Raw genomic sequence first — 103368 nt, 5'->3', positions numbered from 1 at the left:
ACGAACGCCCGAACGTAACGCAACCATACTTCTGAGTTGAGCGTAACTTTCGAAATGTGCTGAAGCAGCGATGTAAGATTTTCCATTCACATCTTTTCCAACCAATGTACCATCCCAGCCTCCGTTAAGGGCCATTCGCCCCTTAACGGAGGCTCCCTCTGAAGTATCTCTGGTAGTTTTGATTGTTTTAGGGTATTGTGCTTTCAGTAGCGTAGGCAAAAGCACTAAAAGAAAAAGGAGTTTTTTCATGGGTCGTTGGTTTTCTGTGTTTATTGGGATTGGGGGTAAGCGGAGATTAAAAGTTTTACAGGAAACGTCTCACCTTCAGGCATTTCTAATTGAACGTGAGTAGTATCCACGGGAAAAGCGGAGACAAAAGAGACGGGTCTGTTTTCAGGAGTTAGGACATCGATTTGAGTATTGTGTTCGACGAGAATGCCATTACTAACATTAACGACAACAGTAACCTTCCTGGGGTTCAAAATTCACTCCTGCAATCACCGTTAGGGAGTTGGGATCGTCGGGATATTGCCAGGCATATTTTTCCTCGCCGTTTATTTCCTGAATCTTAATTTGGGGACCTGAAACTTAATCTCACCCCTTCAAGTTCTATGTATAAGCGATTTTCTCACCCGAATAGAAATATATCGAACGTTTCTTCAGAAATTATTTATATCTGATCCACTGACCATAAAATGCTCTCCCAGAATCAAAGTGCGTTCAGAAATCATAGTAAAGGCAAAAAAACAATCGTGTTGGTAGTCCTTAAAATGATTATGGGCCAGCTTCTATCTGTATTATGAGAAACATTAATATTGCGTTTCTAAGAATAAGGCACGGCAAACTGACCCACTTCTCCAGAAGCCTCCACGAACAGCTCCAGTGCAATTCTAAGTTTCAAAGTCGTAATGTACTGCTGTTTATTGGCAAGCCATAAGACCTTGTAACGATTTTTACGTTGGTTCTAACTTAATCATGGCTTAGGTTTGAGGAGTCATTCATCGAAAGCACTTAAGTTATGAGGTTTTTCTAGATCGTATGGAACTAGATTGCCAGAATTGATCTGAATAGTAGAATCAGATGTATAGCAATTTGTTGGAATTTGAGCCCCGTAGCACATCATAAGTAGGTTATCCGTAACGACATATCTGCGAGCCGATCTAATCTCGGTACCAGACGCAAACTCCTAACTGGCTCTGAGTGGAGTAAATCTCCTGGTAAGCTCAAAAACTGAAAGACTGGTAAGCTCAAAAACTGAAAGACAGGGATTCAAGCCAATTCATCGTCTCGATCGAATTATAAGGGTTTCGAAACAAATTTCAGCTGAACGAATGGAACTGGCTGGATCTGGATTTCCAGGCATAGTCAGGCTAAAGCTCTTTTCCAAATCAATCGGTCTTGTTAAGACGGATTGATTTGGAAAAAGTTCCACTCGCCAGTCAATAATTTTGTATGTCTGTGGCAAGTCTCTGGCATCACATAGTGATAAGCGATTCGCCAGGTTTAATATCAGAAAACCCCATCAGAACTTAATTTGAGGTAGTTTTTAATTGGCTTACATTATTTGAAAACTCAGGCATTCACCTGAGTTTTCCTATGGTCTTTCGGTACTTAATGCCGTTTCTCTTGATATGGGTTGCAGACGTTGGCTGGGACGCTGTCTCAGGTACTTGTTCCAGGTATAAATCAGGGCTCCGGAAAGGGCTACTACAACCCCTGCGGTTACGGGTAAGATTTTCATAAAAATCGTTTTAAAGGGTGACACAATAGTTAGAAGGCATTGCCTAACACAGGGTTTTCTCAAAATTAACGTGCCAAAAGCCCTTTAAAACGATTCTTTTTGCTCAAACCTACCCAAACCATTGCTGATTGATTTTGCCCAGATAAGGCGAGGTTCTGAGGCCACTGACCAGTTCCAGCAGTTCGGTTCCTACGTTGGGATATAGATTTAACGCGGCGATTTCCCTCAAAGGCTTCCAGACCACTTCCTGAGCTGTGGTTTCAGCAGGATTAATGATCGGGATTCCACCTACGAGTGTTCCGGCGAAAACGCAATGCAGAACGCCCTGTTTCAACTGGGGTACTAATACTTCTCCCATCACTAATAGCCCCTGCACTTCAATCTCAATGCCTAATTCCTCGCTCAGTTCCCGAATGAGCGTTTCAGGCATCGTCTCGCCGGGATCTGGATTTCCGCCGGGCAACTGAAATACATCTTCCGCTCCGTAACGATAGCGGGTTAATAACACGTGTTCATTTTCTACAATAACAATCGCAGGACGTACTTTCATTTTACCATTCTAAAGTTTGATCGTTTCAGGTTTGATGGCTTGAAAAGTAATAGATATTCCCTCAAACCTTACCCAAATTTCAAACCTGAAACTAATTTCATCCATCTAAACTACCTAAACCTTTTGGGTTAAAATCTGATTTTCATAACAGGAAGTCCGACAGTAAATGAGATTAATCAAAAAATCCTGCGATTTTCCGTAAACTTGTATCCCAATAGAAGCTCCTTTTTTCGTTACTAGTCCGTTCGGCTGTCCGAGTGATGCTTCAACACGCTTTATATTTTCTATGGCCATTTACATTAATACCCGATCCCGAAAAGACCTGATTATACACATCTTACTGGTGATTGGTATTGTCCTGACTTTATTTCTTGGATTCTTTTTTCTGTATCTGCCTTGGTCCACCAATCACGGACAGAGTATTACCGTACCCGATTTGAGGAAGTCAAATCTGGAAGATGTAAAAAACACGCTCAGCGAGCGGAAGCTGGAGTATATCGTCTCCGATTGCACTTTCGTTCCCGGAGTTCCACCTTTTACGGTTCTCTCGCAGTATCCTTTTCCTAACTCACTGGTTAAAGAAGGCCGTAACATTTACCTCACGGTGACGATGGCCACGGCTCCCATGATTCGGATGCCGGATCTGGTTTCAACCAACACGAGTCTGCGAAGTGCCTTGTCTCTTCTGAGAAGTGAAGGCTTACAGGAAGGTAATATTCGTTACATCCCTGATATTGCCGAAAACGCCGTACTGGAACAGCGATATAATGGGCAGAAAATTGAACCCGGCACCCTTATTCCTAAAGGCTCTAAAATTGAACTTGTAGTGGGTAATGGCATTGGCAATACCGAACTTGACGTGCCTAATCTCATCGGTGTTTCCCTCGATGAAGCGGAGTTAATCATTAAAGGCTCTGATTTACGGGTGGGAACTGTCCTGTATAAAGACGTTCCCGGAGCCGTTCGCGGAACCGTAGTTGAGCAACGCCCCGCCCCCGGTATTGGTGGCAAAATTCACGTGGGCGAAATCATTGACCTCTGGATTGCGGGCAAACCTGACATGGACACTGGTGAAGGAGCAACCACCCCTGAAAATCCTTAAGTTATCTTTTGCCCTCAACCCGGCAGTACGTTTCAGCTATGAATTTATTTTTAAAAATAGGCCGTGTCCTGCTGCTTATCATACCTCTTTTATCCGGGATCAGGAGCCTTGCCCAGGCTCCTTTTCAGGTTTTCCCCCTCACGCAGGCTCAGGAAAATGGCAGCCTACGGGGAGCTCGCACACAGGCCGTAAGCTTACCTTTTTTTGATGATTTTTCGATTACCCGAACGGGCATTCCAGACCCGGCTTTATGGGCATCGGGTGGTGGTACGGTGGTGAATAATACCATGGCTACAACCCATCCTTCTTTAAACATGGTGACCTTCGACGGCCTGAGACGCGACGGTACTCCTTACGATTTTAGTAACCAGTACGCTCAAGGATTGAGTGATTCACTTACCTCCCTGCCCATCGACCTTTCCTCGTACTCCATCAGAGACTCGCTTTACCTGAGTTTTCATTGGTTGAGTAAAGGGCTTGGCGATCAGCCAGACTCGGATGATTCCCTGCGGGTGCAATTCCTAACCAACGGTAACTTATGGCAAACGGTCTGGGTTACGAAGGGCGGACAGGTCATGAACGAGTTTGCCATAGCCATGATTCCGGTGAAAGCCGCTCTTTATCTGCACGCTGGGTTTCAGTTCAGAATCGAAGCCTTTGGTCGGAAATCCGGGCCATTTGATGCCTGGCACGTAGATTACGTTTACCTGAATCGGGGTAGAAATAGTAATGACCGTTACATTAAAGACGTCTCCATTCGCCGCTCCATTAGCTCGTATCTGAAACATTACCGGACGATGCCGCTGGCTCATTACCTCATCAATCCGGCAGCCGAAACGGCAGACACCATTTCAACAGACATCACGAATCTTTTTAATAACAATAACTTTACGACCTTACGTTTTCGGGCTCAGGAAATGACCACGAATCAGCAGATTCAGAATTTCACGCAGACCATTTCCGAAAATATTCCCCAATTACGTTCGCAGGAAAAATTCGTCCGTCCCACCCCCTTACCTGCTTTTGGCGGAACCCGGGCCGTTATTCGTACTACGTTTGACATTCTTACCACTGACGACCAGAATCCCAGCATTCCCGGAGTCGATTTACGGAGAAACGATACGTTATCTTCCACCACCGAACTTTCCAATTACTTTGCCTACGACGACGGCACTGCCGAATATGCCGCTGGTATTAATCAGAAATACGGTTACGTGGCGGTGCGGTTTATTCTTCGCAAAGAAGACGTAGTTTCGGGCATTCGCTTTCAGCCCATTCGCTACAAAACCGATATTACCAATCAGTCGATAGCCGTTTATGTCCTTCAAAACCAAGGCAATAAACCCGGTCAAACGATGACTCGACAGTCTTTTGCTATTCGGTATCCCTCTGACCCACGGGGGTTTGTGGAAATGAAATTTCAATACCCTCCTGCCGTAAAGGACACGTTCTGGCTGGCTTATCAACAGCTATCGGATGATGTAGTAGCCATTGGACTGGACAAAAATACCCCTCAGTTTGCCAATCAGATTTATTACAACTTGGGCAATGAATGGGTTGGTAATACCACGCTGGCAGGAACCCTACTGCTTCGACCGGTAATGGGAGGGCAATCCAGTGAACTGATAACGGGGGTGGAAGACATTTCGGAAGACCAGCTCATGATTCATCCTAACCCTTCGGCTGGACCCATTCGCTGGAATTTAAGTGCATTTCGGTCCATCGAAGTTTTTGACGTTTCTGGACGTCGATTGTACGCCAACTCTAACGCTACGGATTCAACGGCGGATCTTTCCGGTTTACGAAGAGGACTCTACCTGATCCGTTTATCCAATGGTCGGCAATCATTTGTGAAGAAACTCGTGATAGAGAATTAATCGTCTTTCATCCAAAGCCGTTTTTTCGCTGGCAGTCCATCCTAAGGGTAATCGCTTTAGAGAACGAAAACCGGAGCGTTCATTACCTTTACTTGTCCCAAAGCATTACCCAACTTACTTTCATTCATCGCTCTCACATAAGCCAAAATAAGTTCTAAACCTTTCCTTATCTTATTTCTGGTTTTTGAAACATTTTGCTTGCTTTGCACTTTATACCTCTCACAGCTGTTTTGAATCTGAACAGGCTTAAAACCCCTTTTCTCATTCAACAATTAACTGACGAACACATGGATATTTCAGTGCAGGAGCTCAAGGAGCGTCTCGACAAAGGAGAAAAAATCAACCTGATCGACGTTCGTAATCCCGATGAATACGAAGAGCAAAACTTAGGCGGCAGACTAATTACTTTAGGCGATCTACCCGATCATCTGGACGAGCTAGAGCCTTTAAAAAACGAAGAAATCATTATTCATTGTCGTTCAGGGGCACGTTCAGGACGGGCTCAGCAGTTTCTCGAAAGCCAGGGTTTCACGAACGTTCGTAACGTTCTAGGTGGAATCTTAGCTTATAATGAGCTGGAATCTAAATAATTATGATTAATAATTTGATACCTCTTTAGACCACTCTAGAGAGGTATTTTTCTTTACGCACATAAGGATGGAACCTATCAATGCCTCTACCTTGAAAAGCCGGCTTCAGGCAGGCGATCCCCTTCAGATTCTGGACATTCGCACGCCTTACGAACGGGAGAATTTTTCCATCGGCGGTCTACACATTCCGCTGGATGAGTTACTCTTACGCGTGCATGATATTCCCGATTCCTGGAAGAATGAAGAAATCGTAGTGGTTTGCGGAACGGGGCTACAAAGTGCCATCGCCGCTCGAGTATTAGCCAAACAGGGTTTTACGAATATCCATAACCTGGAAGGGGGCTTACAGGCGTATGCCGTTGTGTAAGGGTTAATGAACGGCTACCGCAATTTTCGAGTCAGCCGTCCCATAGTATAAAAACCACTTCTTTTTGAAGTATACCAATCCTTCCAGAAACACGACGTTATTTACCTGCCCAGTTAACTCGTAAGGTTTATCAGGAACGAAAAAGGGTTCGTCCGTTCGGGCCAGAATCTGCGTCGGATCCTGTCCGTTCATTAAGATCTGACCTGCCTTATATACCAATGCATTTTTCTTTTCAGGCATGGGTCGGGCGGCGTTGTAGATCAGGAGAATGCCCTTGTCAGTTATTAACCCATAAGGACCGGGTTCTACTAACTGACCATCAAACTTATCAGGACGGGGCCGTACAATGGGCTTCAACGTTCCATCCGCTTCGGTTAGAGGTTCCCAGTGAATCAGATCATCGGATTGAGCCAGAAACAGGTTGGTGTCGCCAAAGTACATCCAGAACTTTCCATTTATTTTTTCGGCAATCACCTGATCTCCTTTTTGCCGGGCGACAATGGCTCCCGATTTTGACCATGTGTTCAGATGCTTTCCTTCACCCAGAACCGGGCCGTGTTTAGTCCAGTTTCGCAAATCTTTGGACGTAGCCAGCATCATCCGGGCTGTTTTACCATCGTAAGCCGTGTAGGTCATTATATAACCACCCTGCGGGCTTTCAACAATGCGAGGGTCTTCCGTACCGCCTTCCCATTCGTATTTTTTCTGAGCGTCATTGCTGGGATAAAAAATAGGGTGTTTTTCTTTTTTAAAGTGTAACCCATCTTCACTAATGGCTAATCCCAGTCGTGAAACCCCGGCATATTTCCCCAGTTTATCCTCAGCCCGATAGATCAAATGCACTTTTCCGTCCCGCACGACTGCCGCCGGATTAAACACGTCTTTTTCTTCCCACTTCACTTCTTTCTTCCAGATGGGATCAAAGAACGTTTCATTGGGCGTTGGAACCAGCACCGGATTGAGACTATCTACTTTTTCGAAGGGCAGTAAGGCCCAGTCCGAAACGGTTAATGAATCGGTAGCAGTTGATTCTGTTTTTTGAGTAGCATTTCGGCAGGCTCCGAGTGAAATCCCAACGAATAAAATAAGATACAGACGTTTATTCATAGTTGTAGTAGGTAATAATTATGTCTGCAATAACACTAATAAACACAATTATCTACTACATAAATGCTATAAAATTCGTCCTACCCATTGGTCAAGAGCAGGATTCGGGTGTAGGGTAAACTGGTCAACCTGACCGTAATCAACCTTAATTTTAAAAATATTAGGCAGTGGAACGCCAATCAGATTGGCCCAGATGCAGCGTAATACCCCCGCATGCGTAACGATTGCTACGCGTTCGTAAGATTGTTGGCGTAATTCTTCCAGAAAGGCCTGAACCCGGTTACAGACCATTTCCAGGCTTTCTCCTCCGGGCGGTTGAACCCGAACAAAATCATTCATCCAGTCGGTTACTTCCTTTCCCTGCAAATCATTCCATAACTGCCCTTCCCAATCGCCGAAATTGATTTCCATTAATCGCTTCTCTTCAAGTACTAAAGGACTGGGGATTTGCTCGGCAAGTGTTACACAACGCTTTAACGGACTAGTATAAACGACATCAAATGGCTTTGTGAACTGCCTGGTAATCTGCTGAATTTCCTGATAATAATTTTCCGATAAATCCACCTCCCGTTGACCGTAACACATTCCTTTGGTATTATGCACGGAAGTGTGCCGCATTACAAACAAATCCATATGGCGTAGATACCCAGATAAAAAACTACTTCGCTAACCTGCTGAATCGCCCCGAGGCAATCGCCCGTGTAACCGCCAATCCATTTCTTAAAAAACCAGCTCAGCATTACTTTCGAGCCATAAGCCCCTAAAACAGCCAGAGCAAGCCAATAACTAGGCAGTAAAAAGAAGGTTAGGCCCGTAAATAAAACGCCTGGGAACAAGCCCTTCCAGCCTATACGACTCGATGTTGCGGCCCCTGATTTACTACTGGCTTCATCACGAACGTATTCGTGCGTTTCAGCGGCTATAGAGGCTATTAATCGGCTACTAATTTGCCCACAAAAGATGGTACTCCAGATGAGAGGCTCGGAAAGAGTAGCAATTTCTACCAGGATCAGGTATTTGAGACTCAATAACAGCCCAATACCCACGACACCGAATGTCCCCACCCGGCTGTCTTTCATGATTTGGAGAATCTGCTCTTTACTCCAGCCGCCGCCAAAGCCATCGCACACGTCAGCAAAGCCATCTTCATGGAAAGCTCCGGTCGTTAGTACCCCCGCACCCATGCTTAAGAGAAGGCTGATGTTTTTGGGAAAGATAAGCGTACTACTGAAATAAACGGCGAGCATAATAGCTCCAACGATTCCCCCAATCATTGGAAAATATTTACGAGACTGCCGCATTTGTTCGGGTCCATGCCCCACCCAGGCGGGGCATGGAATCCGGGTATAAAAAAGTACCGCCGTTAATAGGATTCGTAACTCATGTATCATTCTTGTGCGAAGAAATGCCTGCTTCGTTAAAGGTGGACATCTGATTCAGGAAAGCTACTGCACTTTTCAATAAAGGATATGCCAACGCACAGCCCGTGCCTTCTCCCAACCGTAAGTTCATACGAAGAAGCGGCTCCGCTCGCAAAAAATCAAGCAGAAGGCGATGTCCCTGTTCAGCCGACTGATGACAATAAATCGCATTTTCCAGTACATCAGGCTGCATTTGGCTGGCAATCAGCAGAGCAACGGTAGAAATAAATCCGTCGACTAAGATTATCATTTTTCTCGAACGGGCCGCCCGAATGGCTCCCACCATTTGAGCAATTTCAAACCCACCATACGTTTGAAGCATTTGGTAAGGGTCACTGCAACTCCCATTTACCCGGATGGCTTCCTTCAGAACCGTTACTTTTCGTTGTAATTGTTCTGGATTAACGCCAGTCCCTTTCCCTACGCAACTTTCAATGGGAAGGCCAGTAGCCATGCTCATCAATACACTCGATGAAGACGTATTACCGATTCCCATTTCCCCAAAACCAATCACATTGGAGCCTTTATCGTGCAGTTCATTCACAATCATGGCTCCTTTCTCCAGACAAAACCGAAGCTGTTCTGAACTCATCGCTGGCCCTTTCAGGTAACTATTTGTACCGTAACCAGCTTTGGCGTGAATCAATTGTGTTTCTTCTGAAAATTCGGCATTCACACCCGCATCAACCACGTATAACTCCAGCTCATTCTGGCGGCAGAATACGTTAATAGCGGCTCCACCCGCCAGAAAATTGAGCACCATCTGATAAGTTACTTCTGCGGGATACGCACTTACCCCTTCCTGAGCAATGCCGTGATCTGCCGCGAAGACTACCAGGGCGGCTTTTCGTAACTCTGGCGTTTCGGTTTGCTGTATACAGGCCATGCGGAATGCCAGAGTTTCCAACTGGCCTAAAGCTCCTAAAGGCTTGGTTTTATGGTCAATTTTATATTGTACTCTTTCTTCGAAGGACATAGGATCGATTATCTAATCTGCTAAAAATCAAACTTTAAGCCTATGTTGAAATTACGCCGACGGGTGTTATACCCGTAAACCTCAAAATACTGCTTATCCGTAAGGTTACGAACGTCACCGTATAGTTTGACGAAAGCATTGAACTGATATTCGGCATATACATCCAGTGTGGTATAAGCGGCTAAGTCTACTATTCCAAGTCCGTAAACCTGCTCCTGACGTTTGCCCACACTTCGCACTGCTAAGGAACTGAAGAAGTGTTTTGTGAACTGATAGCCAACGGTTGCATTGCCCATCACCTTCGGAATTCGGAAAAGATTAAATGAGCTGGAGTCTCGACCATTAACCGTTTGAGTCACCCGACCCGTTACATACGTTAAATTACCCGAAACCACTAAATTTTTAAAGCGACTCGATACTTCAAATTCCAGCCCATGATCATTCTGACGACTATAATTCACGTACTTACCGTAAGGTTCAACGCTTAATGACTGAAAAGCAATCACGTCTTTAATAGCCCGATCGAAATAAAGAGCTCGTATAAATGATCGTTTATCCGTAGCAAATAACTGAACACCAGCCTCCAGCGAACGACTCATTTCGGGCTTCAAATCTTTGTTACCATACGGCGAATACAACTGATACAAGCTTGGGGCCCGGAATCCACTGGAAAGGTTAGCAAAGAATTTTACCTGATTGCTTAAAAGATAAGAAGGATTGATGGAATAAGTTGCGTTACTACCGTATAGGGAATGATGGTTATAGCGTCCGCCCAGTTCCAGAGCAAAGCTGGAATCGGTTCGAATCAAAGCCGTGGCATACGCACTGAATAAAGTTGTTTTCGCTAGATTTTTCTCTAAAGGTGGAGCATAAGGATTGGTTTGAGCTGTATTCTGAGTCCGCAGATCAACCCCGGTAACGAGAGTTAACCAGCTAGTAGTCCGCCAGCTATTATAGATTTCTGCAAAATGACTATTTCCCTCAAACGTGGACTTGTCCTGAACAGAATTACGTTGGAAAGCCGAGAACGCATAATTTGCCGTCAGTTTTCCAGAAGCATAACTATAATCTATCCCTGTTCCGGCCAGTTTGAAGGTGTTACGGTAATTATAGCTGGGATCATCGGTTAGGGCTCCGGCGTCAATTTCATTTTTATACCCCGAATACAGGCCCCGTACCTTCCAGATTAGATTGGGAGAAAGATTAATACCGCCGTTTAAGAGAACGTTATCCTGCCAGAAACCATCGTTATCAAAGTTCTGATTTCCTTTCGCATCATATGCCGCCGAAAATCCATCGGAACGCAATCGGGTATATTGAGCATTGAAGTAACCTACTTTTGAAGCTCCATTCACACCGACGGTTCCCCGGAAAGTACCATAACTTCCGGCCTGAACGGTGGCATGGCCTCCGATGGGTCGATACCCTTCTTTTTTAGTAAAAATGTTAATTACCCCAGCTACCGCATCCGAACCGTACAGGGTAGACTGAGCTCCCCGAATGATCTCAATTCGTTCGCATTCCCCAACCGAAAGCAGATTGAGATCAAACGTGTTATTAATCTGAGAGGGATCATAGATGGGTAAGCCATCGAGTAAAATCAGGGTGTTTCCTCCACCGGCTCCGCGTAATGAGACGGTCTGATTGGTTCCCAGCGGCCCCTGAGCCCCAACGATCATAACCCCGGCCTGACGGGTTAATAACTCGCCAAGCGATTGAGTAGCGTATTTTTGTAAAGTTGAATCGGTAAGAACGGTAACTACTTTACCCGTTTGGGATAATTTTTGTCCGGTACGATTGGCGGTGATGGTTACTTCTTCCAGTTGGGTATCCGGTTTTTGAGCCCAGACCTGCAAAGTTGTAATCAGGAGAAGAAAGGTAATTCTGGTAAATGTGTTCATGACTCCACTAATGATTAAGTAAGGAGTCTTTCGTAGAAAAGTGAATAGAAATCCGGCTGGGTGTTACCATCCAGTGCGTTGAAATTCATTCACGGCTTTTCACCCGAAAGCTCGAAAAGTATACCATTTCAGGCAGGTCTTCTGGCTCGTTTCATCTCAACCCCCACCTTCCCATACGTGTGTACAGTGGCTTTTGGAAGTTGTGTTTGAGTTTGGAGTTTAGTGTTTTGAGTTATGAAGGCTGTCAACTTTACAATCTTAACCCTAAACTCAAAACTTACCACTCTAAACTCATTAAAACTTACAGCTACGGGGATAGCCCCGGATTTACACCGGTGTTCCCTTTTCATTCAACAGAGTTTCTGCTGAAACCTAAAACGTGGGCAAAAGTATAAAAAATACTTAATGCTGACCCGGTCTTTTACCGAATCAGCATTAAGTATACCTTTCGTTCTACTACGTTTGAGAAGGTTAGCAGTAGTTTGAGAGATTTAATTTAGTTAGAAGAAGTTAGAATTAGGTGTGAGGAGTTTGATGAAAACCTCTCATTTATCTTACTTTCTCAAACTAAATCAAACTTCTCACACCTAATTCTAACCTTCTCAAACCCCATTACTCATAACTCAGGCCGTATTGCTTCAGTACCTCTTCGGGCACTCCTTCCCAGTTGTTGGGAGTATTTCCTACGTAACCCAAATCGTTGAAGCCTATGCGGGTGGTATAAAAACCGGTTAAGGTCATGTCCCGCATTTTGTTAAAGAACGCAACGCCTTGGGAGAACTGAGGTTTCGCTTGTTCAGGATAGGCAATGTCATCCACGATTTCTATCTGCTGAGCTTTTGTAAGCTCCACAAATTTCTTGCTGAAGCGTTTTCGGCTTTCATTATCTAACCAGGCCAGCCCTCCACGAAGAGGAATCTGGTGTACGGGTTGATCTTTCACCATAAATTCAATGAAAGCCGGTACACCCGCTTGCGAGGCACTGCCCGACTTCTCGTCCGCCGGAAGAATAATGTCGCACAAAACGGTGAGGGTTTTCATTTCCTGAGGTGTAAAGAACTTATCAGCCATGAGTTTGGCATCCCGGATGGCTTCCGATTTCTGCCGTCCGCCGGGCACCACCAGCGGTTTTTCGGGCGGAGCCGCTATCAGATCCGTAGAAGGAACCGTAGCCATGCCCAACGACCCCAAGGCAATCGACTTAAGTGTATCGCGACGTTTCATTTTGTTCAGTTTTCAGTTAACTGTTTTCTGTTTACAGTTGATTCGAACCAATTTTCGTAATTTATCTCAGGCTCCTTTACTTCGCTTTTCTCAGAAACTTGCTTATACTTACTTCCTTTAATCTGTGTTCTGGATAGGTAGGAAATAAATCCAGCAATCATTTTTCCCAGCTCATCGGCTTCTTCATAAGTCTTTTCAAAAGCTTGTAATGAAAGATATTTACGATCCAGAGCTCTGTATAGCTGTGATTTTACTTCCGTTAATGAGCCCTTAGCAATACCCAGAAATTGAATAAATTCACCTCGACTTCCTCTTCCAAAACCTTCTGCAATATTATCCATTACAGAATCTGCCGACCGTCTGATTTGCCTGCGATGGTCATAGTCTGCATAAAACTCCCCACTCCCAGTTAATTCAAAAATAGACAGAGAATACAAGCGAGCTTTTTGCCAAATTTTCAAATCCTCAAAACGTTGAATGGTAGCCATCACTGAAAACGGTAAACAGAAAACAGACAACTCTTTTACAGATTCTTCTTCTTCACTTCATCAATGATGTAATCACTGGTTCGCATGGACATGGCTAGGATGGTCCAGGTTACGTTTTTGTCGCCTTGCGTTACGAAAGGAGCGGCGTCTACTACGAACAGGTTTTTGACATCGTGGCCCTGCATGAAAGAATTCAGAGCTGATTTTTTGGGATCGCTGCCCATGCGTACCGTTCCGATTTCGTGAATGATCTTTCCGGGAGCCTCTAATCCGTAGTTTTGCTCTTTACCCGGTTTGGAGCCCAGAGCAATACCGCCCATTTCGTGGATTATTTCCTCGAAGGTATCCTGCATGTGTTTCGCCTGCTTAACCTCGTTTTCAGACCATTTGTAGTGAAAACGAAGCGTCGGAATACCGTATTTATCGACATTATTGGGGTCGATTTCGCAATAGTTACTTTCCAAAGGTATAGGTTCTCCACGACCCGCCATGCCCACGTAAGCTCCGTAGAAGCGACGTACATCTTCTTTCAGACGTGATCCATATCCACCTGCGGGTTGCGTTTTTCCATCGCCATAGGCATACTTACCGTTCATGCCCTGAATGCCCATGCCAAACCCGTAGCTGGGCATGCCCATGCCCCCGCCGTATTCAATGTGATACCCCCGAGGGAAGTCCAGTTTTTTGTTATCCAGCCACCAGGGCGTGTATACGTGCATTCCACCTACCCCGTCTTCGTTGTAACGTTTCCGGTTCATCAAAGCTGGAACGAAGGCTGAGCGGCTGGCTCCGGTGGAGTCGTTCAGGTATTTACCAATCACTCCGCTGGAGTTAGCCAGCCCATTTGGGAACCGGGCCGACTTGGAGTTCAGTAACAGACGGGCCGATTCACAGGCACTAGCCGCCACCACCACAATTTTAGCCCGAACCGTTTTTTCCTGTAAAGTTGCGGTATCGACGTACGAAACGCCCGTGCAAAGTCCGGTTTTCTGGTCGGTTAATACTTCGCGAACCATCGCTCCGTTGATCAGCCTTGTGTTACCCGTTTTAACGGCAGGTTTACAAAGACAGGAAGACGAAGAAAAATCCGCGTAAACCTGACAGGCCCGACCGCACTGCGAGCAGTAAAAACACTGCCCACGTTCGTTATTAATCGCTTTTGTCAGAATCGCCAGACGGGAAGGAATAACCGGGATACCCAGATTCTTACCCGCTTTTTTCAGCATTAACTCGTGCAAACGGGGTTTTGGTGGGGGTAAGAAATGGCCGTCGGGTTCGTTGCGAAGCCCTTCTTTTGAGCCAAAAATTCCCAGGAGTTTATCTACCTTATCGTAATAGGGCGATACGTCGTCGTACGTAATTGGCCAGTCATCCCCGATACCCGTCATGCTGCCGCGACGAAAATCGTCGGGACCAAAACGAAGGGAAATACGGCCCCAGTGGTTGGTACGCCCACCCAGCATCCGGCTTCTGAACCAGTGAAATTCTGTTCCGGGAGCAGCAGAGTAAGGCTCACCTTCGAGCTGCCAGCCTCCCCAGGCGGCGTCAAAATCACCGAAAGGACGCGTAGTGCTGGCCCCACGACGAGGAGACTCCCAGGGATTCTTTAGTTGAGTGATATACTTGGGATCAGCCGGGTCATAGTAACCTCCAGCTTCCAGTAAGCAAACTTTGGCACCCGCTTTGGATAGCTGATAAGCCGCCATACCGCCGCCTGCTCCAGACCCAACGATAACCACGTCAAAGACTTCAGGGGTCTCCTGGATTTGATAACTGTTCATACTTTAGGAAAATAGGTAAAGACTCGTTGTTATGTTTATGGTCACTCCAATCGTTACTACAAATGAATAATTTTTATTAATTATATAACTTTTTAATTAAAAACTTACGCTTTTTTAGTAACTGCTATGAATATAGATCAACGCTTTAATTAATTAAAAATTTTACGAATTAACTAAAGCTCCTCCGTTTAAGCAACTGGTAATCGAATTCCAGAGGTAAATTCTTTGGCGGATCGACTCCTCCGCCGTAGAAATGGTCTCTTCCCATTTTTGAGCGTCATTGCCACACAATTCACGAACCATTTCTTCCGCCAAATGGCCATGATGCCCACCGTCTACTTCGATGTGACGCTCCAGGTAATAGCGGAATGTATCGAGTTGATTAGGGAATCGGGCGTTCAGGTTACGAACCAGTTCAATGAATAATTCGGGAATCAAGTCTTCGCGACCATAGGTAAAGGCCGCCGCAATTTCATGCGGACGATTTCGCTCAATTACTGAAAACGTATAACTCACAAAAGCCTTCGCTCCGGCGGGAATATCAGCATTTTCCAGAGCTTCCCTCACCGATTGGCCCGCTCGCAGGTCTGCAACAAATTGCTCAATGACCGATGTATCCGCCTCTAGCTCTTTCATCGCCCGGAGGTATAACTCGTAATGGCTCATCCGAACGCCATGCTGATCTACATCGCTTTCTTCACCAGTAACGATTTCATTAATTAGATACGCCGTCGACCCGGATGCAGCGGGTAACCAGGGCACTTGTACGCAGGTAAGCTGCCGTTGCAGAGCCTTTAGCAGAGACATGAAGTCCCAGACAGCAAAAACGTGGCTTTGGGTAAAAAGCTGTAAAGCCTCCAGCGAGTTGATGTGATTGTAAACGGAATGGTCGATTAATTCCTGACGCAGCGGGTTCAGACGAGCTTCGAGTACTTCCAAAGGATTATTAGTCACTGTTGATCAAGTTATGAGGTACTTATTAGTAAAAACGCAAAAAGGTCGGTAGCAACCCACCGACCTCAAATTAAATTTTTGTACTAACCCTATTACTCACTTCAGCAATTCTTTGCGAGTGAGGATAGTCTCGAACATTTTAATGTCATGTTCTGAATTAAAAATGTCGAATGGCAGATAGAGATACTGATACTTGCCCAGATTGAACAAATACGCGTCTTTCTCTTTCTGAACCGACTGAATCATATTCCAGGGTAACTGGCCGCCTTCTTTTTTCTCGCGATTTTTCCAGACAAAAATCTGACGGTTATCAAATTCATACACAAATTTTTCGAACATCTGCTTATTCTGTTCTACCTGCGTCGTAGCCGTAAACTGCATACCGCGGAAGAGAGCGAAACCTACCCCACCGAGTACGGCTACGAGGTAAATCCACCAGTTTGGATAGACTTTCGTTACGTTCAGAACGACGTTCAGAACGATCACCCCTACGGGAATCAAAAACCAGAACCATTCCTGTTTGATCCAGTCCCGTAAGGCCAGGTTAATGTACTTTTTGGGGTCCAGGCCGTATTTTTTCGTGCGAACGCCCTGGGGCATTCCCGCCTGACCACTGTTAATGTAGGGCTGCTGGTAGCGATTTACCGGAACTTTTGCCATTTTATGTTAATAGAGTGACTTCTGAGCGAAAAACAACGCGTGTTTTTCTAGATGGAGTACAAAAATACGAAAACGACGTAGTACTGTAAAATCCCGCTCCGATATTCTCGCATTGCTCTGATTATTTATTAATTAAATCTCGTTTTCCTCGGTCGATTCGGGCACTTTTCGGAATTTTACGATTCAGAATCATTTTCAAAAGCTATTGTCGCTGTACATTCGTCCATGATTTCAACTGAAAAAACGCTGCTTCTGAACCCCGAACAGCTCAAACAAAAGATTCGCCGGATTGCCTTTGAGGTTTACGAAACCAATTTCGAAGAAAAAGAAATTGTACTGGCGGGAATCGTTGGTCAGGGAGTGATTATGGCTTCGTTGCTGAAAGAGCAACTGGAAGCCATCTCTCCGCTGAAAGTACAACAGATTGACATTCAAATTCAGAAAACCGATCCATCGCCCAGTTCAATCAAATTGAATACTGATTCCGAGATGTTAATGGGCAAATGTGTCATCGTTTGTGATGATGTTTTATACACGGGCCGGACACTGGCGTATAGTCTTCTTCCTTTTTTCAGACAAAAGTCAAACGCCTTCAGGTATCGGTTCTGGTAGATCGTAATTACCGTCGTTACCCCGTCTCAGCCGACTTTGTAGGGTATGCCCTGATGACTACGCTCAATGATCACATTGATGTGATTCTGGAAGGGCCAGAAATGGGTGTTTATCTGCAATAATACTCTCGATTTACTATTGATTTAATTCAGCATTCTTTTGAAACGTATTGCTCTTTTTGCCTCGGGCTCGGGTACGAACGTCGAGAATATCGCCAAGTATTTTAAAAATCACGAAACGATTTCCGTGGAAATGGTTCTTTGCAATAACCCTGCTGCGGGTGTTATTGAACGAGCCCATCGCCTCGGTATTCCTTTGAAACTGTTTAATCGCGAACAATTTCGTTCGGGCGAAGTATTAAGCTGGCTTCAGGAAGCTCAGATCGACTGGGTAATATTGGCGGGTTTTCTCTGGCTCATTCCTAAAAATCTGGTGGCAGCCTATCCTAACCGGATTTTGAATATTCACCCTGCTTTATTACCCAAATACGGCGGCAAAGGAATGTACGGCAGTTTTGTACACGAAGCCGTGGTAGACGCTAAAGAGATCGAGTCAGGTATTACCATTCATTACGTGGACGAGCATTACGACGAAGGAAACATTCTTTTCCAGAAATCTTTCGTTGTAGAGCCTACGGATACGCCAGCAGACGTTGCTAAAAAATGTCATGCTCTCGAATATGAATATTTTCCCGTGGTGATTGAGCGGGCTATTAATAGTTGATGGTTGTTAGTTATTGGTTATTAGTAGAGACGCGATTTCATCGCGTCTTTTTATATTTCAAGTCGGATTATCTTGCTCTACCCAGAAGCAATCAATCGCGTCTTTACCTAAAAGAAACGGGCTGGTTAATAACCAGCCCGTTCACTTCACTGAAAACTGTAAACAGACAACTGCCAACTAATAAGAAGAAGATCGGCTTTGGGCCTGATACGTCAGGGAGAAAGTATGGTAACCCAGAAGCACATTTCGGGCTGCCGTTCGAACCGCTTTCTTATCAAAAAATCCTTCTGGCGAAACCCGGGCCGCATACCCCTGCCAGACGGTTTTGTTCATGAATGTGTCCTGAAATTGAATCAGCAAAGTGCCCTTCCGCAAAAACGTTTTATCCACCACATAATCCACTTCAGGAGAACGATAACTTTTTACGTAAGTATTCAATTTAATTTTATCAGGGTGCAGGGAATAAAAAACCAATACATCAGGATTTTGAGTAGTATACTGAAAACCTCTTAATTGCATCTGGCGATTAATTTCAGCAGTAATCACATCGTGTTGAAGCGTGGTATCTTCTGCAGTAATGGGATCAAAGGCAATGCAATACGTATTATACAAGTGCGTATAATTCGGAGCGTACCCGGAATGAATAACGAGATTTTTAGGGTTGCAGGCCGAGCATAGCACGACCATAACAGCAAAAACGAGTAAAGACTGTTTCATAAACGTGAAAGGCCGCTAAGCCAAATTAAAATGAAATAAATGGTATTGTAAGACTTGTAAGAATGGCACCCTCTAGGGCTAAAAAATAATGCCAGATTATAACACTTTGGAGGCTTTTACCTGCTTCAGTGTTAAGAGGTTACGAATTATCTAGCTCTAGTTCAACTAAACTATAAAATTAATATAATTACGAATAATTCAAAATTAGACAAAGGTTTCCTTGCAATTATCTTCATGAGGTGAGACTACAGGAAATTTTTGCCCAAATGGCTACTCTTAAGAAGTTTTAACACTGTTTTATAGAGCATTTTATATAGGTTGCTATTAAAATCAACCGATTATGAAAATTGTATCCATTTTTATCCTCGCCTTTTTATTGTATGCCTGCTCGCCCAAAGTCCAAGTGGTGACTTTGCAAAGCGATAACGTAACCCTGCAAGATAATAAGTTCGTTTACGATACGGACACCCTACGGATCACGTATAACTTTCAGGGAGAAAACGGAGTTATCCGAATGAATATTTATAACAAACTGGGAGTACCGCTATATGTGGACTGGAAACGGTCGGCATTTATAAAAGGAACCGAAAAGTTTGATTATTGGGTAGATGAGGCCTATTTCCAGGGACAATACAATGGTACAACAGGCACGGACCTTCGGCCTTCACTCAACCGTTACAATCAATTTCTTTACGGCTATACTTGGGGTTCTTTTCAGGGAATCATTCGAAAAGAAGAGCAAGTGTCATTTATTCCACCTAAAACAGAGATTAACCAGTCCCGCTTCATGGTGGCTCCAGGCAAAGGCTGGCAATTACCCACATTTGAAAGTACCATAGAGGAAGTGGAACTACCCTCTTCGGAATCCAACCATAAAAAGAAGACAGCACTGGTTCGTTATGAGTTCTCGAACAAGAATACCCCTCTGAGTTTCCGTAATTACCTAACGCTTTCCACTGACGCTCAATTTCGGACGGAATTTCATATTGATACGCCTTTTTATGCTTCTCAGGTTGAAAATATGGATGGCCGTTACCTCTTTGGACCTATGTATAGTGAAGCTGACCTGAATACCCCCAGCAGTATACATCACATTCGGGAAGGGTATCGTTCAGAAAATAGATTTTTGCTGAAACTGCCCATTAATTAGTTTTCGAACGCACCAACTGAGCCGCTGCTCCATTTTTGGCGAAAACTAGTCCGGCTCCCTGCGGAGTTTTTAGTTCTGCCGAACGTCGTACCTGCCCTTCAATGACCAAACCCGTCTGGGCGGAAGGTACGACGTTAAATTTTTGTTGTCCCATACCTTTCAGCACAACTCCCCGGTTAGCATCGTAACGGCCCAGCTCGGGCAGACACTCGAAGAAATTGCCCGTCAAAATCAAATCCAGTTTTCCATCCTGATCATAATCTACGCTGCTGATTCCATAAATGGGTGAAAACTGAACTTCCCTAGGTAAGGCTTCAAAGCGGAAATTTCCCTTCCCATCGTTCCAGAATACGCCCGTCCGATCTTCTACAGCCGAACGCTTGAGCATGCCCTCACGGGAGCTTGCATCAAATAGATCTTCGACCGTTTTTTCGGCATAATCCGTAAATTTTAGGAATTTCTTTTTGATGGAAGGCACCGCTTTCTGTAAATCCTGTTTGAGTACCATCGGATAGCTTTTACCGGTTTCGGTCCAGCAATTGATGATTTGTTCCATCGTCCCGTTGCGGTCAAAATCGTTGACGTACAGCTCTGCCGGGTGTTCCGCCGAAGCATGATAGCGGTTATTGCTACCTAAATTTCCAGCCACCAGATCCAGATCGCCATCCCCGTCGAGATCCCGCACGTACAAGCGGTTCCACCAGCCCGTTAACTCTGCTAGCTGAGGCGATCTTGCCAGACGTTGACCTTTCTCATTCAGGAAAATAGTAACGGGTCCCCAGTCTTCACTGATAATGAGATCGGGCCATGAATCGTGGTTGACGTCCGCCCAAACTGCATCGGTTACCATTCCCATTTTTGAAAATTCCGGCATATACCGTTTGGTCATTACTTTGAATTCACCCCGACCATTATTGACGAGTAACTGACTCTGTGGCGATAGGCCGTACTGCCCAGATACCATTCGACTTCCCACAAATAAATCCTGATCGCCATCGTGATCGAAATCAGCCGCCGTAACACTCGATCCATTCAGATAGAGCAAGGGCAGTCGACGATCTCTGGTAAAAGTCCCCTTTCCATCATTCAGGTATAGCCGGTCTTCGAGTTCAGCGGAACCGTCGATAAATTCATTGCCCCCGCTCACTACGTACAAGTCTTGGTCCCCATCCTGATCCGCGTCGAAGAAGGTAGCCGCTACGTCCTCGTACAGGCGTTCGGTATCGAGTATGATCAGCTCCTGACCCTTAAACGTGCCATTGGACTGTTGCACAAATAATTTTTTGGGCGAGCCGGAAGCTCCGCCGAGGTACACGTCATCCAGACCGTCTCCATTGACATCCCCCACGGCCAGCGACGGCCCCTGCGTGGAATACATCTGCTTGAGCAGCGGATCACGGTTGTAGTCCACGAACGCATTTTCTACGTGGGTATAGTCTAAGCGAGAGGAAGCCGTTGCATCGGTGAAGTAAGACGCTGGCTTTGCTCCCACTCGAGGAGTACCAGCTTTCGATTGACGATAATCCAGAACAAGTTCCGTATCCGCTTTTACCTTCGGGATTGCCTGTTGCTGACCATCTGGCCAAACAACCGTTACAGAATCAATCGCCGTTTCTGTTCCCAAGCCAAACACCAGTGTCAAATCCACGGAAGACTGAAAACCCCGGTTCGGCATTTGTTGCAGGAGTATCGTACGATTAGGCTGATGTACCCGAACTTTCGCTCCAATTCCATTCCGGTTCTGGTCCGTTCCTTTTAACTTTACGCGTAAAAAATGCTGGTGATTCCGGTCACTGGCGTGATTGCGGTATACCGACAAGGGTTGATTGACATTACTGACAATCAGATCCAGATCTCCGTCACTATCCAAATCGCCGTAAGCCGATCCATTCGAGAAGTTAGGTTCAGCCAGTCCCCATGCCTGGGCCTGATTACTGAATTTTAGATTTCCTTCGTTACGAAAAGCATAATTGGGAATTGGTTCCGAAGGCATCTTGGTTAGAAATTCCGCAAAATTGAACCCCTGTGTCACGACTTGCTGCATGGTATTGTCGTCGGAAAAGAAGGAGATAAAATCCTGATCCGAGATGGTTTTATATAAGCCGTTAGCGACGAAAATATCCTTTTGTCCGTCATTGTCCATATCAAAAAGCAGGGCTCCCCAGCTCCAGTCGGTCGCGGCTACCCCCGCGTACTGCCCAACATCGCTGAATGTCAATTTTCCCTTCGCGTCCAAACCATTGTTTAGATGCAGCATGTTTCGCATGTACTGGTGATGGTAATCCTGACTGAGCTTGAACTGTTCCAGCTCGTAGCTTTCAAACAGCGTAGTCGTTTTCAGTCGGCGGTCGGTTCCAGGTAACATTTCCGTCACGAAAATATCCAGGCGTCCGTCGTTGTTCACGTCGGCTACATCCGCTCCCATTGAGGACAGGCTGATATGCGGAAAGGTTTCTTTCAGAGATTCTCGGAAGGTCCCATCCTGATTGTTTAGGTATAGATAATCATGTTCGTAGAAATCATTGGAAACGTAAATGTCCGGCCAATCGTCATCGTTCACGTCCCCCACGGTGATGCCTAATCCGAACCCAATGACACTTCCATAAATGCCAGCCTTCTCCGAAATATCCACGAACTGCGTCGTTACCGGAGCAGTATCTTTGTGAATAATCCGGTTTTCAAAAAACTTGTGACCGCCGTCGTAATCGCGTTGACTTCGCAAGTTTTTATAGCCCAATCGTCCAACCGGCATGAAACTGTTATTGAGCAGAAACATATCCAGATCTCCATCGCGGTCATAGTCGAAAAAGGCAGCGTGCGTCGATACCCCCCGGTCATCCAACCCATATTCTTTGGCTTTTTCGGTAAAGGTCAGGTTTCCGTTGTTGATAAACAGTTCGTTGGCCCGATCGTCATTGGGTCGGTTCCCTGCGTTGCAGACGTACAAATCCAGGCGACCATCGCCGTTTACATCCGCGAAGGTGGCTCCGGTACTCCAGGCATGCTTTCCTTTGATTCCAGCTTTCTCGGAAATATCCTCAAACTTGAAATTACCTTTATTCAGGTACAGCTTGTTATCGCCCATATTGGACGTTAGAAACACATCGGGAAGACTATCATTGTTGATGTCACCGATGGCTACGCCGCCACCATTATAGAAATTCCGGTAATTGAAAATGTTCAGTTCCTTGTCGTCTTTTACTTCGTTGACGAACGTAATACCCGTTTGTTCCGCTGGGAGCGACTCAAACAGGGTTTCTTCCTGCTTCTTTCCGCACGCGGCCAAAACCAGAGCCAAGGCCGTTATCAGAATATACTGTTTCATGGGGTATAGGGAATTCACTGAATGGGGTGCGTATGGGTTTGAAATACCAAGAGCCGATCATTATTCCGGCTGACCAGCCAGCGGGTGCCCGCTGCCGTTCGAAGAGCCTGTATATCCCGAATTTCGCCGGATACCGAAAAACCGGAAAAAGGTCCCGGGCTAGGTCGGAAGTTACCTTTGCCATCGTTGAGTAATACCAGGCCGGGGTTTGCATTGTACTGCCCCTGAGCCGGATTAACGCTGTAGAGGTTTCCACCTGCCAACACATCCGGCGTACCGTTGCTATCTACGTCGCCAATCGCGAAAGCGTAGAGTTTTGACCACTGGGCCGGAGCCGGCAGTTCGTGAATGACAAACCGAAGGCCACCTTTGTTCTCCAGCCATACGGAACTGTAACGATTGATTTCAAATTCAGTCGCTCCGTTCAACTCGCCTTTATTGAAGATATCTTCTACGGTTTTTCCGGCAAAATCGGCATAGGTAGTAAATTTCTTGTTGATGACCGAAGGAAGCTGTTTGCCGAGTTCATCCTTGCCCGCCAGGGGATAGTATGAGCCAGACTGATCTTCATAAGCCAGAATTTGTTCTGCCTGTCCATTCGAGTCAATGTCTTTGACCCACATTTTCAAATGGTTGGATCCCTTTCGGCGAAGACGGCTATTCAGACCCAAGTTACCCAGCACGGCATCTTCCCGCCCGTCTTTGTTCAGGTCAGCCCAGACCATACGACTCCAGAATCCCTTCATACGCGTGGACTCAGTACCATCAGCTTCCTCCAAACGCATGGGTTTGCGGCTAAATTTCCCGCCTTTTTGCACAAAAAGTTGCGGCTCTATCCAATCTCCTATGACTAGTAGATCGGGGTTCTGATCTCCGTCAAAGTCGCTCCAGTGGGCATCCGTCAGTAAGCCTGCCAAACGTAGTTCAGGGGCCAGTCGATCCGTTTGATCCTGGAAATTACCCTTGCCATCGTTGACAAGCAGGAAAGACCGAGGCGGTTTCCCGTAGCATAAGCCGTTACCCGACCAGAAACAAACAAATCTAGATCCCCGTCTTTATCAAAGTCCGTTGGGTATACACCCGACTTGTTTTCCAGCATTTTTGGTAATGCCGTACTGCGTTTGGTAAAGATACCTTTGCCGTCGTTAAAGTATAAGAGATCCTGTAACTGGTCCATTTCGCCATAGTATTCATTCCCACCAGCGACAACGTATAAATCCAGATCACCATCCCCATCGGCATCAAAAAACGTAGCAGCTACGTGTTCAGCCGTCGAATCAGCGTCAAATCCGGGCTGCGAACTACGTACAAATTGGCCGTCGGGTTTCTGCAAAAACAACTGGCCTACCTTAAACTTGGCTCCAGGGATGTAGGCATCTTCCAGGCCATCCCCGTTCACGTCACCCTTGGCCAGCCGCGGTCCTTCCGTCGAAAGCTGAAAAGGCATCAAGGGTTCGCGACTAAAGTCAAAATAATCCTTGTTCTCCTGATGGGTATAGGTAATTGGATTAGGCTGTACCTCTTCCAGAACTGGCATTTGGCTGGTACTCCACCAGGAAGTAATAAGCTGATCTTTAGCAGCCGTATATTGAACGGTCAGCGTCTGATCGGCTTTTACATTGCGGAGGGTTTGTGATTTTCCATCCGGCCAGATTACTAATACGCTATCAATAAGGGGTTGCTTACCCACGCCAAAAGTCAATGTAGGCTCCACGGAGGATTCAAAACCCCGCACCGGGCTATTCTGCTGATAAAAAAGTTGGGTACTGTCTTTCAGTAACACCTTTGCTCCCACCCCCAAAACATTGGCTTTATCACCTATAAAATTCACTTTCAGGTAATGGTTATCCAGCGTTTGCCGGGCATTGTTTCGATACACGCCCGCTGCCTCGTTAATGGCATTACTTACTAAATCCAGGTCACCATCATTGTCCAGATCGGCATAAATAGCTCCATTGTTGATGTTTTCTTTTCCAAATCCCCAGTCTTTCGAACGGTCTTTGAACGTAAAATCGAAGGGTCCTTTCGCGATACCCTGATAGAAGTAATTATGTGTTTTTCCCTCGGGCATGTGAGTAATGGATTTTCGGACCACCTCTTTCACTCGCTTGTCCAAAGCCGCATATACTGAATCCTGAAATACATACTTGATGTAATCCATGTTGTTGGGTCGCCGTACAATGCCGTTGGTGATGAATACATCCTTCACGCCATCGCCGTCATAGTCAGCCCAGAGGGGTGCCCAGCTCCAGTCGGTGGCAGCCATGCCAAGTTGGGCGGCAAGGTCCACAAACCGTTTGCCCTGTAAATTCAGTTGCAAGCAATTGCGGGCGTATTGGTAATGGTACCCGTAACTGAGTTTGAACGAAAAGACGTCGAATGGATCTTCACCCGCCGATGATTTTTCTACGGTTTCATCTTCGGGATACATATCTAACGTCATGACATCCAGCCAACCATCATTGTTGATGTCGGCCATGTCGTTCCCCATCGAGAAGCGGCTGGTATGTGCAAAAACCTCTTTCAGCTTTTCGGTAAAGGTGCCGTTTCCATTATTATGGTAGTAGTAATCGTCTTCGTGAAAATCGTTGGAAACGTAAATATCTTCCCAGCCGTCGTTATCCAGATCGCCTACGGCGATTCCAAGACCATAACCCATCGGAGCTCCGTAGATACCCGCTTTTTCGGATACATTTACGAATAAGGGTTTAGTCTGAGTGCCTTTATCAATGAGTTTATTTTCAAACAGGTAATCCCCTGCTTCGTTATCCCGTAAAAACCGGGCATTCACGTTATTATAGGAAATGGCTTTATGAATAGCATGATTAAGCAAATAACAATCCAGATCACCATCGTGATCATAGTCAAAAAAGGCCGCCTGTGTTGAAAAACCCGTAAAATCCAGTCCGTACTCCGCTGCTTTTTCTGTAAAGGTTCCGTCGTGATTGTTGATGTAAAGTTCGTTTGAGCCTTCCAGCCCTCGGTAATTGCCTACAGCACACACATAAATGTCCAGCCAACCATCGCCGTTAACATCTACCATACTTACACCCGTCTGCCAGTCGGCAAAGCCGCCTACGCCCGCCTGCTCGGTAATATCTTCAAATTTCCAATTTCCTTTATTGAGGTATAATTTATTCTTGCCACGGTTACTGACAAAGTATACGTCTGTCAGACCATCTTTATTAATGTCACCCGCCGCTACCCCTCCTCCATTGTAGAAATACAGATATTCTACAATGTTCAGACTGTCATCATCCAGGACGCTATTCTGGAATGTAATACCTGTTTGAGTGGAATCTAACGTTTCAAATAGGGGTTTTTCATCGGAAGACGTACAAGCGGTCAAGCCCAGCAAGAAGCCGATTACGATACTGGTTCCTTTTAGGAATACGCGAAACGAATGATGCATTGACTTCTGTTTTACTTAGGCTAGTATCAACACAGGCCCCTTCCCAATGCTGGAAAGGAGCCTGTTGCAAAGAAAAAAGATCAATGGTTAGTTATAACCAGGATTCTGTTTCAAGTTGGGATTACTCGAAATCTGTACCGATGGAATAGGCATCAGATTATACTTGGAATCCGTCACAGGTTTGAACTGCCAGGCTTTCTGTGTGAAAGATTTGAAACGAATCAAATCAGTCCGACGACGACCTTCGAAGGCAAACTCCCGCCCATACTCTTTCAGCAAGTTGTCCAACGTTAGATCAGCCGTGGTAAAATCAGATACTCCTGCCCGCTTGCGTACCTGGTTAATGTAAGATAAAGCTTCGGCTGCTTTCCCTAAACGAACCAGTGCTTCGGCTTTAGCCATCAACACAGATGAATAGCGGAAGATTGGGAAGTCGTTATCCTGGCTAGTAACCAGGTTTCCGGTTTGAATTTCAAACTTTTGGAAACGCACCCCCTGATAGGCCAAGGCTCGCTCAAGTGCACTGATTTCCGGCGTAAAGTTTACATCATGCCGTAAGCCATCTACGCGGTCATCATACTGAATTACCTTGCCATCTGAACCCGTTTGCGGACCTGCCAGCCACATCTTTTTCCGAGCATCCTGATCGCTGAACGTTGAGTAGAAATCTGCGTAGGTACAGTATCCGTTCCAGGGGCTGTTAGCTAATCCATACTTCTGTTGCAGAGCATAGTGTAGCGTACGTAACTGGAAAGTGTTACCAGTAGCGAACGTTTTGTCATAAGGAATCACGAAGATGTTTTCACGCATTGACCCGTTCTTGTCATTATTGACGGCAAAATTGTCCAGAAAATTAGACGACAATGAATACAGCTTCGAGTTAATGACCGAATCGCATTCTGCAGATGCTTCCGTCCACCGAGGCGTACCCATGAACACCTCTGCATTCAGATACACGTGAGCAAGCAAGGCATGTCCAGCACCCCGAGACATTCGTCCGTACATGGTAATACTACTCTCGTTCCGCATCTGAGGAATCGCCTCCTTGAGCTCTTTTACGATGAAATTATACACATCCACTCTTGGACTTTGGACCGGATTACCGGCGGGCGAGTCTTCAGTCAAAATGGGTACATTCCCGAAAAGATCGACTAAATAGTAGTAATTCAAGGCTCGAATGGCCCTTAATTCAGCAATGGTCGTCTGTTTGCTTGCTAGTGAAGAAGCTTTCAACGTAGCGACATTGATGTTTACGTTGGCAATACTACGATAGAATGCTTCCCAGGCTCCATTGATGTTCGTTGGAATCAAAGGCGTAAACTGATGTTTAGCCAGTTGCTGCCAACGCCCATCATCGTACCAGTCAGGCCCCCGCGTCGGTACTACGACTTCGTCCGTAGTCGTTTCCTGCAATACGAAGGGGTCATCGACGAAAGATCGTAAGGTTCCATACGAAGAGCCAATCACCGAATTCAGATCCGACTCAGTAGCGGGAAACGTTCCCGCGTCAGCCTGGTCATATACCGTAGAATCCAGATTTGTACAGGACTGATTGAATACCATCAATCCTGTTAGTCCGAGTCCGTATAAAATTTTAAGCGTTTTCATAAGAAAGTATAGTATTCTAAAATAAGCATAAAGCTTACAACTGATTGCTTATATAATGAAAGTACTCTATCGGCTAGAACGTCAGTGAAATACCTGCCACTAACGTACGTGCTCGGGGATAATAGGAAATAGGATCAACTCCCGGTGACAGGTTTACAGCCCGGTTATCATCGCTGATGGATCCGTATTGGCTCCGCGAATCACCCGTACGCACTTCAGGATCAGCACCACGATATTTTGTGAATACGAAGATGTTTTGACCTGAAAGGTAGACCTGAGCATTTTGCAGAACCTTCTTCATTCCTGGAATTCGGTATCCTAAGCGGAAGTTATCTAGACGAACAAAAGAAGCATTTTCTAACCACAAATCAGACCAGGCCGAAGAAACCCCTTTGCCAATACCAGTTGAAAATGCATCCTTCAGCAAGTTCTCGCCAGGGAATCGGTTGGGGTTTGCAAAGTAGATGTACATCCCATTTGCCACTTTCTGGCCTACACTTCCACGGAAGAAAAAGGACAGATCCCAGTTCTTGTAGGTAAAGTTGTTTTGCCAGCCAAAGGTTAACTTCGGTTGAGCATTGCCCAGGTACGTACGGTCTGCACCAGCGGGTTGCGTTCCCCCACCTCCAAAATCCTGATAAATGTACTCGCCTTTGTCGTTGAAACCTATCACGCGGGGACCATAGAAGGTACCAATTGCATACCCTTCCTGCAGTACGATAGGCGAAGCAATTCCTCCCTGTCCACTACCAAATCCTCCATACAAAATGGGGTTATTGGTATTGTATTGGAATAAGCCATTGCTTAAGGAAATGATTTTGTTGGTATTATGAGCCAGGTTCAATGAGGTACGCCACTCAAAATCTTTCGTGCTGATGGCCTGATAGTCCAGCGACAACTCGATTCCTTTGTTGGATACCCGACCTACGTTTGCCAGTACGTTGTTCGTTACGGCTGTTAGTTGCTGCGAGCCGTATTTAGAACCGATTGCAACGGGGTAATTGAACAATAAGTCACGCGTGTCTTTGTAGTAAACTTCCACTGATCCCGTCAAACGGCCCTTCATTAAGCCAAAGTCCACACCGATGTTGGTCATCGCTGAAGTTTCCCATTTTAGATCTGGGTTCGCATTTTGTGAATAAAAATACGCTGTCTGGAAACCACCGTTGGTAAAGTAAGACCCTTGCGAACCATACAACATACGAGCGGCATAATCGGCGATACCATCCTGGTTACCCGTTACACCATACCCAGCCCGTAATTTCAGGTCGCTAAATACATTCCCACTTTTAATAAAATCCTCTTCGATCAAACGCCATCCTGCTGATACCGAAGGAAACCAACCCCAACGATTGTTTACCCCGAACCGAGAAGAACCATCCCGACGAATATTCGCAGTCAAGAGGTATTTTTCGTTGTACGAATAGTTGATACGGCCAATGAGACCTACCAGAATAGCTTCAGATTTATAGGAATTCACCTGACGGTTAGTCGAACCATCGGCGTTACTATTTCCAGCTCCCAGGTTATTGTATCCGAAGGCATCAGGGAAGTTTGAGTTTTCTGCACCAAATCCTTCATTACTCACCTTCTGATAAGTGTGCCCCAACAAAACACTAAAATTGTGCTTATCAATAGTGTTGGTGTAGTTAATAGTGCTTTCAATCAGGCGATCCAGAACTTCCTGGGTTTCACGGCGACCTCTTGAAATGCTATTGCCACTACCCCGGAAATAGCTGGGGATGAAAAAGCCGTAGAGATAGTCAAATGTACTTTGCGAAGCATTTACGCCAACTTTTAATCCTTTCACGATTTCGTAGCTGGCTTTAGCATTCAACAATGTCTGACGCTCCTTTCCTTGATTAGTCAACTGCACGAGACGAGCTAGTGGGTTTTCTACTTCAAACTGTCCCTGCGGCTGGTTAAACGTGCCATCAGCGTTATAAATAGGTTGTGTTGGATTGAAACGTACGGCTGAACGTAGGGCTCCATAGTCCACAAACTTCTTATTATTAGTCTGGTGTGAGAGCAAAAGTTGCAGTTCCAAACGATCATTGAGGGCTTTCTGCACCAAGTTCAAACGAGCATTGATCCGGTTGAAACCTGAATTTTTCACGATACCTGGCTGATCCAAATAGATCAGCGAACCACGGTAACTAAATTTCTCAGCTCCTCCACTAACGGCAACCGAGTGGTTTTGCGTCCATGAAGTCTGCGTTACCTGATCAATCCAGTTCGTAGACGAACCATAATCCTGGCCAGTAACGTTTTGTTCAACTAATTTGGCCCGGAACTCGTCTGGTGTCAGGAAACCAGGACGGCGTACTTCTTTACCCATGGAGATGTATCCACTGTATTCGACCGAAGTACGACCTGCCGTTCCTTTTTTAGTAGTAACAATGATTACCCCGTTCGCTCCCCTTGAACCGTAAATTGCGGCAGCAGAAGCATCTTTCAGTACGTCAACCGACTGAATATCTTCGGGAGCCACACTATTCAACGGAGCACCCGCTACGCCGTCAATCACAATCAGAGGCTCTGAGTTAGCCGAAAGCGAAGACGTTCCGCGTAAACGAATGGTTGGGCGGTTATTCGTGGGGTCACTGTTTGGAGCACTGATTACCAAGCCCGATACTTTTCCTTGGACAGCCTGTAAAGGGTTGTTAAGTACCCCGGCGTTGAAATCCTTGGCCGTAACGGTTGCCGTAGCTCCGGTTACGTCCGCTTTCCGCTGGGTACCATAGCCTACTACGACTACTTCCGACAGGGCTTGTGAATTAGGCTGTAAGATTACGTTAAGCGTGGTTTGGTTCGTAATGTCAATCTCCTGGGAAATCATACCTACCGAGGTAAAGCGAACTTTAGATCCAGAGGTAACGCTAATCTTATACGTACCATCTGCGGCAGTCTGTGTACCATTGGAAGTACCAACTACCAAAACGCTCACCCCAGGTAAATCACTTCCGTCCTCTGCTGAAGTAACCTTTCCTGAAAGGATACGTTGCTGAGCCCAAGTCGTCATGCTGAGAAGAATCATTAAAAGACCTAGACATCCAGCGAAGCCATGTCTAAGCTTACTTTTTTGACCCAACGAGCTACGTTGCAAGTAAGTCTGTTTCATCATCTGTAAGGGTTATGTATTGTATCAGTAACATGAAAAGAAAAATATATCCATATCTAATCAAAAAATAGGGGTGAATTGAAATCAAATTCGTCTATTATTTTATTAGATAAATACATTTTATAGCTCTCCAGGCGTGCAAACTACAATAATTAATTCATATAATACAATTTAATATTGAAGTTTTTAAAAAAAACATTTTAAGCACATATACTCAACATTAACATATGAGCAAAATAGCCACCCATTTCAAAATTATACCTACGTTAATCCTCTGAGACAACCGTTTTTATCGTTTTGTTTGTATATGATGTAATATCCATTCTCCCACGGACTGGCCCTGGCTAAAGCCATGGTCGATTCCAGACTTGAAATGGATTCCACCGTAGAGTCGGCTAATGGCTGCTTCAGTTGCAGCGGCTTTGAAAGAGGGATATTGACGCACGGGTAGCCCATAGGCTATTTCGGAAGAGTCGGCAAAGTTTAAATGATCACCCATGAGGGCTGTTAAGACAACCGCAGAAGAAGCTGAAATGACGCTGTGACCAGAAGGATATTCAGGAAAAGGGGGAGTCTGTAATAAAGGTTGCCATTGATCATCTATTACATTATTAATATATGTTTCTGGGCGAATACGAACGGAGTGGTACTTTTCATCCCAGCAAGCAATGAAACCGTCAAATAGAGCAATGGAAGTAAGCAGATACGCTTCGGCGGTCTGCATAAAATCTTTATGAGCTTGACGAGTGGTTAGCCCTACGATACTCATCCAATGGCCACCCGGAGACATTTTTTTGGTCGCAAAAGCAGCATGCCCCTGAATATTCATTTTAAAAGGATTACAATCCCAGAAATTTGCAATTTCTTTTTGCTCTTCTGTACCGAATTTGACAGCCTCATAAACCTCTTTTGCCTCTTTGAAACAATCGCTATTGGAATTGGTACTGTAGGCCGGAAAACCTTCAATCCGAAATTGTGCGGCAGAGTCCAGTACCATGGGTCGGATTTTAGCCCAGAAGGGTTCCAAAGCATCCATGTATGCGGGCGGCGTAGGCACCCAGCTCCCTTTATGGTTGGTTACGGTATAACGAAATCCCCGGGTTTCTTTATAGCGATCCTTTAAAGAATAGGCAATGACGTGTTTAGCAACCGCTTCACCGTACGCCATGGAACGTTCGTATACATCTGAGGGCAAAGCCTCTTCAAACGATTTATAAAAGTCTTTTTCGAAATCATCAATTATATCGCCTGAAAAAGTCCACTGCCGCCCTACCATCAGAAAGGCCCTACTGCTTGCCAATGGGTAACAATACTCCTGATTGGCTTCAGGTTTAGGTGTAGCCGTGTATTCATTTAACTGCCCTGCCATGCTTTGGTACTGAGGATACATGGGGAGTAAAGCTTCGTACGCTGCCAAACTGGAATAGGCATAAATGCGGGCTGCCACAGGTGGGCCAAACACATCGTGTATAATAACTTGGGTAGCTTACGCTCTGCCTTTCTTAAAAAGTCAGGGTTATTAGTCAGTAAGGTGTATTCATTCTTATTTTTCTGGCAACTGCTGAAAATCAGCATATTGACAATCAATGCAAGGAAAATTCTCTTCATCTGAATCTTACTATAGTATAATTTTATTTCAATAAATTACTACAAATTTAATAGAACGAATAGCATCCAATGCCCTTTTATATAATTTAACCATTATTTTATTTTACTTGTACAACCCATAACCCTTCCAAGAATCATCTAATTGCCCTCATCTATACACTAGGAGTTTATACTATCTTTGTAAATACTAGGCTTCTGCACTACTCATTGTCTAGTTTTGATCAGGCATATATCCTCATTTATCGAAATTTCGGAGTATAGGAGTTATGAAAAGTAAAGTACTCCACCTAAGTACCCTCCACCGGGGCGATGATTCCCGAATGATTCTAAAAATGGCTTTTACTACCGCTCTTCGGTATCGAACGCTGGCTTTGGTTACCCAGCAGTGCTTGCCAAACGCGGACCTTGAGTATCATTTCTTACCTTATCATTCTTCGCTGATTAAACGTTTAGGGCTGGTTCATCCGCTGGCTTTATGGAAGAGTCTTCGTTTAAGACCGGACATCGTTCATGTGCACGCTCCAGAGGCTCTGCCCATTGCTTTAGTGCATCACTGGCTGGGAGCTACCGTCATTTTTGACGTGTATGAGAATATGGGGAAGCAATTGAAAGGTAAGCAAGTAAACAATAATCTACTGTTTCGGAGTTTTTTCAAGCTTTTTGACCACATCGCTCGTAAGAAATTCCACTTCATTTTTGCCGAAGATTCGTATCGGGAATCGTATTCAGATTTGGCAAAATCAAGCGTTGTTATTCATAATTTCCCTGACTTAACCTCAATTCCCGTAGGACAGGCTCATCCTAAAGAACCTGCTTTTTTTTACCTGGGGCAATTGAGTAAAGCCCGTTGCCTGGATGTGATGATTGAAGCGGCAGGTTTGCTTCGTAAAGATTATCCTACTTTTCGCTGGCATATTTTCGGGAAAGTCGGTTTTGACTTAAGCTCGATGGAAGAGGTAGAACAGATGCCGGGTTATGCTCAGGTGAAAGAGAACCTGATATTTTATGGGTATACACCCGCCAGGGAAGCATATCAGAAGGGAGCGAAATGCCTGGCTGGAATTGCTTTACTCAAACCCATCGGTGACTTTGAGGGTTCCTACCCGACTAAAATTTTTGAATATATGGCGTTAGGCTTACCCGTGATAACGTCAAATTTCCCTTTGTATCAGTCTGTCGTAGAGCATCATAGCTGTGGGCATTGCGTGAATCCAACGGATGCCGGGGCTCTGTACGAAAGCCTGAAGTTTTTCATTGAAAACCCGAACGAAAGAACACAGATGGGTGAAAGGGGTAAAACAGCCGTGCAAAAGCATTACAACTGGGCCGGGGAACAACAAAAGCTCTTAGCTTTTTACGAAAAAGTAATCAAAGAAGGGTAAGGTTCTGAACAGAGCTTTACCACCAGTCAAAACCTTACCCTCCTCTAACAATTCAAACGCTCAAACATAAGTTCTTATCATTATTTAATAGTCTACTTTGACGACTAGTAAGCATTAGACTATCAATTAAAAACTTTCAATCCTTATTTTAACTACTTTTTGGGTACCCAAACGGCCATTTTACCCACACCGCGATGACTCCACAAGTGGTAAGGAATGGCTGTAAACTTCTTGCCATCTGCGTTTTCGCCTTTAATTAATACACTTGTGGTGATAAAATCCGGGTCATTCACAAACTTCAGTTTGGTCTGATCACTGACTGAAATCTCATTTACATCTCCGCCGTTATCCACGCCTTCAACGCAATACACCAGCGGACCGCGTTCCAAAGCTACTTTCCCCCGATCGGCCTCCACTTGTTCATTCGCCAGCACTTTTCGAATGGGCATTGGTAACTCCATTTCTACGACATCCCCTTTTTTCCAGTTTCGAGTCAGCGTTGCAAATCCTTTAGTGACTTCATACTTAATCTTTTTCCCATTTACTTTAATTACCACAGGTTGAACCTCCGCATTTTGATACCGATATAAATCTCCCGGCACAGGTTTTCCCTGCGACCAGCCCGGCAGGCGAAGCTGCAAAGCAAAGTCCATTGATCTTTCGGGATTTACGGTCAGTTTCATGAAGCCATTCCAGGGATAATTCGTCTCCTGAATTAACTCTACGGGTGTATTTTTGACGGATACTTTAGCCGTTCCACCCATTAATAAATTCAGATACAGATTGTTATCTTTTGTAGCATACACGTAACCCGGCAACGAAGGCATGACCCGGGTAACATTAGTAGGGCAGCAGGAGGTGGCGAACCATTCGACCCGCGTGGCTTCCCCGTTAAATTTGGTAACGCCGTCCGCTTCCAGCGGATTTGGGTAAAAGAAATGGGTCCCGTCCAGCGAAACGCCGGAGAGAAAACCATTATACATGATTCGCTCAAATATATCCAGATAAGCCCCTTCGCCAGACTCCAGGAACATTCGGTAATTCCACAACATCTGAGCCACCGAAGCACAGGTTTCAGCGTAAGCTTCTTTATTAGGTAAGTGATAATTTTCGCCAAACCCTTCATTCGAGCGGTCCGAACCTACCCCGCCCGTCAGGTACATCCGCTGGTCAGCGGCATTATGCCATAGTTTCTGTAAGGCTTTGCTGTAGGTTTTAGAACCCATCATGGCATCTACATCCGTCATTCCGGCATAGAGATAACCCGCCCGAACGGAATGGCCTACGACTTCCGTCTGTTGAGTAACGGGTAGATGATCCTGAAAATACATGCTATCGGCGTGCGTGGCACTGCCGTCTGGTTTTTGAACGATCAGAATGCGACGCAGGTCTTTCCGACCCCGCATGTCGATGAAAAACTTCGCTAAATCAAGGTATTCTTTCTTCTTTGTAGCCCGATATAACTTCACCAGACCTATTTCGATTTCTTCATGGCCGGGAACTTCGAGCAGTTTATCTGGCCCAAAAACAGTCAGTAAGTAGTCGGCATTTTTGGTAGCTACATTCAGCAAATTCTTTTTACCAGTTGCCTGGTAGTGAGCTACTGCGGCTTCGTACATATGGCCTACGTTGTACAACTCATGCGAGCCATTTATGAAATTGAAACGGGTATAACCTGCCCGCCAGTCTTTCTCCATAATCCGATCACCGAGAATGGTACGGATGGTATAGAGGTAACCATCCGGTTCCTGGGCGGCGGCAATTTTGGTAATAACCGTATCCAGGTAAGCTTCCAGCTTCGGGTCAGGATGGCTAGCCAGGGAATAAGAAGCTCCTTCTATTACCTTAAAGACATCAGAGTCATCAAACCGCTGCCCTCTGAATTCGCCTTTTTTGAGTTTTCCGGCAATGGCAAAATTATCGATCCGACCCGTTTCTTCGCATTTTTCAAAGGCGAAAGGAATCGTACGGGTACGGTTGGTTTCGATGCGAGGCTGCCAGAAGGCCGAGGAGATTTTTACATCAGTAAAAGGAACAGGCTGAATGGGGTAATCTTGGGCCTGAGAAACGCCCGTTACCGCCATTCCCAGAAAAGTCAGGAAGGTACTTTTTTCATAAAATCGAATGTTGGGAATCTCAACGTCGGATTTACTAAAAAAATAATACCCTGATGATGTTGAAACTCGAAAACTGGTAAGTCATTTTTAGCTTTCTGAAAGCAGCGAGGCCCGGTTTTAAACCGAGCCTCGCTGCTTTCAGAAAGTTATGGCTAGCTATAGTTTTATACCATCTCCACCACTTTTCCCTGATTCAGCCGAATGGTATGGGTTACGCAGGTAGGAATTTCTTCCGTATAATGCGATACATATACTAAAGTTCGTTCTGAAGTTTCGGAAAGGGCGTCTACGGTATCCCGGAAACGAGTCATTTGGTCTGTATCCAGTCCCTGACAGGGCTCGTCGAGAATCAGTAAGGGTGGATTTTTGACTAAAGCTCTCGCCAGTAATACCAGTCGCTGTTGCCCCGTTGAAAGCTGCGACAGCTTCTTTTCTTTCAAATCCTGCAATTCAAAGGCTGCGATGTACGCTTCCAGGTATTCAACCAGGTCGGGTTTCAGTACTTTAAATAAACCCATCGTGTCAAATAGCCCCGAAGCAATCACTTTCCAGACGTTCTGGTCTCTTGGGAAATACAGATGGAGCTCCGGTGAAACAAAACCAATTTTCTTCTTAATGTCCCAGATACTTTCACCCGTGCCGCGTTTGCGGTCAAACAGGTCAAAGTCGTTTGCGTATGCCTGGGGGTTATCGCCTGTAATCAAGCTTAATAAAGTTGATTTTCCAGAACCGTTGGGTCCTAGTAAGGCCCACTTCTCTCCTCTTTTCACCGCCCAGTTCACATGATCAAGCACCTGTGTTTCTCCGTAACGAATCGAAATATTACGCATGTGAATGGCGTAGGAGAAATCCACATGCTCGGTCAATGGTTTGGGTAACTCGATGACCTTACGTTCCGTCAAGTCTTGAGTCGGAACGTAATTTTCACGAGTTACCGAAGTACCCTGTGGTAAGACTAACACATTCGTAATCGCCGCCGGAATATCCTTAGGCGGAGCCACCATAAGAAGTGTCGTTCCTGATTCGGCGATATGATTCAGAATTTCATGCAAAGAAGCCCGGCTGGTTACATCCAGTCCAACAAAAGGATTATCCAGAATCAGAACTTTGGGCTTTTTGAGGAAACTCCGGGTTAATAAAGTCCGACGGGTTTCGCCATTGGAAAGTGAGGTAACGTGTCGTTCCAGCAAATGGCTTACCCGTAATTGCGTAGCCACCTGTTGCAGGTAATCTTCGTCATAAGCCAGCGGTGGTAATTCAACCGAATGAGCGTCTACGGTTCCGGCGGGTTTTACCTGTTCCTGCAAAACCTCCCAAACCGTCGGGCTTTCTTCGGAAGCATAACTATTGAAGCGTTGCTGATAAAAGGTAGCGGTTGCGGCAATGTTTCGATTAAAGCTGAAATCGCTGGCTACGAGTTCGATGTCTTTTTTAGCGGGAATAGCCTGAAATGTTCCATTCAGGATGCTTCGTTTTTCGGCTAATACTGACAATAATAAAGATTTCCCCGAACCCGTTGGTCCCACCAGAGCCCAGTGTTCGCCCGCTTGAATAGTGAGGTTTAACCCCCGGATAATGGTTTCCCGTTCCCAGCCAATGCTGGCATTTTCCAGTTTAAATAATGTTGACATAAGCACTAGCAAGTCCAGTCCCACAGCACAACAACCCAGGTATCGTGCGTGGCGGTAGAGTCTGTAAAAGTATGAATGGGCTGGAATCCCACGCGACGGTGAGCCGCCTGCGAACGGGTATTCCGCACGGAAATATCAGTAATAAGGTAATCAAAGTCAGCACTATAGGTTTTACGGTGCTGCTGGTACATCCCATCAAAAATTCCTCTGCCCCGGTAACCTTCCGCCACACAAACCTGACCCATGAGGTAATAAGAAGATTCAGAAAGCGGCTTATTCTTATACGTTAACGTAGATAAGGTTTCCAGCAAGGGATCAAAAAAAGGATGCTTTACCCTCGGACTTGCCGTTAAGGCATAACCCACTACCTGATCTCCATCCTTTGCAATGATATGCGGAGCCTGCGTATTCATGTCCCGCAATAAATCCAGTTCGTAAGGAATGGTAACAAAGCCCTGATCCTGAGCAACGGCTGCGGTTATATTCGCAAGCAAATTCGCCTGCATTAAGGTATAAAGCTGTTGCAGTTCCGCTTCGGTTTGAACGGTGGTAAACTCAATTATTTCTTCCATTTCATTGTATTCACCAAATGCATCACGTCTTTTTTGAGGTATTCTACAACGGGCGTGAGCGAATCGTTCTCAGTAGCCGTTTGCAGATACATCGCTCCCCGAAGGAAATTTTTCGTGGAATCGGTGGTATAAAACTGCATATGACTGGGCACATCTCCGGCAATTTCCAGAATGACAAATTTTTGTCCCGTTTTCCCCAGGGCCATGGCATCTTTTACAGCATATGCCTTTTCCTGGTGCTTGGAAGCGAGTTTATAGGCATCGGCAATGAATCCCCGAAGCCGGTCTTTACTACCCAGGATGGGTTTATAGGTCAGCTGAATATTTGCTTTTAGGGCCGGATAATGAATGAAAATCCAGTGGGGTTCGGCATTCAGAAAGGTATCGGGTTTGATAACCGCGGCTTTGGAATATTCAAAAGTATAGGGATGATCTTCCGTAAGCTGCTGGTAACTATGCGGTGGCAGATCAATGCGTTGAAAACCTTTGGGTTTAGGAGTATAATCTTCATTGCAAGCCAGCAAAAAGCTAGTCATCAGAAGCGTAATCAAGCTATAAAAAATCGTTCGAAGCATCTTTTTTAGTGGTCTGTTATTCGTTTTCAGTTTACCATTGTCTGTTTTCAGTTTTAATTGTGCTACAGTTCTTAGTAGATTCCAAACTGAAAAGGGCAAGCTGACAACTGAATAAACGAAAACGGGAACCCCTTGTGATGGGATTCCCGCGAATTTATGATTATTTTCTAAGTACGAAGATTCTTTCGTGAATCTGTGTTTTTCGTAGTTAGCTTTTATTGAACAACGCTACCGACCTGCTGGACCTGCCAGCGAAAAAGCTGCCAGCAGAAAAACTACCAGCGGCATCTATTCATTACTCAAACAAGTTACCTAAGCCACCTAATACCGAACCGCTTTCCCGACCGCTACCAGTAACGCTAGTCATTGAACTGAGCGTATTTGCCAATTTCACAATCGGCATGGACTGAATCCAGACGCGACCCGTTCCTGACAACGTAGCCAAGAAGATGCCTTCCCCACCAAAAACCATCGATTTCAGACCCCCTGAACGCTGGATAGAATAATTAATCTGTTGCTCAAAAGCAACGATACAACCCGTATCAATGCGGAGGCTTTCGTTATTCAGATAGCGTTCAATCACTACGCCACCGGCATGTACGAAAGCTAGTCCATCGCCCTGTAGTCGTTGGAGAATGAATCCTTCACCCCCAAATAATCCTGACCCGATTTTCTGATTGAATGTAACGGCAATTTTTGTACCCAAGGCAGCACAGAGAAAGCTGTCTTTCTGAGCAATCAGTGTTTGTCCAGGTAAAGAAGCCAGATTAATGGGAATAACCGTACCGGGATAAGGAGCGGCAAAAGCTACCTTACTTTTTCGGTAACCCCGGTTTGTGAAGTGCGTAATGAAGAGTGATTCACCCATCAGAACCCGACTACCCGCCTGCATGAGCTTACCAAACAAGCCACGATCCGGCTCCGAGCCATCTCCCATTTTCGTTTCAAACTGAATACCATCTTCCATGAAAAGCATGGAACCGGCTTCGGCAACTACGGTTTCGTTAGGATCCAGTTCAATTTCTACGATCTGAATATCTTCACCGATGATTTTGTAATCAATTTCGTGGCTACGCATAGCTTGGAAGGTTTGTAAGGGTTTGTTTCGTTTGATAAGGTAACATTTCAATATCGACTCATAAACGGCTCAAACCCTTCTAAACTACTCGCCCAGTTCGCGTTTGAGATCATCCGGTAAATCGAAATCGTCTTCCTCTTCTTCTGAATCTTCTTTTTTCCGACCGGGTAAAGCTTCGAGATCATCGCGGTGACGTAGTTTTTTATCGTCCACCGTACGGTTCAAAAACTCGTTGATTTTATCGATCGGCAAAGACATATTCAGTTCCCCAAAATTATTAATCGTAATATCGAGTCCGTCTAAGTCTTTATGAACTCGCGGCTTTTCGGGTTGAGCGGGCTTTTTCGCTGATTTCTTTGCCATGACTTTTATGTTTTGAGTTTTGAGTTTAAGGTTTTGAGTTTCTGCGAATCAAAAATTTTATCATTCCGCCAGTCTGGCTTAATGATTCTTTTCATAACTCTAAACTCAAAACCCCAAACCCAAAACGCTTATAATACTTTCTTCAACCGATCTACTACCTCTGCTTTGCCCATGATTTCCATGGATAACATCAGGTCGGGGCCGGCGGGGGCTCCAGTTAGTACGACGCGGAGTGGCTGCATTACTTTTCCTAATTTAATGCCTTTTTCGTCGGTAACTTTATGTAATGCTTCCTTGGCCGTCTCAGCCGTGAAAGGCTCTACTTCGGGTAATACCTTTGCGTACTGTTCGACTACAGCTGCTACGTCGGCATTCCATTTCGTCGTCATTACCTGCTCGTCGTACTGCGTAGGTGCTTCAAAAAGGAATTTTGACTGCTCGACGATTTCCTGCGGGAAGGTCACCCGGTCTTTCAGCAAGTGAACAATCTTCTCAATTTTTTCAGGACTACTTTCTGCAAATGACTCCTTTAATGACTCGGCTACTGAAGCATCCGAGTGCTGTTTGAGATACTGCTGATTGAACCATTTCGCTTTGGCTATGTCAAAACGGGCTCCTCCTTTATGAATTTTATCCAGACTGAACGCAGCAATTAACTCATCCATCGTGAACATTTCCTGTTCTGTTCCGGGATTCCAGCCCAGGAAGGCCAGGAAATTGATTACCGCTTCGGGCAGATACCCATCTTCCCGAAATCCGCGTGCCACGACTCCACTGGCGGGGTCTTCCCATTCCAGTGGGAATACGGGAAAACCACCCAAATCGGCATCACGTTTGGATAATTTACCGTTTCCTTCGGGCTTTAATAACAAAGGAAGGTGAGCAAATTCGGGACGTTCCCAGCCAAAAGCCTGATACAATAACACGTGTAGCGGGGCAGACGGCAACCATTCTTCCCCCCGAATCACGTGCGTAATTTCCATTAAATGATCATCCACCACGTTAGCCAGGTGATACGTAGGCATTCCGTCGGCTTTCAATAATACCTTATCGTCAATCTGTGAGGAGTGAACGTTTACCCAATCCCGAATCAAATCCCGGAAACGAATTTCTTCTTTCGCGGGTACTTTCAAACGGATCACGTGAGGTTCACCCGCCGCGATACGAGCCTGCACCTCTTCGGCTGGCAAGGTCAGCGAATTTTTCAGTCGCGTACGGGTAATGCTGTTATATTGAAAGGTAGAGCCCTGTTTTTCAAAGGTCTGACGCATTTCGTCCAGTTCTTCGGTAGTATCAAACGCGTAATACGCTTTATCTGCCGCAATTAATGTTTCGGCGAAATCACGGTACATGTGCATCCGCTCTGACTGACGATACGGAGCGTGCGGGCCACCGACGCCTACTCCTTCGTCGATGGTAATACCTACCCATTGAAGGGCTTCAAGAATGTAATCTTCTGCTCCGGGAACAAAACGATTCTGATCCGTATCTTCAATACGAAGCAACATTTTTCCGCCCATCTGACGAGCAAAGAGGTAATTATAAAGTGCGGTGCGAACTCCGCCGATGTGTAAGGCTCCCGTCGGACTAGGAGCAAAACGTACGCGAACTTGAGTTGATGACATAAGATTAATTTTGGAGTTGAGCCTGTGATTACGCTGGTTTACACCCGTAACCCTGTTGCCCGGATATTCTCTGCTCCATTGGATGCCGCAAAGTTACTCCTTTTACTTCGTTTAGGGTTTTGAGTTGGGAGTTTTCCGTTGGCTGTTTTGCGTTTTCAATGGATGGCTGAAGTTTTTTGATGGCTCATTGCGGGTAATAAATTGATATTTTTAGCGACAAGATTTTTGTAGCATGAGGGAAGACGTTTCGTTTCTGGATTTTCATACGCATCAACTGAATTCTGGCGAAAATTCAGAAAGCATTTATAACGCCCGTTTTTCGGAGTTCGATACTTTGCCCGAAACACAGCGAATCAGCTTGGGTATTCACCCCTGGTACATTGAGGAAAACGAGGTAGAGGAACAATTACAAGGCATTGAAAGAGCCATTCAAACCAGACGAATTACAACTTTGGGGGAATGTGGACTGGATCGGTTGACTAAGGCCCCTCTTTCCCTTCAGGAGTCCATTTTTGAACGTCAGTTAATGCTGGCCCAGCAGCATCAAATTCCGGTAACGATTCATTGCGTCCGGGCTTTTCCTGAGTTGATTCAGCTAGTTAAACGACTGAAAATCAATACACCTTTAATCGTCCATGGTTTTAATAATAAACCGGAAATTGTTCAGCAGCTCCAGAAGTATGATTTCTATTTCTCTTTGGGTAAAGCCTTATTGCAAGACGACTCCAACGCCGTAAAATGCCTGAAAATGATCTCTTTAGATCGGCTATTTCTCGAAACGGATGATCAGGAGATTTCGATAAGTAGTATCTTTGCAGCCGCATCGAAGCACTTGAATATTCCTGTTTCTACATTAAAAGATCAGATTTGGCGGAATTTTCACCGAATGGTCCCCATCCCCTGACAAGCAGTATCCATATTGATTATGAGTTGGTTATCCAGAACAGAATTACTCATCGGGCCAGAAGGGCTTGATCTATTAAACCAGGCACACGTATTAGTCATTGGTTTGGGCGGCGTGGGCTCCTTTGCCGCCGAATTTATTGCTCGTTCGGGCGTGGGTGAAATGACGATCGTAGACGGCGACGTGGTGGATCCATCCAACCGAAACCGACAGTTACCCGCCCTTGCCACCACGCACGGGTTATCCAAAGCTGATTTGATGGCTGAACGTTTACTCAGTATTAATCCTGACTTAAAGTTACACGTTCGTAAAGACTTCCTGTCACCCGAAGCCTGCCGTGAAATCCTAACCCAACCCTTTGCTTACGTGATGGATTGTATTGACTCCATTACGCCCAAACTAACCTTATTAGCCACGGCTCACGAAAAGGGTTACCGCATTATCAGCTCTATGGGGGCAGGTGGCAAGCTTGATCCTACGCAGATACAGGTAGCCGATTTATTTGACACAAAATCTTGTACACTAGCTCATTACGTGCGTAAACGTCTTCGCCGGTACGGAATTCAATCGGGAATAAAAGCCGTTTATTCTACGGAACTGGTACGCACCGATTCGCTGATGCATACGGACGGCTCCAATTTCAAACGTTCTGCGTACGGAACGATTTCTTACTTACCCGCCACCTTCGGAGCCGTGTGTGCTTCGGTTGTTATCCGGGACTTACTCCATGAGCCTATTGAAGATTACGAAGCTTCTCAAATAGAAACCCGGAAGCGTCAACGTCTCGAACGTGAAGCTTACTTCCGCAAACAGGCGAAAATTGCAGCCAAGAAAAAGGCTTAAGTTAGTGAGTGGTGGTTCGTTAGTTGTAGTTCATACAAAAGGGCTTTCTTCTTGCGAAGAAAGCCCTTTTCTGGTTTTGTTGCTCAATGAATTAATAGCCAGGATTTTGGGGGAATGCAGAAGCACCGCCCGTAGTCCGGTCAATTTGAGTTTGAGGAATCGGACGCAGGTTATGGAAAGCCTGAATTCCAGCAGCAGCGTCGTGTTGTATTTTTTCACCCGATCTACCAATATACCCCACCGTTTCAAATCGTACCAGCGGAACATTTCTCCGAGCAGCTCTCTTTCGCGTTCCTCCATAATAAACTCCATAGTTAAGCTGGAAGCACTGACTTTCATGGCCTCCTGCTGACCCGGCCAGGCTGCCCGCACCCGCACCATGTTAATAGCATCAGCGGCTTCCTGCATTTTACCAAGCTTCAGATTGGCTTCTGCCAGAATCAGGTACGTTTCTGCTAAACGCATTACAAACCAGTCACGATTTCCCCATTCTGCGGTAACATCCTGACGAAGTGGATCCAGAAACTTGTTAAGTACAGGAAATAAATTAGGCTTATAAAGACTTGGCACCAATACCTGATAAGGTTTGGCGGCTCGTTGAGCCGTTGTCCATTCCACTCCAGGAATATAAATCGCCGTATCGCCCTGAGCCAGGGTTACCTTCGATTTCGAGTTGTCAAAAACGTTTGTGAATGTTCCGGGATTGTTAGTATACCAGGTATCCTTGAACGTCTTTTTGTACCGGGAATCTTTTGTCCGATCCGCTGGATTAAAAACAACGTTTAACAAATAAGACGTTGGCATATAACGCTTCCAAGGACGACCGTTGGCCAGATCACGTTTCATTCCGGCCTGAACGTCATATTCATTTCCGAAAAATAAGTGGGTCTGATTCCCGTTTACAGTGGCTCCTGTACCACTGGGGCCAATATCCGTCAAAGCATCATTCGTATACTGAACCGCAAAAATCACCTCACTATTAATCTGATTGGCCTGATTATATACGTTCGCGAAATCCGATAATAAGGCATACCCATAATTTTTAGTAACGTTCTGAGCATACGTAGCCGCCTTGGCATAATCGTCGGATGCAGCCGCTTCTGAGGTCGCCTTTGTCAAGTAAACCCGAGCCAGCAAATGCTCACAAGCTCCCTTGGTAACCCGACCGTAATCCGTCGTTGTATTCGGTAACACAGCCAGAGATGCTTCCAGGTCAGCAGTAATCGCTGCATAGACTTCCTTAACCGATGCTCGGGTAAAATCCTTTTTGGGTTCCAGGTTACCCGTCAACGTTAAAGCTACGGGTCCCCAGTTTTGAACCAGAATGAAGTAATGGTGAGCACGCAAAAATCGTAGCTCAGCAATCCTCAGGTTTTTGTTAGCATCCGTTAAACCCGTCACCGTACCTGCATTGGCTTTGTCGATGAGCACGTTCATCGTATTAATTGCCACGTAGAAGTTATTCCATAAATCCCGAAGGATGTCTACGTTGGAGCCAAATTGCGTGGTATACTGATTCATGTATTTGTAACTGCCATCAGCACCCATGGTGTATGTGTCCGTTCCAAAAACGGTCAGATTTGTTCCAATTTCACGACCGTAATAATCCCGTAGCGAGGAATAAGCCGCTTTCACCCCCGCTTCGAAACCAGCCTGAGAATTGAAATACTCCGCCCCAACTGAAGAAATAGGCGTCTCCTCCAGAAGATTTTTACACGACTGATTCGTCAGCATCAGACTGGCGATCAATAAGGTATACACTATTTTTTTCATGAATGTCTAAGTCTTTATCCTGAAATGGTTTTCCAAATACTTGCTAGAATTTCGCGTTAATACCGAAGATAATCTGGCGTGTAGAAGGCGTCTGGCTTTCAGAAATGCTGTCTACTGTTTCGTTGTCAATACCTTTGTATTTCGAACGATATTCAGAGAAAATAAAAGGCTGCTGAGCTGCCAGATAGACCCGCAGACTGGTCATGCCCACTCGTTTCGCTACATTTTCTGGTACGTTGTACCCCAGGTTGATGTTCCGCACTTTCAGGAAAGTACCGCTGAAGTAACGCAGCGTGCTGGAATAGATCGGCGTTTCCTGATTCTGGTTTGGACGTGGAAAATCGTTCGTTGGGTTATTAGGAGTCCAGTAATTGATGTTCAGGTTATTATAACGTCCTGCCAGCGTATTGAAAGTCTGGTGGAACCCGCTGGTAATGGTACTTCCAACGCGAGCATACAGGAAAAAGGATAAGTCCAGTCCTTTGAAGCTAAAACGGTTGGTCATCCCGGCAGTGAATTTAGGAATCTGCGAACCAATAATCATCCGGTCATGGTCGGCATCAATTTTACCATCGCCGTTGATATCCAGCAGTTTTACCTCTCCTACATTCTGTCCATATCGCTTGGCTTCATCACTTTCGCTGGTTTGCCAGATTCCTATCTTTTTGTAATCATAAATGGCAGTAATCGGCTGACCGATGAAACGAGCGTTGCCGATGTCGTCTACTTTTCCGTTGAAGAGTTCACGAATCTGCTCTTTGTTTTTCGTAAACTGAAGATCTGTACTCCAGCGGAAACCATTAGATGCGTCTATGTTAATGGTAGAAAGGGTAATTTCCAGCCCCTGATTGCGAGTTTTACCAACGTTACGTAGTACGCTTCCGTACCCACTCGTATAAGGCAATTGGTCATTGAGCAACAAATCACGGGTATCCGCCTGATAGACTTCCAGCGAACCCGCCAGTCTGCCCCGGAAGAAGCTATAATCCAACCCGATATTAGCGGTTGAAGTCGTTTCCCAGCGTAAGTTAGGATTCCCAATCGAGTTAGGACGGTAGCCATAGGCCGCCGTTGTATTCCAGGCATAAACGGTACGTGAAAGTAGCGTCTGTGTCTGATAGGGATCAATAGCGGTATTACCAATCGAACCCCAACTAGCCCGCAATTTCAGTTGATCGAGCCAGCTTACCCCTTTCAGGAAGTCTTCATTACTGATATTCCAGCCCGCTGCTACTGAAGGAAAGAAACCATATTTATTATTGCGACCAAAACGCGAAGAACCATCGTAACGGCCCGTTAAAGTCAGTAGATATTTCTCATTATAGTCGTAATTAAAGCGAGCCATGAAGGATTGTAAAGTCCACTGAGTCAATCCCGTAGCAACGCTATTGATGGTTTGAGCCTGGCCTAAGCTGTAGAACTCCTGAGTTGCCGCAGGAATACCATTCACACTAATTCGAGCCGTTTCATAATTGTCCCGCTGAATCGAGTGCAGAGCCGTAATATTCAGGTTATGAATTTCACGAAATTTCTTGGTATACGTCAGGATATTCTCAATGGTATAGTTGAAGCCCTGCGAGTAATCCGTCATACCCCGGGGATCACCACCGCGGCGGTCGTTCGTGAAGGTTCCCCAAAATCGTCCAAAACGGCGATTCGTAAAATCGGGTCCGAAGTTCAGGCGATACTTCAAACCGTCTGTGATATTCCATTCGCCATACAAGCTATTGAAAACCCGGATGGTTTTGGTTTCAGCAATATTCGCACCGGGTACTACTTCAGCCGCAGGATTGGATTGAAGTCCATCCGAGGTAGGCAGGAAAATCAGGTTACCGTTATCATCATAAGGCTTGCCCAGCGGATTTTCACGCAGCGTTAACCCTAAGGGATTAAAACCATTCCCACCGCCTGGATAAAAAGTATCTCCGCCATTATTAACACTATAAACAGCGAAGGTTGACGTACCTACTTTTACCCGTTTACCAATTTGGTGATCCAGGTTAACCCGAAAGCTATAACGAGTAAAGTCCTGAGTCTTAATGATTCCCTTATCCTGAAAGAAGTTACCCGAAATAGAAAACTGCGTTTTCTCACTACCCCCCTGAACCCCTATCTGATGGCTTTGAATATGTCCCGTACGATAGATGTATGACTGGTAATCCGTTGAACGACCAGTAGCGATGCCATCCAACTCAACGGCTTCGAAGATCTTACTATCCGCATTAGGATCGGCATCATCATAACGACCCACCGCTCGGCGTGATTCCCGTTTGTATTCCGCAAACTGAGCCCCGTTCATGACTTCAATACGGCCGAGAGCTTTTGAAACGCCATAATATCCGTCATAGCTTACAATCGTTTTACCCGTAGTTCCACGACGAGTCGTGACAATGACTACCCCATTGGCTCCTCTTGAACCATAGATGGCCGTGGCTGAAGCATCTTTTAAAACCTCCATGGACTGAATGTCATTGGGGTTAATATCATCAATTCCTCCTGCTAATGGAATTCCATCTACTACATACAGAGGATCATTAGAAGCATTGATAGAGCGACGTCCGCGAATCCTGACGGTAACACCAGAACCTGGCTTACTCCCAGCCTGAACTACATCCACCCCGGCAGCCCGGCCCTGCAAGGCCTGACGGGCGTTGGTAATTGGTAACTCCGCAATTTCTTTGGAACTTACGGATGAAATGGCCCCTGTTAACTGACTCTTCTTCTGGGTACCATAACCTACGACGACGACTTCCGTTAAGGCAGACGTACTGGAAGGGATCACTAATTCTAGATAATTCTGATTTCCTACGGGGAATTCAAGGGTCTGATACCCCACTGACGACACTACCAGAATAGTGTTTTCAGGAACGCTTAATGAGAACTTCCCCTCGGCATTGGTAACCGCCCCGCGTGTCGTTCCTTTTACTGCTACACTGGCTCCAGGAATGGGCTGCTGGTCGTCTCCAGTGACTCGTCCGTTAATGAGACGATCCTGAGCGAAAGCACTCCAACCAAGCCCCAGAAAGAAAAGACTTAGTAATAAGTTTCTCATAGATGTAATGGTTTTGTTCAAGTTTTTCGTAGAATAAGTCAGTATCAAATACAGGACCTGAACCAAACACCTTTACCCCTATTAATTTTGAATAATTTCAAGAAATAATTTTAGCAAATCGGATGTATCATAAATTATTTATCTGAATAATTAAATAAATAGGATTTAATGGTCAGAGTCTGCCTTTTGACAGGAACGAGCATCCGTGCGTTTATCTATTACTTTGTTCGAGATAACCATTGGAAGAATTAGTTTATACCGAGATCTGCCATTCAGAGCGAAGGACCTTATTTGTGTTTGGAGAATAGTTAGAGCAAAAGGAATTTACGTTTCTTACCGAACGCGTTTCTATTCCAAATAAGGCCTTTATGTAGTTAGGATAGTAAGCGAGGTGATAGTCAAGGGCTGCCAGCGAAAAAGCTGGCAGCAATAACGCCCTTCCCTCCTGTCATCCAGAGCGAAACGAAGGACCTTACTTAGGATTGAATAACACTTTCTAGCTAGAAGTTCATTCAAATCAGCTTCCACCCGCAGTCGCTGGACTCTAGCCGAACAACTACGGGTGTAGGTATGAAGCGTTAGACGAATGATGCCAGCGAAAAAGCTGGCATCGGTTGGGCTGAAGTAGTTGGGGTTGCCTCTCCTATCTGTCATCCAGAGCGAAGGAACTTGTGTATCTCTCGAGGTTCTGTAAGCTTGATTAGAGAACGCAATCCCAAGCACCAGAAAGTATGGGCTGTTTGTATTTGTTATCCCTGTGTATTACGCTTTCATTAATCGGACGATGGCAATTTCACATAATAGGAAAACCAAAGCCGTTATGATAAAATACTTCCAAAGGTCTTTTCCTACGTGCTGCTCTTTGTAGGCCGTAGCTACATCAGCCCGATTCACATTATCAAAAACCTGAACATTGCGGTTACCTTTAAACAAATCCCGAAGCTCCTGTGGGGAGTACACCTGCATGTTTGATTCTTTATCATCATGGTTGAACGCCAATAACTGGGTTACTTTTCCATCCAGTATTAGTTCATAGTACCCTGATTCAAGGGGCTGACCATTGGTAAGCTGTTCTGCTTTAGGTAACTCGAAAGTTAATTGATTACCATTCATCCGCTGAATAGGGATCAGCTCCAACTTATCCTTTCGGAGTTTAAATACGGCATTTTTCGGCGAGCCTGGGGCATCAATCTGAATGTCAGGGCTTTCAAAGGAATACGCAATAGGCTCCTGACGCACACTCAGCGAAGCTATTTTGTAAAGAATAGGCAGGAATAAAGCATGCTGGGCAAAATCACCTAAGCTTGGATCAAGCGATGAAGCCATGAGGTAAACTCTCCCCTGCCCAGCTTTGGAAGAAGTCAGGAAGGGTTCGCCAGATTTAAAATTCAGAAGCTTCTCCCCAACCATTCGCCAACTCCAGACGGACGAAGCCGCTGGCATAATTAACTGTTCCTTCTGCGTGGTTTCGTCAAAAATATCACTGAAAAATGGATTTTGTCTCGAAGGTTCAGCCAGAATGGTGGGTGTCGAGGGTTCGCCCTGCACACTACTGATATTCTGAATCCCCAAAGCAGTTAACCAGGAGGCATCGCTAACCCGTGCCGGAGGAATGACTAACAGGCTTCCTCCTTTATCAACAAAACGTTGTAATTCCACCCTTAAACTTCCCTCCACTCGCTCTACTCCTTCGAGTACAATCAGGTTAGCCGACTGGAAAGTGCCAATGTCAACATTGTTCACGGAGAAGCTTTGTTCACGGAACAAGCTGTCATTGGAGAAAACGTTCTGTACGTAGTCTTTTGTTTTCTGGCCATAAACGTGCAGAACGTCGATACGCGGAGCTGCGTTGAGAACGAAGTAATAATCGTTGTCAAAAGTGACCGGAGAATCTTCGAAAGTTATCCGCCCTTTCTTGAATCCTTTCCCGCGAACGGTAAAGTTAAACGCTGTCTGCACGTAATTCTCCGCTGGAATCGATACGATCTGTGAGGCCACCTGTTTATCGTCCAGTAATAACTTCACACTCAGATTTTCCACTGGATTTGTCCCTGAATTTCGTAACCGAACGGTTACTACATTCGACTGCATTTCACGGATAAAAGGCGTATTCAGCCAAAGCGTATCGACAAAAACGTTTTGCGTTGTTGTTCCCTGAACGGGCACTAGAAAGAGCTGCATGCTGGAATCTGGTTTAATTTTCTGTAAATCGCCAACGGTAGATTTCTGAAAATCGGATAACCAGAATAGTTGATTTTTGCCAGCACTATGAGCTGAAGCTAACTGCTGTTGTCGACGGTAAATGCTTTCCAACGAACGGGCGGACGGCGAAAAATCGACAGCAGCCAACCGATCCCGAATTTTCTGACTTCCCTGTAAAGCGTGCTCCTGGGCTCCAAAATCATTAGTAACCAGTTGCAGCGTTGGGGCATTAGGAAAGGAATTCAATAATTCTTCGATTTTGCTAACGCCCACATCTAGCAAACGGCGGTTGTCCACCAGATTTTGCATGGATAAGGAATTATCCAGATAGATACTGGTAATACCATCGCGACTAACACCCGTGCTTTTGCTGGCCGGAATAAAGGGCTGGGCAAAGGCCAGAGCCAGGCACACCAGAGCCCCTATACGAGCCGCCATAATCAGCCAGTGTTTCAACCGACGGAAGCTACTGGTAGTCGTATTAACCTGTTTGAGAAAGCTAACATTGGTAAAATAAACCCGTTTGATTCGCCGGAAATTAAACAAGTGAATCAAAACCGGAATGGCAGCGGCCAGAAGCCCCCATAGAAAGGCAGGATAGAGGAACTGCATGAATTTCTTACAGGCGAATGATGAAACGTGGATGAGCTAGGTGCCGCAAACTCGCTATAATTCCTAAATAAACGAAAATCTACCTTATAAACGAAAAAAGAGCCTTTTAGTTGATCGGTTGTGGGTTAATAGTTGCTTGTTACTGATTATCATTCTCCAGTGAGCACATAAGCCGTTATTAATTCTGGTGTATAACAAAGAAGCCTTCATCCAAAAACTGAATGAAGGCTTCTTTCTATGGATATTCGCTACTACTTATCAACTTATAACCAGCAACGATTAACTCAACTTATAACTTACGTTTTACTTCCTGTAACTCGAAGCATTCGATAGTGTCGCCTACTTCCAGATCGTTGAAGTTCTTGATGCTCAGGCCGCATTCGTAACCGAATTTCACTTCGGCAACGTCGTCTTTGAAACGCTTCAGGGCCTGAATCTCTCCTTCGTGGATCACGATAAAGTCGCGGATCACGCGGATTTTGTTGTTCCGTTTCACCGTACCTTCAGTTACATAGCAACCCGCAACGGTACCCACTTTCGAAATCCGGAACACTTCGCGGATGTCGATGTTGGCAGTAACCACTTCCTGGAATTCGGGTTCCAGCAGACCTTCCATGGCTTTCTTGATGTCCTCGATTGCCTGGTAGATGATGGAGTAATTCCGAATCTCGATTTGCTCCTGTTCGGCCAGACGGCGAGCGTTGAGCGAAGGACGAACCTGGAAGGCTACTACTACGGCATCCCCGGCAGATGCTAACATTACGTCGGATTCAGTTACCTGACCTACGCCCTTATGGATAATGTTAACATTAACCTCAGCCGTCGAGAGTTTAAGCAGCGAATCGGAAAGTGCTTCCACAGAACCATCCACGTCCCCTTTAACGATGACGTTAAGCTCTTTGAAGTTTCCAATGGCTTTCCGGCGACCAATTTCTTCGAGTGTAATGTGTTTACGGGTACGGAGTGACTGTTCACGCAGTAATTGCTCACGTTTGTTAGCAATTTCACGGGCGTCACGTTCCGTTTCCATCATATTCACTTTATCCCCAGCCGTAGGAGCACCACTCAGACCTAACACCTGTACGGGCGTTGAGGGTCCAACTGATTTTACGCGTTGACCTTTGTCGTCAAACATGGCTTTCACCTTACCAAAGAAAGGTCCAGCCAGCATTACGTCACCCACACTCATCGTACCATTTTGTACCAGAATGTTTGCTACATAACCGCGACCTTTATCCAATGAAGCTTCTACCACAGTACCCACTCCACGTTTGTTGGGGTTTGCTTTCAGATCAAGTAACTCGGCTTCGAGCAATACTTTTTCCAGCAATTCGTCGATACCTAAACCGCTTTTCGAAGAGATCTCCTGCGTTTGGTAACGTCCACCCCATTCTTCAACCAGGATATTCATTTGAGAAAGTCCTTCGCGGATTTTCTCTGTATTAGCACCGGGCTTATCTACTTTCGAGAACGCAAATACCATCGGTACACCCGCATTCTGGGCGTGGTTAATAGCCTCGCGAGTTTGAGGCATCACGCTGTCGTCCGCTGCAATAACGATAATGGCTACGTCCGTTAACTTGGCTCCCCGAGCACGCATAGCGGTAAAGGCTTCGTGACCAGGTGTATCGAGGAAAGCGATTTCGCGACCGTCGTTCGTTTTTACTTTATAAGAACCAATGTGCTGCGTGATACCACCGGCCTCACCCGAAGCAACTTTCGTTTTACGGATGTAATCAAGTAAGGAGGTTTTACCGTGGTCAACGTGACCCATGATTGTAACAACCGGAGCACGGGGCACTAAGCTTTCTGGAGCATCCTCTTCTTCGATCAGAGCAGATTCCACTTCTTCTTCAGCAGAGATGAATTGAACATCAAATCCAAATTCATCCGCGATGATCGCGATTGCCTCTGCATCCAGACGCTGGTTGATCGATACGAACATACCCATGTTCATACAGGTCTGGATAATGTCGTTGATGGAAACATCCATTAACGAAGCAAGATCGCTGGCCGATACGAACTCGGTTACCTTGAGGATTTTTTCTTGTTCCAGTTCGTGCTGTTCGGCTTCCTCCCGGCGACGGGCCCGATCCTGGCGACGCTCCCGACGACGGTCTGCACCAAAGTTTTGCTTCTTGGCACCACCACCGCCCATCTGGGCCATCGTATTTTTTACATTGTCACGTACTTCCGTTTTCGAAGGCTCATCGCGACGGTTACCACCTCGGTTGTTATTATTCCGATTGTTATTGTTGCGATTGTTGTTGTTGTTATTACCTCCGCCCTGGTTGTTATTCTGAGACTGGTTGTTGTTCGCATTCGTGTTGTTATGATTGCGATCTTGTCCCTGATTTCTTTCCTGGTTATTGGAATTCTGATTCCCCTGATTTCCGCCCTGACGATTTTGGTTATTATTCTGACGGTTATTAGGTTCGTTATTGTTCGCGTTGTTAGCATTACCATTAGAACGGGCCTGATTACGGTCCTGCTCTACGGGCTTAATACGCTTGCGTTTCTTTTTCTCATTGTTTGAGTTACCACCCCGATTATCACGGTTATTATTGCCGCGGTTATCATTCTTCGAGGGTAATTCAATTTTGCCCAGTACGGTCAACCCTTTCAATCGATCGGCTTTCGCTTCGATCAGTTCAGGGGGCGTAGCTGAAGGTGTTTCTGTCTTCACTTCCGGTTTTGGCTCTGGCTTTGGTTCTTGTTTCTGTTCATGCCTTGGCTTCTGGAAGTTCTTCTGCTGGTCAGCGGGACGGTTGGCCTGCTGTGGTTGCTTCGAAGGTTCTTCTTTCGGCTGAGGCGTTTGAGCTTTTATTTCAGGCTCCTGCTTCGGAGCGGCCGCAACGGGTGCGGGCTCTACCACAGTAGCCACCGGGGGAGTCGCTACGACAGTAGGTTCTGGTTTAGGTTCGGCAACAGGCTCGGCCTTCACTTCGGGCTTCGCGGGTTGAGCCGGTACTTCTACTTTGGGTTCCACTTTCGCTTCTACCACTGGAGGAGTCACTACGGGCTGAGGAGCTACGGGCTTTTCAGCTACCGGCTCGGCCTTCGGTGCTTCCACCACAGGGGCTGCTGCTTTCACAGGTTCAGCGACGGGTGGCTCTACTTTGGGAGTCTCCACTTTGGGTGCTTCTGCAACGGGAGCTTTAGGAGCTTCCTGAACGGGCACGATGGGCTTACCAGTAGTTAGGTCGATTTTTCCAAGTACTTTTAATCCCTGCAAGCGACTCTCGTCTTTCGCAGGTTCAGTCTTTTCTTCTACTGCTTTTACTTCAGCAGGAGCTGCTGCCTCTTCTGATTTCTGACGGAAATACAGAGGCAGGTCGTCGTCACCTTTCGGACGGGCCGTCGCGGCGGGTTCGGAAGGTTTAGGCCCTTCTTTCACAAGATCAGGGGCACTGAATTCTTTCGCTAATACCTGCAACTGTTCGCCAGTTAGCTTGGTATTCGGGTTACTGTCAATTTTAAATCCTTTGGCCGAAAGTCGATCCACAATGGTTCCCATGCCCACGTTGATCTTTCGTGCCGCCACATTTAAACGCATTGTTTGGATCTCTTCTGCCATGTTGGATGCTTTACTGTCTGAATTCGTCAAAACGAGTGGTTTATAATGTACGAGTTTAGGGTGTTTGTAGAATTAGATATGATGCATAACGGTCTTTGTTCTTGGGTTACGCACATATCCCCTGGTTCGTAACCTAATAAACCTGCGTTTGCATTAATCGAATTCCTGACTCAAGATCTCCAGTACGTCATCTACGGTTTCTTCCTCCAATTCAGTCCGGCGAACCAGATCTTCCTTGCCCATAGCAAGAACACTCTTGGCTGTATCCAGACCGACGCGGTGTAGTTCGTCGAGTACCCACTGTTCGATTTCGTCGGAGAACTCATTGAGTTCAACGTCATCGTCATCTACCGGCCCTTCGGTTTCCCGGAAGACGTCGATTTCCATTCCGACTAATTTACCTGCTAATTTAATGTTCTGACCGCCTTTTCCGATGGCCAGTGAAATCTGATCGGGCTTCAACCAGGCTGATACCCGCTTGTCGTCCTTGTTAATACTCATGCGGCTGATTTTCGCAGGACTCAGGGCACGGGCAATCAATAACTCAATATTATCTGTGAAGTTAATCACGTCAATATTTTCGTTGTTCATTTCCCGGACAATCGTGTGAATCCGGCTACCTTTCATACCTACGCAGGCACCTACGGGATCAATCCGATCATCGTACGATTCTACGGCTACTTTGGCACGTTCACCGGGCTCGCGTACTACTTTGCGAACCATGATCAGGCCATCCGTAACTTCAGGAATCTCCTGCTCAAACAAACGTTCCAGAAAAACGGGTGAAGTCCGTGAAAGCGAAATTTTAGGTGTACCATTGTTCATTTCCACCTTGTGAATAACGGCTTTCGTTGAATCACCTTTCTTGAAGCGGTCACGGGGAATCTGCTGATCGCGGGGTAAGCTTAATTCATTGCCCTGCGAGTCCAGACAAATAATCTCACGACCCAGCACCTGGTATACCTCAACCGTTAACAGTTCACCTACCTGATCTTTGTAACGATAATAGAGCAATTCCTTCTCCATATCCTTTACTTTCTGAATCAGCGTCTGACGAGCCGTCTGCACGATCCGGCGACCGAAGTCTTCCAGCTTCACTTCTTCCACTACCTCTTCGCCAACCTCGAAATCCTTCTCGATTTTCTTGGCGTCCGCCAGTGGAATTTTATCGTAATCCCAAATATCTTCAGAATCATCATCCACGATTTCCCGCGTCCGGAACATTTCCAAATCGCCGTTGTCAGGGTTAATGATTACGTCAAAGTTCTCATCAGTACCGAATTTCTTACGAATCATCGTCCGGAAGACATCTTCCAGAATTTTGATCATCGTCGGACGGTCAATGTTCTTCTCTCTCGCAAAATCGGCGAAGGAAGAGATCAGTTCTGCACTGTTCATCGGTTCGTCATAGTTTTTGTTGGTTTCCAGTCACGAAGCCTTGGTTCATTCCTACCTAACTTCATTAGACTTGCCCGGCTGGCGAAATGCCCACTTAAGGATTATTTAAATGATACCAGCACTTGAGCTTTCTTTATCTCGACATACGGAATAACGAGCGTTACGGCTGGTTCTTTCTTGGTCCCATCCGTGGTAATCGAAATGTCTGAATCACTTACAGTATTCAGCAAGCCGATTTTCTCACTTCCGTCTTTGAACTGAACACGAAGTTTCCGGCCGATATTCCGTTGGTATTGGCGAGTTTGGGTCAGTGGAAAATCAACACCAGGAGAGGATACTTCTAATGTATAAGCATTTTCAATTAAATTCAGTTCCTCAATCTGATGCCCTAATTCACGACTCAAAGCGGCACATTCATCAATGCTGATGCCTGCGTCGCTATCTACCAAAATGGTTATTTTTGACTTGATACGAGACTCACTCACCTGCACATCTACCAGATAATAACTTTCGTCTGGTAATAAGGCCGCAGCCAGCTCTGTAATTTTTTCTTTCAGATTCATACCACATCAGCAGTAGGCGGCTTTCAGGATACGTTTACCCTTCGGCTAAACCTGTTATTTTCAACGAAAAACTCGTATAAACAAAGAAGAGGAGTGATAGGCCCCTCTTCTTTCCGTTGAAATCTAATGCAAATTAACACTTTTTTCTTATCATAAGCAATATTATATTCGTTTTCTATCGAGAGTTTTAAGTTTATCGCCCATTTTTACACGCACTCCAAACAACCTTCATTGTATTTGAAAAAGAGTTCCATGACTTCCCGAAATCATACCGGTGGATTTTTCACCTCTCTTTTTTCTTTGATTACCTATGCTCTCTGTCTTTACCTGATCATCGGGTACACCCTGGGTTATACACTCTGGTGGACGCACTGGATCACTGGCTTTTTATTATTAGTTCTGCCCTGGGTAATGATGATGCTGGCTTTACTGACAGTCTTCTGGTTTTTCAGAAATGTTCGAAAGGCCTGGATTCCCCTTATTTTCCTTCTGGCCGGTTGGCCTTTCTGGCTTCGCACCATTGGTTTCCACACCAGTCATCAGCCCGGGGATCTTTCTCATTCCCTACGAGTTTCTACGTTTAATACCACAGCCTTTGGAGTCAGTGAATACATGGAGAATAAGGATATTCGCCCTTTACACTCCATGCTAAACTGGCTTAAATCTTCAAATGCAGATATCTTATGTTTGCAGGAATACTATAGCTGGGATTATTCGTATTTACCTGACGAATTTAAATTGAACGACCAGCTTCGGACAAGGGGTTATCGGTATAAAGTGATCTTTAAAGAATTGAATTGGTATAGCGGCGATCTTCGGAAAAGCGACCAGGGGTTTTTAGGGCCCGTTTTGTTTTCAAAATATCCCATTGTTAATCAGAGTTACCACGTTTTTGAGAATGCTGGCGGGCATAATGGATTCGTTATGGCGGACATTAAAAAAGATTCGGATACCATTCGGGTTATTAGTATTCATCTCTACTCGATGGGCGTTCGGGTAGGAAATGTAGCTCGGGCCAAAAATTCCAAGGTCGCCAAAGCAGAAACCAGGTCCATTCTACATAAGCTTAAAGAGGGATTCATTGCTCATAATTCTGAGATTGAAGAAGTCCTTAAAATAGTTAAAAACAGTCCTTATCCCGTTATTCTTTGTGGAGATTACAACGAAGTACCTACGGGAATTGCCTACGGAAAAACCCGTCGTTACCTGAAAAACAGTTTTGAAGAGGCTGGCCGCGGATTTGGCTTTACCCTTAATCGTAGCCCCTGGTTTATTCGAATCGATAATCAGTTTCATAGCAATCACTTTAAAGTCTTGAGCCACAAGGTTCGCCGAGATATTAAAGGCTCCGATCACTTCCCGGTTGAAGTAGAATATGCCTATTGATAGTAGATTTCATAAAACAAAAGTCCACTGCACCTTCCTATGCAGTGGACTTTTGTTTTATTAATCATACTGAAAAGACACTCAGCTTCCCTTCTTTACCAATTTATATTCGATGTTTGGGTAACCGCGTTCGCCGCCGTCCGTTGAAGTATAATTCACGAATTTCAGCTTGTAAACGTTACCCGAAGCGTCTTTCACTACGTAGAAACGATCCGTTTTTACGCCCGCTGCCGCTCCTCCAGGCCCTGCTGACGTACGCCAGTTGCTACCAATGACGTTACGTTCTTTCTTGAAAGAAGAGCTGGCAATATTAGCTTCTGCATAGGCATCGTAGCTAACTGTACTGGTCAGCACTTCGGCTGCCTCTACGCCCGCCAGGTAGTTAATCTGAACGAAATCTGAGTAGGTATAAGGAATCGTCTCGGTAGCCTTATACGTCGTTAAGCCCCAAACCAGATCCCAGTTTGCTTTCGTGGGTTCTACAGAAACCGCTTTGGCCTGTGCGAAAGACATGTAGCTAAAATTCAGGTTTGAATCTTTGGTAATATCCAGCGTTTTGAACGTCGTTTCTGTGATACGAGCATATTGCACGGTATAACCTGTTCCTTTGCGAAGCACTCGAATTTTATACCAGGGTTTCTGCGTCGTTCCAGCGTTACCAGGGTTCACGATATATACCGGATTTTCGGCATCCGTAGCAGACACGGCTTTGATGACCGTTTTACTCAGATCACCGTCGATGTTATCTACCAAATCAAACGTGCCCTGCCCCGTTCCTAAAATTAATACGCTGGCTAGAGCGGTAGTATCGGCGGCGGTTACCTGCGTTAAATCGGTTTTGGTTAGTGCTTTCGCGGTAGCTCCAGTCGTAGCATTGAGAATTACGCGGAAGTCCGTTCCGTTGTAAAACCCTAAATCCCAACTATTGCGAGCTACAGCCGTCTGGCTATTCGAGCTAAAATCAACGAATACCGAGTTAACCGCACTGGCTCCCCCTGCTCCACCGTTCAATTTCAGAGCTGAACCGCTGGAAATGATGGAAGAGAACTTCAGTTTTTGCGTAGCGGTAGCACCATTTATGACCGAGTTATTCGCCGATTTAATGGTGAAATCAATCGTTTCTGAACCCGTCAGGAAAATGTTCGCCACTTTCGTAACCTTGATCGAAGCTGTTTTACTGTTCGCTGGAACCGTTACGGTAATCGAGTTATTGGTTGCTGCCGGGGCCGTCGTAAAATGCGTGCCATAGGCAACACCCGTTGGGGTTAGGTCCACCACTACATTGGTAGCCGCCGTTACGGCACGATCCAGATTTAAATGAACCGTAACGGAAGAAGAATCTGAAGAAAAACCTTTTTCAGCCGATTCAAACTGAACGGTGTTATCGGGCAGCGGAGGTTCGTCGGTTTTACAGGCCGGAACCAATGCTGCCATGCTTACGACGAATAATAGAGATAAAAACTGCTTCTTCATGAGCTTCATTGGGTTTTAAATAGGAGGAATTTTGATGTGGTCACTAGCTTTTGATGAGGCGTTAGTTGCTCCAGTTAAAGGTCAAGCCTAAGAAGTACGAACGTCCATAACTCTGAGGTATCGGACCGCTACTGCTGTGAGCACTACCAGAATCAGTAGCGGTATTATTGAGTCGGGTTACATCGAGGATATTTTTCACCCCGGCATTAAGAGTCAATACGCGGAACAAAGGCTTACTGATGGAGAAATCCATCCAGTGAAAAGCAGCCGTTTCGGCCAGTTTCACACTGAGATCGGCGGCCGTCTGGTAACTGGTACGTTTTCCGGTGTATTTATAGAAGAGATTAAGTTTGGTATGAATGCTTTTGACCGTGTAAATCAGGTTTGCATTAATTTCAGAAGCCCAGTTGAATTCGGGAATGCGGGCATCTGTCGAAAGCTGATTGAAACGACCGATGTAAGAGTAACCCACAGAGCCTTGCAGATCTTTCCATTGCAATACCGTATTCAGGGTTCCTCCAGCAGTTTTGAAACGGTCGATATTAACCGTACGCATGATGCGAGGATCAACCGGATCATTACCGTAGGAAATCAGATTATGGAAATCGTTATAGAAAAATCCCGGAACCAGATTTAGATAACCCGCTTTGCTACGCAGCATTTCCCAGGAAAATGATCCATTAAAGCTGTTCGAGTATTCTGCTTTCAAATTGGGATTACCCTGAATGGAATGGCTGGCATCAAAAAAATTGAAGTACAATTCCCGCAAAGCTGGCGACCGAAAGCCACGTGCGTACGAAGCCCGAAAGTCCAGTTTTTTCGTGAGGGCAAACTTGGTATTAATGGAAGGAATGACGGGCGGAGCCTGATACACGGAGTTATGAATGAAGCGTAACCCGGGTCGAATGACTATTGCTTCCACGGGTTTCCATTCCGAAGAAACGTAAAAAGCCAGATCGGTTATTCCATCATTCGCTGAAATTCGGGCTCCAGCGGACTGATCACGATTCAACTCTACGCCCGGCTGAAACGACCACTGATTATTCAGCCGATATTGAGCCGTAGCCCGGAACATGAAGTTATCGAAACTGGCTACGTCCTGTTCCCCTTCCCCAAGCGAAAGCGTCCGGCGACCTGTGTTTAAATCAATTTGAGTCGTTTGGGTACGGCGGCTGTAATCCGTATAGGCGGCTATGGCATTCAAACTCAAACGGTCGTTAGCCTTCCATTCGGCTTGCCCCTGATGCATGAGGCGTTTGGTAATGAAGTTCTGGTCACGAGCGACATTTGTGTTAGCATTCGCTGCTCCCAAAGCCTTGATGTTTTCCTGTAACCCATCCAGCCGATAGCGAATGCTGAAGTTATCGTTCCGGTAGCCGAGGGTTCCATTCCCTAACCACTGATTTTTAGCCTGCCAATCGGGCGTGCGGGTTTGAGAATATCCCTGCCAGCCACCAAAATCATTGCGGCTTCCGCCTACGGACGCAAACCAGCCTTTTCGTTGCCACGTTACCCCAAAGCTATTTAAATGCGAACCTTGGCCCCGGCCTAACTCGTATTCTTTCCCCACACTTTCTTCCTGCACCCGAGCCATCACAGATAATTTCTCAGCTCCCGGTTTTTTGGTAATAATATTAATAACTCCCGCCAGTGCATCTGAACCATACGATACCGACATGGGACCTTCTACGATTTCGATGCGAGCAATGGTATTAATATCAATCTGATTGAGGCTTTCGCGGGTGTCACCCCGGTCAAGCATGGGTACGCCATCCAACAGAATTTTGACGTTACGACCCGTCATCCCCATCAACTGAATGTCGGACGTGCCCAGAGCCATGTCATTGGAGAAACGAATACCAAGCTCGGTATTCAAAACCCCCACGAGCGAAGTAGCCGCCCGGGCCTGAATTCGTTCCAGATCGATGGTTCGTACCTGAAAAACGGATTGCTTGAGTGACTGAGGCTCAAATTGGCCCGTTACAACCACTTCCTGAAAATTTGTATACTCGGTTTTGAGTTGAATATCCAGCGTTTGGGTTTGCCCTCCTTCAACTTTCACGGGCAATTCAAGACTACTCATCCCCACCCGACTCACCCGGATTTTGTAAGCCCCGGGTTTTAAGTCTTTGAAAAGATAACGCCCCTGCTCATCAGAAATGACACCGTATGCAGTGCCTTTCACAACGAGGGAAGCCGCCTCAACCGCCTCCCCTTTTTCGTCGGTTACTTTACCTAACACACGGCCCGTTTGAGCCCAGACGTGACCAATCGTCAGGCTAAAGAAGAATACATATCGAATGATTGAATGGACAGCCACGGAGGTACGAATTGAGCAAATTATATTTATTTAGATTTAATCTAATTTCATACAAAGGTAAAAATGATTTGGAACTGACAAGAGTTTCCTAAAAAATTTAAGATTACTGGTAACAAAAAAAGACCGCTCGCTGAGCGGTCTCCGATGGTCCTAAAGCCAATACCTATTGACCAACAACTAAACTATGGGTGGGCCTCCAGCCATTCTTCTCCATTTTCATAAATCTCTTTTTTCCAGATCGGTACTACTTCTTTCAAAGTATCAATCACCCAACGGCAGGCATCGAAAGCATCTTTACGGTGTGGGGTGGCTACGGCAATTACCACCGCAATGGCTCCGATTTCCAAAACGCCTTTGCGGTGAACAATAGCAATTTTTTCTACTGGCCAGCGGCGGGACGCCTCATCTGCCAGTTCCTTCATTTTCTTCACCGCCATCGTATCGAAAGCCTCAAACTCCAGTCGAACGACTTCTTTGTTTTTATTATGATTCCGAACGGTGCCAATGAAAACATCAACGGCCCCGGCCCGCTCGGATTGAACCGCGTCAATACAGCTCTGAACCTCAATAGGCTGATCGGTTATTTCTATCATTTTATTGCTATTAATCGTTGTTGGTTGCTAGCGATCAGTGTCGAAATTAGAGGTAAGCCCAAAGGATGATCCGTCTAACACTGATCTCAAAACTTTAAACCCCAAAGGCTATCCTCCACTCACGGGGGGAATCAGAGCAATTTCATCGCGTTCGGTCAGTACTACATCCGTTTCAGCATAATCTTCGTTTACCGCTACTAGCAAGGATTTCAGTTCAGCCAGTGAGGGATAGTCCCGGCGAATCAATTCTAATAAATCCTGCACGCGGGCACCTTCGGGAAGCTGGACGCTTTTTTTTGAGCTTCCCATAATATCACGGGTAATGCCGTATAAATGTATTGTCAATTCCATATTTCAAAGTTGATAAAGCTTCGGGAACAAGCGAGGCTTTTTTTCGTTTATTTGTATAAGATGTCAACAACTCACCCTCTCATTTATGACAACCACGGGCGGCCCATCCAGTATTTACGACTGGCGGTTACCGATCGTTGCAATCTTCGCTGCTTCTACTGCATGCCCGAAGAGGGTATCCCCTATCTGCCCAAAAAACAACTGCTGAGTTACGAAGAAATGTTACGCATTTCAACCGTGCTGGCAGGCTTGGGCGTTCGGAAAGTTCGTATTACGGGTGGTGAACCTTTCGTTCGGCACGATCTAACGAAGTTTCTCTATCAGTTATCCGACATCGAAGGTATTGAGGAAATCGCCATTACTACCAATGGTGTTCTCACTCAAAAATACATTCCAGACTTAAAAAAAATAGGCATTAAAACGATTAACCTCAGCCTGGATTCGCTGGATCGGCAGCGATTTTATGACATTACTCGTCGGGATGAATTTACCAAAGTAGAAGCCTGCCTATACGAGTTACTGGAAGCGGGCTTTGAAGTAAAAGTCAACGCCGTGGTCATGGAAGGCCGTAACATTGAAGACCTGATTCCACTAGCCCGGCTTACCGAGAAATATCCCGTTTCGGTTCGATTTATTGAAGAAATGCCTTTTAATGGCGAAGGTTCCCATTATCCTATTCTTCATTGGACTTATCGTCGAATTCTGGATCATTTGAAAACTGAATTTCCTGATATTCAGAAACAAATCGATCCGCTCAATTCTACGGCTTATCATTACCAGATTCCGGGTTTTGAAGGAAACATTGGCATCATCGCCGCTTTTTCCCGGACTTTCTGCGGCACCTGCAACCGCATTCGAATGACGGCACAGGGAACGCTGAAAACCTGCCTTTACGACGATGGGGTAATGGACGTTCGGGATTTGTTACGGAAAGGTATTTCGGACGAAGAACTTACACTTAAGTTTATTCAGGCCTTCCGAAATCGGCCCAAAGATGGATACGAAGCAGAACAGTTGCGAAGCACTTCCGTCCATGAATCCATGACCACCATCGGTGGGTAATTTGTTCCTGCACTTCCAACATTTCACTACACAATCACAAAAGATCATTTATAGCTTTGGTTATTATCCGTAACAGCCATGAGAGAATTACATGATACCTGTCCCTGGGTCATTATGATTTGCGAGGGAAGTAAATGCAGCCGACTCCAGAAAGATCTGCGACGCACCTTTAAAAGTGAACTGAAAGAGCGAGGTCTGAAGCGGGAAGTTGAACTAGTGGAGATGGAATGTACCAGTCGCTGCAAACAGGGTCCCGTAATCGCCATTCAGCCCGCTAACCTCTGGCTTGGCGAAGTCCGGGAAACCAACGTACCTCAGATTATTGATGAAATGTTTCGGGAAGAACCCGCCTGATGATTTCTTTTTTGAAAACCAGACTTTCACTAAGTCTGGTTTTTTCGCTTTCTCAGTTTCCCTTCACTTTCAAGCTGGCAAGATCTTTTTCACTACCTTTCAGGTCGTTACGCCCAGTCACCTTGCCCTAATACCAGATAAAATCCTTCGCATTAAATTCGTTTAATCCCGCGGCTGATTTTTAAAAATCTGAGTACATTGGTGCCCGTACCCCAAACCATTTATTTACCGCCTTATTGCCCTAAAACTCTATGAATTTCAAACGCCTTAAACGTATTTTTTTACGAGTATTCGCCCTTTTCTTCGTTCTAGGGCTTATACTAATGGCGGCTATTTATAGTTACAGGGATCGGATTTTTGACCGTATCAAGCACGAAGTCAGTCATCAGATCAAGGGCAACTTTTATGCGGATAACTTCAACATCGTTTTCTGGGAAGGCGGCGTTCCGGGCTTAACCATAACGCTGGAAAACGTCAGGCTTGAAGATTTAAAACACGATCTGCATCATGTTGATTTTCTGACCGTCCGGCAGGTACGCGTTCGACTTGACCTAATCGATCTTTTCCGGCGGCAGGTTCAGATTCGCCACATTCGTTTGGTAGATGGAACGGTTAATGCTCTTAAACTCAAGGATGGTTACGCCAACTGGAGCATATTTGAGCCGAAAGATCCCGCTAAAAAAACGGCTCAGGCCCGAAAAAAAGGTTTTCTGGTAGATATTAAGCAGGTTCGCCTCGAAAATATTCAGGTACACTTCGCTGATTCGCTTCATCATAAATGGTACGGTGGTTTATTCAAAGACATCGTCTGCCAGATTTCCCATAAAAAAATCAGTTCAAAATCGGCGTTCGGGGACCTATGCATCTGGATGGGCTGGCCTTTAATCCCAATAAGGGTAGCTTTGGTACCAATCAGGAAACGGAACTCAAGCTGAACCTTCGCATTGATACGGCTACTCGAGTCTTAACCCTTGAGCCTTCCCGCCTGGTTTTCGAGAAAAAAGATACCCTGCGGGCTCATGGCCGTTTTCAGTTTTTTGTGAAACGTCCGCCGAATATGAATATCTATCTTCACCTGAATCGGCTTCCACTTACCAAAGCTCTCGACTTAATGCCCCGTCAGTTGGCAGCGTCCATCGGGAAATTTGAATATTACCCGGAAATTGAAAGTGCTGTTGTTCGGGTGAACGGTTCGACCGGAGCGGGCATCGAACCCCAAATTGACGTTCGCTTTGCCACAGGACCGGGCCGTTTTGAGTCCAAGCTGGGTTTATTAACGAATCTGCGGGTAAAGGGGCATTTTACCAATCATGCCAGCGGTTCACTCCCCACGGGTAATGAAAATTCCCGAGTATTTTTTGATGAATACACCGCCAACTGGGACGATGGTCTGCCCGTCAGTGGCAAGATGATTATTCATAATTTCATTAAATCCAGAGCCTATATCACCGCCCATATTGATACCGATTTTTCAAGATTAAACGATAATATCAACGCAAGTAACTTTGTACTTGAAAACGGTAAAATTTACCTCGATGCTCAGTATAGAGGGGGCGTTGTAAACGTTATTGACCCTAAAACGGGTGATTTATCAGGCTTATTAACTGGTTTTGTGAAAGTTGAAAACGGCAGTTTTCGTTACCTGAATCGTCAGTTGATTTTCGATCAGTTAAACATGAAAGCCAGCTTCAATGAAAAAGATTTATTGATTCATCACATCAACACACGTCTCAACAAAAGTCCGTTAACGGTGAAGGGGCAAATTAAAAGGTTAATCCCTTTTCTTACCTCCTCCAATGTTCGGTTGTACGCTAACGCTTCTATTTATTCGCCTAATTTGAACTTCAATGCGATTAAAATTATGCCTTTGAAGCCCAAAGGCTCTGCTCTGGCCCGGAAACAAGCCCGCAAGCAGTTAATCGCTAAAGTAGATCGGATCATTGACCAGTTAGAAACCGATATTGATGTACGATTTGACCAATTCCAGTATCGCCATTTCAAAGCCAGTCAGGTCAGTGGAAAGCTTAACCTGACGAATAAAAAAATGCAAATCAAGTCATTGGCGATGAATGCCTTTAGAGGAAACTTCAATTTCAATGGTCAAATTGATTATGTGCAGAGCAACCCTGCTCGACTGAGTGTGGCCTGTGCTCTGCGAAATACCAATATTCAGGAGCTATTCTGGGCTTTTGACGACTTTCAGCAACAAACCATTACGCATCGAAACATTCGAGGCTTATGGAATTCGGAAGGGAAAATTGAAATGAAATTACGCCGGGATTATACCCCAATTCCGGGTACGTTTTCAGGTTACCTTAATTTCAACCTTCGGAATGGGGAATTAATTGGTTTCAAACCTATTAAAGGCATTCAGAAATTCATCTTTAAAAATCGGGATTTTGACCATATCAAATTTGCTCCATTAACGAGTCAGTTCCGTTTTAAAGGACGTGAAATTGAAATGGATAAAATGGCCATTGAGTCAACGGCCCTGACCTTATTTGTTGGAGGAACTTACAGCTTTGGAAATCAGACGGATTTATTCGTTCAGATTCCTCTGCGTAACCTTCGCAAACGGGATAAAGATTATGAATTGGTGCGTTACGATGAAGAACATACGCCCGGCTGGACGCTCAACTTAAGGGCTAAAGACGAAGGTTCAGAAACAAAAATCAGGCTGGATATTGGTCAGCGGGTTCGTCATCGCAAAGCTAAACGTCAACTTCAGGAGCTTTCCGAAAAATCGAGTCAAATCCCTTAGTTTTAAAGTAAATCTTCAGAAAGTCAGGGGTTTCAGGCTAAATTTCCGTCTTGAGAAAAACCTCTGACATCTATGAAATATTCGCTTTCCCGCCGGTCGTTCCTACAACAGGCCGGGTTACTTACGTCGGCCACTGTTTTAGGCTCCTCTCTTGACCTTTTTGCTTTCAAAAAATCAGGATTACAGGTTGGTTATTCGGCTATTACCTGGGGAGGTAAGGATACCGATGCTATCAAGGATATCTCCTCCCTCGGTTTTCAGGGCATTCAGCTTCGAGCCAATGCCTTTGGCCCCTATCGTAACAAACCCAGTGAACTTAAAGCTGAGCTCGACGCTCATCAACTGAAACTGGTCATGTTTTCTAGTGGCAACGTAGAAATTGACATGGATAAAGAAGAAAGCACCATCAACATGCATACGGCTCACGCCAGCTTTGTGAAGGCATTGGGTGGAAGCAGCATCCAGTTAACCAATAATGCTCGACCGAAAGACCGGAAACCAACGACAGAAGAATTGAAGCGACTGGCACAGGTTATGAACGAAATTGGCAAACAAACGGCTGCCATGGGCATTCAGGCCACGTATCATAACCACATGCACCAGTTGGGCGAAACGCCAGAGGAAGTGGATATTATCGTTCAGGAGATGAATCCGAAGTATGTAAAATTATTACTTGATGTAGCCCATTATCACCAGGGCGGCGGCGATCCGGCTAAAGCAATTCATCAATACAAAGACCGGATTCATGCTCTGCATTTGAAAGACGTTCGCTGTCCTTTACCCGGTAATTCCGATCCGAAAGCCTATAAATTCGTTGAACTGGGTCAGGGAAACGTTAACCTTCCAGCGGTTTTCAAAGCCTTGAACGAGATTCATTTCAAAGGCTGGGGGATCATCGAACTGGACGGCGTTCCCGACCAGGGGAAAACAGCTCTTTCCTGTGCCGAAACCAGCAAAAAATTTTTGCAGGAGCAAAAGATTGCCATCAGCTAAGCTAGTTTTCCGTTGTTGGTTCTCAGTTACTACTTAACGCCTTTACTATCTACCGACGTACTAGCTTATAGACCGCTGCCAGCCTTTTCACTGGCAGCATGAGTCACTAGTAAACCTAATAACCCGTTCTAGATTACAACCTATTTAAGACAAAGGTTTACCTACCAACCTACTAAACCGCTGCCAGCTTTTTCGCTGGCAGCATGAGTCACTAGTAAACCTAATAACCCGTTCTAACCTACTAAATTCATTAAAGAACAAAAGACCCATCGCATCTGGCGGGGAGATGAGAAAAACTAACTAGTCATAAAAACCGCCTCTTACCCAGACGCGGTAAAATCGCGTCTCTAACTAATCGACCGTTCTTAACTATTCTGAATTTGCAATCCGAAAGAGCGGAGCATGACTACTCCAGCTAACCCCAGAGGAGTTCAATAGGGATAATCCCGGCCTACTTTCTTCGAAACGGTGAGCTTTCTCTATAAATGAACTCTATTTTTCAGGGTAAATCCAAAAAACGGGGTCATTTAAATGAAGTGTGCCTGAATGATTCTGAGCGGTTGGATCACCTTCCCCGTGTGGACCATTAAACCATTAAACATGAAAAGATTATCAGTACTTTTAGTAACGCTGGCACTTTCCAGTCATACCCTAACGTATGCCACCAATCCTCCCAAGGGCACCTGGAAAAATTTATTTGATGGTAAAACCCTGAAAGGCTGGAAGATAGCTGAAGGGTCGGCTTCGGGTAAGGCTAACTATGAAATCAAAAACGGAGAAATCATCGGCATTTCTCAGATGAATACGCCCAATACCTTTCTTCTTACTGAACAGCAGTACGGCGATTTCATTTTTGAATGTGACGTAAAAATTGATAACGATCTCAATTCCGGTATTCAGTTCCGCAGCCTGCAACGCGAAGGCGATGGCCGCGTCAATGGCTATCAGATGGAAATTGACCCCGCCGAACGTAGCTGGAGCGGCGGCATTTATGACGAAGCTCGTCGAGGCTGGCTGTGTAATCCTAATAATAATCCGGCTGGTAAAGCGGCTTTTAAAAGAGGCGAATGGAATAAATACCGCATTGAAGCCATAGGTAACTCCATCCGCACCTTCGTCAATGGCGTTCCCGTTTCAAATCTGGTGGATGATGTTACTCCTAAAGGATACATTGCTCTACAGGTGCATAGCATTGGTAAAGATGCTTCGCATGAAGGAAAGACCATTCGCTGGAAAAACATTCGTATCCAGACGGATCATCTACAGCCCTCTCCTGTTGACAACACTCCTGTTATTAACCTGATTCCCAACACCATTTCTGAACAGGAAAAAGCGTTAGGTTTCAAACTTTTGTGGGATGGGAAAACATCCAATGGTTGGCGTGGGGCAGGTAAACCTAATTTTCCTACCAAAGGATGGATTATGAAGGATGGGGAGTTAACGCTGGATGTAGCTTCCGGCGGTGGTGGAGACATCCTGACTACTGAAAAATTCGGAGCCTTTGAGCTGACCTTCCAGTTCAAGTTAACGGAAGCAGCCAATGCCGGAGTCAAATACTTTGTGAGTGAATGGGTAACTGATACCTACGAATACCAGCCTAATCAATCGCCTACTACCATCCCTGCGGATGCCCTAAAAAGTGTAGCAACGGTTGGGCCGGAATTTCAGGTATTAGATGACGAAAAACACCCTGATGCTAAACTCGGAGCGGGTGGTAACCGCAAGATTGGTTCGTTATATGACCTGATTCCAGCGGATAAGACAGGCCCTAACAAAGCCGCCGTCAAGAAAATTGGGGAATGGAATGAAGGCCGGGTGATTGTATATCCCAACAATCACGTGGAGCACTGGCTAAATGGGTTTAAAGTGCTGGAATACGAGCGAAACTCCCCACTTTTTAAAGCTCTGATCGAACGTTCGAAATACGCTCCATTCAAAGGTTTTGGTGCAGCCGAAAAAGGCCCCATCCTCCTTCAGGATCACCACGACATCGTCAATTTCAGAAGTATAAAGATTCGGGAATTAAAATAAGTTTGGGGTTGGGCGTTTATGGTTTTGAGTTATAAGGTTGACATAACGTATTCGCTTACAACAGCAATCACTCTAAACTCCAAACGCTAAACACCAAACTCACAAACTCAATTAATAACCTAATAAAAAAGCCGATTAACCTTCGGTTTAGACTATGGAAAATCGTCGAGAGTTTCTTAAGAAAGTATCATTGGCTGCTGCGGGCACGGCTTTGAGCGTGAATGCGATGTCTGCGGCCAGTTATCGTAAAATCCTCGGAGCTAACGACCGCGTTCGTGTGGGTTGTGTAGGATTCTCCGATCGTTTCCGGGCTTCACACGTCCCTCCGTTTAAAGCTCTGGCGAAGGAAATGAACTTCGAGATGGTGGGGGTTTCTGACATCTGGAAGCGTCGCCGGGAAGAAGGTAAAGCTTTCCTGGAAAAACAATTAGGCGGAACCATTAAAGACTATCGCAATAACGACGAACTCTACGATGCCAAAGCGGTTGATGCCGTGTTTATCAGCACAGCTGATTTCCAGCACGCCATCCACACGATTGATGCGGTAAAAGCGGGCTGCGATACCTATACCGAAAAACCACTGGCCGAAACCATGGAAGATGCCCGTGCGGTATTGAAAGCCGTAAAAGCCTCGGGTAAAATCGTTCAGATTGGTTCGCAACGTCGCAGTGGTGCGAATTATCACGCGGCGGAAGAATTCATCAAATCCGGTAAATTCGGCCCTATTACCATGGTTGAATTAATGTGGAACGTAAACCAGCCCGGTCGCTGGCGTCGCCCTGAGCTGGTAGCTCAGTGTAAGCAGGAAGATCTGGATTGGAACCGTTACTTACTTAATCGTCCAAAAGAAGCTTTTGATCCTCGTAAATACCTGGAGTACCGCCTATTCTGGCCTTATTCTTCGGGAATTCCCGGTCAGTGGATGAGTCACCAGATTGACACGGTGCACTGGTTTACCGGCCTGCCTCACCCCCGTTCAGCCGTAGCGAATGGAGGCATTTACCAGTGGAAAGACGGTCGTAAAAACGCCGATACCCTGACGGTAGTATTCGATTACGGCCCGCTAAACGACCCTACGACAGGTTTCCAGGTATCGTTTGCCAGCCGTTTCAGTAACTCGGCAGGAGGCACAAAAGAGATTTATTACTCCAACGGTGGAGAGCTGAACCTCGACACCAACATGATTTCACCTACGGGTGGGTTAACGGCTCGGGATGCAGCAGACATGAAAATGCAAGCCAATCTGCTGGCTTCTGCCAAACTGGAAGGACCTAAAGTAGAAACGGGGGCGAACACTGGCGGCGACGTACTGACGTTCAACCACATTAAAAACTGGATGGAATGCGTACGGAGTCGTAAAACGCCAAACGCTCCGATTGAAGCGGGTTACCAGCACTCCATTGCCACCATCATGTCCAACGCAGCGTACCGCACGGGCCTTCGGGTTACGTTCGACGAAAAAACGCAGGAAGTTATGGCGGGTAACAAAGTCTTCAAGTATTAAAAGATTGCTTAATGCCATAAAAAAGCTCTGCAACGATGGTTGCAGAGCTTTTTTGTATTACCCTTCTCTAAACGGCAGCGGCTGTAGTCATGGTCATGTACAGGTTAATGGCAAACTGACAGGAAATCAGTAACTCCAAAGGCGATTCCTGATTGGGCTCTACCTCCACCTGATATTCATACCTGAATGAGGTCCAGTTGAACCTAGGCATGAAAGCCAGCGTAACGATTCCCATTTCATTTTCAAGGATAAAATGATGGTTCATCAAACCCCGCCCTTTCAGCAGAAATATCTTCTCTTTTCCATCATAATCAATTCTAATAATAATCTGTCCTTTCCAGTTAAAGACGATATCTCCCTTATCAATCTCATTTATAAAAATATCAAACTTCGAAGCCCAGATATTTTTAGGTTTCAGAAACAGTTGTTTATCCGGCAATTCGGCTTTCCCATTACTCGAAAACCAGCCATCGTAACGAAACGTCGTCAGTAACTTTTCGTGTTCATTATAAATTTCAAATCCAGCGTTACTTGATTTAATCTGATAGGTTGTTTTCATAGCAGGTTACGTTTATTCATGGAAATTCTGCTCCCCTGCCCGAATGGCAATGGGCAGGTTGTTTTCCTTCGGAGGCACCGGACACGTGTATTCCGGCGAATACGCACAAAAAGGATTATAGGCTTTGTTAAAATCAATCGTAACCCGATTTCCGGTAATATCTCCCTCAGGGATATCCAGATAACGGCCACCGCCGTAGGTTTCTTTTCCCGCCGTTACATCTTTAAAGGGAATGAACAGCGTTCGGGCTTCGTTGCTTTCAAAGACCAGCAACGTACAGGTTTTACCCTGTAACTCAAAGGTTGCCTTACCAAAAAGCGTATAGTTTTCGGTCTGGCCGCCCGTCATTTGTACGGCAAAGGTCTTCGTTTCATCCAGCTCTTCAATTTTTGCGAATACTTCATAACTCGAATCCGCCGGGAAGTAATTCAGGCCTTTGAAGTTGGCTTTGTCCTTAATCGGAGACTCGGCTGAAGTACGGTAATTCTCATCTTTTTCTGCCCGCTCCGCCCGCAGATCATCAGCATAGGAAGTCGTTTTACCCGTACTTAGGGAATACACTACAATACCGACAATCAGTACAGCAATGGCTACTAAAAGTAATTTTCGACTATTCATTATTGGTTTTGAGTTTGGGGTTTAGGATTTTGAGTTACTGCTCGAATTCTGATCATGACTCGTTAATTATCAGACAACAAACAACTAAAACCAAAAAACTATCGACAATTAACTATTTCCGGGTGCAAATTGCGATGCAATGGTGTTATCCTGCAAAAATCTACAACTTAACGGCAAAAGCCAATAAAATATGTTTACCGGAATTATCGAAGCCACGGGAGTGATTACAGAATTACACACGGAAGGTACTAATGTCACCTTCAGTATCGAGTCTCCGATTTCCCATGAGTTAAAAATTGACCAGAGCGTTTCGCACAATGGCGTTTGTCTAACCGTAATAGCCCTGGGTGATGGCGTGCATCAGGTAACGGCCATTGATGAGACCTTGAAGAAAAGTAACCTGGGGCATTTGCAAGTCGGGTCACTGGTTAATCTTGAACGTTGCATGCAGGCAAATGGTCGTTTTGATGGGCATATCGTACAGGGCCATGTTGATCAAACCGCCATTTGTACGCAGATTCAGGACGAGAATGGAAGCTGGTTATTTGATTTTGAGTACGATGCCTCGGTTGGAAACGTTACCGTAGAAAAGGGTTCGATCTGTATTAACGGCGTTAGTCTGACGGTTTTTAATTCGGAAGCCTCTTCTTTCCGCGTTGCCATTATCCCTTATACCTATACGCATACTACCTTTTCCCAATTAAAAGTTGGCGACTCGGTTAACCTTGAATTTGATATTGTTGGGAAATACGTGAAACGCCTACTGGGGCAAGCCTGATTGAGCATCAGAGTATTAGATTAATAATTAAATTTATTATTGTCATATTTCCATTTTTAAACCTGCGATTCATACATTAGCCCGTTCGTTGACATCAGAGGATTGATACGAAAGTCCATTTTAGACTTAATACGCTAGCTTTTTATGAATCGCAGAAATTTTCTCCATACCTCACTGGGACTTGGAGCTCTTTCACTGGCTGGTCTTGATGCTTTAGCCGCCACGCAAGCCAAATCAGTTGGCTTACAACTATATACTGTACGTGACGATATTCAGAAACAGGGTATCGAAAAAGTGTTGGAACAAGTCGCCAAACTGGGTTACAAGAAGGTTGAAAATTTCGGCTATAACCAGGGTAAATTCTTCGGCAAAACGCCCGCTGAGTATACTAAAATCCTGAAAGATAATGGCCTGACGGCTTTCAGTGGTCACTACATGACGGCACGTTCCCAAAAGTTCGGAGCGGGCGATGGCCTGACTAAAAACTGGGATAAGGCAGTAGACGATGCCGCTGCGATTGGTCAGAAATACGTGGTATTAGCTTACCTGGTAGACGATGAACGTTCGGCAGAAGATTATAAAAACCTCTTTGGTATTCTCAATAAAAGCACCGAGACGGCCAAGAAAGCAGGCCTGATTATGGGTTACCATAACCATGATTTTGAGTTTACGCAAAAAATAGATGGTGAAAAACCCTACGATTTACTGCTGAAAAACACGCCTGTGCAAATGGAAATGGATTTATATTGGGTAGCGAAGGCCGGAGAAAAACCATCCGAATACTTCGCCAAATATCCCGGTCGTTTCCCTTTATGGCACGTGAAAGACATGGCGAAAACGCCTCAGCAGGAATTCGCAGAAGTGGGTACGGGAAGCATTGACTTCGGTGCAATCTTCAAGGATGCCAAGAAAGCGGGTCTGAAACAGTACTTTGTAGAGCAGGATGTTTGCAAACGTCCACCGCTGGAATGCATCAAAACCAGTATTGATAATATTCAGAAGGCTAAATGGGGATGATCCTAAGAAGCTTTTATTACTAAAAACAGTCGGGTGTCTCAAAGCATCCGACTGTTTTTTTTTACAGACTTATCGATCGTCTAAAATTTACAATCGCAAGGCAAGTAAGTTCCTTGGCTCCATTCGAATTTAACCCCGCTGTGGTTTGATAAGAAAGATTACCTATAGGCCAGTTTTTAATAGCTCTGGATGATAATCCGGGGAAAGCTGATGTAAACCTTAATAACCAATCGTTCGCCCAACTGTCATCTCGAACGTAAGGAGAGACCTTCTGTGGAATGGGCGGGTCTTTGGTTATTAATAATGCCTCATGACCCAATACGTTAGAAAAAGGTCATAAAAAAGTGTCCCCGGATTTCATCCGGGGACGCAATATGCATGTCAATTACAAACCTTGCCAAGGACAAGTAAGGTCCTTCGCTTCGCTCTGGATGACAGATCGGGGTATAAATGAACGTCTACTAAACGTTTGTCCGCGACCGTGTTGCGGATGCCTGAGAAAAGTTTTTGCGACGCTTGGCGTTATCAAACGCTTTTTTCGAGAATCTGCGTTTGTAACGCGGACTAAGCCTGCAATTAACTCCCTAAACTGTCTCAAACGCCGCGAGAGTCCTATTTCACGATCTTCCTACTTTTAAGACAGACTCTTAAGATCATTCCTCCTCTGTTTTATCTTTTTTCTCCCACATGGCCCGGAAAGTGGGGGCCATGTATAGCATTTCATCGACTTTGCTACGGGCGGCGTGAAAAAGATGATAGTTGTAACCGTGATCCATGATTTGATCGAGAACGTATTCCAATTGAATCATTTCCCGAATATTGACCGAAAAATCACGGATGATGTACATACTGAAACCCCGATCTACTTCGTCGGCGAAATAAAAAGCCAGACAAAAGTCCTGATCAGCCAGAAAAGAAGTAACCTGACTTACAGAGAAATCCTGCATCATCTTTCCATTATCGACTAAGGCATCAATAATTTCTTCATCATCATTCGTGATATAAAAATTCGGCGTAAGGTTCCGGGAAATTTTCTCCAGAACGGGCCGTATGCTGGATGGATGTGCCATAGACGTACCGTTTTTCTTAAGAATGGGCTCCGCACAAAAAAACCTCGGAGATCGCTCCGAGGTTTAAATGACTGACTCGGGGAGTCAGAAAACGTTCAAAATTGTTATGCCAGTTCGGGTAAGGAATGGCGATATTTCACTTCAACGGCGTGCAACTCGATCAATGGCTTCAGGAATTCTTCGAGCAGCGTGATGTCCAGTTGGCTAGCTGCGTCGCAAAGAGCCTCGCTGGGACAGGTATGAGCCTCTACGAATAAACCATCCACACCCGCAGCGACACCTGCCCGGGCTAATACGGGTAGATATTCCCGTGCACCCCCTTTAGAATCTTTAGAAGGTATACCATATTTACGAATGGCGTGTGTTACGTCGAACACTACGGGATAACCCGTACGGGCCATGTGATAGAAGCTACGAGGATCGACGATGAGGTCATTGTAACCAAATGAATAGCCGCGTTCCGTCAGAATGATTTGGTCATTACCCGCATCTTCAATTTTCTTCACCGGGTGCTTCATGTTTTCAGGTGCCAAGAACTGACCGTGTTTTACGTTCACTACCCGACCCGTCTGAGCCGCTGCAACCGTTAGCGTGGTCTGCATACACAGATACGCTGGAATCTGGAGTACGTCTACCACGTCAGCCACGGGAGCCGCCTGATCGGGGTAATGAATATCCGTCAAGAGTGGGAAGCCGAACTGCTCCTTCACTTTCGCCAGAATTTTGATACCTGCGTCCAGACCAGGACCCGAATAGTAATCCAGGCTGGAACGGTTATCCTTCTGGAAAGACGATTTATAAATGATTTTGATGTTCAGGCGTTCCGAGATCTCTTTGAGTTTCTCGGCAACGGTCATCATGATTTTTTCGTCTTCAATAACGCAGGGACCCGAGATCAGAAACAACTCGTCTGATCCACATTCAATATCCCCGACGCGAACAATTTTTTGTGACATGATTTTCTTGCTAAAACGGAATCTTCATTAATGAAATCCAAAAGAAAATGGTTGATACTAAGCATCAGTTTTTTCTTTTGAACGGATATGAATAACGCGAGCCACTTTTCGGTTAAAACCATAAAATGCTTTTGCGTTATGGGTTACTCGAAAGTCTTTAGAAAGCTTCCGACTTAAAAACGAAATCAGTAGATTTTATAGCATTTTTGCAAACTCAAATGTCTTCCTTAGTAACGTAGGAATACTCTTCTTTTGTTTCTTCAAATATCTGACCCACTAGCTAACAAACCCACTACCAACTGCACAGAAAGACGAGTTCCTTTAATTAATGGCTTTCCTGCTAATACTTCTGTATTGATTCTTCGCAAAGTTAAGGAAAAGCCTTCAGGATTAAACTTTGTTCTGCAATCTCCACTACATAATCAACTTAAGGACGAACCATTACGCCTGTATTTTTTCTACTTCGCTCCTTCTCAATTCTACAAAATCGAAGGAATAAGCATGTTTTTCATCGGCTGAGTGACTTTCCCGGCTTACTTCTACCCACTCGCCAGCGTCTAATTTCGGAAAAAAGGCATCGCCATCTACAGCCATATGCACTTCCGTCAAGTGAATAACGTTAGTAGCAGGTAAGGCCTGAGCGTAGATTTCAGCCCCGCCAATTACATAGATATCAGTATCCTTTTCCATCGCTTCCTGCAAAGAAGTAACGACCAGACAGCCTTCCGCCTGATAGGCTGGATTTCGGGTAATGATTACATTGGTGCGATTCGGTAATGGTTTTCCAATGGACTCATAGGTTTTCCGTCCCATCACAATGGTATGACCCGAGGTAATTTTTTTAAACTGCTTCAGATCATCCGGCAGATGCCAAATCAACTGATTATCCTTACCAATAGCCCCATTTTCCGCTACAGCCACTACTAGATGTACCATATGTTGTTTTGAGTTTTGAGTTTTGAGTTTGGGGTTAACTAAGCTTTGCAACTCTAAACGTATGAACCCTAAACTCAAAACTCCATTAACATTCCGTCATGCTCAGAGCTAGTCCGGCTTCGGAGGTTTCTTTGTATTTCTGAGACATGTCCCGGCCCGTGGCCCGCATTACTTTCAGGACGCTGTCTAAGGATATTTTTTGATATGAAGCATCGCTGGACAAGGCCAGTAAGTAAGCATTATAGGCCTTTACTGCTCCCATCGCATTTCGCTCAATACAGGGAATTTGTACGTACCCCCCAATGGGATCGCAGGTCATGCCCAAGTGATGTTCAATACCAATTTCAGCGGCAGCTTCCACCTGATTAATACTTCCGCCAGCAGCGTATACCAGCATAGCCGCACCCATCGCCGAAGCCGAACCGATTTCACCCATACAGCCCATTTCAGCTCCTGAAATACTGGCATTATGTTTCACAAGAAAACCAACCGCCGCCGCCGCCAGCATCCCTTCCCGCATTTTCTGAGGAGAGTAATGAAAGTGATGTTTCATTAGATAGGTAAGCCCCGGAAAAACGCCCGAAGCTCCCGAGGTAGGAGCCGTCACGACGATACTACCGGCTGCATTTTCTTCTGAAGCCGCCAGACAATAGGCATTCAGAAACATCAGAAAACTGTCGGACGTTAAGGAGTGTTTTTTGGCTTGCTCGTAGACCGCCGGTGCTTTTCTTTTCAACTGAATTTTGCCGGGTAGGTTTCCCTTCGCCCGCAGGCCGCGTTTCACGGCCTTTTCCATCGCTTCCAGAATAAAGTCAAGCTTGCGGTTAATCTCCTTTTCACTCAAACCCGTTAATGACTTTTCATTCTGAATCATCAGAGCTGCCAGCGTAAGTCCCGAGGTTTTTAACTGACTCTTCAGCTCGTCCATGTGTTCGTACGGAAAAAGAGGCTGCGTACTGCGGGTACCTTCCATTGGCTGGCCTTTTCGCTGGATAAAGCCTCCACCTACCGAGTAGTATTCGTGTTCCAACAAGACGTTATGTTCGCCATCCGTCAGCTTGAGAATCATGGTATTGGGATGCGGGAACTCGGTTTTACCCCGATGGTAGATAAAATCCTTTTCTCCCGTCCATATGCCTCCTACGGGTAACTCATAGGTTTGCTCGGGCAATTTCATTAAATCCAGCAAAGCCTTCGGATCAACCGTGTCGGGTAACCATCCCAGTAGGCCGCCTAAAATGGCCTTATCCGTTCCGTGCCCCTTACCAGTGGCCGATAGTGAGCCATACAAGTGAATCTCGACGTGCTGGCCCGGCTGCGGGTGATTCTTGATCTCCTGCAAAAAATCATAAGCGGCCTTCATGGGCCCGATGGTGTGAGAACTGGAGGGACCCGGTCCTACTTTAAATAGGTCAAAAACAGAGGTGGTGATCATGGCTGTTCGCCGCTCATTTATAGATGCTGATGAAGAAAATTACTAACTCTCAATTAAATAGTTACCTGTTTCTAAAAACAAATCAAATTAACCTGCTTTTTTCAGAAAAGGTATCCTACCTCTTAACACTCAGACCAGCCTCTAAAGTTTCCCCTGCATACCTCGCAGGAACTCTTCGATACCCATTCGTTTTTTGCCTTCCAGTTGTAACTCATCAATGGCCAACCAACCCTCCTTCGTTTTAAACTGCAAATAGGTTTTGTGATCGGTACGGTACGTTCCCGGTTCGGCAATTTCGTTTACTTCCGCGACCGAAGCCCGGTAAATTTTGCAGGTTTTTCCGAGTAAAGTCGTCCAGGCGGCAGGGTAAGGCGATAATCCCCGAATGTGGTTACGTACTTGTTCGGATGGTTTATTCCATTGAATTTCACAGGTTTCCCGGAAAATCTTGGGAGCCATTTTGATTTCTTCTGTCTCCGACTGCGGAATTTGAGGATACTCGCCTGATTCAATAGCCCGCACGGTCTTTAACACCAGCGTTCCGCCCAAATTCATTAAACGTTCATACACTTCACCGACGGTATCATTGTACGAAATCGGCTCTTTTTCCTGAAAAATCAGTGGACCGGTATCAATCTCGTGTTGCAGAAAAAACGTGGTTACTCCTGTTTCCGTTTCACCATTCATAATGGCCCAGTTAATTGGAGCAGCTCCCCGGTACTGTGGTAATAAAGAAGCGTGTAAATTGAACGTTCCCAGCCGTGGCATGTTCCAGACCACTTCCGGCAACATCCGAAAAGCAACAATTACCTGTAAGTCAGCCTGGTAACTTTTCAGTTCTTCCAGAAATTCAGGATTTTTCAGTTTTTCAGGCTGCAATACTGGGATTCCAGCAGAAACCGCATATTGCTTTACGGGCGACTGCTGAAGCTGCTGTCCGCGTCCAGCGGGTTTGTCGGGAGCCGTTACTACGGCTACGACATTGCACTGATTTTCGACTAAGACCCGTAGGCTTTCTACCGCAAATTCAGGCGTTCCTAAAAATATAATTCGCATAAGTTCCTTTACTTGTTCTAAAGATAAGTCAACGAAAGGGATGCTACCCTGTTGTTACCATGCAGAAATGCAAACTTAAATACTTTCTGACGTTAAGACTCATCGAGTTACCCTTTCTGCCGGGAAAAGACTTTCATTTTTGCTTGCTTTTGCTGTAGAATGTGCTAACTTTGTTCAACCAATCTCTACGGAATCTGTAGGGAAGGAACTTTTCGGCGAGAAGATTGATTCTGCACTCATAAAATTTTTTTGAGTAACCAGAGCGGTCTTGTCACCGTTCTTTTTTTTTGTCATTACGTTAGAAGTACCGAAGCACAGGAACACTGAAAAACAGGCTGTTACCATCACAACTACCTGTTTTTTTTCCTGTGCTTCCGCTTTCTAATTTCATCTGTGGCTGAGGATGATAAGGCCATTACTAAAGTCAAACCTATAAATTTAGATTACTGGATATGGGAAATATAGCCTATTATACCGAGGAAGGGCTGAATAAGCTAAAAGCAGAATTACACGAACTGAAAACAAAAGGTCGGTCACATATTGCCCACCAAATTGCCGAAGCTCGCGATAAAGGAGATTTATCAGAGAATGCTGAATACGATGCAGCCAAAGAAGCTCAGGGTCTGCACGAATTGAAAATTTCTAAACTGGAACAATTACTGGCCAACGCCCGAATTCTGGACGAGTCCATTATTGATAGCTCTAAAGTGGCCATCATGTCAACCGTGAAGATTAAAAACAAGCGGAACAATATGGTTGCTACCTACACATTAGTTGCCGAAACGGAAGCTGACGTAAAAACGGGTAAAATCTCCGTTCAGTCACCCATTGGTAAAGGTTTGTTAGGAAAACAGGTAGGCGAATTCGCTGAGATTCTTTTACCTAATGGTAAAGCTGAATTTGAAGTATTAGAAATCACTCGTTAATCCTAACGATTTGAAATACGCACGAGGCCCGACATTACGTTGGGCCTCGTTTTTGTGTCCCTACTATTTTTCTGAACTTCTTCTCCTTACTTTTGAGATCATGTGATGCTCTGTCACGTAAAACATTTTAGCTATGGCTTCTATCTTCACCCGTATTATTCAGGGAGAAATCCCCGCTCATAAAGTCTACGAAGACGATCAATTTATAGCTTTTCTGGACGTTTTTCCTCTGGTTCCGGGCCATACACTGGTCGTTCCGAAAAAAGAAGTTGATTATATTTTTGACCTTGACGACGACACGCTGGCGGGCTTGATGCTGGTAGCCAAGAAAATTGCTCCGGCCATCAAAAAGGCTTGCCCCTGTTTGCGTTTGGGCGTCACCGTGATCGGACTGGAAGTTCCGCATACACACGTCCACCTCGTGCCAATGCAGTCCATGCGGGATATGAATTTTGCTAACCCTAAACTTCAGCTTCCTGCGGAGGAAATGGCAGCCATTGCAGAGCGGATCAAGGCTAATCTGGAATAATATGCAGTATCATATTCAAGCCTATGACTTTACTGACGAGCAGGCTCCCGAACGACGTTTACAGGCCCGTCCCGCTCATTTAGACCGGATGCGGGAGTTAAAAGCGAGCGGAAATTTTCTATTCGGAGGAGCTTTATTATCGGAAGCGGGTCAAATGATCGGTTCCGTTGTTATCATGAATTTCCCCGAAGAATTTCAACTCATGAAATGGCTCGAAACCGAACCTTATTTAACACAAAACGTATGGGATCGCGTTGAAATCAAACCCTTTAGGGAAGCCATTCTATAATTGTTTTTTACTTGGATATGCGATTTATTACTTATAAAACGTTACCCATTATGAGTAGGCATTAAACCCGTCAAATCGGCTCTTAACCAAGCAGATGCTTAAAATTGCTGATGAACCTCTACGCATGAAGGGTATAAATGACCTTTATTACTCTATGCTATATATAGCGAACTTAAGTCCATTGTTTTTACTTTTTATAACCTATTTATGAACAGACGCTCCATGCTGAAGAAAACGGCTTCAGCAGCTACCGTGGCAGCACTTCCCACGATCGGATCGGCGTTGGATGCTTCGGCTTCCGCTCCTCTTAAGTTAAAAGGTAATATCAAGCATTCAGTTTCCCGCTGGTGTTTCGGCTCCATTCCTCTGGATGAGTTTGCTCAGGCCTGCAAAAACATTGGCATCGAATCTATTGAATTGACCGGCCCCAGCGAGTGGCCTACGTTAGCTAAATATGGCTTAACCTCTGCTCTGGGTCAGGCTGATAGATGGCCTGACGGTACAGGTTTGACCAGTTTCTTTAATAATCCCAGAAATCACGATAAACTCGTTGCTTTATATGAAGAGCTTATCCCTCAGGCAAAAGCGGCGGGCGTTACCAACCTGATCTGTTTTTCAGGAAACCGTAACGGACTTGATGATTATCAGGGCATTCTGAATTGCCAGAAAGTATTAAAGCGTATCATGCCTACAGCCGAGAAAAACGGGGTGACGCTTACCATGGAGTTATTAAGTTCCCGCCATTCGCACCCCGATTATCAGTGCGATACGGTACAATGGGGAGCCGCACTTTGCGAAGCCGTTGGTTCAGAACGATTTAAGCTTCTTTATGACATTTTCCATATGCAGTCTATGCATGGAGATCATATTCGTAATGCTCAACGTTATGGCCAGTACATCAGTCATTACCACACGGGTGGAATGCCTAACCGGACAGAGATTGATGATCGTCAGGAAATCTATTATCCTGCCATTGTAAAGGCAATTGTAGCAACGGGGTATAAGGGTTACATCGGTCAGGAATTTGTGCCTACGCCGAAGGATAAAGAAGGAATGCTAGCATCCTTAAAGCAGGGGGTTTTAATCTGCGACGTCTAATAAATAGTTTGCTTATTACTAACTACAAAAGAGGAGCCTTACCGCTCCTCTTTTTTGTTGGAAGGTAAAGTTGCTAGCCTTAACTAATAGCCTATTTCATTCGTGGTGGAAGACTCCATCTCGTTCTATCTAACCCACTTCCGATCTGTCATCCAGAGCGAAGCGAAGGATCTTATTGACTTCACCAGATTACTTGGCTTCTGGGAAACTTTACTAACCTTACCCCTTTCCCTTCTACAGAGGTTCTCTCTACTTCGTTCGAGATGACAGTTGGCATAAGGTCGCGAAGCCGTCATGGCTGAAATTTCTTCCGCCCTTTTCGCCTTGTTACTCCTCGTTTTCGTTGAACAGTAACTCAGGTAGGTACCCGGAAAATAAATAGACCCTACCTGAATTATCTGATTGTTTTTACCGGGAAAGCGTCATTTTTTACAGTTTAGTCAGCTTCTGAATAATCTTTGGTTTTCATTTAACCTCCTACCTAAACCAATTACCTGGGTTTTTATACACTTGATCGAATTTAAATCAATGGCTATGTAGTACCCCCCATCTTTGAGGGGTCGAAAGGCAAAAAATGCCAGAGCATTCTTTTCAGGTGCCAATGCTGACTTTGCTCTAAATAATCCTATTGCTCCACATCAATATGAAACTATTTCCCTCTGATTTCCGCCTGGTGACTACTGCCTTTCTGAGCAGACTCAACTCAATCAGCCTTTGGGTTTCTACTATTCCTCAGCGTTTGATTACAAGCCAGAGCGATTATTATTTCAACGAATTTTCCGGGCAGTCCATCGTTAGCCTAGCTCCTATCAGCTACCGAAACGAACCTATTGCCCATCCTTACTATAAATAACAACTATAAGTAACACCAATAGTAAAAAATTGCCTTCGGGTCCCCCTTTATCCCAACCTTTAGAAGTTGGTTTTTTAGTTCCCTTTTTCAAAAATCACTAGCTCATTTAAACCATACGTTGGTCTATTCATCTCCCACATACTCATACATTTAGTAAAAGCAGTTTCATAATAATAGAGCAGATTACTTAAAAAGGAGAGGACTTTCCTCTTCTTTTTTTTGCTTTCGGTCCAAGCTGACTTTGATCTCCTGCCCTTTTTTAGAAGCAACTATCTCTACAAAGCCGTAAAGCTCCACGACGGTGGAGCTTTACGGCTTTACTAACATGAAAACATCTTCTTATAACTCAGCTAGTACCTGTTGAATATCTTCCCAGCTTTTCATTTTCGATTTACGCTCTTTCGCAATTTCTTCAATTCGCTCGGCCTGCTCAGGTAACGCTTCCAAAATTGACTTTTTATCCTTCTTAATCCGAACAATACTCTGGTCGGGTTTTACAAGGTAATACATGGTGTTAAAATCAAATTTTTTCTGCCTGGTGGCTGAGTTAAAACTGGTTACATCCAGTAAGTTAGCTTTCGTATACTTTAAAAGTTTTACCTGACGATCTACCAGAACTTCATAAAAACTTTTCGGCGATTGCTGATCGATGGCCGCGAAACCTTTCCGATACTTGGCTCCTGTGATGGTATCTCCTAATACAAAAGCCTTTACCTCAAACCTAGGTTGAAAGGTTTTCTCCTGCTCCTGGTATTCCGGTCGGTCGTTATAGGCATTGTAATTCAGTTTTTGCACCATATAGCGTTTTCCATCGGCAGCTAATAGGATTCCTTTGCTCCAATCCGCAGAAACGTAGGGTTGGTTTTCATATTCTGTGTAAGTGCCTACCGCAATCTGATTGCTACCTTCAATCTGGTTTGTCCCAAACTGATTCGTATTTACCTGAGCCGAGAGCGTCCCAGTGATCAGACAGGAAAAGATTAGAGCGTATTTTTTCATGATGCTTTGTATCAGGGGCTAAAATCAGCCGTGTGTTTCCAAAACTTTCCTAATGACCATGTAACTAGATTTCTTTCGGCTGCTCCCGCAAGATTAATTCCTGCACCTGCGTTCGGAATTGGTTGCCTCGGTCTTCGTAATTTTTGAACAGATCGAAACTTGCACAGGCTGGAGAAAGTAATACTATATTCCCGCTTATTCCGTATTCAAAACCCCATTGAACAGCCTGAGCAACGTCTTGGGTTTCCAGAATGAGGGGAACTTTACCTGCAAAAAAACTTTTGAGCTTCTCATTATCCGCTCCCAAGCAAATCATAACTCTGACTTTTTCTTCCACCAGTTTCTCAATCTGGGTGTAATCATTGCCCTTGTCTACGCCGCCAATGATTAGAATCAGTGGATCCGTATAACTGCCCAGAGCAAAGAAAACAGAATCTACATTCGTGGCTTTCGAATCGTTTACAAAACGGATGCCATTAATTTCTCCTACGGGTTCCAGTCGATGCGGAGCATTTTTGAAGGACAATAACCCTTCTTTCAATTTTTCGGGGGAAACGCCCACGGACAATGCCGCGAGAATTGCACTAGTTGCATTCAGAGCATTGTGGGTTCCGGCGATGGGTAACTCATTCAGCGAAATTTCGAAAGAACCGTTTGGTGTTTGAGCCTGAATTTTCTGATTACGAATAGAGCCCCCTTTCTGCAATACAACCTCCGTAGAAATGGGTAAGGTTTGGGGAACGATGGTTCGTTTGCTTAACTCCTGGTGAATGGCTTCACTTTCCTGCCAGTAAATGAAGGTTCCGGCAGCATCCATATTCTGAAGAATACGGAATTTGGAATCAATGTAATTCTGGAAATTGTAGCCGTAACGATCGAGGTGATCAGGTGTAATGTTGGTTAATAAGGCAATGTCTGCTTTAAAAGCAAACATGGAATCCAGCATAAAGCTACTGATTTCCAGAACGTAATAGTCGTATGCATCTGCAATAACCTGTTTCGCAAAGCTATCCCCAATATTACCAGCCAAACCTACATTCAAGCCTGCCGTTTTCAGTAAATGGTAGGTGAGTAAGGTAGTCGTCGTTTTTCCATTCGAACCCGTAATGGCAATTAATTTAGCTTTGGTATAGCGAGCGGCAAATTCTATTTCCCCAATCACCGGAATTCCTTTTTCCCGAAGAGCTTTAATCAAAGGCACCTGATCGGGAATACCCGGACTTTTGATGACTTCATCCGCCTCAAAAATCCGGGATTCCGTATGCTGTTTTTCTTCAAATTCGATCTTGTTATCCACCAACTGTTGACGGTATTTTTCACCAAGTTCGCTTTTATCTGAAAGGAATACTTCAAATCCTTTAGCCTGAGCCAGCAAGGCCGCTCCTACGCCGCTTTCGCCCCCACCCAACACCACTATCTTTTGTGCCATGTCTAGAGTTACATCTGTTTGGGGCGAATTTAAGGGCTATACCCCTTATTTCAGCTATTTCAATCGCTGATTCTGTTCGCGTAGGGCATCCCGAATTTCAGTCAGCAGGATTTCTTCTTTGCTGAGCGTGGGTGGCTCTGCTTTGGCTTCGGCCTCCTGTTTCTTCACCAGCTTCTGCACAAGCGAACTCAACACAAAAACGATGAATGCCAGAATAAAGAAGTTAATGACCACGGTTACAAAGTTACCCCAGGCAAAAACAGGGCCAATGTTGCGGGCATCGGCTAAGGCTAGTCCTTTCGGAACTTTACTTGAAAGGGGTACATACAGATTGCTGAAATCCACGTCGCCTGGAATGCTAACCAGAGGCATGATCAGGTCTTTCACCACTGAATCTACAATTTTACCAAAGGCAGCACCAATAATGACCCCAACTGCCAAATCAATGACATTTCCACGTTTGATGAACGAGAAAAAGCTCTTAATCATACGAATTCAAATCATTTAGAATATAAAAACCGCGAAACAACAAAAAACAATTGGGCCAGCCTAAATGAAAACAAAAAAGGGTTTGACTTTTCAGTCAAACCCTTCAAAATTCTTATAAACTATTATGCTTTTTCGTCGGCTCTTTTAGCTGTTAATCCAGAATGATTGGCTGCTTTTACGACCAGAAATAATACCCATGCAATAATTAAAAACTCTATAACTACCTGAAAGAATGCTCCATAAGTAATGGCAACTTCGGGTTGTTTAGTGGCTTCGTCGGCAGCCTTTAGTACCCATTTTGCATCCTTAAAGTCCACACCAGCCAGTAATAAGCCAATGGGAGGCATGATAATATTGTTGACCAAAGCCGTTGTAATTTTTCCAAAAGCGGCACCAATTACAACACCAATTGCCAGGTCAAGGACATTACCCTGAGCGATAAACTGTCTGAATTCTTTTAGCATGTCAAAAGGGTTTTGGATATGAAACAGAATAATATACTTAATAAATGGTAAGTTATTTGAATGTATACAAAAATCCTAAACCCATCGACTGAGCATATTGAATTTTCATCACCTGATCCTGATCGTAAAGAGCAATAAGGTCGAAATTAAAATTCAGATAACGGTTAATTTTTGCCGTTAATTTGGCATCAATACGGTTATCAATAGCCGCTAAGTCTCTGAAACTGGCAAACGCCTGGTAACGAAATTTCAGGTTAACGTTCTTGGCAATATCGCGATCAAAGTTGGCTACTAACTGCATAATCGCTACTTCCGTTAACGCTCTTTTACCTTTGGCAATCCCATAATTCAGAAATTCGTAAGGTTTGTTTCCCGCTTCTAATTCGGAAGCATTTCGGGCATCAATAGCCTGATATAAATTTTTATTACCCAGAATAGTGTGACGAACTGCACCTGGATAGAAACTCATAGTAAAGAACGTTTCTGGACGCCATTCAAAACCAATCCCTTCTGTGATGTATATCGGAGTGAATAATCCAGAAATCAGAGGAGACGTTTGATTGCTGTATCGATAATTATAATCAAAACCATTAGCAAACTGCGTCAGAACGTTAAGGCTACCAATAAAAGACCATTGCGTATCGGCTTTAGCTCCTAATTTTCTGCCGTATTTCGAATCAAAAAATAAACGGTCAATACTTTTACGAAATTCCTGTCCTTTAATTTTCTGAAAACCAAACTGACTTTGAAAGTCATTAACCCAACTGTCGCGGTCCTTACGGTATTCGCCTTTGGCATTAAAGAAAGATCCTAAACCCAGGTTATTAACACCCCCGCCCTGCCAGTTATCACTGAATGAGCCCTGATTAAAATTCAGACCAAACTCTTTCTTGGTCTTCCAATAAGTGGTGTCTTTAATGGCAGGCGTTGCTGAAGGTGTGGTTTGAGCAAATGAAACAACAGAGAAAAATAAAAAGGGTAAAATGGAAAGAAGTAGTCTTTTTGATACCATATAAGTCGTCGGATAGAATGATAGGCAAAATTACTTATAATACTATGAAAGCACAATCCATAGGTTAATAAATTACCCTTAGGTCTAAAATAAGCGAAGTTGAGTACAGCTTTGACGATGCATGCCAATAAAAAATGGAAGTAACGTACAGGTATCGTACATTACTTCCATTTATATCAAAACGATAAAAGACTAAGCTAAAGCAACACGCTTGAATTCTTTTACAGTTAATCCTTTCTGCGTTTTCTCTAATAACTGAGCGATTGTGATCGAGTTATCTTTCACGAACTCCTGAGAAAGCAGGGTGTTTTCTTTGTAGAATTTCTCCAAACGACCTTGAGCGATACGATCCAGGATAGCCTCAGGCTTACCTTCCGCACGAGCTTGCTCACGACCAATTTCGAGTTCTTTCTCTGCTAAAGCAGGATCTACTTCGTCTTTGCTTACAGCTACGGGTTTCATAGCCGCAATTTGCATAGCGATGTCTTTACCTACTTCCTGAACGTCAGCACCTTGTACGTTGTTGAACGCTAACAATACACCTAACTTACCGTTAGAGTGGATGTAGCTAACTACTTGCTCAGCGTTAATGTTTTCGTAAGTAGCGATGATGATTTTCTCACCAATTTTACCAACCAGTTCAGTGATGGTTTCCTGAATGGTACGGCCATCCGCTAAAGGTAAAGCTGATAATTCTTCGATTGAAGCAGGGTTTTTCTCAACTGCCGTGTCGATGATCGCGTTCGCCAGGTTACGGAAGTCTTCAACTTTAGAAACGGGCTCCGTTTCGCAAGCTAAAGCAATCAGTTTACCATTAGAACCGTCTTCGCTTAATTTAACCAGGATCAGACCTTCTGAAGTAGCGTTGTCGGCACGTTTAGCAGCCACTTTCTGGCCTGCTTTGCGTAACACTTCGATTGCTTTTTCGAAATCGCCATCAGCTTCAGACAAAGCCTTTTTACAATCCATCATACCCGCACCAGTCATTTGGCGGAGTTTATTCACGTCAGCAGCGGTAATTGCAGCCATTGTAGTGAGTTTGTTTATTTATCGTGAAGTTGGGGGTAATCCCCCAAATAAGAAAATTAAGCTTTTGTTAAGAAGTCTCTGAGCGTTTGGGGTTTGAAGCTTAGACGTTTGGAAATGTATTTTATTACCATTCAAACGTTAGCGAATCGACTCCAACCATTTCATCAAACCTGCTCAAATTTTTCTAAACGGAATAGCCCAAAGCAAAGCTCCGGGCTATTCACAATAGGATCAAAGATCTAATAAAAGATTAGGCTTCATCCTCTGTAGTTGCCGCAGGAGCTTCAGCTACTTCAGCTCCAGAGTCAACTGCCCGTTTAGCTTCTTCTTCTTCCTGAACGCGAGCATCGTCTTTATCTTGCTTACGCTCCATCAGACCTTCTTCGATAGCCTTACCAATAGCCAGAGTGATCAGGCTGATTGATTTGTAGGCATCGTCGTTAGCAGGAATAGGGAAGTCAACTAACTCGGGGTTAGAGTTAGTATCGCACATAGCGAATACTGGAATACCTAAACGTTGAGCTTCAGCAACGGCAATATGCTCACGCTTTACGTCGATTACGAACAGAGCCGCAGGCAGACGAGTCAGGTCAGCAATACCACCTAATACACGCTCCAATTTATCTTTTTCGCGAGTAAGGACCAGTTTTTCTTTTTTGTTCAGGTTCGCAGACGTAGTCTCATCCTTAAGCATTTTCTCAAGTTGAGTCATTTTCTTCAGCGACTTGCGAATCGTCGCGAAGTTAGTCAGCATACCACCTAACCAACGATCGGTTACGTAAGGCATTTTCAGGCGACGTGCTTCTTCTGAAACGATCTCCTGAGCCTGCTTTTTCGTAGCTACGAACATGATTTTGCGGCCTGAACGAACGATTGATTTGATGGCGGTAGACGCTTCATCAAGAAGGGTTACCGTTTTGTTCAAATCGATAATATGGATGCCGTTTTTCTCCATGAAGATGTAAGGAGCCATCTTCGGATCCCACTTACGAGTCAAGTGACCAAAGTGTACGCCGGCATCGAGGAGTTCTTTATATGATACTTGTGCCATTTTGTTGTTAAGTCAAAAAGGATGATGAAAAGTGCTTGATTCTGCGTCGGACACTACAAGCATGAATCAGAGGCGAGTAATTATTGTCAGTTTTTAGTTGATGGTTGTTCGTTCGAAAAACTAAGAACCAACAACTAAGAACCACATTATTAACGCTTGCTGAATTGGAAACGACGACGTGCCTTGCGACGACCTGGTTTCTTACGTTCAACCATACGGTCATCACGAGTAAGGAAGCCAACTTTCTTCAGCGGCGTGTGGTGCTCAGGGTTCAGTTTGTCTAACGCACGGGAAATACCCATACGCAGAGCTTCTGCCTGACCAGCGATTCCACCACCATCAAGGTTTGCTTTGATATCGTAAGCACCTACCGTGTTAGTAGTAGTGAAAGGCTGATTTACAATGATTTGAAGAACTTCAGAAGGGAAGTACTCCTTGAAATCGCGGCCATTAACCGTGATCGCTCCGTTGCCTGGCGTTAAATAAACGCGAGCTACGGCAGTTTTCCGGCGACCGAGAGTATTAATTACTTCTGCCATTTTTGGTATTCGTTAACCGTTAATCGTAACCTAGTTTCTGGAAGTGTTAGTAGATCTTCACTAAAACCCCACGAACCATTCACGAACAACGAATGATTACAATTCGATTTTCTTCGGTTGTTGTGATTCGTGTGGATGGTTAGGTCCAGCATACACGTGCAGGTTCGTAAAAAGACGACGACCCAGACGAGTTTTAGGTAACATACCTTTTACGGCATATTCGATTACCCGAGCAGGGATCTTTTCCAGAACTTCACGAGGCGTCGCAAAACGTTGTCCACCAGGGTGACCGGTGTGACGAACGTACTGCTTGTCGGTCAGTTTGTTACCCGTTAAACGGATTTTGTCTGCGTTGATTACGATAACATTGTCACCACAATCGACGTGAGGAGTGTAGTTCGTTTTGTGCTTACCCCGCAGGATAGCGGCGATCTGGCTGGTCAGACGACCTAAGATCGCGTTTTCAGCGTCAACAACGACCCACTCCTTAGTTACGGTCGCTGCGTTTGCCGAGATAGTTTTGTAGCTTAACTGATCCACGATTAATTGTCTTTGATTGTTTCCTCTTGATTTTCAGATACTTTTGGGCATCATAGCTGAAAAAGGGAGTGCAAATATAGCTGGTTTATTCCTGTATATCAAAGGTTTATTTGAAAAAACAGAAAAAATCCATTCATAATTTCGCTCTGAAAAAATTAACCTATCCAAGTTTTTCTCTTCCTCGCCTCATTTCCTGTCTTTTACCTCTCTTTCTCTCCTTCTTAGGATCATCCCATCTGGTTGTATGGGCTTTCCTAAATATCTTTGTCCAACCCAATTTTCCTGACAAGTACTTCTTGATACATGATTGAAGAACCCATTTCTATTGTCAAAGCAACTAAAAACGACCAAGCCCTCTTTTCCATCCTGATTCCTTCCTGGAATAATCTGCCTTACCTCCGCTTATGCGTAGAAAGTATTCGTAAGAACTCTCACTTTCCGCACCAGATTATTGTTCACGTTAACGAAGGAACCGATGGAACGCTGGACTGGATTCGCCAACAAACGGATATTGATTACTCGGTTAGCTCTGAGAACATTGGCGTTTGTTATGCCCTGAATATCTCGGCTTCCCTGGCAACGACGAATTACATCCTCTTCATTAATGATGATATGTACGTTTGCCCCGACTGGGATAAGGCCTTATACGATACCATTCAGGAAATCGGCCACAATCGCTTCTTTATTTCAGCTACCACCATTGAGGCCACTGCCGAAACCACCTGTTCTATTCTTCAGGACTTTGGCAAGGATATTCATACCTTTAACGAAGAAAAATTACTCAAGGAGTTTGCCACATTACCCATTGGCGACTGGCAGGGTTCAACCTGGCCACCCAATATTGTACACAAAGAAATCTGGGATTTAGTGGGTGGGTATAGCGTAGAGTTTTCGCCTGGCATGTATTCAGATCCCGATTTTTCGATGAAACTCTGGCAGGTCGGTATCCGGTTATTTAAAGGCGTTTCAGCCAGTCGGGTTTATCATTTCGGCTCCATCTCAGTAAACCGGATCAAGAAAAACGATGGTTATTATGTCTTCGTTAATAAATGGAAAATAACATCAGGGACCATGTCGAAGTATTACCTCCGCCGGGGGCAACCTTTCGACGGACCGCTACGAGAGCCGGAGTTACCCTTAGCCGCCAAAGCGAAAACGCTCTACCGACGCTTCTTAAGCGTTTTTCATTGATTAATTAAATGGAAGAAGCCCGGAATAATCCGGGCTTCTTCGTGCTTTATTACTCCTGCATTTTCTCTTTCAGGAATCGGGCGGTATGGTTCTCGTCACCGATTTCAATCATTTCTTCTGGCGTTCCCGTAAACGTGATTAAGCCCCCGGCTTCTCCCCCATCCGGGCCAATATCAATGATGTAATCAGCACATTTGATTACTTCGGTATTATGTTCAATGATAATCACTGAATCGCCCTGATTTACCAAAGCGTTGATGGATTTCAATAACTTCCGAATATCGTGGAAGTGTAAGCCCGTGGTAGGTTCATCAAAAATGAATAAAGTCTTCCCTACGTTTGGATTTCCTTTTCCGAGGAAACTGGCCAGTTTCACCCGTTGGGCCTCCCCTCCTGAAAGCGAACTGGAAGACTGGCCGAGGGTTACATATCCCAGCCCTACTTCCTGCAAAGGCACCAGTTTTTCGTAAATTTTCGGATTGCCCTGGAAAAAAACGACCGCTTCGTCTACCGTCATGTCCAGAATTTCCGAAACATCTTTATCCTGATACTTTACTTCCAGAATTTCGTGTTTGAAACGTTTGCCGTGGCAGGATTCACAGGTCAGGTAAATATCCGCCATGAACTGCATTTCTATCTTTACCTGCCCTTCCCCCTGACAGGTTTCGCAACGACCGCCATCAACGTTGAAAGAAAAATGACTAGGTTTATACGTCCGGGCTTTGGCTAAAGGCTGATCACTCATGAGCTGACGGATGTGATCATACGCTTTCACATAAGTAACTGGATTCGAACGGCTTGATTTACCAATTGGATTTTGGTCGACCATTTCTACCGCCGCCAGTCCTTTCAAATCTCCTACCAGTTCGGAGTACTTGCCCGATTCATCTGAATACGTCCCCAGCATTTTACCCAAAGCCGGATACAGAATTTTTCGAATTAATGTTGATTTACCCGAACCACTCACACCCGTGACAACCGTCAGATTACCCAAAGGGAAACGGGCATTAATCTCCCGTAAGTTATTCTCACGAGCTCCTTTCAGTTCGATCCAACCCGTGGGGCGACGACGAAATTTGGGAATGGGAATCTGGTCTTGTCCCGTCAGGAAGGCCAGCGTATGGGAATGCAGCTCACCTTCAACAGAAGCTTCCCCTCGTAAATCTTCAATGGTATTCCAGTCGCCGTGGAAGACTACTTGGCCTCCACCCGTTCCGGCATCCGGGCCAATGTCAATGATTTCATCGGCGGCCTTCATTACCTCCTCTTCGTGCTCTACAACGATTACGGTATTCCCTAAATCACGCAGGGATTTAAGCACCGAAATGAGTCGCTGGGTATCGCGGGGGTGAAGCCCAATACTGGGTTCATCCAGAATATACATCGAACCAACCAGGGCACTTCCCAGGGAAGTCGCCAATTTAATTCGCTGAAACTCACCCCCTGACAGAGAGTTAGTTAATCGGTTCAGTGTTAAATACCCTAAACCAACCCGCTCCATGTAATCCAGGCGGTTCTGAATTTCGGTCAGAATCCGGCGGGCTACTTTTTCCTGATAATCAGGTAACTCTAAGTTTCGGAAAAACTCAGCAATTTCTGAAATCGGACGTAATACCAGATCTACAATCGATTTATCCGCAATTTTCACAAAACTGGCATCCTTCCGTAAACGAGAACCGCGACACTCTGGACAAGCCGTACGACCTCGGTAGCGGCTCAACAATACCCGATACTGAATCTTATAGGATTCTCCTTCGAGCATTTTAAAGAAGTCATCCAGACCGCCGAAGAATTTATTACCCTTCCAGAGCAAGTCTTTTTCTTCGGGACTTAGTTCTTTATAGGCCCGATGAATAGGGAAGTCAAAACGAATGCCGTTGCGTAACAAAGGCGTTAACCACTCGCCCATTTTCTCCGTCCGCCAGGGAGCAATGGCTCCTTCAAAAACGGAAAGATTCCGATCTGGGAAAACCAGATCAGGGTCAATCCCCAGGATCGTTCCGAAACCTTCGCAACGCTTGCAGGCTCCGTAGGGGTTATTGAAGCTAAACAGGTTAACGCTGGGTTCTTCAAAGACAATGCCGTCCAGCTCAAACCGATCCGAAAACTCGCGGCGTTCGCCTCCCAGAATTTGGACGAAACAAACCCCTTCGCCTTCAAAAAAAGCCGTTTGCACCGAATCTCCCAAGCGGAACTGCGTTTCTTCATCCTCTTTCTTCACCGCCAGACGGTCAATCAGAATATGAAGCGGCTGCTGATCTATCCGACTCGCTAGTTCGGTATCCGTTAAAACGTCTTCGATCTGAATCGTTTCGTCATTTGCTACAATCCGGGTGAAGCCTTTCTGAAGTAATACGTTCAGCTCTTCCACCAGACTTCGGCCCCCTTTACGTAAAAAAGGTGTGGTAATCAAAACCCGGGTCGATTCTTCCTGCGAAAGAATGAAATCAACAACATCGGTAACGGTATCTTTCCGCACTTCCTGACCGGAAATGGGCGAATACGTTTTCCCGATGCGGGCGAATAATAACTTGAGGTAATCGTAAATTTCAGTAGTAGTACCGACCGTCGAACGTGGGTTTTTGGTGCTTACCTTTTGCTCGATGGCAATGGCGGGCGAAACGCCTTTAATCCAGTCTACTTCCGGCTTTTCCATCCGGCCCAGAAACTGACGGGCGTAACTACTTAAACTTTCCACGTACATCCGCTGTCCTTCAGCAAACAGGGTATCAAAAGCCAGTGAAGATTTGCCACTGCCTGATAAACCCGTGATAACCACCAGCTTATTACGGGGAATCGAAACGTCTATATTTTTAAGGTTATTAACACGAGCTCCTTTAATAAGAATATACTGCTTGGGGTCTAAAGATTCGACCGATGGGCGTCCTAGCGTTTCGATTGGATTCATTCTACAAAGATAATTCTCTCCGGGCTGGGAAGAAAAGATGGTTTTAATGTTTTCTAATCCGAGGTATTAAACCGTTAACGTCGATAAAAAAGACCCGTTCCATCGCGGGAATAAGGTCGATATACAAGAATTTGTGGCAAAGACCGTTACTTTTGAAAACGTAAGAAGGGAATTCGGTTGGTGCTAGGGTAATAACCACTATTTTCGCCATCGAGTTCTTTACTATACAACTTCTTTTAAGTTGTCCATGAACACTACATCCATGATTCGATCCGTACTGGCTGCTTTATTATTTGTGGTTGCCGCTACCCCCTTTGCTTCCGCTCAATACGATACCATTCCACGTCCCACCGACCGTCCGGTTATTATCCAGCAACAACCGCTCGATGAGAGTTATCAACGTCAGCAGGAGCTTCCCTGGAATGCTCGTCCATTTAAGGATAAACTTCGCTATGGTTTAAATATTACTACCCCTTCCCTGAGTTTTTTCGGAGGTAATAGCTATTTCAGTTTTGACATTTCCCCAATGGCTGGTATTCGGGTAACGCCCAGTACTACCGCCGGTATAGGTGCTACTTACAGTTATTTTAGTCAGCCCGTTTTTACTAATCAGGGAAGTGCTCGTTTGAAAGCCAGTTTGTTAGGGGGCCGATTATTTGTTCAGCAACACCTCAATTTCTTACAAAACACAATTCCGGGTCTGTTTTTATGGGGCGAAGCTGAACAATTTCAGATCCTCTCTTATAAACTAGCCGGAGTTAAACAGGGCCGAGGGCAATATAACACCGGTTTCTTAGTCGGGGGTGGTTACGGAGTTCCTGCTGGTGAGCCCGGTTTCCAGATCACTCTGCTTTATCAGGTCAATTACGATGATATTAATGTATATTCTTCCAGCGGAAGCCCGCTGGTCATTCGTTTTGGATACTGGTTTAAATAAATTTTGCTGTAATAGTTCAGTAGTGAAGAGACTTCCGGCGGCCAGCGGGAAGTCTCTTTTCTGTAGATAGACCCCTAAACACTGAGATGAGTCCAGGAATATCCGCTAACTTTAGCGTTTAATATTTAATGATTTTCGCCTTCGTACTGTCATATGCTTACGACTGAATCCTCATCACACTACGACCATCTGGAACAAATGACGGTCCGCCAGTTACTGGAGGGAATTAACAATGAAGATAAAACGGTTCCGCTCGCCGTTGAAAAAGCTTTACCTCAAATTGAAGCCCTGGTTACTGAAATTGTGGCCCGTATGAAACAAGGCGGTCGCCTGTTTTACATCGGTGCCGGCACGAGCGGTCGCCTCGGCATTCTGGATGCTTCGGAGTGCCCTCCTACCTACGGCGTTCCTTTCGGATTAGTAGTAGGCCTCATTGCCGGAGGTGACACGGCCATTCGCAAAGCCGTTGAAAACGCCGAAGACGACGCCGAACAGGCCTGGAAGGATTTACTGGAATATGATATTAACGAGCTGGATTCCCTGGTCGGTATCGCGGCTTCGGGCACCACACCTTACGTAATTGGTGGGGTGAAAACGGCCCGCGAAAAAGGCATCCTGACGGGTTGCATCGTGTGTAACGCGGGAAGCCCGGTAGCGGCTGCCGTTGAATATCCGGTGGAATTGATAGTGGGGCCCGAGTTCGTTACGGGCAGTACTCGCATGAAATCCGGTACGGCTCAGAAACTGGCTCTGAATATGATTTCAACCAGCACCATGATTCAACTGGGCCGCGTGAAGGGTAACCGAATGGTGGATATGCAGCTATCCAACTATAAACTGGTGAACCGGGCCATTCAGATGGTAATAGATGAACTGCATACCACCCGGGAAATAGCAGAAGATTTACTGGCCCGTCACGGCAGCGTTAGAAAAGCAGTAGAAGCCGGACAACAATAAGTAAGCATTTCGGGTTATTTCAGTCGATTCTTTTGCATTTATTAACAGAACGTCGGTATAATTTTATTTACTTTTGCGTTCTAACGATTAAATACAACGAGCAAATTTTTTAATTTTTATACGCTTACTATGAAAAAAACGCTTTTTCCCATGGTAGGTCTGCTTGCCGCCCTATTCATTGGCACGGAGGCTTCCGCACAGAGTAAAAACGATCCGCCCGCTGAGATTCAGGCTTTATTGCAAAAAAACATTTGCCTTACCTGCCACAAAGTTAACGAACGTTTAGTAGGTCCTGCCTATACGGACGTGGCTAAGAAGAAATACAAACCCGAGCAAATTGTAGCTCTGATTTATAAGCCTGAGCCTTCCCATTGGCCCGGTTACCCTCCAATGGCACCGATGACCCAGGTTCCTAAAGATGAGGCTATGAAAATCGCGAAGTGGATTGTTTCTTTAAATGGTACTGCCAAGAAGAAATAAGTAACCGATTACTCATTCCAGAAGCCCCGATCCTGATTAAGGTCGGGGCTTTTTCGTGGATATGCTCATCATTGCGTATTTTTGCCTGATTTTCAGTAAAATGATGATCCCATAACAAACTGAATAAACTGTAAACTTCAATAAATGAGTCTCTTAGCAATCGGTACGGTGGCCTTTGATGCCCTGGAATCTCCCTTCGGAAAAACGGATAAAATTATCGGTGGTGCCTGTACTTATATTTCATTATCCGCTTCTTACTTCACCAAACCTATCAATGTGGTGGCGGTAGTGGGTGATGACTTTCCTCAGGAATACATCGAGTTACTCCAAAATCAGGGCGTTGATACCGAAGGCTTACAGATCAAAGCCGGTGAAAAATCGTTCTTCTGGTCGGGGAAGTACCATAACGACATGAACACCCGTGATACGCTGGTCACTGAACTGAACGTACTGGCTGATTTTGATCCGATTATCCCCGAATCGTACCAGAATTGCGAATACCTGATGTTGGGTAACCTGACGCCTCAGGTGCAGATGACGGTACTGAACCGTCTGAAAAATCGTCCGAAACTGGTGGTGATGGACACCATGAATTTCTGGATGGAAATTGCGATGGACGATCTCAAAGAAGTAATGAAAAAAGTGGATGTCCTAAGCATCAACGACGAAGAAGCCCGGTTGCTTTCGGGGGAATATAGCTTACGTAAAGCCGCTCGCAAGATTATGGAGATGGGTCCTAAAACCCTGATTATCAAAAAAGGCGAACACGGTGCTTTATTATTCCAGGGAGAAGATGTATTCTTCGCTCCTGCCCTGCCGCTGGAAGAAGTATTCGATCCTACTGGAGCGGGTGATACCTTCGCAGGTGGCTTCATCGGTTACCTGGCGGCAACGGATGATATTAGTTTCGAGAATATGAAACGTGCCATTATTTACGGTTCGGCCATGGCTTCGTTTTGCGTAGAAAAATTTGGTACCGAACGTTTATTGGGTCTTTCCAAAGAAGAAGTAGACGCTCGCATTCAACAATTCGTTAAGCTCTCTGGCTTCACGGTAGCTTAGTTAGTTTTGAGTGAGTGAATGATACTCAATATTGAATGAGCGAATGATAGAATGAGTGAATAGGTGTGCTAACCTGTTCACTCATTTTTTATGGATAGTCTATAATCCCTTATGGTTCGTATAGCCCGCTGCCAGCTTTTTCGCTGGTAGCACATAGTAAGTTTAAACAACTGCTGCCAGCGAAAAAGCTGGCAGCGGCCTGGTAAATCACTACTAGTGCGAGCTATGCATCTTGTGTTAAACGTAAGCAGGTACGCTACATACATTCACTCATTCTATCATTCACTCATTCTATCATTCACTCATTCTATCATTCACTCATTTAAAATTAAACAGCCGTATTTCGAATCGGCAATCCGTTTTCGGCTAGAATTTGACCTTGTAGGTAAGCTACTTTTCCGTTCAGGATAACAGCTTCAATTCCTGCTGAATCACGATTAGGATATTCTACGGTAGCCCGGCCCTGAATGGTCTTAGGGTCGAAAATGGTGACATCGGCCATAGCTCCTTCCTTGATTTCTCCCCGATTTCGAACCGCTGGATGAATCAGATCGGCAGGCATTTGTGTGATCTTGGGTAGTATTTTTTCCAAAGGTAAACCAATTGACTGGGCGTGCTGAATAGCAGTAGCAAAGCACCCCGCTCCCCGAGGATGTGAGTTGGCCGCTTCCATCGAGGCCATGCCTCCGTCTGAGCCAATCATACAGAAATCCGTTTGTAGAGCCAGATCAATGGTACTTTCGAAAGGCATCGCTCCTTCGGGAACCGCCACCAGATACCCCGGATGTTTGCGGTAATACTGAAAGGATTCTGGAGTAATGCGTTGGTTCGTCCCTACTAACTGTAAGTCATTATAATCCAGGCCATACCGCTGCTGCCAGCCCTCATCAAATCGCTTAGAATGCAAATAGGTTGCCCAGTAGGTATAAGGATAGACGCAAGTCGTGATGGCAAGACCTGACTGCCGGGCTTTGTCAATCAGATCCAGAGCTTCGGGCATGTGGAACGTTCCGCCGGTGGAGTGAAGATGGTCAATGTGCAGGTGAACACCCGTCTCCTGAGCCAGCCGAATGGCTTCTTTCACCCCCACTAACTCATTTTCCTTATTAGAGTAACGTAAGTGCAGAAACATGGGCCGCTCGTACTGCTTAGCCAGCTTAGCGTATGCTTTCACTTCCCAATAAGGCGTGGGCTGATATTCCAGGCTGTGTGAGACACTCAAGGCTCCCTCCGCCAACATTTTCTCTATGTGTTTCAGGCGGTGGGGCAGATCTTCGGCCAATCGAATACCCATGACGTAAATACCAACGCCATAATTCGTGTAATGCGGCTTCGGATCAAAGAAGCGATGGTACTCCCCGGGATTTTCCCGACCACCGTGCAATTGCAGAGTCGTCGTAACGCCGTCGGTTAGTTTAAATCGCTCGAAAACGTGGTAATCGTTAGTCAAATTTTTCGGGCCATCGGCTAGTATATCGATAAATCCCGGACTAACAATTTTACCTTCCGCATTAATAACCTGAGTTCCCGATAATTCCAGCGGACTCAGATGAAGCGTTCCCTTTTCGGTCACGCCCACATTGAGTTTCTGCAAGCTCCCCTCCGTAAAGACCGAGCCTTTTTGAATAACAATTGGAAACGTTTGATCCTGACTCGGCGAGTGTATAACGCGGGTTCGGTTAAAAGCCCAGCCTGTGCACATAGCGACCGAAGCCAACGAAAGTTGGCTAATAGCTTTACGGCGATTCATAGATAGATTCAACAATGGAGAAATTCAATAACAAAAGTAAAAACAAGATGCTATTTCAGTGCACCATTGCCTCATTATCAGTCACAAAATTCCAGCGAAGGGGCCTTCCCTTTTCTTCAAAAATTTACAATCCCAAAATCAGGTTCGGAAAAGCCGTCTCCTTTCACGAATTTTGTACTTTCTATTCTCAACAAACCGTTTATCAGTCCGTTTAGTACTGAAACGGAAATTTATAATCGATTATGATTCTGCCGATCGTCGCTTACGGTGACCCCGTTTTACGGAAAGAAGCCGCCGACATTCCTAAAGATACCGATCTCGACCTCAAGCAATTGGTCGATAACATGTTTGAAACCATGTACAAAGCCTCCGGCGTTGGACTGGCCGCCCCCCAGGTGGGTCTGAGTCTGCGTTTGTTTGTCGTGGATGGTACCCCTATTATTGACGGTGAAGAGGAAGACAGCGAGGATTTTGACCCTAGTCTGGTTGGTTTCAAGAAGGCGTTTATTAACCCCGAAATCCTGGAAGAAGACGGCGAAGAATGGGCTTACGAGGAAGGTTGCCTTTCCATTCCCGGCATTCGTTCGGAGGTGAATCGTCCCGAACGCGTAAAAATTCAGTATTACGATCTGGACTGGAATCAGCACGTGGAAGAATATGACGGTATTGCGGCTCGCATTATCCAGCATGAATATGATCACATCGAAGGGATTCTTTTCACGGATTACATGCCTCCGCTGAAACGTACTTTATTGAAAAAGAAGCTTTCCAACATTACTAAAGGTGATGTGCGGGTAGATTATAAAATGAAATTCCCTAAGCTATAATGGGTTTCAGCAAAACAATGGGCAGTAGAATCATTCGGTCTTTAATGGTGATTTTACTGCCTGTTTCTTTTGTTACTCAGGCTCAGATTCCCAATTCCTCCGCTGATGAATTAGCTCCGGTTTTTTCTCCCAGTGGAGATACCTTATACTTCGTTCGGGATTACCACGATCAGCGAAAACAGGATAGCTGGTTTAGCATTCGCTCACCGCAGGGTTACTGGCAAGCTCCGCAGGCTTTTCCCCTGAATACGAATGCCGATGACGTTATCGTCGCTCAAAGGGGCTCACAACTTTATCTGGCCAATCAATACTTCCGAAAGAAAGTCCGACCGGGTTTATCAGTTACTACGCGTCAGGGAAATACCTGGGCATCTCCAGAATCCGTAACTATTCCGGCTTTAAATAGCTCTTCCGGGCATATTGGCTTTCACCTGGTTCATGATTCGCTATTACTCCTGGCCATGCCCGATTCCCGGCGGCTGGATGATGATTTATTCTTTACCCGAAAGAATACGTTTGGTGAATGGATGGAGCCTATCGCTTTAGGCAAAAAAATCAATTCATCGAGCCACGATTTCGCTCCATTCTGGCTGGCTCCTTACTTATATTTTTCGAGTGACCGTTCTGGTAATGCAGACGTATATCGAAGCAAACGTTTGGATAATTCCTGGGAAAACTGGTCAGAACCCGAACCATTGACGGGTATTAATACGGCGGGCTTTGAAGCCTATTTCTCCGTTCACCCTAAAGATTCAACGGTTTACTACGTGCAGGCTTCCGTCGATTCCGTGCACAGTGACTTGATGGTTACTTCTCTTGGTAAGCTTTTCAGAAAAACGAACTCCATTGATTCCCTCACTTCTACGGCCCCACTTACCACCACTAATCAACCCGTTATTTTAAGAAGAAGTACCCTTTTTTTTGATTACCGCTCCTTTGATTTATCGACAGAATCGCATGAAGTGTTGAAACGTTTACTTCAGCACATGAGTCAGGAAAAACCTTCGCGAATTCGTATAATAGGTTATGCTGATGCGGTGGGAGAATCCGAGCCGAACTTATTACTCTCTCAAAAGAGAGCGGCCAGGGTCAAGTTATTTTTAATGCAGGAAGGGAAAGTTAATGTCCCGATTGAGCTGGAATCGTTAGGCAGCTCACAAGCTCAGGTTAACCCCAATCGTCCCGAAGCAGATCGGCAGAAAGATCGACGAGTGGAAATCTTGTTGATTGAATAATGCGGTAAACTTGCTGATAGGTGTGGCAGGCAGCTTAATTGTTGCCAGCAGAAAAGCTGGCAACGGCCTACTCTAAGTTGTTTTAAACCTATAAAAAACCTCCCAAAAGTTTTAAAACTTTCGGGAGGCTAACTCACTACTGATTTACCTGTTATGACCAGACAGAATCCAGCCCAAAATATCTCAAATCAAAACCAAACTGAGTTTAAAAAGGATTGAGATAAAAGCCAAGACCAACC

Annotated in this window: 89 protein-coding genes and 1 riboswitch (1 of these 90 only partly in view); of the genes, 32 read left to right on the top strand and 57 right to left on the bottom strand. The window is 45.2% G+C overall.

Features of this window, described 5'->3' with window-relative positions; translation table 11 throughout:
* From BWI96_RS03740 to BWI96_RS03735, 3 genes are all read right to left on the bottom strand, one after another.
* The coding region (locus BWI96_RS03740; protein ID WP_157830204.1) for a hypothetical protein at positions 1–249 on the bottom strand (249 nt) is incomplete at its 3' end.
* Positions 250–1594: 1345 nt separating this feature from the next.
* Positions 1595–1741, bottom strand: coding sequence for a hypothetical protein (locus BWI96_RS21420; RefSeq protein WP_157830203.1), 147 nt, complete (start codon positions 1739–1741; stop codon positions 1595–1597).
* A gap of 109 nt (positions 1742–1850) precedes the next feature.
* Positions 1851–2291, bottom strand: a complete 441-nt coding sequence (locus BWI96_RS03735) for an NUDIX domain-containing protein (RefSeq protein WP_106635342.1) — start codon at positions 2289–2291, stop codon at positions 1851–1853.
* A gap of 286 nt (positions 2292–2577) precedes the next feature.
* On the opposite strand from BWI96_RS03735, the gene BWI96_RS03725 reads away from it, so the two are divergent.
* From BWI96_RS03725 to BWI96_RS03705, 4 genes are all read left to right on the top strand, one after another.
* Complete coding sequence (locus tag BWI96_RS03725) at positions 2578–3393, top strand: PASTA domain-containing protein (RefSeq protein ID WP_106635340.1); 816 nt, start codon at positions 2578–2580, stop codon at positions 3391–3393.
* A 38-nt stretch (positions 3394–3431) separates the two neighbouring features.
* On the top strand, positions 3432–5270 hold the full coding sequence (locus BWI96_RS03720) for a T9SS type A sorting domain-containing protein (RefSeq protein ID WP_157830202.1): 1839 nt from the start codon (positions 3432–3434) through the stop codon (positions 5268–5270).
* A gap of 287 nt (positions 5271–5557) precedes the next feature.
* The gene (locus BWI96_RS03710; RefSeq protein WP_106635337.1) at positions 5558–5860 is read left to right on the top strand and encodes a rhodanese-like domain-containing protein; all 303 of its coding nucleotides are present in this window, start codon (positions 5558–5560) and stop codon (positions 5858–5860) included.
* 67 nt (positions 5861–5927) lie between these two features.
* Positions 5928–6227 (top strand): rhodanese-like domain-containing protein, encoded by a 300-nt coding sequence (locus BWI96_RS03705; protein WP_106635336.1) that lies wholly within the window; start codon positions 5928–5930, stop codon positions 6225–6227.
* Between the two features lie 3 nt (positions 6228–6230).
* Here the strand turns inward: BWI96_RS03705 and BWI96_RS03700 are convergent, their stop codons facing one another.
* The 10 genes from BWI96_RS03700 to BWI96_RS03655 form a co-directional block, all read right to left on the bottom strand.
* On the bottom strand, positions 6231–7334 hold the full coding sequence (locus BWI96_RS03700) for a glycoside hydrolase family 130 protein (RefSeq protein ID WP_106635335.1): 1104 nt from the start codon (positions 7332–7334) through the stop codon (positions 6231–6233).
* 66 nt (positions 7335–7400) lie between these two features.
* Positions 7401–7967, bottom strand: coding sequence for an alpha-ribazole phosphatase (cobC, locus tag BWI96_RS03695; protein ID WP_106635334.1), 567 nt, complete (start codon positions 7965–7967; stop codon positions 7401–7403).
* Positions 7952–8725 carry an adenosylcobinamide-GDP ribazoletransferase gene (locus tag BWI96_RS03690; RefSeq protein ID WP_106635333.1) on the bottom strand — a complete coding sequence of 258 codons (774 nt, stop codon included), beginning with the start codon at positions 8723–8725 and terminating at the stop codon, positions 7952–7954. Before BWI96_RS03690 ends, cobC begins: the two co-directional genes overlap by 16 nt.
* Positions 8715–9731: a nicotinate-nucleotide--dimethylbenzimidazole phosphoribosyltransferase gene (cobT, locus tag BWI96_RS03685; RefSeq protein ID WP_106635332.1), complete on the bottom strand. Its 1017-nt coding sequence runs from the start codon at positions 9729–9731 to the stop codon at positions 8715–8717. Before cobT ends, BWI96_RS03690 begins: the two co-directional genes overlap by 11 nt.
* 20 nt (positions 9732–9751) lie before the next feature.
* Complete coding sequence (locus BWI96_RS03680; RefSeq protein ID WP_106635331.1) at positions 9752–11632, bottom strand: TonB-dependent siderophore receptor; 1881 nt, start codon at positions 11630–11632, stop codon at positions 9752–9754.
* A 113-nt stretch (positions 11633–11745) separates the two neighbouring features.
* A riboswitch (cobalamin riboswitch) is annotated at positions 11746–12023 on the bottom strand.
* A 221-nt stretch (positions 12024–12244) separates the two neighbouring features.
* A complete protein-coding gene (locus BWI96_RS03675) occupies positions 12245–12856 on the bottom strand; it encodes a gluconate 2-dehydrogenase subunit 3 family protein (RefSeq protein ID WP_106635330.1) in 612 nt (203 codons plus the stop codon).
* A 5-nt stretch (positions 12857–12861) separates the two neighbouring features.
* On the bottom strand, positions 12862–13344 hold the full coding sequence (locus tag BWI96_RS03670) for a four helix bundle protein (RefSeq protein ID WP_106635329.1): 483 nt from the start codon (positions 13342–13344) through the stop codon (positions 12862–12864).
* Between the two features lie 35 nt (positions 13345–13379).
* Positions 13380–15125: a GMC oxidoreductase gene (locus tag BWI96_RS03665; RefSeq protein ID WP_106635328.1), complete on the bottom strand. Its 1746-nt coding sequence runs from the start codon at positions 15123–15125 to the stop codon at positions 13380–13382.
* 162 nt (positions 15126–15287) lie between these two features.
* Entirely contained in the window at positions 15288–16079 is a 792-nt protein-coding gene (locus tag BWI96_RS03660; protein WP_106635327.1) for a DUF3050 domain-containing protein, read from the bottom strand.
* A 96-nt stretch (positions 16080–16175) separates the two neighbouring features.
* Positions 16176–16739 carry a YcxB family protein gene (locus BWI96_RS03655; RefSeq protein WP_106635326.1) on the bottom strand — a complete coding sequence of 188 codons (564 nt, stop codon included), beginning with the start codon at positions 16737–16739 and terminating at the stop codon, positions 16176–16178.
* Between the two features lie 225 nt (positions 16740–16964).
* On the opposite strand from BWI96_RS03655, the gene BWI96_RS03650 reads away from it, so the two are divergent.
* Complete coding sequence (locus BWI96_RS03650) at positions 16965–17351, top strand: phosphoribosyltransferase family protein (RefSeq protein WP_232793562.1); 387 nt, start codon at positions 16965–16967, stop codon at positions 17349–17351.
* 159 nt (positions 17352–17510) lie between these two features.
* Positions 17511–18074: a phosphoribosylglycinamide formyltransferase gene (locus BWI96_RS03645; RefSeq protein ID WP_106635325.1), complete on the top strand. Its 564-nt coding sequence runs from the start codon at positions 17511–17513 to the stop codon at positions 18072–18074.
* Positions 18075–18251: 177 nt separating this feature from the next.
* Here the strand turns inward: BWI96_RS03645 and BWI96_RS03640 are convergent, their stop codons facing one another.
* The gene (locus BWI96_RS03640) at positions 18252–18791 is read right to left on the bottom strand and encodes a DUF4136 domain-containing protein (RefSeq protein WP_106635324.1); all 540 of its coding nucleotides are present in this window, start codon (positions 18789–18791) and stop codon (positions 18252–18254) included.
* A gap of 340 nt (positions 18792–19131) precedes the next feature.
* Between BWI96_RS03640 and BWI96_RS03635 the strand changes: the two genes are divergently transcribed.
* Positions 19132–19941, top strand: a complete 810-nt coding sequence (locus BWI96_RS03635; RefSeq protein ID WP_106635323.1) for a hypothetical protein — start codon at positions 19132–19134, stop codon at positions 19939–19941.
* On the opposite strand, the gene BWI96_RS03630 is transcribed toward BWI96_RS03635, so the two are convergent.
* The 6 genes from BWI96_RS03630 to BWI96_RS03610 all read right to left on the bottom strand — a co-directional run bounded on the left by BWI96_RS03630 (position 19934) and on the right by BWI96_RS03610 (position 32854).
* Positions 19934–23266 (bottom strand): VCBS repeat-containing protein, encoded by a 3333-nt coding sequence (locus BWI96_RS03630; protein WP_106635362.1) that lies wholly within the window; start codon positions 23264–23266, stop codon positions 19934–19936. The genes BWI96_RS03635 and BWI96_RS03630 overlap by 8 nt on opposite strands.
* 14 nt (positions 23267–23280) lie before the next feature.
* The gene (locus BWI96_RS22120) at positions 23281–24183 is read right to left on the bottom strand and encodes a VCBS repeat-containing protein (protein WP_232793561.1); all 903 of its coding nucleotides are present in this window, start codon (positions 24181–24183) and stop codon (positions 23281–23283) included.
* Positions 24168–26678: a VCBS repeat-containing protein gene (locus BWI96_RS03625; protein WP_232793560.1), complete on the bottom strand. Its 2511-nt coding sequence runs from the start codon at positions 26676–26678 to the stop codon at positions 24168–24170. The genes BWI96_RS22120 and BWI96_RS03625 overlap by 16 nt, the downstream gene beginning before the upstream one ends.
* An 87-nt stretch (positions 26679–26765) precedes the next feature.
* On the bottom strand, positions 26766–28286 hold the full coding sequence (locus BWI96_RS03620; protein ID WP_106635322.1) for a RagB/SusD family nutrient uptake outer membrane protein: 1521 nt from the start codon (positions 28284–28286) through the stop codon (positions 26766–26768).
* A 73-nt stretch (positions 28287–28359) separates the two neighbouring features.
* A complete protein-coding gene (locus BWI96_RS03615) occupies positions 28360–31308 on the bottom strand; it encodes a TonB-dependent receptor (RefSeq protein ID WP_157830201.1) in 2949 nt (982 codons plus the stop codon).
* A gap of 388 nt (positions 31309–31696) precedes the next feature.
* Positions 31697–32854 (bottom strand): vanadium-dependent haloperoxidase, encoded by a 1158-nt coding sequence (locus BWI96_RS03610; protein ID WP_232793559.1) that lies wholly within the window; start codon positions 32852–32854, stop codon positions 31697–31699.
* 427 nt (positions 32855–33281) lie between these two features.
* Here BWI96_RS03610 and BWI96_RS03605 point away from each other — a divergent pair, with 427 nt between their 5' ends.
* Positions 33282–34397, top strand: coding sequence for a glycosyltransferase (locus BWI96_RS03605; protein ID WP_106635320.1), 1116 nt, complete (start codon positions 33282–33284; stop codon positions 34395–34397).
* Positions 34398–34549: 152 nt separating this feature from the next.
* On the opposite strand, the gene BWI96_RS03600 is transcribed toward BWI96_RS03605, so the two are convergent.
* From BWI96_RS03600 to gltX, 7 genes are all read right to left on the bottom strand, one after another.
* Positions 34550–36481, bottom strand: coding sequence for a glycoside hydrolase family 127 protein (locus BWI96_RS03600; RefSeq protein ID WP_106635319.1), 1932 nt, complete (start codon positions 36479–36481; stop codon positions 34550–34552).
* Between the two features lie 197 nt (positions 36482–36678).
* Complete coding sequence (locus BWI96_RS03595) at positions 36679–38145, bottom strand: ATP-binding cassette domain-containing protein (protein ID WP_106635318.1); 1467 nt, start codon at positions 38143–38145, stop codon at positions 36679–36681.
* Positions 38146–38150: 5 nt separating this feature from the next.
* Positions 38151–38717: a GNAT family N-acetyltransferase gene (locus BWI96_RS03590; RefSeq protein ID WP_232793558.1), complete on the bottom strand. Its 567-nt coding sequence runs from the start codon at positions 38715–38717 to the stop codon at positions 38151–38153.
* Positions 38705–39292 (bottom strand): gliding motility lipoprotein GldD, encoded by a 588-nt coding sequence (gene gldD, locus BWI96_RS03585; protein ID WP_106635317.1) that lies wholly within the window; start codon positions 39290–39292, stop codon positions 38705–38707. Before gldD ends, BWI96_RS03590 begins: the two co-directional genes overlap by 13 nt.
* 295 nt (positions 39293–39587) lie before the next feature.
* Positions 39588–40370 carry a TIGR00266 family protein gene (locus BWI96_RS03580; RefSeq protein ID WP_106635316.1) on the bottom strand — a complete coding sequence of 261 codons (783 nt, stop codon included), beginning with the start codon at positions 40368–40370 and terminating at the stop codon, positions 39588–39590.
* An 84-nt stretch (positions 40371–40454) separates the two neighbouring features.
* The gene (locus BWI96_RS03575) at positions 40455–40733 is read right to left on the bottom strand and encodes a hypothetical protein (RefSeq protein ID WP_106635315.1); all 279 of its coding nucleotides are present in this window, start codon (positions 40731–40733) and stop codon (positions 40455–40457) included.
* A gap of 128 nt (positions 40734–40861) precedes the next feature.
* Positions 40862–42358, bottom strand: a complete 1497-nt coding sequence (gene gltX / locus BWI96_RS03570; protein ID WP_106635314.1) for a glutamate--tRNA ligase — start codon at positions 42356–42358, stop codon at positions 40862–40864.
* A gap of 232 nt (positions 42359–42590) precedes the next feature.
* On the opposite strand from gltX, the gene BWI96_RS03565 reads away from it, so the two are divergent.
* A complete protein-coding gene (locus tag BWI96_RS03565) occupies positions 42591–43262 on the top strand; it encodes a TatD family hydrolase (protein ID WP_106635313.1) in 672 nt (223 codons plus the stop codon).
* Positions 43263–43283: 21 nt separating this feature from the next.
* On the top strand, positions 43284–44105 hold the full coding sequence (locus BWI96_RS03560; RefSeq protein ID WP_232793557.1) for a ThiF family adenylyltransferase: 822 nt from the start codon (positions 43284–43286) through the stop codon (positions 44103–44105).
* A gap of 30 nt (positions 44106–44135) precedes the next feature.
* Here the strand turns inward: BWI96_RS03560 and BWI96_RS03555 are convergent, their stop codons facing one another.
* From BWI96_RS03555 to rimP, 6 genes are all read right to left on the bottom strand, one after another.
* On the bottom strand, positions 44136–45878 hold the full coding sequence (locus BWI96_RS03555) for a RagB/SusD family nutrient uptake outer membrane protein (protein WP_369804058.1): 1743 nt from the start codon (positions 45876–45878) through the stop codon (positions 44136–44138).
* A 43-nt stretch (positions 45879–45921) separates the two neighbouring features.
* Positions 45922–48930 carry a TonB-dependent receptor gene (locus tag BWI96_RS03550; RefSeq protein ID WP_106635360.1) on the bottom strand — a complete coding sequence of 1003 codons (3009 nt, stop codon included), beginning with the start codon at positions 48928–48930 and terminating at the stop codon, positions 45922–45924.
* Between the two features lie 762 nt (positions 48931–49692).
* Complete coding sequence (locus tag BWI96_RS03545; protein ID WP_106635311.1) at positions 49693–51744, bottom strand: BatA domain-containing protein; 2052 nt, start codon at positions 51742–51744, stop codon at positions 49693–49695.
* Positions 51745–52033: 289 nt separating this feature from the next.
* Positions 52034–55321, bottom strand: coding sequence for a translation initiation factor IF-2 (infB, locus tag BWI96_RS03540; RefSeq protein WP_106635310.1), 3288 nt, complete (start codon positions 55319–55321; stop codon positions 52034–52036).
* Positions 55322–55474: 153 nt separating this feature from the next.
* Positions 55475–56719 carry a transcription termination factor NusA gene (gene nusA / locus BWI96_RS03535; protein WP_106635309.1) on the bottom strand — a complete coding sequence of 415 codons (1245 nt, stop codon included), beginning with the start codon at positions 56717–56719 and terminating at the stop codon, positions 55475–55477.
* A gap of 101 nt (positions 56720–56820) precedes the next feature.
* On the bottom strand, positions 56821–57282 hold the full coding sequence (rimP, locus tag BWI96_RS03530; protein WP_106635308.1) for a ribosome maturation factor RimP: 462 nt from the start codon (positions 57280–57282) through the stop codon (positions 56821–56823).
* Between the two features lie 237 nt (positions 57283–57519).
* On the opposite strand from rimP, the gene BWI96_RS03525 reads away from it, so the two are divergent.
* A complete protein-coding gene (locus tag BWI96_RS03525) occupies positions 57520–58668 on the top strand; it encodes an endonuclease/exonuclease/phosphatase family protein (protein WP_157830200.1) in 1149 nt (382 codons plus the stop codon).
* An 81-nt stretch (positions 58669–58749) separates the two neighbouring features.
* On the opposite strand, the gene BWI96_RS03520 is transcribed toward BWI96_RS03525, so the two are convergent.
* From BWI96_RS03520 to BWI96_RS03505, 4 genes are all read right to left on the bottom strand, one after another.
* Positions 58750–60141: an HmuY family protein gene (locus BWI96_RS03520; RefSeq protein ID WP_106635359.1), complete on the bottom strand. Its 1392-nt coding sequence runs from the start codon at positions 60139–60141 to the stop codon at positions 58750–58752.
* A gap of 61 nt (positions 60142–60202) precedes the next feature.
* Complete coding sequence (locus BWI96_RS03515; protein ID WP_232793556.1) at positions 60203–62461, bottom strand: TonB-dependent receptor; 2259 nt, start codon at positions 62459–62461, stop codon at positions 60203–60205.
* A 182-nt stretch (positions 62462–62643) separates the two neighbouring features.
* Complete coding sequence (locus tag BWI96_RS03510; protein ID WP_106635306.1) at positions 62644–63054, bottom strand: molybdenum cofactor biosynthesis protein MoaE; 411 nt, start codon at positions 63052–63054, stop codon at positions 62644–62646.
* A gap of 108 nt (positions 63055–63162) precedes the next feature.
* The gene (locus tag BWI96_RS03505; protein ID WP_106635305.1) at positions 63163–63405 is read right to left on the bottom strand and encodes a MoaD/ThiS family protein; all 243 of its coding nucleotides are present in this window, start codon (positions 63403–63405) and stop codon (positions 63163–63165) included.
* Positions 63406–63465: 60 nt separating this feature from the next.
* Here BWI96_RS03505 and moaA point away from each other — a divergent pair, with 60 nt between their 5' ends.
* From moaA to BWI96_RS03470, 7 genes are all read left to right on the top strand, one after another.
* Positions 63466–64467, top strand: coding sequence for a GTP 3',8-cyclase MoaA (gene moaA, locus BWI96_RS03500; protein ID WP_106635304.1), 1002 nt, complete (start codon positions 63466–63468; stop codon positions 64465–64467).
* 78 nt (positions 64468–64545) lie between these two features.
* Positions 64546–64821 carry a (2Fe-2S) ferredoxin domain-containing protein gene (locus tag BWI96_RS03495; RefSeq protein WP_106635303.1) on the top strand — a complete coding sequence of 92 codons (276 nt, stop codon included), beginning with the start codon at positions 64546–64548 and terminating at the stop codon, positions 64819–64821.
* A 251-nt stretch (positions 64822–65072) separates the two neighbouring features.
* Positions 65073–65756 (top strand): AsmA family protein, encoded by a 684-nt coding sequence (locus BWI96_RS03490; RefSeq protein WP_106635302.1) that lies wholly within the window; start codon positions 65073–65075, stop codon positions 65754–65756.
* Complete coding sequence (locus tag BWI96_RS03485; protein WP_106635301.1) at positions 65681–67582, top strand: AsmA-like C-terminal region-containing protein; 1902 nt, start codon at positions 65681–65683, stop codon at positions 67580–67582. Before BWI96_RS03490 ends, BWI96_RS03485 begins: the two co-directional genes overlap by 76 nt.
* 72 nt (positions 67583–67654) lie before the next feature.
* On the top strand, positions 67655–68575 hold the full coding sequence (locus tag BWI96_RS03480) for a sugar phosphate isomerase/epimerase (RefSeq protein ID WP_106635300.1): 921 nt from the start codon (positions 67655–67657) through the stop codon (positions 68573–68575).
* Positions 68576–69175: 600 nt separating this feature from the next.
* Entirely contained in the window at positions 69176–70606 is a 1431-nt protein-coding gene (locus BWI96_RS03475) for a DUF1080 domain-containing protein (protein ID WP_106635357.1), read from the top strand.
* Positions 70607–70760: 154 nt separating this feature from the next.
* The gene (locus BWI96_RS03470) at positions 70761–72110 is read left to right on the top strand and encodes a Gfo/Idh/MocA family protein (protein WP_106635299.1); all 1350 of its coding nucleotides are present in this window, start codon (positions 70761–70763) and stop codon (positions 72108–72110) included.
* 67 nt (positions 72111–72177) lie between these two features.
* Here BWI96_RS03470 and BWI96_RS03465 read toward each other — a convergent pair whose 3' ends face one another.
* Together BWI96_RS03465 and BWI96_RS03460 are read right to left on the bottom strand one after the other, a co-directional pair.
* Positions 72178–72669, bottom strand: a complete 492-nt coding sequence (locus BWI96_RS03465) for an aminotransferase (RefSeq protein WP_106635298.1) — start codon at positions 72667–72669, stop codon at positions 72178–72180.
* Between the two features lie 12 nt (positions 72670–72681).
* Positions 72682–73287 carry a DUF1684 domain-containing protein gene (locus BWI96_RS03460; RefSeq protein WP_106635297.1) on the bottom strand — a complete coding sequence of 202 codons (606 nt, stop codon included), beginning with the start codon at positions 73285–73287 and terminating at the stop codon, positions 72682–72684.
* 190 nt (positions 73288–73477) lie between these two features.
* On the opposite strand from BWI96_RS03460, the gene BWI96_RS03455 reads away from it, so the two are divergent.
* Together BWI96_RS03455 and BWI96_RS03450 are read left to right on the top strand one after the other, a co-directional pair.
* Positions 73478–74065, top strand: coding sequence for a riboflavin synthase (locus tag BWI96_RS03455; protein WP_106635296.1), 588 nt, complete (start codon positions 73478–73480; stop codon positions 74063–74065).
* A gap of 144 nt (positions 74066–74209) precedes the next feature.
* The gene (locus BWI96_RS03450) at positions 74210–75082 is read left to right on the top strand and encodes a sugar phosphate isomerase/epimerase (protein ID WP_106635295.1); all 873 of its coding nucleotides are present in this window, start codon (positions 74210–74212) and stop codon (positions 75080–75082) included.
* A 653-nt stretch (positions 75083–75735) separates the two neighbouring features.
* Here the strand turns inward: BWI96_RS03450 and BWI96_RS03445 are convergent.
* From BWI96_RS03445 to fmt, 6 genes are all read right to left on the bottom strand, one after another.
* Positions 75736–76152: a hypothetical protein gene (locus tag BWI96_RS03445; protein WP_106635294.1), complete on the bottom strand. Its 417-nt coding sequence runs from the start codon at positions 76150–76152 to the stop codon at positions 75736–75738.
* Positions 76153–76256: 104 nt separating this feature from the next.
* Entirely contained in the window at positions 76257–77108 is an 852-nt protein-coding gene (gene kdsA, locus BWI96_RS03440; RefSeq protein WP_106635293.1) for a 3-deoxy-8-phosphooctulonate synthase, read from the bottom strand.
* 260 nt (positions 77109–77368) lie between these two features.
* Complete coding sequence (locus BWI96_RS23120; RefSeq protein ID WP_106635292.1) at positions 77369–77476, bottom strand: DUF433 domain-containing protein; 108 nt, start codon at positions 77474–77476, stop codon at positions 77369–77371.
* Between the two features lie 73 nt (positions 77477–77549).
* On the bottom strand, positions 77550–78044 hold the full coding sequence (locus BWI96_RS03430) for a dihydrofolate reductase (RefSeq protein ID WP_106635291.1): 495 nt from the start codon (positions 78042–78044) through the stop codon (positions 77550–77552).
* A gap of 85 nt (positions 78045–78129) precedes the next feature.
* The gene (locus BWI96_RS03425) at positions 78130–79479 is read right to left on the bottom strand and encodes an L-serine ammonia-lyase (protein WP_106635290.1); all 1350 of its coding nucleotides are present in this window, start codon (positions 79477–79479) and stop codon (positions 78130–78132) included.
* A 141-nt stretch (positions 79480–79620) separates the two neighbouring features.
* On the bottom strand, positions 79621–80535 hold the full coding sequence (fmt, locus tag BWI96_RS03420; protein ID WP_106635289.1) for a methionyl-tRNA formyltransferase: 915 nt from the start codon (positions 80533–80535) through the stop codon (positions 79621–79623).
* Positions 80536–80987: 452 nt separating this feature from the next.
* On the opposite strand from fmt, the gene greA reads away from it, so the two are divergent.
* The 5 genes from greA (at position 80988) to BWI96_RS03395 (ending at position 84230) form a co-directional block, all read left to right on the top strand.
* Entirely contained in the window at positions 80988–81461 is a 474-nt protein-coding gene (greA, locus tag BWI96_RS03415) for a transcription elongation factor GreA (protein ID WP_106635288.1), read from the top strand.
* Positions 81462–81594: 133 nt separating this feature from the next.
* Positions 81595–81990, top strand: coding sequence for an HIT family protein (locus BWI96_RS03410; protein WP_106635287.1), 396 nt, complete (start codon positions 81595–81597; stop codon positions 81988–81990).
* A 1-nt stretch (position 81991) separates the two neighbouring features.
* A complete protein-coding gene (locus BWI96_RS03405; protein ID WP_106635286.1) occupies positions 81992–82279 on the top strand; it encodes a YciI family protein in 288 nt (95 codons plus the stop codon).
* A gap of 207 nt (positions 82280–82486) precedes the next feature.
* The gene (locus BWI96_RS03400; RefSeq protein WP_106635285.1) at positions 82487–83377 is read left to right on the top strand and encodes a hydroxypyruvate isomerase family protein; all 891 of its coding nucleotides are present in this window, start codon (positions 82487–82489) and stop codon (positions 83375–83377) included.
* A gap of 643 nt (positions 83378–84020) precedes the next feature.
* Positions 84021–84230, top strand: coding sequence for a hypothetical protein (locus BWI96_RS03395; protein ID WP_106635284.1), 210 nt, complete (start codon positions 84021–84023; stop codon positions 84228–84230).
* Positions 84231–84569: 339 nt separating this feature from the next.
* Here BWI96_RS03395 and BWI96_RS03390 read toward each other — a convergent pair whose 3' ends face one another.
* The 9 genes from BWI96_RS03390 to rplM form a co-directional block, all read right to left on the bottom strand.
* On the bottom strand, positions 84570–85229 hold the full coding sequence (locus BWI96_RS03390; protein WP_106635283.1) for a hypothetical protein: 660 nt from the start codon (positions 85227–85229) through the stop codon (positions 84570–84572).
* Positions 85230–85293: 64 nt separating this feature from the next.
* Positions 85294–86658 carry a UDP-N-acetylmuramoyl-L-alanine--D-glutamate ligase gene (gene murD, locus BWI96_RS03385; protein WP_106635282.1) on the bottom strand — a complete coding sequence of 455 codons (1365 nt, stop codon included), beginning with the start codon at positions 86656–86658 and terminating at the stop codon, positions 85294–85296.
* A gap of 54 nt (positions 86659–86712) precedes the next feature.
* Positions 86713–87147 carry a large conductance mechanosensitive channel protein MscL gene (gene mscL / locus BWI96_RS03380; protein WP_106635281.1) on the bottom strand — a complete coding sequence of 145 codons (435 nt, stop codon included), beginning with the start codon at positions 87145–87147 and terminating at the stop codon, positions 86713–86715.
* A 122-nt stretch (positions 87148–87269) separates the two neighbouring features.
* Positions 87270–87611, bottom strand: a complete 342-nt coding sequence (gene mscL / locus BWI96_RS03375; protein ID WP_106635280.1) for a large conductance mechanosensitive channel protein MscL — start codon at positions 87609–87611, stop codon at positions 87270–87272.
* 52 nt (positions 87612–87663) lie between these two features.
* The gene (locus BWI96_RS03370) at positions 87664–88623 is read right to left on the bottom strand and encodes a DUF3078 domain-containing protein (RefSeq protein WP_106635279.1); all 960 of its coding nucleotides are present in this window, start codon (positions 88621–88623) and stop codon (positions 87664–87666) included.
* Positions 88624–88815: 192 nt separating this feature from the next.
* Entirely contained in the window at positions 88816–89652 is an 837-nt protein-coding gene (tsf, locus tag BWI96_RS03365; protein WP_106635278.1) for a translation elongation factor Ts, read from the bottom strand.
* 250 nt (positions 89653–89902) lie between these two features.
* Positions 89903–90703 carry a 30S ribosomal protein S2 gene (gene rpsB, locus BWI96_RS03360; protein ID WP_106635277.1) on the bottom strand — a complete coding sequence of 267 codons (801 nt, stop codon included), beginning with the start codon at positions 90701–90703 and terminating at the stop codon, positions 89903–89905.
* A gap of 149 nt (positions 90704–90852) precedes the next feature.
* Positions 90853–91242 (bottom strand): 30S ribosomal protein S9, encoded by a 390-nt coding sequence (gene rpsI / locus BWI96_RS03355; protein ID WP_106635276.1) that lies wholly within the window; start codon positions 91240–91242, stop codon positions 90853–90855.
* Between the two features lie 96 nt (positions 91243–91338).
* Complete coding sequence (gene rplM / locus BWI96_RS03350; protein WP_106635275.1) at positions 91339–91782, bottom strand: 50S ribosomal protein L13; 444 nt, start codon at positions 91780–91782, stop codon at positions 91339–91341.
* Positions 91783–92085: 303 nt separating this feature from the next.
* On the opposite strand from rplM, the gene BWI96_RS03345 reads away from it, so the two are divergent.
* Complete coding sequence (locus tag BWI96_RS03345; protein WP_106635274.1) at positions 92086–92973, top strand: glycosyltransferase family 2 protein; 888 nt, start codon at positions 92086–92088, stop codon at positions 92971–92973.
* A gap of 49 nt (positions 92974–93022) precedes the next feature.
* On the opposite strand, the gene uvrA is transcribed toward BWI96_RS03345, so the two are convergent.
* The gene (uvrA, locus tag BWI96_RS03340) at positions 93023–95881 is read right to left on the bottom strand and encodes an excinuclease ABC subunit UvrA (protein ID WP_106635273.1); all 2859 of its coding nucleotides are present in this window, start codon (positions 95879–95881) and stop codon (positions 93023–93025) included.
* A gap of 262 nt (positions 95882–96143) precedes the next feature.
* On the opposite strand from uvrA, the gene BWI96_RS03335 reads away from it, so the two are divergent.
* From BWI96_RS03335 to BWI96_RS03320, 4 genes are all read left to right on the top strand, one after another.
* Positions 96144–96818: a hypothetical protein gene (locus tag BWI96_RS03335; RefSeq protein WP_106635272.1), complete on the top strand. Its 675-nt coding sequence runs from the start codon at positions 96144–96146 to the stop codon at positions 96816–96818.
* Positions 96819–96971: 153 nt separating this feature from the next.
* Positions 96972–97775 (top strand): N-acetylmuramic acid 6-phosphate etherase, encoded by an 804-nt coding sequence (gene murQ / locus BWI96_RS03330; RefSeq protein WP_106635271.1) that lies wholly within the window; start codon positions 96972–96974, stop codon positions 97773–97775.
* A 129-nt stretch (positions 97776–97904) separates the two neighbouring features.
* Positions 97905–98255 (top strand): c-type cytochrome, encoded by a 351-nt coding sequence (locus tag BWI96_RS03325; protein ID WP_106635270.1) that lies wholly within the window; start codon positions 97905–97907, stop codon positions 98253–98255.
* A 144-nt stretch (positions 98256–98399) separates the two neighbouring features.
* Complete coding sequence (locus BWI96_RS03320; RefSeq protein ID WP_106635269.1) at positions 98400–99317, top strand: PfkB family carbohydrate kinase; 918 nt, start codon at positions 98400–98402, stop codon at positions 99315–99317.
* Between the two features lie 328 nt (positions 99318–99645).
* On the opposite strand, the gene BWI96_RS03310 is transcribed toward BWI96_RS03320, so the two are convergent.
* Complete coding sequence (locus BWI96_RS03310) at positions 99646–101067, bottom strand: amidohydrolase family protein (RefSeq protein ID WP_106635267.1); 1422 nt, start codon at positions 101065–101067, stop codon at positions 99646–99648.
* A gap of 242 nt (positions 101068–101309) precedes the next feature.
* Between BWI96_RS03310 and def the strand changes: the two genes are divergently transcribed.
* Together def and BWI96_RS03295 are read left to right on the top strand one after the other, a co-directional pair.
* Positions 101310–101894, top strand: coding sequence for a peptide deformylase (gene def / locus BWI96_RS03300; protein ID WP_106635265.1), 585 nt, complete (start codon positions 101310–101312; stop codon positions 101892–101894).
* A gap of 17 nt (positions 101895–101911) precedes the next feature.
* Positions 101912–103129, top strand: coding sequence for an OmpA family protein (locus BWI96_RS03295; protein ID WP_198555129.1), 1218 nt, complete (start codon positions 101912–101914; stop codon positions 103127–103129).
* Positions 103130–103334: 205 nt separating this feature from the next.
* Here BWI96_RS03295 and BWI96_RS03290 read toward each other — a convergent pair whose 3' ends face one another.
* A protein-coding gene (locus tag BWI96_RS03290) for a DUF1207 domain-containing protein (RefSeq protein WP_106635263.1) crosses the window boundary here: on the bottom strand, positions 103335–103368 show its end. Its footprint extends 812 nt past the window's final position; 34 of the gene's 846 nt are visible here — the last part of the coding sequence; its start codon lies beyond the right edge, outside the window; it ends in the stop codon at positions 103335–103337.

This window comes from Siphonobacter sp. SORGH_AS_0500 (assembly GCF_002838835.1).
Classification (GTDB): Bacteria; Bacteroidota; Bacteroidia; order Cytophagales; family Spirosomataceae; genus Siphonobacter.
The sequence above is the reverse complement of the archived record's forward strand: the minus strand, read 5'-3'. Positions and strand labels throughout refer to the sequence as shown.

Bases quoted from the DNA above. Each gene is read 5' to 3' on its own strand.
- BWI96_RS03675 (WP_106635330.1), bottom strand. From the start codon at position 12,856: ATGAAACGTCGCGATACACTTAAGTCGATTGCCTTGGGGTCGTTGGGC.
- murD (WP_106635282.1), bottom strand. From the start codon at position 86,658: ATGGCACAAAAGATAGTGGTGTTGGGTGGGGGCGAAAGCGGCGTAGGA.
- BWI96_RS03575 (WP_106635315.1), bottom strand. From the start codon at position 40,733: ATGGCAAAGAAATCAGCGAAAAAGCCCGCTCAACCCGAAAAGCCGCGA.
- BWI96_RS03565 (WP_106635313.1), top strand. From the start codon at position 42,591: ATGAGGGAAGACGTTTCGTTTCTGGATTTTCATACGCATCAACTGAAT.
- rpsI (WP_106635276.1), bottom strand. From the start codon at position 91,242: ATGGCAGAAGTAATTAATACTCTCGGTCGCCGGAAAACTGCCGTAGCT.
- BWI96_RS03370 (WP_106635279.1), bottom strand. From the start codon at position 88,623: ATGGTATCAAAAAGACTACTTCTTTCCATTTTACCCTTTTTATTTTTC.
- BWI96_RS03630 (WP_106635362.1), bottom strand. From the start codon at position 23,266: ATGAAACAGTATATTCTGATAACGGCCTTGGCTCTGGTTTTGGCCGCG.
- greA (WP_106635288.1), top strand. From the start codon at position 80,988: ATGGGAAATATAGCCTATTATACCGAGGAAGGGCTGAATAAGCTAAAA.
- kdsA (WP_106635293.1), bottom strand. From the start codon at position 77,108: ATGTCACAAAAAATTGTTCGCGTCGGGGATATTGAATGTGGATCAGAC.
- BWI96_RS03655 (WP_106635326.1), bottom strand. From the start codon at position 16,739: ATGGCAAAAGTTCCGGTAAATCGCTACCAGCAGCCCTACATTAACAGT.
- rimP (WP_106635308.1), bottom strand. From the start codon at position 57,282: ATGAATCTGAAAGAAAAAATTACAGAGCTGGCTGCGGCCTTATTACCA.
- gltX (WP_106635314.1), bottom strand. From the start codon at position 42,358: ATGTCATCAACTCAAGTTCGCGTACGTTTTGCTCCTAGTCCGACGGGA.
- fmt (WP_106635289.1), bottom strand. From the start codon at position 80,535: ATGCGAATTATATTTTTAGGAACGCCTGAATTTGCGGTAGAAAGCCTA.
- BWI96_RS21420 (WP_157830203.1), bottom strand. From the start codon at position 1,741: ATGAAAATCTTACCCGTAACCGCAGGGGTTGTAGTAGCCCTTTCCGGA.
- BWI96_RS03710 (WP_106635337.1), top strand. From the start codon at position 5,558: ATGGATATTTCAGTGCAGGAGCTCAAGGAGCGTCTCGACAAAGGAGAA.
- BWI96_RS03725 (WP_106635340.1), top strand. From the start codon at position 2,578: ATGGCCATTTACATTAATACCCGATCCCGAAAAGACCTGATTATACAC.
- BWI96_RS03505 (WP_106635305.1), bottom strand. From the start codon at position 63,405: ATGGAATTGACAATACATTTATACGGCATTACCCGTGATATTATGGGA.
- BWI96_RS03590 (WP_232793558.1), bottom strand. From the start codon at position 38,717: ATGGAAGAAATAATTGAGTTTACCACCGTTCAAACCGAAGCGGAACTG.
- cobT (WP_106635332.1), bottom strand. From the start codon at position 9,731: ATGTCCTTCGAAGAAAGAGTACAATATAAAATTGACCATAAAACCAAG.
- cobC (WP_106635334.1), bottom strand. From the start codon at position 7,967: ATGGATTTGTTTGTAATGCGGCACACTTCCGTGCATAATACCAAAGGA.
- moaA (WP_106635304.1), top strand. From the start codon at position 63,466: ATGTCAACAACTCACCCTCTCATTTATGACAACCACGGGCGGCCCATC.
- BWI96_RS03650 (WP_232793562.1), top strand. From the start codon at position 16,965: ATGATTTCAACTGAAAAAACGCTGCTTCTGAACCCCGAACAGCTCAAA.
- uvrA (WP_106635273.1), bottom strand. From the start codon at position 95,881: ATGAATCCAATCGAAACGCTAGGACGCCCATCGGTCGAATCTTTAGAC.
- BWI96_RS03450 (WP_106635295.1), top strand. From the start codon at position 74,210: ATGAATCGCAGAAATTTTCTCCATACCTCACTGGGACTTGGAGCTCTT.
- BWI96_RS03455 (WP_106635296.1), top strand. From the start codon at position 73,478: ATGTTTACCGGAATTATCGAAGCCACGGGAGTGATTACAGAATTACAC.
- BWI96_RS03550 (WP_106635360.1), bottom strand. From the start codon at position 48,930: ATGAGAAACTTATTACTAAGTCTTTTCTTTCTGGGGCTTGGTTGGAGT.
- BWI96_RS03295 (WP_198555129.1), top strand. From the start codon at position 101,912: ATGGGCAGTAGAATCATTCGGTCTTTAATGGTGATTTTACTGCCTGTT.
- BWI96_RS03560 (WP_232793557.1), top strand. From the start codon at position 43,284: ATGAGTTGGTTATCCAGAACAGAATTACTCATCGGGCCAGAAGGGCTT.
- BWI96_RS03520 (WP_106635359.1), bottom strand. From the start codon at position 60,141: ATGAAGAAGCAGTTTTTATCTCTATTATTCGTCGTAAGCATGGCAGCA.
- BWI96_RS03640 (WP_106635324.1), bottom strand. From the start codon at position 18,791: ATGAAACAGTCTTTACTCGTTTTTGCTGTTATGGTCGTGCTATGCTCG.
- BWI96_RS03395 (WP_106635284.1), top strand. From the start codon at position 84,021: ATGAAACTATTTCCCTCTGATTTCCGCCTGGTGACTACTGCCTTTCTG.
- rpsB (WP_106635277.1), bottom strand. From the start codon at position 90,703: ATGGCACAAGTATCATATAAAGAACTCCTCGATGCCGGCGTACACTTT.
- BWI96_RS03735 (WP_106635342.1), bottom strand. From the start codon at position 2,291: ATGAAAGTACGTCCTGCGATTGTTATTGTAGAAAATGAACACGTGTTA.
- BWI96_RS03545 (WP_106635311.1), bottom strand. From the start codon at position 51,744: ATGCAGTTCCTCTATCCTGCCTTTCTATGGGGGCTTCTGGCCGCTGCC.
- BWI96_RS03470 (WP_106635299.1), top strand. From the start codon at position 70,761: ATGGAAAATCGTCGAGAGTTTCTTAAGAAAGTATCATTGGCTGCTGCG.
- BWI96_RS03445 (WP_106635294.1), bottom strand. From the start codon at position 76,152: ATGGCACATCCATCCAGCATACGGCCCGTTCTGGAGAAAATTTCCCGG.
- BWI96_RS03680 (WP_106635331.1), bottom strand. From the start codon at position 11,632: ATGAACACATTTACCAGAATTACCTTTCTTCTCCTGATTACAACTTTG.
- BWI96_RS03345 (WP_106635274.1), top strand. From the start codon at position 92,086: ATGATTGAAGAACCCATTTCTATTGTCAAAGCAACTAAAAACGACCAA.
- BWI96_RS03510 (WP_106635306.1), bottom strand. From the start codon at position 63,054: ATGATAGAAATAACCGATCAGCCTATTGAGGTTCAGAGCTGTATTGAC.
- BWI96_RS03555 (WP_369804058.1), bottom strand. From the start codon at position 45,878: ATGAAAAAAATAGTGTATACCTTATTGATCGCCAGTCTGATGCTGACG.
- BWI96_RS03595 (WP_106635318.1), bottom strand. From the start codon at position 38,145: ATGTCAACATTATTTAAACTGGAAAATGCCAGCATTGGCTGGGAACGG.
- BWI96_RS03600 (WP_106635319.1), bottom strand. From the start codon at position 36,481: ATGGCGGTAACGGGCGTTTCTCAGGCCCAAGATTACCCCATTCAGCCT.
- BWI96_RS03390 (WP_106635283.1), bottom strand. From the start codon at position 85,229: ATGAAAAAATACGCTCTAATCTTTTCCTGTCTGATCACTGGGACGCTC.
- BWI96_RS03475 (WP_106635357.1), top strand. From the start codon at position 69,176: ATGAAAAGATTATCAGTACTTTTAGTAACGCTGGCACTTTCCAGTCAT.
- BWI96_RS03400 (WP_106635285.1), top strand. From the start codon at position 82,487: ATGAACAGACGCTCCATGCTGAAGAAAACGGCTTCAGCAGCTACCGTG.
- BWI96_RS03325 (WP_106635270.1), top strand. From the start codon at position 97,905: ATGAAAAAAACGCTTTTTCCCATGGTAGGTCTGCTTGCCGCCCTATTC.
- BWI96_RS03310 (WP_106635267.1), bottom strand. From the start codon at position 101,067: ATGAATCGCCGTAAAGCTATTAGCCAACTTTCGTTGGCTTCGGTCGCT.
- BWI96_RS03665 (WP_106635328.1), bottom strand. From the start codon at position 15,125: ATGAACAGTTATCAAATCCAGGAGACCCCTGAAGTCTTTGACGTGGTT.
- BWI96_RS03670 (WP_106635329.1), bottom strand. From the start codon at position 13,344: ATGGCTACCATTCAACGTTTTGAGGATTTGAAAATTTGGCAAAAAGCT.
- BWI96_RS03320 (WP_106635269.1), top strand. From the start codon at position 98,400: ATGAGTCTCTTAGCAATCGGTACGGTGGCCTTTGATGCCCTGGAATCT.
- nusA (WP_106635309.1), bottom strand. From the start codon at position 56,719: ATGAACAGTGCAGAACTGATCTCTTCCTTCGCCGATTTTGCGAGAGAG.
- infB (WP_106635310.1), bottom strand. From the start codon at position 55,321: ATGGCAGAAGAGATCCAAACAATGCGTTTAAATGTGGCGGCACGAAAG.
- BWI96_RS03700 (WP_106635335.1), bottom strand. From the start codon at position 7,334: ATGAATAAACGTCTGTATCTTATTTTATTCGTTGGGATTTCACTCGGA.
- BWI96_RS03480 (WP_106635300.1), top strand. From the start codon at position 67,655: ATGAAATATTCGCTTTCCCGCCGGTCGTTCCTACAACAGGCCGGGTTA.
- def (WP_106635265.1), top strand. From the start codon at position 101,310: ATGATTCTGCCGATCGTCGCTTACGGTGACCCCGTTTTACGGAAAGAA.
- BWI96_RS03720 (WP_157830202.1), top strand. From the start codon at position 3,432: ATGAATTTATTTTTAAAAATAGGCCGTGTCCTGCTGCTTATCATACCT.
- tsf (WP_106635278.1), bottom strand. From the start codon at position 89,652: ATGGCTGCAATTACCGCTGCTGACGTGAATAAACTCCGCCAAATGACT.
- BWI96_RS03635 (WP_106635323.1), top strand. From the start codon at position 19,132: ATGAAAATTGTATCCATTTTTATCCTCGCCTTTTTATTGTATGCCTGC.
- BWI96_RS03490 (WP_106635302.1), top strand. From the start codon at position 65,073: ATGAATTTCAAACGCCTTAAACGTATTTTTTTACGAGTATTCGCCCTT.
- gldD (WP_106635317.1), bottom strand. From the start codon at position 39,292: ATGCTTCGAACGATTTTTTATAGCTTGATTACGCTTCTGATGACTAGC.
- BWI96_RS03335 (WP_106635272.1), top strand. From the start codon at position 96,144: ATGATTCGATCCGTACTGGCTGCTTTATTATTTGTGGTTGCCGCTACC.
- BWI96_RS03615 (WP_157830201.1), bottom strand. From the start codon at position 31,308: ATGACGACTTGGGCTCAGCAACGTATCCTTTCAGGAAAGGTTACTTCA.
- BWI96_RS03430 (WP_106635291.1), bottom strand. From the start codon at position 78,044: ATGGTACATCTAGTAGTGGCTGTAGCGGAAAATGGGGCTATTGGTAAG.
- BWI96_RS03425 (WP_106635290.1), bottom strand. From the start codon at position 79,479: ATGATCACCACCTCTGTTTTTGACCTATTTAAAGTAGGACCGGGTCCC.
- BWI96_RS03465 (WP_106635298.1), bottom strand. From the start codon at position 72,669: ATGAAAACAACCTATCAGATTAAATCAAGTAACGCTGGATTTGAAATT.
- BWI96_RS03705 (WP_106635336.1), top strand. From the start codon at position 5,928: ATGGAACCTATCAATGCCTCTACCTTGAAAAGCCGGCTTCAGGCAGGC.
- mscL (WP_106635280.1), bottom strand. From the start codon at position 87,611: ATGCTAAAAGAATTCAGACAGTTTATCGCTCAGGGTAATGTCCTTGAC.
- BWI96_RS03580 (WP_106635316.1), bottom strand. From the start codon at position 40,370: ATGCGTAGCCACGAAATTGATTACAAAATCATCGGTGAAGATATTCAG.
- BWI96_RS03485 (WP_106635301.1), top strand. From the start codon at position 65,681: ATGCATCTGGATGGGCTGGCCTTTAATCCCAATAAGGGTAGCTTTGGT.
- mscL (WP_106635281.1), bottom strand. From the start codon at position 87,147: ATGATTAAGAGCTTTTTCTCGTTCATCAAACGTGGAAATGTCATTGAT.
- BWI96_RS03625 (WP_232793560.1), bottom strand. From the start codon at position 26,678: ATGCATCATTCGTTTCGCGTATTCCTAAAAGGAACCAGTATCGTAATC.
- BWI96_RS03495 (WP_106635303.1), top strand. From the start codon at position 64,546: ATGAGAGAATTACATGATACCTGTCCCTGGGTCATTATGATTTGCGAG.
- BWI96_RS03410 (WP_106635287.1), top strand. From the start codon at position 81,595: ATGGCTTCTATCTTCACCCGTATTATTCAGGGAGAAATCCCCGCTCAT.
- BWI96_RS03605 (WP_106635320.1), top strand. From the start codon at position 33,282: ATGAAAAGTAAAGTACTCCACCTAAGTACCCTCCACCGGGGCGATGAT.
- murQ (WP_106635271.1), top strand. From the start codon at position 96,972: ATGCTTACGACTGAATCCTCATCACACTACGACCATCTGGAACAAATG.
- BWI96_RS03405 (WP_106635286.1), top strand. From the start codon at position 81,992: ATGCAGTATCATATTCAAGCCTATGACTTTACTGACGAGCAGGCTCCC.
- BWI96_RS03620 (WP_106635322.1), bottom strand. From the start codon at position 28,286: ATGAAAACGCTTAAAATTTTATACGGACTCGGACTAACAGGATTGATG.
- BWI96_RS03460 (WP_106635297.1), bottom strand. From the start codon at position 73,287: ATGAATAGTCGAAAATTACTTTTAGTAGCCATTGCTGTACTGATTGTC.
- BWI96_RS03690 (WP_106635333.1), bottom strand. From the start codon at position 8,725: ATGATACATGAGTTACGAATCCTATTAACGGCGGTACTTTTTTATACC.